The organism is Methylomonas stagni (assembly GCF_050154735.1).
GTDB classification, from domain to species: Bacteria; Pseudomonadota; Gammaproteobacteria; order Methylococcales; family Methylomonadaceae; genus Methylomonas; species Methylomonas koyamae_A.
In genome coordinates this window covers 1,719,478-1,834,820 of record NZ_CP189557.1, presented here as the reverse complement: position 1 = coordinate 1,834,820, position 115,343 = coordinate 1,719,478, and the positions used below count along the sequence as shown (strand labels likewise).

Genomic DNA, 115,343 nt, shown 5'->3' with positions numbered 1-115,343 from the left:
AAACCGTCAGCCTGGCCGACGGCTCCAGCGTCGTTCTGGATAGCGGCAGCGCGGTAAACGTCGATTTCTCGGTTAATTTGCGCAGGCTGCAGTTGGTTAAAGGGGAAATTTACATCGAAACAGCAGCCGATACCGTTGGTTGGAAACGGCCGTTTGTGGTGGATACGCTGGAAGGCAGGGTACAGGCGCTCGGCACGCGTTTCAGCGTCAGCCAGCAGCAAAACCGAACCCAGGTTGCCGTGTTTCAAGATGGTGTAGAAATCCAACCAGCCGATGCAATTTCCGCCAAACAAACCCTAGTTGCAGGTCAACAAGTTCAGTTTGCGTCAAGCCGCATCGAGCCGATACACCGACACAACCAGAATAAACCGGCTTGGACTGAAGGCTTCATCGTCGCCGACGATTTGCCGCTCAGCGAGTTTTTGCTGCAACTAAGCCGTTACCGGCCAGGCTATATTACCTGCGATCCCGAGATTGCCGATTTACGGATCATCGGCTCCTACCCGCTAAAAGATACCGATAGAATTCTGGCTTTTCTTGAGGCTAATCTGCCGGTCAAGCTCTCACATCCGCTACCTTTCTGGGTTAAAGTCCTGCCGCGTTAATCATCCCTGCACCTCATCTAATGAATAAACGCGTTCTTCACCTTTGCGTACGCGTTCCAACACGCCGGCGGCCAAGTAATAATCTTCCATATCGTTCAACCTAAAAAGGGCAGTTGGCGTGTATTGCGGGCCGTTCGTGCTGAGCAACGTCGAAGCATGGACGGCTCGCAATACACTCACCAAACGGGTGAATGAAAAATCCCGCGCGCCCTTCGACAAGCTCAGGACGAACGGGATTTTTCATCGCCAAACTGCTCTTTTTAGGTTCAATCCTTTTTCGATGATTTCTCGTAAATAAAATGCCTTCGTACGCCCGGTTTGGCCTGCCAAATAATCAAGCCGTTGTTCAATTTCCGGAGAAAGTCTTATTGAGGTAGCCATTTCAAATCCCCTTTGCGTCAACTATTGAATGCCCCCTGCGTCAGAATAGATGTCGCCTCAAATTTTTAGACCCCCTTAAATTTGAGATAAAAAATGAATCCTTCCAAGAAGCAGTATTCTGCTGAGTTCAAAGGTAAGGCTCTATCCCGCCCACCTGTTGAGATCATTCAGCCTGAGGCATCCTGTGATTTTTTGATCAGGAGTAGCGATGGGCGTTACATCGAAATGGCGTCAGCATATTGAAGAATGGCAAGGCAGTGGTTTGTCGCAGGTTGAGTATTGCGTGCAGGAAGGCATCAATGTACGGACATTTACTGCCAGACTGTGCGACTATCGCAAACGGCCTGCGGTAGAGTCGGTCGCTTTGGTGCCGGTGCAGATTGAACAGCCTGAGCCTGCTTCTGTGGTGACACCCGCAGCAGCGGCTATGGTCTTGACCGATGTCCACGGTTATAGGCTGGAGATTTCGTCTTCAGTATCGGCGGGCTGGGTAGCCGAGTTGTTACGATGTCTGGCTTGATCGATTATCCCGCGCAGATTTGGTTGGCGGTGGCGCCGGTGGACATGCGGCGTGGTTTGGATGGCTTGTCAGCGATTGTTCAACAGAGTCTGGGGCATGCCCCGTGTGCCGGATCGGCGTTTATCTTTCGTAATCGTGCGGGCAACCGGCTACGGTTGTTGGTGTGGGATGGCAATGGGGTTTGGCTGTGTCAGCGCCGTTTGCACCAAGGCAGTTTTGTCTGGCCCAGGGTGGGCGATGCGGTGTTTGCGCTGACGCAGGCGCAATGGCACTGGTTAATTGCTGGAGTCGATTGGCAACGCTTATCCGCCCAGCCCCAAGCAGACTGGCAGGTGTGAATCAGAGGTAAAACGCGGCGGTAAAAAAGTCATAAAATATCCTAATATCAAGGCATTGGATGGGGCATTGCGGTATAATTCACCCATGAATCCGCTGGCCAAACTCGACCAATTGAACCTGGAGCCGACTGCCAAAACCGAGGTGGCGGCCCTGCTTCAGGCACTGATGGATCAGGCAGCCCAGGATGCCCAAGTCATCCAAACCAAAGACGCCACGATTCACGCCAAAGACCTCAAAATCGGCGCGCTAACCCATGAGCTGGCGTATTACAAACGCATCCGCTTCAGTCGCAAGAACGAAAGTCTGGCCCCGTTGCAGCGGGATGTGTTCGAGGAAACCTGGAATTCCGATATCTCGGCGATTGATGAGGAAGTCGAACAACTCCGGGATGATCAGCCCTGCGATACCGTGGCCCGTCCCAAACGCCCACGTGCCGGTCGCCAACCGTTGCCTGAGCATCTGCCGCGCATTGAGCATCGCCATGAACCGGAATCCTGCGCTTGTGGCCACTGCGGTAAAGACCTGGTCAAAACCTGTACTGAGCTTGTCGAAGTATCGGCGAAGACATCAGCGAGCAACTGGACGTCGAACCGGCCAAGTTCTTTGTGCATCGACACATTCGTCCGCAATACGCCTGTCGGGCCTGCGAAACCATCACCGCAGCCGCCATTCCACCGGCGGTGATCGATGGCGGTATGGCTGCCGTCGGTTTGCTCACCTGGGTGCTGATCGGCAAGTACCTCGATCATTTGCCGCTGTACCGGTTGGAACAAATCGCCGCCCGTGACGGGGTGATCCTGTCCCGCTCCACGCTGGCGGACTGGGTCGGACGACTCGGTGTCGCTTTAGCGCCCTTAGCCGACCGCTTGGCTTGGCATTTGTTGCAAAGGGATAGCTTACATGCCGACGAGACGCCGGTGCCGCAACTGGATCCCGGCAGTGGTAAAACCAAGAAAGCCTATCTGTGGGCCTATCGCAGCAATGATCTGCAACCGGGACCGAAGCTTATCGTCTTCGATTATCAAGCCGGTCGCGGCGGCCGCTACGCGCAGCAGTTTCTGGGCGAATGGCGCGGCCACCTGATGGTGGATGACTATGCAGGCTATAAAGCCCTGTTTGCGGCAACCCGTGCACATCCGCAATCGCAACGCCTACTGGAGCCGTGTACCGAACTGGCCTGCCTGGCGCATGCGCGGCGCAAATTCTTCGACCTGTTGCAAACCAGTCAGAGCCCTATCGCACAAGCAGCACTGAATCGCATCGCCAAACTGTACGCCATTGAAACCGAGGGCCGCGAGATGACAGCTGACCAGCGCAAACAGCTACGCGCCGAAAAAAGCCTGCCGCTATTGACAGACTTGCAGGCTTGGTTACAGCAAACCCGTTTGCGCACCGCGCCCAATACCGCCACCGCCAAAGCCATCGACTACAGCCTGAAACGCTGGGTTGCCTTAAGCCGTTACGCCGAAACCGGCGATCTGCCTATCGACAATAATCCGGTCGAAAACAGCATTCGCCCCATTGCCTTGGGTAAAAAGAATTGGCTGTTCGCTGGTTCCGAACGCGCCGGCCAGCGCGCTGCGGTCATCCAAACCCTGCTAGGCACCGCCAAACTCAATGGCCTCGATCCGGCTGCCTGGCTAAAAGACACCCTGGAAAAACTCCCCACCTGGCCCAACAGCCGCATCGACGAGTTACTGCCATTTAGTCACAGGGATTAGATCAAAGCGGCAACTTGCCGACGATATGGTAGGGCTGGGCGCTTACGTTCAAAGAGCAAGCCCTGGCGAAAGTCTACAGTCGTGGCAAGCGGACGATTCAAACCATTGCCGACGAATCAAACCTCAGCATACATACCTTAAAAAACTGGATGAAAAGCACAGCAACCACCGATACGCCTAACGCCAACCCGGCCAAGCGTCCCCAAGATTGGCGCCCTGAAGAGCGCTTGTTGGCACTGCAAGAAAGCCATGGCTTGAGCGGCGAGGCGCTGAATGCCTGGTGCCGGGAGCGCGGCCTATTTGCCCATCAACTCGCCCAGTGGCAAAGCGATTTTTGTTCTGCCGCTCAGCCGCGTTCGAGTAGCGATGACCGCCAGACACTGCGCGCCCTGAAAGCCGAGAACCAGCGTTTGGAACGCGAACTCAACCGTAAGGATAAAGCCTTGGCTGAAGCCGCTGCTTTGCTGATCTTGCAAAAAAGGTCCGGGCGTTGTTGGGGGGCGAGGTCGAATGACATCCCTTCAGCAACGCCAAAATCTGATTGGTGCCATCACCGAGGCGACAACCGCCGGTGCCCGCCAGAACCAAGCCTGCGCCATGCTGGGCCTGAGTCCGCGCACCTTGCAGCGCTGGCAAGCCCGTGAAACCCTGGCTGAAGACCGGCGACCGCAACGTCAATACACGCCCGGGCATGCGCTAACCGAATCCGAGCGCGCCGAAGTCCTGGCGGTGGCCAATTCCGCTGAGTTTGCCGATTTGCCGCCCAGCCAAATCGTGCCGCGCCTGGCCGACCGGGGCATTTATCTGGCCTCCGAATCGACCTTCTACCGCATCCTGAGCCGCCCAGCAACTGAAACACCGCCGCAGCGAACGGCCCAGTCAGCCGCGCACCAAGCCCAAAGCCCTGAGCGCCACCGCACCCAATCAGCTCTACAGCTGGGATATTACCTACCTGCCCACAGCCATCAAAGGCCGGTTCTACTATCTCTACCTGTTTCTCGACCTGTTTAGTCGCCAGATCGTCGGCTGGCAGGTGTTCGAAGCAGAAAGCAGCCACTGGGCCAGCGAGCTGTTGCGCGACATCTATCGACGCGAGGGCCTGCGACCACAGCAAGTCGTCCTCCATTCGGACAACGGCAGCCCGATGAAGGGTGCCACCATGCTAGCCACCCTGCAGCGGCTGGGCGTCGTGCCGTCGTTTAGCCGCCCGGCGGTCAGCAACGACAACCCCTATTCGGAATCGCTGTTCAAAACCTTAAAATACCGGCCGTCCTATCCGTTGCAACCCTTTGCCGACTTGACGGCAGCCCGGCACTGGGTGGCCGATCTCGTGCAGTGGTACAACCACGAACACCGCCACAGCGCCATCGGCTTTGTCACGCCGGCGCAACGCCATGCCGGCCTGGACCAGGCGCTGCTGGCTCAACGCAAGGCGCTGTACGAACAAGCCAAGGCTCGACAGCCTCGGCGCTGGAGCCGGCAGACCCGCAACTGGAATAGAGTCCATACCGTGTATCTCAATCCCGACCGGGCCGATACGCAAAACATGCCCCATACCACAAACCAGGAGGCCGCCAATCAGGGCAATATCCCCGCATGACGTTTTACATTGAGGCGACAACTAGCTTGAAATCTTCCGAATGCGTGTAATCAATGTATCACGCAAGCTCGGAAGCATCTGGCATCGCCGTTCAAGTGGATGGGAAAGTTGTAGACGGTGCTCGACACTGGCTCGCCAAGCGCATTGTTGCTTAAAAAGCGGATTATTTTTCCATCTAAAAACAATCCGTTAAAAAATTTATTAAATTTTTTCCAATTCGCAGTTCCGGTTTTTCCACGCTCGTTTGTATTAGCTAATGAAAACACCACAAATGGAGAAAAACCGATGTCAAACACACACCATCGCTGCGATCCGGGCTTTCGTTCATCCCGATTGAGCCACGCTATACAGGGAATTTTATTGGCTTCAGCGCTGACCGCTTCAGTCGCAGCGCAGGGAGAAGAAATAACCAACAGGAAAAGCTACCACATCGGCGGTGGCTCCTTGGGACAAGCACTTAGCCGGTTTGCGCGCGATGCCGGCATTCTGTTTACCGGGGAATCCAAATTGACCGACGGCAAAACCAGCAAGGGACTGGACGGCGAGTACACCGTCGAAGAAGGCTTTAGAAAACTCCTGGCGGGAAGCGGTTTGACCTATACCATCACGGATGATAATTCCGTAGCAATCAAGGTTGCAGAGCCTGGAAGCGATGCCGCATCGACTTTGCCAGCGGTGAAGGTTACCGCTGCCGTGAGTCACGAACCGGAAATAGACACCAGCGAAACCTATAAAATCACCAATAGCCGTACTGCGACTAAGACCGATACACCATTGATCGAAACACCGTTTTCTCTACAAGCGGTGACTCAAGAAGTCATCAACGATCAACAAAGTATCCGCGTCGAAGATGCGTTAAGAAATGTCAGTAATATCATGACGCAGACGCCTAACGGCGGCCAATTCGACGGCTTTGTCGTGCGGGGGTTTCCGCAAGCGACTTTGTTCAAAGACGGCTTTCGTTTCCCAAGTAAAGATTATGCGGCTATCGGGCCGCGCGACCTCAGCAACATCGATCGCATCGAAGTCTTGAAAGGGCCGGCATCGTTAATGTACGGCAGGATAGAGCCGGGCGGCATGATAAATTTAGTTACTAAGCAGCCTTTAGAAACTGCCCATTATTCGTTGCAACAGCAAATCGGCTCGTTTGACCATTATCGTACCGTAGCCGATGCCACAGGCCCTTTAACTGATGATAAGTCGCTGCTTTATCGGATTAATTTAGGCTATGAAAGCACAAGTTCGTTTATCGATTTTAACGGTACGGATCGAGTGTCCGTTGCGCCACGATTACGTTGGAAGCCCAGCGACGATACGGTATTTGATTTGGAATACCAACACCTGCAAGGGGATGTGACAACTTTTACCGGTGTTCCGGCTATTACTTTGGCCTCAGGCGGTATTGTCGGCAATCGGCCGTTGCCGCTAAATAGAAGTTTTTTCAAAGGCGAACCATATAACGGCCTAGCTTTCAATGAAGATATGGTCGATTTTAATTGGTCGCATAATTTCAATAAGGATTGGAAGATTAATCAACGCTTTAGTTACGACCACAGTCGGACATCCGGCGAATTTACACTTGGTTTATTATTTAAAGATAATATGGCCGATTTGTTACGCCGAGAGTCGGAAGTCCAGACCGAGCAAGATACTTTTTCTACTGGTATTGATTTAACGGGTAATTTTAAGACTTTCGGTTACCAGCATACCTTATTGGCTGGTGCGGATTATTATCATACCGACATGCAGCAAGCCTATAATTCGATATATCCCGGCCAATTGGGTGGACGTTTATTGAATGTTTATAATCCAATCCATAATTCGGTCCAGCCTATTTTCGATCCCAATAAAGCCAAATTAAATAATGTAGTCAATGATTGGTTCGGCTTATATTTGCAGGATCAGTTTCAGTTGCCGTTCGATTTACAGTTGTTAACCGGTTTACGCTACGATGAAGCGCGAGTACAGCAGGTGGTTAATATTCGAAATCCCGTTGAACGTCCGCAAGGTATTACCGAAATGAAAAATACGACCGGTGTCGTAAAGCCTAGGGTTGGGTTAGTTTGGCATCCTATTAAAGAGTTTTCTCTCTACGGTAACTATGTCGAAAACTTAGGAAATACCCCGTTAACGACAGTAGGCTCTAGTTTAAAAGCCGAGCAAGCTCAACAATGGGAAGTTGGTGCTAAAACCGAATTGGCTGATGGTCGATTAACCGCTTCTTTGGCTTATTACGAGTTGACTAAGCAAAATACTCCGGTGCCATATTTGGATACGGGTTATATGATTCCGGTTGGAGAGGCAAGGAGCCAAGGCGTTGAACTCGATATTACCGGTGAAGTGTTGCAGAATTGGAAGATTATTGCCTCTTATGCGCATATGAATACGGAAATAACTAAAGATGCTTCCGGTTTGCAAGGTCACCAGTTGTCGAACGCCCCTAGAAATAGCGGCAGTTTATGGAATACTTATGCTTTTGACGATGATTTATTACGAGGATTTAAAGTGGGGGCCGGCGTGGTTGCCAGAAGCCAAAGGCAAGGCGATCCGGAAAATGATTTTCAATTGCCCGGCTATGCGATTTTCAATTTAATGGCTGGCTACGAATTGAAAATAGGCAAAACTAAGTTAAGCGCTCAATTCAATGTCGAAAACTTGCTGGATAAATATTATTTTAGTGAATCAGGAGGATTTCGCGGTGCTTCGATTTATGGAACGCCTCGTAGTTACATCGGAACACTTAGACTGGATTTTTAAGAGCCTTAAGTCGGTCGCAGCTCAACTTTTTTGAACGACCTAAACTACCCAAAATGACCAGTTAGGCTAAATACTAATAATGAATGATTGATACTTAGCCTATATCATCAATCGAATTAGATTTCCTGATGTTAAGACAATCAAATAACCAAATTAGCCCACATTTAATGCCTAACAAAAGATTTATATGGCTGAAGACACGACGCAGATTTTGGTTAAATGTGCATTTGACGTTGGCATTAACCGTGGGTTTTGTTTTTGTCATTCTGGGATTGACAGGCTCTTGTAATATTTTTTATTCCGAACTGAACGAACTGGGGTTGTCGGCGGTAAACCCAAGCAATCAAATACCACGCAGTTTGGATGATGTCATGCAAACCGTTAAGGCTGCTCACCCGCAAAGAACAGGTGCGTGGTCTATCGTCTTGCCGGGTTATTTAAGCGATTATCTTTGGGTAAATTACCGCGAACCCGAAGAAACTAAAAATGAGCTGTTTGCACCACTGCAAATACTGGTTGACCCTTATAGCGGAAAGATTACTGAAGAACACTTTTGGGGGCAAACAGTACTTAGTCTGATTTACGAACTGCATGCCGATTTTATACTGGGCAAAATCGGAAAGGAAATCGGCGAAGTTGCTTTTAAAGTGGTCTGCTTTTTCGGAGTTTTTCTATGTATTTCCTGCCTATCAGGCTTGTATTTATGGTGGCCGCGTGGCGGTAAGTTTAAACAAGCCTTGTCCATAAAACACAATGCCAGTCGAGAACGCTACTACTTTGATTTGCACAAAACGGTTGGATTTTATAGCGCAGCATTACTATTAATACTGGCTTTTACCGGCTTAGCTTTTAGTTATAAAGATTACATCACCCCGGTGGTTTCGGTGTTTTCGCCAATCAAAAAAGATCATTTAAAAAATCCACCGCTGAAATCCAGCGTGATTGATTCGGCTCGTTCTATTTCCATCACTCAAGCTGTAGCGATTGCCGACCAAGTTTTTCCCGGCGCGGAATTGCGCGGAGTGAATACGCCGGATGGCAAAGAAGGCTCGTATATGGTGGCCAAAAGGCAAGCGGGAGAAGCCAACCGCAAACGGCCTCGTAGTAAAGTCTGGATTGATCAGTACAGCGGCGCGGTGTTGGCGGTGCAAGACCCGAACCAGTTTACCGCCGGCGAGACGTTTATGAATATCTTGTGGCCTTTACATGACGGGCAGATTTTAGGACTTACAGGCCGTATCTTATGGTGTTTCGTCGGCTTTGCGCCGCTGATTTTATATATCACTGGCATTTTACGCTGGCTGCAAAAACGCCGCGTAGCGGACAAGAAGCTGGCCAAGGGGGCGTAGGTTGAGGTGACGATAGGAACCCCAACACGACAACCTTTAAGCCACTAGCCAAACAGAAAAGCGAGATCTCGCGACCAAATAAAACCATCGGCAAGCAGCAAAGGCCGAACCGGTTAAAAATGTTGGGGTTCGTTACCTTATCCCAGCCTAAGGTCCTAACCGGCTACTTGAACGGTTAATATTGGATATTGACCGACCCCATAAATGTACGTGGTGTGCCAAAATCGGCATTACCGGCGTTAAAACCGACTGGCGCGTTGTAATTGGTAAATAAATTCGAGGTGTAGTGATTGTCTAATAGGTTGTCGACATTCAACTGGGCGGTGATTTTGCTTTTGCCGACATCGATACTATAAGCCGCTAGTAAACCGACCGTGGCATAGCCGGGCAATTGGAAGGCGGGGAAGCTGCAACAAGCCGTCACTCCGTCGCGCACGGTCACTCCACCACCCAATTTAAAGCCGCGCATTGTCCCTGCTTGTAGTTCGTAAGTGCTCCACACGCTGCCAGTATTCCGGGGGACGTTCCAAAAACGCGTGCCGACCGCCTGATAACCGGTTTCCTCGGTTTTGATGATGCGGGCATCGGTATTTGCGTAAGTGCCAATGACCCTCCAACCTGGCAAAATTTCTCCGCTAATGTCCAGTTCCGGCCCACGGCTACGCACCGCTCCAGTCAAGATGGAAAAGCCGGGGTGGTTGGGGTCGGAGGTTGGGACGTTAGTTTTAGTCAAATCATAATAGGCCAACGTCGCCCGCAAGCGACCCTCGAAAAATTCGGTTTTGATGCCGCCTTCGTATTGTTCGCCTTCGGTCGGGGGTACCGGTTTATTGTCAGGCGTAAAAGTAAAAGCGGTGTTCACGCCAAAGCTTTCGACATAGTTGGCATACAAACTCAGCCAGTTTTTGGCTTGCCATAAAATACCGACGCGAGGCGTGACGGCATCATTGGACTGGACTGAAGGCAAGACAAAGTCAAAACTGGGGAAATTAGCGACATGATCCTGATGGAAATTTTGGTAGCGGATACCACCCATGACATGGACGTTATGCGGCAATTTGATTTGATCTTGGATATAAACGCCGTATTGGTCGGTGCGGCTGGAATTGATGACCAAAGGGTATAGCGGTTGGGTAAAAGGCGTACCGGGATGCACTGGATTGAGCAGATTTATATTAGACAGCGGATCGCTGACTGAATTTTTAAACACCGAATCAACCCGATAATAATCGCCGCCTATCAGTAACGTATGATGTAGCCCGGCAGTATCAAAATGGCCTGTCAAGTCCAAGCTGGTGGCGTACGTGTTGTTTTGGGTATCGTAGCTATTCAATTGTCTAGATACGTCAACGCCATCGGTGGCAATAGGGAAGACAAAATGCGGTTGCGCGATATTCTGCTGATTGACGGAAAAATGATGTTTGATAGACCAATCATCATTAAATTGGTGTGACCAATTAAAGCCGCCATAAACGGTTTCGGTGGTTGACGGCGAATAGCCGCCGTAATTACGGTTGCGCGGCACACTGAAGATTTTATCGTTATACAGCGGGACGAATCCGGTATCCAAGCCCAGATGTTGGTGGTCGTATTCCAGTTCAAGAGTCGCCTGCGTTTGGGAGCTGATGTTCCATTTCAACACGGGGGCCAGAAACACATCTTCTTTACCGTTAAATTCCCGAAATGTGTTGTTGTTTTGGTAAGACATATTCATCCGGTATAGCAAACGGTCCTGATTGCCGACCGGGCCGGTGGCGTCGATCGTGGTGCGATAGAGATCGTAGGAACCAAACTGTTGGCCCAGCGCGTAATACGGTGTCGCCAACGGTTGCTTGGTGACCACGTTGACCATGCCGCCCGGTTCTACTTGTCCGTATAAAATCGCCGCCGCGCCTTTCAGCACTTCAACGGATTCCACATTCGCCATTTGCCGGTTCGCCCCGCCTTGCTGCAAGCGAAAGCCATTGCGGAAAAAAGTCTCCGATTCAAAACCGCGGATAAAAAACGATTGGTTCGTGCCGCCGAAGGTGACGCTGCCACTGCCGTTAGAATTGCTCGTGATGCCGCTGACATTTTTCAAAGCCTGATCCAACGTAATCACCTGCTGATCCTTCAACACCTGCTTGGAAATCACCTGCACGTTCAGCGGCGTTTCCATGATCGGCGTGTCGGTCTTGGTGCCGGCGGTGGCATTGGGCAGCACGTAATTCGGGTTATAAGGATCGGTGGCATCGTATTCGGCCTTGCCGACCACCTTCACCGCCGGCAGCGTGCTGGAGTCGGCGGGTGCGGGCGGGTTGGTGTGTTCGGCTTTTTCCAGGGTGACGGTGTGGGCATCGACGAAGCGAAAGCGGTAACCCGTCTCTTGCAACAATTGCCGTAAGGCTTGTTCCGGCGTCAGATCGCCATCCAGGCCGCGCGTGTTGATGCCTCGGATTTGTTCGGAATTGAACAGCAGGATCAGTTTGGCTTCCGACGCGAATTTGGTCAGCGCATTGTTGAGCGATTGCGCGGGGATTTGATAATGCCTGGTTTCCTCGGCTAGCAAGGGTTGGCTGATCAGCATGCTGCCGATCAATAACGACACCCGGCCGGCGGCGGTAAACGGGTGTAGGGAATATGGCGATGGGCGTCCTTTAGCTAAGCATTGGTCTGGATAACCGCTGTTGTTCATCTTTCCTCCGGGTGAATGATATTAATCTCCTTATAAACAACGATTGGCCGAGCAAACCTAGCCAAAAAAAGTGTTGCCCGCATGCATTTGGCCGCTGATCACTACTCCTGTACGCTGGTCATGCCGCGGCGATTTTCTGCCGAGATTGAGTGCAGGGAACTAATGGCACGAGATGCCTAGCGCTGCAATACCACCCACGGGCCCAGATGGGTAGCACGGATGCCGAGGACTTTGTGCAAGGTTTCCAGCACCACATCCGGATTGTCCAGCGGGAATACGCCGGTGACATGTTGCTGTTTCAGCGTTTCATCGGCGATATAAATCCGCCCCAGGCGGTAGCGTTCCAGTTCGTTAACCAGATCCGCCAGCGGCCGGTCGCTGACGATCAATTGCCGTTGCTGCCAGGCTTGCGCCAATTCTAAATCGATCGTTGCCAATGCGCCTGTTTGACCGGGCCGATAGCTCAGTTGCTGGCCCTGCTCGATCCTGATGCCGTCGGCAGCCTGCCGGCCGGCAGGCAGGGCGAGTACGGCATGTTCTTCCACGATGACCTGAGTCTGGCCGCCGCTTCGGTAGACGTCGAAAACAGTGCCCAAGGCCCGCACGTTAAGTTCGCCGGCTTGTACCTGAAACGGATGCGCCGCATCGGCCGCCACCTGAAAACGAGCCTGGCCGTGGTGCAACACGATTTGCCGTACGTCGGCGTTGAAGTCGACCGAAATCGCGGTATTGGTATTGAGCAGCAGGCGGCTACCGTCCGCCAGTTCGAGTTGGCGCTGTTCGCCGGTGCCGGTATGGTAGTCGCTAAAATAGTCGGCAAGCAGATGGCTTTGTCTGGGCATAATCGTGAGCACGGCCAACAGCCAAACCGCCGCCATCGCTAGGCCGGCGCCAAACCAATATCGGCCCCGCGCAGCTTGCCGCGACAGCCGCTCGGGCGGATTTGTCGGTGACGCAGTCTGCGGCGGGGGCGTAACGGCCAATTTATCGGAATGGGTTGCGACAACGGCCATCTCGTTCAGGGTGTTTTCCGCCGCGGCGAAGGCTTCGGAATGGCGGTAATCCTGCGACAGCCACTCGGCGAATGCCAGCGTTTCCGCTTCGCTCAAATCGTCCGAACGCAGGCGCACCAGCCAGCGCACGGCTTGGCGTTTCAAGTCTAAGGCGCTCGGATCGTTGCGGGTCATCGGCGGCATTCGACCGCCGAAAAGGGCAGCAGGGACTCGATACCTGGCAGTAGGGTGTGACCTGTATCCATATCAATCGTCCAGCCGCAGCATGCAATGCAAAATCGCCTGTTCCAGCAGCCTGCCGACCGAGCGCTGCGAGATATTCAGGCGACCGGCGATTTCCGCGTAGGACAGGTTTTCGATTTTGTTCAGGATAAATGCGGTGCGGCAGTCGGCGGATAATTCGCTCAATGCAGCTTCCATCGTGCCGAAGCGTTCGCGCGACAGCAGAATCCGCAACGGATCGGTCTGGGCGTGGTCAGCCACGGTGTCGGCCAATAGTTCGTCGTCGACGTCGGCCAAAATTTGGCTTTTGACCTTGCAATGACGCTGATAATCGATCGCCAGATTGACCGCGATGCGAAACGCCAGGGCTCGGGCGTTGTCCGGCAGGTTGGTATGGGCGCTTTTGTAGAAACGCAAATAGGTTTCGTGAGCCAAGTCCTCGGCGGCTTCCGGGCATTTGACCCGGCCGGTCAAAAACGTCCGCAAGTCGTTTGCCAAGGCCTCTGTCCACAACTGGGCGATGAAATGGTCGGTTATGGTCGCATTCAAGGTGCGTATTTTGGTTTCAGTGTACTGGTAAGCAATTGGCATTTAACCGCAGTCGGCGATCGGCCGTGGGCTGACTCTTCTGTCATTAAGCTACCGGCGGATACGCCCCGTTGTCAAACGCAACGGATGCACGGGAGGTATTGGGCGGCGCTTAGGCAGGTGAAAATCGGCCAGAGACATAGGTTGAGAGTGAGGCAACGAACCCCAACAGGGATGATCTTTAAATCATCGCTGACTTGGATGTTTTGTTGTCGATGGCTTGCGGGATGGTTTTGCGGTTGTCGGGTTGGGGTTGCTGTCGTCTCGGCAAGGCAATTGCTCCAGGCATTGTGATCGTCGCGCCGAATCAATAGCATAATACCCGGCATACTAATCCCGACCAGAACCGTAATGACAGCCAAGCCCTTCTCGCAAGCCTGCGAAAACAACAAAGACCCGATATTGCAAGTGTTAAAGACCGCGTTTACCGAGCCGGCGACGGTGTGGGAGATCGGCAGCGGCACCGGTCAGCATGCTTGCCATTTTGCCAGGCATTTGCCGCATCTGGAATGGCAGCCCACCGACCGCGCCGAGCATTTGCCCGGTATCGCGCTGTGGCGCGACGAAGCCGGACTGGACAATCTGCGCCCGGCCCTGGCCTTGGACGTGACCGACGCGATCTGGCCTTGTAACGGCATTGATGCCTTGTTCTCCGCCAACACCTTGCACATCATGGGGCATGCCGAAGTCGAAATCTTGTTCGAAAAGCTGCGGACTTATCTAAGCCCGGTCGCGACCGCGTGCTTTTACGGCCCTTTCAATTACCAAGGCCGCTACACTAGCGACAGCAATGCCCGCTTCGACGAATGGCTAAAGCAGCGCGATCCGCGTAGCGGCATCAAGGATTACGAATGGATCGCCGACTTGGCGGCGTCGGCCGACTTGACCGTGACGGACGATGTAGAAATGCCGGCCAACAATCGGACCTTGGTGTTCCGGACCGGCTGATCGCTCAGGGGAGAGCCGAGTGCGGCTATCCGCCGGATATGCAATTGTTGGCTACAGAAACCGTGTTAAAGCAGGCTGAGATAATTGCAAGTGAGTTGGCTGCTGAATCCTAAAATGACAAATAACTAAGCGATGGAAACGGAAAAGGGCAAACTGGTTGGTTGGGTAGAAGAAAGAGGCTTCGGTTTCATAAAACCGGAGTCAGGCGGCGCCGATATTTTTATCCACATATCGGCTTTGAAAAGTATGAGCCGTTCTCCAGTTGTTGGAGACGTTATTTATTACGAAACAAATCTTGATGATAATGGCAAGCTACGCGCGATCAACGCAAAAATAGAAGGTGTGTCTCCGGTTTTAACAGTCGCTCCAATTGACAGAAAGCGTAAAACACCGAAATCCACTTTACCGGAACAAAGACCTCACGGAAGCCGCAACACCTATAGACCACCGTATAAGAAATCAGGATATAGATTTATTCCTGTGCTGCTTATAGTTGCCGCTGTTTCAATCTTCAGCAAGTTTGCGAATCAAAATGGCTCTAGTGGTCAGCCGGTATTGCCAATTGCTGAACCCGAAAAACCCATTCAACATTTTCAGTGTCAAGGTAAGGTGTATTGCTCGGAAATGGGGTCGTATGAGGAAGCTGTTTTTTATCTCCGGAATTGCCCTGATACGAAGATGGATGGTGACAATGACGGCATTCCTTGTGAGCAACAGTTTTAGCTTATTTGACGTGATAAGCTAGATGGTAGGTTGAAGGCAATCATATAACAGGAATAAGTTGAAAACATTCGAGAATATCGTCATCTGTGTTTTTTGCAGTATGGGACTATCCGGCTGCGCCACTTTCAAAAGCTTAAATGCCGAAGTTCCGTTGTACGAGCGCGTATTCATCTACTGCGGCACTCGGCTGGATTGGGCGGCGTTGGAAAACGACAATCCGACTATCCGAAAACTCAAGACCGAAGCTCCACGCTATCCGCTGGTCGATCTGCCGTTCAGCTTTGCGATGGATTCCGTGTTTTTACCGTTAGCGATCAGTGCGGAGATTTTTCACTGATGGCGGTTTTTCATTTGGGATTCCCGTACCGTCTTTAAAAGGCTCAATTCTACGTTGTCGGATTTTGCGCCAAATTTGATGCCGTTGTCTAACACTTGGGCATTTCCGAAATATAAGCTCGCTGCTTCCGTTAGGCGTAGTCCTGCCTAATTGCCAAGCCCAGACTGGCTAAATTGGCCGGTTTTCGACAAATCCGTCAGTAATTAAACTAACATAAAAAATCAGTCATTTTTTTAAATGTTGGCTAGGCTTTAATACGCGGAACGACAGCTTATTCCGCGCGTTTGGTAATCAGTTTAAGGAGATGACGATGAGTCAAAATTTGATTTCAATCAGTTTTACCGATAGCGCGCTCGCTGAAATCGATGCGGCGCTGAGTGTTTTGGAAAGTCATTTTTCCAGCTTTCTCAATCTATCGCCCAACGAACGGCATAGTCTGGCGAAGATGGGCGATAAGACCGAAGCGTTTTGCCGGCAGACGCTAATCGTCTCCGGTCAAAATCCGCAAGCGCTGCCGCCCAGCCTGGATGTCAACGAAGCCGTGGCCGATTTTACCGCGCTGGATCAATTACGCCCGCGCCTGCATCGCTTGCGGGATTTGTTGAGTCGCGGCGAGGATACCGACATGGCCCTGGGCAGCGATATTTACAATTTTAGTTTGGATGCCTATGCCTCGTTAAAGATTGCCGGCAAGGGCGCCGCGTTGGAAACGTTGCGGCAAGCAATGTCGGTCCGTTTTAATCGCGGCGCTAAACCGAAAGCGGCTACTTAAGGACTGCCGATCGCCGAAAATCCTGCATTACGCGGCGAGCCGGCCGGCCCGACTCGCCGCAAACCGTTTTAACCACGCCGCGACCGCTGATTGGGTATCGGGTTGGCCGCCGGAGCAGCGCTTTCAACGCGAATCCGGCAATTAACGCGGTTCCCAGTCTTGATCGCAACGCAAAAAGTCTATCCCGCAACACTAAAAGTGATTCTCGCAACGCTTCGAGCAATACACGCAAGGCTCCAAGCCTTGCGGGCAAGGCAAATAGTGATTCCCGTAATGCTAAAAGAGTTGCGCGCAACGCTCCGAGCAATACACGCAAGGCTCCGAGCCTTGTGCGCAAGGCAAAAAGTGATTCCCGCAACGCTAAAAGAGTTGCGCGCAATTCTCCGAGCAATATACGCAAGGCTCCGAGCCTTGTGCGTAACACTAAAAGCCTTGCGGGCAAGGCAAATAGTGATTCCCTTAATACTAAAAGAGTTGCGAGCAACGCTCCGAGCAATAAACGCAAGGCAAAAAGCGGGACGGACGGGGATTTTCATTTACAGCGGCAAGTATGTTGCCGTTCAGGCTTCGATAGGACTCTTGCATATTCCGATCGAACCCGCGAGCGATTCCGACTTCAAAACTGCCAGGCATTCCGGTCGCGGAACGGTCGCCGGTTCCGACCCAAAGTCGGCCAATGACCGGAGGTAAGCCAATGGCCGACAGTAGGATGGGTAGAGCGAAGCGAAACCCATCAATCGAAGCGCCGGTAAATGCGATATGACAGAATATCGCCGACATCGCCTCAAAGGCGGTTGTTATTTTTTCACAGTCAATTTGGCGGAACGAAACCGGATTTTGCTGACCGATAGGATTGAACTACTTTGCGAGTCTTTTCGTAACGAGAAAGAGCAACTCTTCGATCGATGCAGTTGCACGGATATCAGTGCAAACACCGCGGCGGCCGCGACGAGTGCAGGGCCAAAACGGAGCCAGTACTCGACGGGTGCGAAAAGTAGTGGCATGAACCAAAGAGCGTCTTTTGCGGTCTTCGGATTGTCGATAGCAATATATACGCCAAAGAAGAAGGACCCTGCGACGTTGAACAGCAAGATGGTCAATAGGAGGCTGGTTGTGGCTCGGTACGCGGATGGGCTTCTGTTTCGCTTTTCGCGGATGATCGATTGACCGATCGCGGCAATCGTGGCGAAAACCGGGAACGCAAGCGCGATTGCAGCCTTCATACGCGGCCTAACGTGAAGCTACCCGATTGGCCCTCACGGCGCAACAACTCACTTCGTGACTTTCAGTCGCGCTGTAACAGAAAGGACTCGGCCAGAAACTTTGTCTTTGACGGTCGCTGTGACCTTGTAGTCGCCAACAGGATCAGTCTTGTCGAAGCCTACAGTCATACTGGCTTGGCCGAGCTGTAAGAGGCGTTGCTGCATGGGCTTTCCAGACCAAACTGGGCCACCACCCGCCGTCATTTTGCTTCCATCTGGCCCTTCGAGGATGAAATCAGATACCACGTCGCAAACGCCACCGACATTCGGCGCACAGCCATGAAAGATGAGGAGTGCGGAGACCGTTTCGCCTAGGCGTACCGTGTTGGTAGTAGTCAGTTTCGGCGGGGGCGTGGATGAGTTCCATGTTTGGCGAAACTGACCTTCGTTCGCAGTAAGAACGATTTGAATGCCGAAGTCTTCAGCACTGCGCATGTTGTCAGAATCAGGAATGGGCTTTCCGCTCGGATCAATCCATCCGCTTTGAGCGGCAAGCGGAAGAAGCGCGACGAGTAAGGCTAGACACCATTTCATAAAAGAGGCTCCAATAGTGAGGGCCAACGTTTAAGGTAACGGGCGGCCAAACAGGCGGCGAAGCCGGCTGTTTGGGCGTCCCTGTTGACCGCATTGTGTACGCCCAGCATGGGCATGAACTTATGGGGTGCAAGTCCCCTGTCGGAGAATTCAACGTTAATCATGTTAGCGATCATAACGACTAGCCGAAGGCAAAGGCAAGCCCGTGAGGGATTGTCTGAAGGAAGCCTAAGTGCAAAACGACGAGCCGACGAACAGAAACTGGATATAAGGCTGAGCAGCAGGGCCGAGTTGGCACAGGACAACGAAGGCCATGAATTCGCGCTGTACAGTAAATCCGGCGGTTGTGTCGTGACAGTTCATGTTCTTATCTGGGGAGATCTGAAACGCCAGCGGCTCGTAAAGAGCAGCGCGCATCATAGCAATGTGAGGCGTGACGTTTCAGAAGTCAGCAGCGGTCATAGTAACTTTGGCGGCGGGAATGCCCTCAGCGCGAAGGACCAAAGAAATAGGACAGGGCAGCGCCTTGCCAAACTCGATATTGACGGAACCCGCGACCTGCGGGAAGTGACTACCGGCGTATGACAACCGTGCACGCCTTGGAACAACCACTACTGGAAACCATCGTCGCCCGCGACAACCTGCAACGTGCCTGGAAGCGCGTAAAGGCGAACAAGGGCGCGGCTGGGGTTGATGCGATTGCCGTGGCGGATTTTCCCGCCTGGGCGCAACAACACTGGCCGACCATCAAGACCCAATTGATGAGCGGTGACTACCAACCGGACCCGGTCCGGCGGGTGTGGATACCCAAACCCAACGGCGATAAACGGCCGCTGGGCATTCCCACAATCACCGACCGTGTCATCCAGCAAGCCATAGCGCAACAACTCGCGCCGCACTTCGAACGCGAGTTCAGCCACAACAGCTACGGCTTCCGTCCCGGACGTAACGCCCACCAAGCCATCCGGCAAGTGCGCGACTATATCCGGGCGAAATACCGGATGGTGGTGGACATCGATTTGGCCGCCTTCTTCGACAACGTCAATCACGACGTGTTGATGCGACTTCTCAGTAAACGCATTAGCGACAAGCGGGTGCTGCAACTGATCGGTCGTTATTTGCGCGCCGGCGTTATCGAAAACGGCCAATGGCAAGCGACCACTAAGGGCGTTCCCCAAGGCGGTCCGCTATCGCCGTTGCTGGCTAATATCGTGTTGCACGAGTTGGACGTTTACCTGCACCAGTGCGGCCATCGGTTTGCCCGATACGCCGACGACTTCGTCATCTGTGTGCGCAGCCTACGGGCGGCACAACGAGTGCAGGCCAACATCACCCGGTTTCTGGAGCAGCGGTTGAAACTACACGTCAATCTCAACAAAAGTCGTATCTGTACCAGCAACGAATTGGAGTTTCTCGGGTTTTGCTTCCGAGGCAACAAAATCGTCTGGAGCGACAAGGCGCTACACCGCTTTAAACGTCGTATCAAACAACTCACAGGGCGTTCGTGGAGCGTCAGCCTGGCTTACCGCTACCGCGAACTGCGCCGCTATATCGTGGGTTGGATGAACTACTTTGCGTTATCGGAATATTACCGGCCAGTCCCAGAGCTGGATGAATGGCTACGGCGGCGCATGCGCTGTTGCTACTGGACAGATATATGCTCCTGCAATATCTGCATTCACGCCATCCTTGGCGATCAAACAGTGGCGGTGGCCGCGCACCAAGATTAGCCATCTGGTCAGTCTGGGCGTCAGCTTAAAGGAAGCGATTAAAACCGGCGTCAGCTCGAAAGGGCCTTACGCCATGTCGCGGACACCGATCACGCAAATGGCGATGAACAACGAGTGGTTAAAAGCGCAGGGCTTGGTGTCGATCAAAGACCAGTGGGTACGTTTTCATTACCCTGTTTCAACCGCCTAGTGCGGACCCGCATGCTAGGTGGTGTGGGGAGGGCGGGAGAGATACTCGCCCTTACCCGATTAGGCCAAGCAAATGATGTTGTTTTAGGAATTTTCATCGTCCGCCAACAAAATCAATGTCTTTTCTGTAACTTTGACTTCAACATTAATTTCTTTTGGGGGAATAAATAAAACACACCCCGCGCCATGGCCGGACTGTACTTCTGGCAGGAAGTGCCCACCAGCCCAGCCATTTTGTTGAGCTTCCTGAGAAAACCACTGCTTGACCGGGTCGGTGATTCTTTTTTGATCTTTTCCAGTTGCTTGATTATACAAAGACAAAATGCGATCAGATGTGCATAAGACTGCGTTATCTTTTAATTTACAAGACTCGGGGGTTGGAAATTTAAAATTTCTTGCCACTTACTTTTCTCCTCATTAGTGTATTTTATTGCCGCCTAACGCCAGCCGTAACCGGGGCATTTGTAGTGAGCGCAGCGAGCGAAAAATGCGTCCGCGTTTACGGCCTTGTTATGCTTGCTTTTCAACTAAGTTGAAATTACCTCGCCTATCTAATGGTGTTTCTTTGGCATCGTATGAGCATCCCTTTCAATCCCCAACAGTTCCGCCAGACCGTCAAATTTCATTTCCTCTGGTGGTAGTATCCATTCCGCCAAGTTAGTTTCGCGTTGTTGATAGGCTGCGATGGCGGCTTTTCGGAGGCGTTTGATAGCCGTTTCAGCGTGAACATTAGAGATACCTTGAGCGCGAGCGAGTTCTTGGCTTGCTAAGAAATATTTTTTATCTTTTTCATTTAGAACACGCAAACTCAACCCTACTTGCGCGGCAGCCCCACAACCTTCAATAAAAGCCCTTTTGTTATAGCCTTCAAATAATTTAGAACAAGCTAACCCAAAACCGCCTAAATTCATTGCAGCCTGTTTATTATCAATGGGCTTTTGTGCTGTGTCATCTGCTAAAGATACTGCATCGAGCCAGACAGCAATGGCGAGATTTCCTTGGTTTCCTTCTGCTGTTGCCCATTCGTGAAAAAAACCTCGTAGTTCGGTTGTAGGTGCATCCCGAAATACCCGCAATGCCTGTTCCGGCTGCCCGGCTTTGCGGAAGAGTTGGGCTAGTTTGACGCGGAAATAAGAGTCTGTTCTCGCTTCTTGTAATAGAGCTTGAGCTAAGCGTATTGCTAATACAGTGTTTCCTTTTTCGTAAAAATAGTCGGATAAGTAACGCCATTCAGCTAAATTGGTAATAAAATGACCAGCTTGATAGAGCTGCTCTGCCGTTGCTACTAAGTCAACATAGGCATCATCGATATCAATATCATAATGCGCGGTGTTCCTTAGAATATCTATTGCGGTTTCAGCAATAGCTCTATGTCTGGTAAAAACCATTTCTCCAGCCACATCAGCGGCAGCTTCTTCCCTAATGGCCATAATACTTTTGAGCGCAACTGTCGCTGCTCTATATTCAGAATTTTGGCGAGAACTATTTTAGATAAAAACGGCTTATTTTCAGCATGCATCGCTGCAATGTAACAAAACGCATGCAATAAATTATTAGGGTTTTCTGGGGAGATTCTTCTCTTATTCTCATCCGCCAAATTATTTAACAACGTCCTAACATGGTCCTTGAGCCCCGCTCCAAACCTTAATCGTAGTAGCGCACCAAGAAAAGCGCCTTCTTCTAGAGATTGATCAGAACGACTTTCCTGTACCAGCCGTTCTATCGCATCTTGTTTCGATAACTCAGATAAACGACCTAAACCTTTATCTTCATAGACACTCCAGGCATCAACAACCAATTCGGCATCTTCTTTTTCTAAACCACGTAATTTCTCTTCAGAATACCCAGAAAAGTTTTCCCATTGCCGCTGATTAATTTTTGTATTTCGCCACTCTGAAAATCTGGCGCTAAGCAGGAAATGCACGTCACCGCGTCCATTGCTTTGCAAACCGAAAGCAATGTGATACACATCATCCGAAATCAAATCGGCGTCGTCCGAGGCAATCAGCCACTGGTGTCCGTCCTTGGGTAAGTCATCTACCATTCTCTTGCTTAACTTGGCGTTTTCGTTCCTGCGATAGACCACTTGCCAGTCTTCACCGGAATGCAACACGGCTTCAATGATTTGCAGAAACGCCGTGGTTTTGCCTTCTCCACCCGCGCCTAAAATCATATTGATGGTGGGGTGTCTGGCCTGAGTAGCCATGTTCAGGCGCTCGGTCATTTTCTGGACAATGGCGCGGCGCGGGATTTTCGGACACAAGGCCAATCCGAAGTTGGGCACACGCCCGTCGAAATAACTTAGAATCACCGCATCGTCGGGGTTGGTATCAAATTTTTCCAGCGATTCACGGGTAATTAAATCCCAGCCTTCAGGTGGCTTGAAATGATTCTCGGTTTTTGGCCGAGGAATATCGCAGGGAGTGGCGCGGCAGCTTGTATTCCGCCCAAAGGCAAGGCAAAGCGGGTGGTGTCGCCAATGCGGTAAGCATAGGGAAACGCCTCCATATCATGTATCCATTCCTGATGCTTTTTATTCCAACGATAGGGTTCTAATTCCAAGCAGTGTTCCGCCGGGTTCCATTCGCCCCACAGCAGGCCGTTGACCCACACATCGTCTTCCCGCGCCTGGAACGCCGCACCGCTTTGCACGTTGAGAAACAAATGCCCTGCTCCATCTTCGAAACGGGAACTGTTTTGGTGTAAATGACCGTGCAGGTAAATGACCCGGTGTTTGCTGAACAATGCACGGATGCTTTGCGTATCGTCGGGATGGAACCAGTGGAGCGGATGATGGCCGAGCACGATTTTGATATCGGCCTCGGCAATGGCTTCCAGGCCGGTTTCCACAATGGGCTTGCCAGGTGTAAGTTGGCCTTTGTCGTACTCGTCTTCGGCGAACCAGGCCGTGTTGAGGCCGAGAATACCGATGTGAACGCCTTTGACAGTAAGGTTATGGGTAAAATAGGCGGCGGACGAAGCCAACCAATTGTCGTTATCCAGATATAACTGATCGTGCTCCGCGTACGCCTGAAACCGCGACAAAATCGCCTGACGCTTAGTTTGTCCGTTGTCATCGGGGTCAAAAAATTCGGCGATCTTTGCCGAATGGCGTCGCGGGTCACGAATTCTTCTTTTTTCCGGTCTACGTCGTGATTGCCCGGCACGATAAAAATTTGGCATTTTTTGCCGGTGATACTTTTAAGCGATTCTAGAAAGTCCTCTCCGAATTTTTCGTATTCTTTCTCTTTCCCGGATTGCGCGATGTCACCGGTGATAAACACGAAATCCGGCTTCGGCATGTCTTGTACATGGCTCAGAATATACTTGAACAGCTGGCTCTGGCCGTAGCCGTCCTTGCCGATATGGAAATCGGATACATGCAGCCATCGAATATTGTTATTCATTCCACCCAAACCTTCATCTTCAAGGCGCTATTTCTGGAAAGCACAAACAAATTGAATAAAAAAACATTTTCAGCCAATTTAACACCAGTTCCTTAGCCTGGACGGCATAACGAATAGAGTTAACCTGCCAAAACGGAGCGAAGCGGAGTTTTGGTCAGGTTTAACGACTGGTTAAATGCCTTGATGACATTTCCAAACAATAATTTTGATTCAAGCAAAGAAACACGAATGACGCTGAAAATCATGGCTTAACCTGGAGGGAAAAACCTTGTCTGGTTGAACGCATGTTAACCTGCAAGGTTTTTCCTCCAGGTAATAACATATTTTCATGATTTCTTCAGCCATTATTTGCTATTTCTTTACGATAAATTAATTGCTTTCCAAGCCTTTCGAGATTGGCCCCGCATTTAACTATTGATTATTAGGCAAATCTGCCCGTATAACCTGATATTCCCCGCCTTTTCAGGCACTTTTGCCTGCGTATCCGTAAAAGTGGGCATGTTTGCCTCGATAACTTGATATTGGCGGCCAATTCAGGCAACCTTGCCTGCGTATTAAATTCGCCGCTGACTTTATCAGGTAGGTGTTTTGTGTCAAGCACCAAATTGCCAAGCTTATTGGACTGTGTGTCGCGTGATGCGGTTGAAACATTATTCCTTGCATACCGAACGTAGTTACTGCGATTGGGTCAAGCAAGGCCGTAAGGTGCAATCGTAGGGCGTCAATAGGCGTAGCCGTATTGCGCCGTATGTTGGTCTTTAATCATTCGGCGCATGACGCTACCACTAATGCGCCCTACGCGAGCTTCAACACCGCCAGGCATTCCGGTCGCGAAGCGGTCGCCGGTTCCAATCCAAATTCGGCCATCGATTCCGATGCCTTTACGCCGGCAGTGAATGACGGCGTTTGGGAATGGCGAATTGACGCAAACGACCCTTAGCCGCCTGTTACGTTTCTCCTAACCCGCTAGTCAACCGAATCCGGATTCCGCGAACTGTAAGTCCGTAAAGCGACCATTCGGAATCTAATAAACCAAGCACAACCGATTAATTAAAATGGTCATTGTGAGTTTTCCAGTCGCGCAATTCTTTCAGCATCTGCTCGATCATCTCGGCTAGCCGCCGAGCCAGACCAAAAGCCTCCTCCTTCTGTTTGCGAGCCATCGTCGTCAATTCAATTGCGACCTGCATGACGGCATTGGCCTGTAGGTTACCGGCTTCGCTCTTGAGTTCGTGGGCCAGAGATTCGATGGCGACATAATTTCCATCCGCCGCCAGGTAGCGCAATTGCGCCGAGGTACTGGTATGGGCGTCGAGAAATAATTGAACGATACGCCCGACCAAATTGGGGTATTTGCTGAAGTTTGTATGTAAAGCCGACCAGTCAATCAAACTCGGCGGATCTTCAATGCCTCGTTCGAGGACTGACTCTGCTGCCTTCGGGCATGTCGAAGCGGAAGCGCCGTTAACCTGTGCCAGGATGGTTTCCACCAGTTGGTCGATAGCGATGGGTTTGGTCACGGTAGCCACCATCCCGGCAGCCAAGCAATTGTCGTGTTCTACCTTCATTGCGTGGGCCGTCTGACCGATTACCGGCAGGTTGGGACGGATAGTCTTGATTCGTCGTGTGGCTTCCAGTCCATCCATGACAGGCATCTGCACGTCCATAAGCACGGCATCGAACGGCCGGGTCGCCTGCGCAACTGCATCGACAGCCGCCTGCCCATGCTCGACTATCAGCAGTTCCGCGCCTTCGTCCAAGAGCATACCTTCGATGACGACTCGGTTGATTTCGGTATCCTCAGCCACCAGCAGCCGCAAACCGGTCAATCGCCGGGTTCCCGTTATTGCCAGAGGGCTAACGGTCATGGGGAGTTCGGTTTCTGGCAGCGTTAGCCGCAAGGTAAAGGTGCTACCGATTCCAGGCGTACTCTCCACGGTCAACGAGCCGCCCATCAATTCTGCCAGACGGCGACTGATGACCAGGCCGAGGCCGGTTCCGCCGAATTTGCGGGTCGTGCTGCTGTCTGCCTGTTCGAAGGGCTGGAACAAGCGGGCGATCGTTTCCGGCTGAATGCCGATGCCGGTATCGCGAATCGCAAATACCCAGTCACCGCTATCCCGCCAAGCTGAGAGGCTGATTTCACCTTGCTCGGTGAATTTGACGGCGTTGGACAGCAAGTTGAGGAGAATTTGAGAAATGCGTGTCGGATCGCCCAGGCAGCGAACGGGCAGATCAATCTTCTCTACCGATAGCTTGAGGCCTTTGCTGGAAGCCACGGTAGCAAAGGACTGGATAGCTTCTGCCACGACTTCCGCCGGGTCGAAGGGCACGGTTTCGATATCGAGCTTACCGGCCTCAATTTTGGAAAAATCGAGGATATCATTGATGACGGTCAGCAGCAGTTTGCCCGAGTCGAGGATGCGCCCAAACGTCTCCTGCACTTTGGGACGGCCGGCATTATCGCGGTAGCCGATCTGGGCCAGGCCCAGCACACCGTTCAACGGCGTCCTGATCTCGTGGCTCATGTTGGCGAGAAATTCGGATTTGGCTAGAGCGGTTTGTTCGGCGGACTCTTTGGCCTGGTTCAGGGCTTCCTGCAAGGCCAGACGTTTACGAATGTCGAAGAAATAACCATATAAGTACTGCCGGCCGTCTCCCTGAAGAAGATTGATAGAGACCTCCACCGGTATCAGTTCGCCGGTGGCAACGCGATGGCGGGTCTGGATCGTTAAATGCTCCGCGGTTTTGATCTCGTTGAGGACTTCTTGGAGTTTTTCCGAACTAACATCCGGATCCCAATCCGGGACTCGCATCGTCAGAAGTTGCTGTTTGGGAAATCCATAATGTTTACAGGCAGCCTTGTTGGCAAAGATCAGGCGAAAACCATCGTCGGCATCCACAACATAAAAGGGGTCGGCACTATCCTCCACCATTGAATTGAGCAGTTGCAGATTTTCGTTGGCGCTTTTCAAAGCCTGCTGCTGTTGCTGCAGCGCCAATTCGAGTTGTTTCCGTTGACTAATGTCACGCCACGCCACCATCAAGGCCTTGCGGCCCGAATAATCGATAGGCGAAACGGTAATCTCGGCCCAGAAGTCTTCGCCATCAAAGCGGCGGTGTACCCATTCAAACCGGTTGTATTCTTGCTCGAGCGTCTTTTTGATTTTTTCGGGAACCGATTCCCGAGAGGTACGGCCATCAGGCTGTTGCGGCGGTGACACTTGATCCGGTGTCAGGCCGATAATCTCGGCTCTTGTGCCTCTCAGCATCTTCTCGGCGGCTTTATTACAGTCCGCGATCTTGCCGCCGTCGAGTTCCATGATGAGGTAGGCGTCGGGTGAGTCTGTAAATAAAATGCGCAGTTGGTGCTCGCTTGCCGCCAATTTTGATTCAGCGTTCTTGCGCGTGGTGATGTCCATCGCCACGCCTTGCAGGCCGATGGCGGCTCCACTGTCGTCTTTTACCAACTCGCCACAGGCAAATACCCAACCCCGACTGCCATCCGCGCGTTGAGTTTGCAGCTCAAGTTCGTACGCTTCGCCGGTCTCGCGGGTCCGATGCAATGCTTCGTTCAACCGCTCCCAGCTGTCCGAGGTAAAGATGGCTGCCTGTCTGGAATAGTCGGGTGCTTCGGCCGACGGCTCTATCTCGAACATCCGGTAAAGTTCCGGCGACCAGGCTACCTTGTCGGTCGCCAGGTCCAGCGTCCAGCTCCCAATCTTACCGATGCGTTGGGCTTCATTCAGTGCTCGGGTACGCCGCTCGACTTGTTCCTCCAAACGTTGATTGAGACTGGCCAGCGCTGCCTCGCTGGTCCGTAGAATGTCTTCAGCTTGCTTTTGGCTCTCGATGTCGGTACTGGAGCCGAACCATTTGATGATTTCCCCGGCATCATTCCTGACAGCCTGCGCGAGGGATTTGAACCAGCGATATTCGCCGTCATGCCGCCGGATGCGGTACTCGATCTCGAACGGTAGGCCTTGAGCTGCAGTCGCCATCCAACCATCGATAGTCCGCTGGCGGTCATCCGGGTGGATCTGATCGAGCCAGCCATAGGTCAGTTGTTCGGCCTGGCTCAGGCCGGTATAGGCTACCCATTGCGGGCTCAAGTAATCGCACGTGCCGTCGGGTGTGCAGGTCCAGACCAGCTGCGGTAAGGATTCGGTCACTTGCCGGTAGCGGCTTTCGCTCTCGCGCAGCTCAGTTTCCGCACGTTTGCGATCGGTGATGTCGAGGGCGATGCGGCAGATGTATTCGGCCCGGCCCGCGTCGTCGAGGATCGGGAAGATGTGGGATAAGTAGATGCGCGGTACACCGTCCACCGGTACGCTTTCCTCTATGGAGTGGCGGGCCATGCTCTCCAGAACCAGCTGGTCGTGGGCCTGGAGGACCCGGGCGGTCGCCTCCGGGTATAAGTCGAAGTCAGTCTTGCCGATGATCTGCGCCTCACTCAGATGGTGAATGCGTTGCAGGTTGGGGTTGGCCAGGGCGTAGCGGCCGTCCGGGTGTTTGAGCGATAGGACCGAAGGCGAGTATCTAACGATAGAGTCCAGCCGGTGTTCCCGTTCGCGCAGGGCTGCCTCGGCTTGTTTGAGGTTCTCGATGTCGGTATTGGAACCAAACCATTTAACGATGTCGCCGGCATCGTTTCTGACCGGCTGGGCGACGGTTTTGAACCAGCGATACTGACCGTCATGCCGGCGGATACGGAACTCGATCTCGAACGGCAGACCGTGTGCGGCGGTTGCCAGCCAATGGTCCATGGCTAGTTGACGATCATCGGGATGGAGCTGATTTAGCCAGCCATAGCCCAGTTGTTCGGCCTCGCTCGTGCCGGTATAGGTCAGCCACTGCGGGCTTAGATAATCGCAGGGACCATCCGGCCTGCAGGTCCAGACCAGTTGCGGTAAGGATTCGGTCACCTGACGGTAGCGACCTTCGCTCTCGCGCAGCCGCGCTTCCGATTGGCGTATCTCCTCGTTGGCCTGTCGAACGGAGGTAATGTCGGGCAGAGTAAGAACGACGCCGACAATCCGGCCATCGAGGTTTCTGTAGGGCAGGACCTTGCGCAAATACCAACGCCCCGCGGTACTACGAACTTCCACTTCGGGCGCAATGCCCCCTTGCATGATCAGCAGGCAATCCCGCGCTAGTTCCGGATCGTCGAAGTGGCGGACGATGTCGTCGAGGTGGCGGCCCAAGTCGCCCGGAATCACACGCATCAGTTGCGCGCAGGCGGGCGTGAAACGGCGGATACGCAATGCCTTGTCGAGCAGCAACGTGGGCGTATCGCTGTTATTCAAGAGGTTGCCGAGATCGGCATTAACGGTCTCGAGTTCGGAGACTTTGCCATCCAGCAGCGCATTGGTCGTCGACAACTCCTCATTTAGGGATTGCAGCTCTTCCTTGGAACTTTCCAGTTCTTCATTGGCCGACTGCAGTTCCTCGTTCATCGCCATCACTTCTTCGTTGGCGGTCTTGAGTTCTTCGCTGGAATGCCAAGATTGTTCGATGGTGCGGTGCAAATCCTCACGCACCGTATTCAATTCCCGGTCCAACTGCTGGGTAATCCAGGTTTCGCCGGCGCTGCCGGTTTGAACCACGGTATTTTGTTCGGTTCTTTCCTGCGGGCTCAACGCAATCAGCAGGACCTCGTCAGCTTCCGTCTGCTCCAGTGGTGTAACCTCGATTCGTATCAGGGCATCCCCCTCGGCGGGATCGATAGTGACCGCGACCTTGTCGTGTTGCTCTCTGGCTCGACCGATCGCGGAACGCAGTATCGTGACCAAAGATGGGCGTACCAGCTTGAATATCTCGAGGGAAGGCTCACCGACCGGCACGCCGAGATAAGAGGCCGTGTTCCCGGACGTGAAGAGGACTTCATTGTTACCATTGATCAGCAATTGGACTGTACCGAACCGGTCCAACAGGCTGCGGTAATATTGGGTATCTCCCCACGGGTTAGCTCCACTCCTGGCTTCCCGCAGGGAAGGGAAGCCGCGGCGCGGAGAGGCGGCGCCGGCAATCGGCAACTGGGGCGCCTTGCGAGTATCGCTCTCGGAGACAAGGTTGCGATAGATACGCCAAGGCTTTGATACTGAGCGGAAATAAGCGGGCTGATGGCCGATGCTCTCCGAGCTGCCCAGAAAAAGGTAGCCTTCCGGATTCAGCACGAAATGGAACAGCGCCAAGAGCTTCTTTTGGACCTCGGCATTTAGGTAGATCAGGACGTTGCGGCAGATGACCAAGTCGAGTTTGGAGAACGGCGGGTCGGCAATCAAGTTGTGCGAGGCGAAGACGATGGATTCGCGCACGCCTTTCTTGATCCGATAACCGTCCTTGCTGCTGTCGAAGAATTGCTCGATCTGGGCCGGGCTTAGGCCGCTCAGGCCGTCTTGGGGAAACTGCCGTTGCGGGCTGCCGCGAGGGCCGTTTCGTCGATGTCGGTTGCAAATATCTGGATCAGCGGCGGCTGTGCATGGGCGGCAAACCACTCAAAGAAAAGTATGGCTATTGAATAGGCTTCTTCGCCAGTGGAGCATCCGGCCACCCATATTCGGACCGGATCATTCGACGTTTTGGCTTGGCAGATGGCGGGAACCACCTCCTCTGCAAGGATGTGGAAGGCCTCCGGATCGCGAAAAAACTCCGTGACACCGATGAGCAGATCTTGGGCCAACCGATCAATTTCCTCGGCTTGCCGGTCTAGCAGGGTGAGATAGGAGGAAACATCTTGGATTCGCACCGAAGCCATGCGCCGGGCAATGCGGCGCCGGATAGTGGCGGGTTTGTAGCCACTCATGTCATTGCCCCAGCGATCACGGACCTTGCTAAGAATGCGATGAATAATATCCTCTTCCGGCTCTGGCCTGGGATCGGCAACGACCGGCGGAGTACTTGGCTTGCTAGCCCATGCCTGCAAGACGGTCGCGATGTCGATTACGGGCATGATCTGGTCGGCTATCCCCGACAGAATGGCACTGGTCGGCATGCCGTTAAAGTCAGCATCCACCGGGTCTTGGACGAGGACAATTCCACCCGCTTGTTTGATCGCTGTCCCCCCTTTGGTGCCATCGACGCCGGTACCGGATAACACGACGAGCGCCAAATCCATGCTGTTCTGCTCAACAACCGCTTGACAGAATTCGTCGATCGGATGGAATCGTTCATCGGGCGATGCGGGCGAGGTCAAGTGTAGTATGCCATCGCTGAAACTGAGCGACATGCCGGCAGCCGCGACATGAATTCGGCCCGCTTCAAGTTGCATGCCTTCCTTGATCTCTATTGCCGGAAGATGTGTCCAGACGGACAGGAGCGAGGCCAGCATGCTCTTGTGATCCGGGCTGCGATGCTGAATCAGCACAAAAGCAACCTCGGTCTCCGCGCCGACATCTCGGAATAGTTCTTTGATAGCCCTCAATGACCCCGCTGAACCGCCGATGATAGCGAGTTTTGGTCCTTTAACGGTGCTCACAAAAGACTCCAAATCATACCCACTAAAGTTTCTGGGTTATAGAACGTTGGTTCCAGTATAGGCTAATTGCTTTATGCGCCACTAGCGACCGAGAGAGGGGGCATCTTGTCGAGTTTAAGGGGAGTCATTAATTCTACTTTGTCAGATTCTCGGTAGTGCTCGTCATTTCGGCGGGGATTGCCGAAATCCAGACCCCACGGACGGATCCAAGCTTGCCATCCATGGCACTGGATACTCGCATCCCGGCGGGCATGACGGCGTTGCTTCAATCTGACAAAGTAGAATTAATCGTGACTGGAATATGCATGCCATCGCTGTCGCATTGGAAGGTAGCGACTGGGAAGCGTCTTTAGTCGTCGGCGCCAGTGGTGATTTTGTCATTGGAGTTCCCGACCGAATTGGATTGAAACCGGCGGTGGTTTTCAATCGGAATGGGTGGCTGGTTTGGGGTGTTATATGTCGCTCTCTCACCAACGGCCCGCAACACGCGCCAACGGCTCTTTCTGGGATCAAGGATGACCAATGGACCGCCGAGTCGGCGATAGTCGAATATGCGGCAATGCCGGCCCATAATCGGATCTTGCTGTTCCGGCCCGGCGGCGGTCGGCTGATCGCGCCGGATTTGGGCCGCGAGCACCGTCCTTGCATTCCTGAGCGCCGCGTAACCTGATACCATAAGCGGCTTTAGGACACCGCGCGAAGAGGAGTTGGGTTTGACACAGGTTCAGGATATTACCAGTCCGATGACGGCCATGGAGAAACGGGCGACCGTCTCGCTGGCCAGTATCTACGCGCTGAGGATGCTGGGTTTGTTCATGCTGCTGCCGGTGCTGTCGTTGTTCACCGAGCAAATGCCCGGTTCGACGCCGAAATTGGTCGGTTTGACGATGGGCATTTACGGTTTGAGCCAGGCGATTCTGCAAATCCCATTCGGTTTGTTGTCCGACCGCTTCAGCCGCAAGACCATCATTGTCGTCGGATTGTTGCTGTTCGTGGCCGGCAGTGTGGTGGCCGCGCTGGCGACCGATATTTACGGCGTGTTGATCGGCCGGGCCTTGCAGGGCTGCGGCGCGGTGTCGGCGGCGGTGATGGCTTTGTTGGCCGATTTGACTCAAGAGGTACACCGCACCAAGGCGATGGCGACGATAGGTGCCAGTATCGGCATTTCCTTCGGTGTGGCGATCACGGCCGGACCCATCATCGCCGACCATTGGGGCATCGCCGGTATTTTTTGGATAATCGCGCTGTTGGCGGCGCTCGCGATTCTGGTGGTGCTGTTCGTCGTTCCCAACCCGGAAAAAATCACCACGCACCGCGACGCCGAATACATTCCGTCCGAGCTGAGTTCGGTGATTACCAACCCGGATTTGCTGCGTTTGAATTACGGCATCTTCGCGTTGCATTTGATTTTGATGGCCAGCTTCGTGGTCGTGCCTTTGTTGATGCGCGACGCCGGCCTGGAAGGTGGCAAGCATTGGCTGGTGTATTTGCCGGTGTTGGTCACGTCGATGGCCGGCATCATTCCGTTTGTCATCATCGCCGAGAAAAAGCGCAAGATGAAGGGCGTGTTTCTGACGGCCATTTCGACCTTGCTGGTGGCGAATCTCGGCTTTGTGCTGCTGCACGGCGAGTTGATCGGCTTGATCGCTTGTTTGTGGATCTTTTTCTGCGGGTTCAATTTGTTGGAAGCGACCTTGCCGTCGCTGATTTCCAAAACCGCGCCCGGCGATTTAAAGGGCACGGCAATGGGCATTTATTCCAGTGCCCAATTCATCGGCGCCTTTTTAGGCGGCGCGGCCGGCGGCTGGCTGTACGGCGAATTCGGCCCGGCCTCGGTATTCTTGTTCTCGGCCGGCATCGCCGCCAGTTGGATAGCGATTGCCTGGTTCATGTCGCCGCCGCGCTATTGGGCCAATTTGCTGTTGCCATTGAAAAACGTGTCGCCGGAGCAAAGCGGCGAATTTTCCAAACAACTGCTGAACATCGTCGGTGTCGAGGAAGTTCGTCTGCATTTCGAGGAACAAGCCGCCTATCTGAAAGTCGATAGTCAGCGCCTGAACAAGGACGATTTGAACCAATTTTTACAGCAATGGCGTTGAGCCGCTGCTTAGTTTTTTTACGGAGAAAACCATGCTGAATAAAGTCATGCTGATCGGAAATCTCGGGGCCGACCCGGAGGTGCGTTATATGCCGAGCGGCGATGCCATTACCACGATACGATTAGCCACCACCCGCCGCTGGAAGGATCGCAATTCCGGCGACCGCAAGGAAGAGACCGAATGGCATCGGGTCGTGTTCTTCTCCGGCCTGGCAAAAACCGCCGGCGAGTATTTGAAAAAAGGCAGCCAGGTTTATGTCGAGGGCCGGATTCGTACCCAGAAATGGCAGGGGCAGGACGGCCAGGATCGTTACACCACCGAAATCGTCGCCGAATCGATGAACATGCTCGGTAGCCGCAGCGGCGGAACCGCTAATTATTCCGATAACAATACGCCGCCGCCGAGCAGTTACGATCAGCGTCCTTCAGCGCCGTCTTCGTCGTCCGGTCCGCAATCGGCGCCGGCGTCTTACGACGATTTCGACGACGATATCCCGTTTTAATCGGTTAAGGCATCCCTCGTCTCGGTGACAACCGCACCCGCTATTCCGCCGGTCAACGCCGCTGCTTCACGGCCGCCCTCGATCGCCGCGAACGTAACGTCGGCGGGCTTGGAAGTCGCCTTCGTCGGCGATTGGCTGTTGCAGTCCGATTCGGCCGACATCGAGCCGATCTTGGCGCGGGTCAAGGCGTTAGAAGCCGGCCAGCGATTGTGTTTCGCGACGGCCGAGCTGGGCCGCTGGGACAGCCTGCTGGTGACCGAGTTGATCAAAATTATCGACTGCGCGACCGGAAAACGGTTGGCGGTCGATAAAGCTACGCTGCCGGCACCGTTGCAAGGTTTGTTGGCGCTGGTTTACGCGGTGCCGGAACGCCTGGACGCCCAACGCGTTACCCGGAAAATGCGCTGGAGCGAGGCGCTGAGCGCCGAAACCGCCGCCGCGGTCCGGCATGCCAAGGAGATGCTGATCTTCGTCGGCGACATGACGCTTAGCACCTTGGCCGCCGTGCGTGGTCAGGCGCATTTCCGCCGTCAGGATTTGTGGTTGTATATCCAGGAATGCGGCCCGTCGGCCCTGCCCATCGTCACGTTGATCAGTCTGTTGGTCGGTTTGATTCTGGCCTTCGTCGGCGCGGTGCAGTTGTCGCTGTTCGGCGCGCAAATCTACATTGCCAATCTGGTCAGTCTGGGCATGACCCGCGAAATGGGCGGGCTGATGACCGCGATTATCATGTCCGGCCGCACCGGCGCCGCCTATGCGGCGCAGATCGGCACGATGCACGTCAATAGCGAAATCGACGCATTGAAAACGATGAATCTGGACCCGATGGCTTTTCTGGTACTACCCAGAATGCTGGCCTTGATTATCATCATGCCTTTGCTCTGCTTGTATGCCGATTTGATGGGTATCGTCGGCGGCGGCTTGGTCACCGTGAATTTTTTCGACGTGTCGTTGACCGAATATCTGGACCGCACCGCCAGCGCGGTCAAGATGAAGGACTTTATCATCGGTTTCGTCAAATGCTCGGTGTTCGGAATTTTGATTGCCTTGTCCGGCTGCATGCGCGGCATGCAATGCGGCCGAAGCGCGTCGGCGGTCGGCGATGCCGGAACCTCGGCGGTGGTGACTGCGATCGTATTCATCGTGGTCGCCGACTCGGTGATGACGATAATCTGTAATCGCCTGGGAATTTAGCGATGGCCGATGCCTGCATCACGATCAAGGATTTGACGATGACCTACGGCGATTTCGTGATTCAGCGCAACCTGAATTTCACGATCAATCGCGGCGACGTGTTTGTCGTGATGGGCGGCAACGGCTGCGGCAAGACCACGCTATTGCGGCACATGATAGGCCTGAAGGCGCCGGCCGCCGGTGACGTATTCTACGGCGATCAAGCCTTGTGGGCCGCCGATCCGGCCGGTCGCCAGCGCATTCTGCAGCGCACCGGTGTGTTGTTTCAGAGCGGCGCCTTGCTCAGTTCGATGACGTTGGCCGAAAACGTGGCGCTGCCGATTACCGAGGCGACCAGCCTGCCGGCCCGGAAGGTCCGCGACATCGTGTCGTACAAGTTGGCACTAGTGGGCTTGGCCGGTTTCGAGGATTATTATCCGTCCGAGTTGAGCGGGGGCATGCAAAAACGCGCCGGTTTGGCTAGAGCCATGGCCCTGGACCCGGAAATTTTGTTTTTCGACGAGCCGTCGGCCGGCCTGGACCCGATTACCGCCAAATTGCTCGACGACCTGATCCTTAGTTTGAGCCAAGCCTTGTCGGCGACCGTTGTCGTGGTCACCCACGACTTGGATAGTATTTTCCTGATCGGCAACAATTCGGTGTTTCTCGATGCCGAAACCCATACGATGATTGCCGGCGGTCCGCCCAAGCAATTGTTGGCGGAATCCAAAGATCCCAATATCGTGCGTTTCCTGACGCGCGGCGATGCCTCGGTATCCCGGCAAGCCGGTGGCCGTAATCGGAGTAGCCTGTGAGCAAGCAAGCCAATCCATTGGCGATCGGTTTGTTTTTGACCGGTGCGCTGACTTTGTTGACGATGGGCGTGATGATTTTCGGCGGCGGCGATTATTTTAAGGACAAAAATCGCTTCGTGATCTTCTTCGACTCGGCCTTGAACGGCTTGAACGTCGGCGCGCCGGTTAAGCTGCAGGGCGTGCAGATCGGCAACGTTAGCGAGATTTCGTTGGTGATGGAAACCGACACCGACCGAATCTACAAACCGGTGGTCATTGAAATCGACCCGGCCTTGCTGCGCAATACCTCGGGCGAAGAGAGCCACGGCCACACCAAAAAGCAGCAACAGGAAGCAGCGCAACGGATGATAGAAGCCGGCTTGAAGGCGCGATTGGAAACCCAGAGCTTGCTGACCGGCTTGCTGTATGTCGATTTGAATTTCTACAGCGACAAGCCGATCAATCTGGTCAAACTGGATTATAAAAATTTGCCGGAATTGCCCAGCGTGCCGACTACGGTCGACGAAATCCGCAACACCGCCGACGAAATCATCAATCGGGCCAAGCAATTGCCGGTCGAGGAAACCCTGAAAAATCTGTCCGATACCTTGACCGAAATCCGCAATCTGTTGCAGTCGGATAACACCAGGCAATCGATGACCGCCTTGGCGAAGTCCTTACAGGAAACCCAAAAGTTGATGGCGACGCTGAACCGGCAAACCGAACCCTTGCTGAGCAACGCCAACGGCGCGCTAACCGACACCCGCGCCACGCTGCGGGATTTCAACCGGGAATTGCTGCCGGTGTTGCGCGCCGCCGAACAAAGCCTGGCCGCCGCGACCCAGGTTCTGCAGGAATCGCGGCACGCGCTGAATGCGGTCGAGACGCTGGCCGACGCCGATGCGCCGCTGAACCAGGCCTTGCTGGAAGTGCGCAACGCCTCGCGTTCGCTCAAAGACTTGGCCGAGGGGCTGGAACGCCAGCCGCAAGCCTTGATTTACGGCAAATAACTTTCCCACTCTTTGCGGCACCCTCGTTTCGCCGGTCCCGCTGAAACGATGTTTTCCGGCGTCAGTCCGGTTTTAGGCATCAATTAATCTTAAATTTAATAAATTATGTTATACGCCGCGAAGTGCATTGGGCATTTGCGGTAGGAATATTAATTTTAATTTTGTTTCAATAACTTAGCTTATCTATAGTTGAGATTAATTGAGTGAAATCACTCAGCAAAAAATAGGCGAATGGGTTTGTCCGTTTGCTTTTCATGCGCCCCGTCGACCGCAGTCGACGATGTTCAGATTCTCTGTGTACCCCGGTTTTAGCAGTGATGACTCGGTTCTGGACTCCAATAGCGCCACCGACAGCCGGTCACCGTTTCCCGGTTTTAGCGAGGTATGGCTGGCACACTAACTGCTTGAGTCTGTTCGCCGCACCGGAAATTACTTTCGGAATCAGCTTCTGGACAGCGTGCCGGCAAGAGCGGATCAGGATAGGCCGCGAGAGTCGAGCCGAGTTTAAGGTGCGGTATCGACGGTAAATTTGCCACATCCGCCGCAAGACGGAGCCGGAAAGCCTTGGGTCTTGGTTCAAGACAGCCGGGTTGCCTCTCGAACGAGAGTAAGCGTCGGTTCGAAGCGTTCGAATCGGCTACCGAAAATCTATCTTTCAAGCCTATAGGAATTAAATATGCAATTTCATGGATCAAAAAAATGACCTTAGGAAAAACCTGGTTTGCCGCGGCGGCGCTTGCGGCGACCAATCTAGCCAACGCCGGTACCTTGAACGGCGGTGTGTTCAATATCGCATTCAACGACCCAAACGACTTATTGGCCGGCTTGAACTTGGGAGAAGGTTCGATTACCTCTTACTACGTCGCCAATTTTTTCGATAAGGCGGTGGCCGACACCTTGACCGCGAACGATATGGTCGCGACTCCGACGAATACCTATCCGGCGCCGAACATATTAAGTTACGACGTGAATCCAAGCAGTTTGGCGGGCACCGGGATACCGACCGGTTATATCGGCGGCAGCGGGCGCAGTAATCAAGCGACGACGTTGACTTGGGCGTCCGATCAAGACCATCTGCTGAACGCCTCCAGCTTGACCGCGAGCGGTCAGGTCGGTTTGGATGGCGTGTATATGACGCGCGGTAGCTTTACCGGCACGCTGCTGTCCGGCGACTACAAATTCTCTTATATCGCCGCGCGAAACAACGGCACCAACACCGGTTGGACCTTAACCAACAACGTCAGTTTTGCTTCCAATACCTTCGACACCCGTAATATCAGTATTACCACCGACGGCGATAGCCTGGCCTTTACCGGCGAGCTCTGGTGGTCGCCCAACACATCGGCCTTTTTATTCGGTGGCGACGGTTCCAATTCCGCCGGCATGGCCGGCACCTTCAGTCTGATTTCGCCGGTTCCCGCCGCCGTTCCATTGCCGGCCGCCGCGTGGTTGTTCGGTAGCGGTCTGTTCGGCGTGCTGGCATCGCGGCGTCGCAAGTCGGCACCGATCGCCGCGTAACCGGCAACCTTGACCCGGCCGAATATCCGGACGACTAAGTCGTTCGGGTATTTTGCGCATCGGCTCTCAACGGAAATGACTTCCTCTGGCAAATTTATGCATATTCAAATGATAGGGTCGCGCGCGCTCGTTGCCGCGGCACTGCTGGCCGCGTTATCGCCGCCTGTTTCCGCCGCCACGGTTTCCGGCGGTACCATGGTGGTGAATCTCGATCGAGACGCGCTCGCCGACGCAATCGCGATTGACGCGACCGCCGCGCCTTCGATGTACTTGGAGGAATTTTTCGACGCCCCGGCCGCGAATAGCCGCACCGCCACGCAAATTCTCGAAGATCATATCGTGCCGGGCGTCGCCGAAATTCCGGCTAAGAACCTGACGTTTTCAGTGAACGGCACGCATGTCGCCAATCTGACCGGGCGCCACGCAAAACCGACCACGATCGAATTCGATCCGGCCAATTTCGCCTCGACCGTTACCGGCGTCATTGGTTTATCCGGCGTGTTTCGGTTCCGGGTCGATACAGGATCAGAATTCAATCGCATTTTATCCGGCGACTACGCGCTGGAATACGACGCCGCCAATATGGATGGCGCATCCGGCCGTTCCGCATGGTCCTTGTACAATCATGTGTCGTTTCGCTCCCAATCCTATAATTTGTTCAATGTCGTGCTGGATATTCACGACGGTTCGCTGGATTTGAGCGGCGAACTGGGTTTGGGCGAAGGCTATGACCATTTGTTCGGCACCCGCGATGCTATCGTCGGAAATATCAGTTTGCATACTTCGGTGGTACCGGTTCCGGCCTCGATTTGGCTATTTGTTTCAGGTTTGGGCGGTTTGGCGCGCATTGGCATGCGGAGGCGCCATCTATGACGCGCGTTTCCGCGATGGCGTGGTTAAGTAGCGCGGCGTGGATCGCGGCGGCCGGCTCGAATGCGGTCGCGGCGAACGCGCCACACCGATTCGGTGCCTACGCCAGCATACAAATCAACGTCGATTCGGACGGCAATAATATTGTCGGCGACGCGGCTAACGAGCCCGCGCTGGCGATCAATCCACTCGATCCCACCAACCTTGTCGCGGCTTGGCGGCAATTCGACTCGGTGGCGTCGTCGTTTCGTCAAGCCGGTTGGGCCTACTCGGCCGATGGCGGGGCGAGTTGGCATTTTAGCGGCGCTATCACCCCGGGCGAGGGACGCAGCAATCCGACCTTGGATGTCGACGCGTTCGGCCATTTTTATTTCCAAAGTCTGCATTTCGATCCGACCTACACCTTTGTTCAAGACATTCAGGTGATTAAATCGCTGGACGGTGGCCGCGGTTGGGAGGCGCCGGTCCACGCTCATGGCGAAGGCGGCGATAAGGCACAGCTAGCGGTCGATCGTAGCGGCGGCCCCGGAGACGGGCACGTCTATCTGAACTGGCGCGACTGCCTAGACGGCAAATGTTTTAGCCGTTCGCTGGACCGCGCCGCCAGTTTCGAAGCGCCGATCGAACTGCCGGAGAATCCGACCTTCGGCACGATGCGGGTTGGTGGCGACGGTACCTTATATATGGCCGGGCGTTTGGAATACCCGTACTTCGACGAAGAAAACATGGATCGCAATCTGCACAAGCATATTTTCGTCAAATCGACGAATGCCGGCGATGCGAACCAAAAGCCGACGTTCGAAGTACGCGAGATCGATATGGGCGGCTTGGCGCCGCTGTTTTTGTTCAGACAAAACCCGAATCAATACGGGCCGGTCGGCGACGTGCAAATGGCGGTCAACTCCGCAATCGGCGCCCGGCAAGGCGAATTGTACGTGCTCGCCACCGTCGATCCGTCGGGACCGGACAACTTGGACGTTAACTTTATCCGCAGCAGCGACGGCGGCGAAACCTGGTCGGCACCGATTCGGGTCAACGACGATACGCCAGCGGCGAATCATTGGAACTGGTTCGGAATGATGGGAGTTGCGCCGAACGGCCGTATCGACGCGGTTTGGTACGACACTCGCGACAGCAATAGCTACCGGGTTTCGCAACTCTATTACAGCTACTCGTGGGACGGCGGCTCGACCTGGTCCAAGAATCAAGCCGTCAGCCAGAGTTTCGATACGACGATCGCCTCGCCGCACGGTTCGCTGAAAATCGGCGATGCCACCACGCTGGTTTCCCGTGCCGACGGCGCTAGCGTCGCCTACACCGCAACCTACAACGGCGAACAGGATGTTTACTACCTGAAGGTATTTCCGGACTGCAACGCCAACGGCTGGTCCGACGTCGCCGACGTCGCCGAGCGCCGCGTCGGCGATACCAATACCAATCACATTCCGGACGTTTGCGAGACGATCACGGTGGCGGGCGATCTGGACGGCGACCGCGATGTCGATCAAGCCGACGTCAATTTCGTCATCGCTAAACGCAATCGCCGCGTGGTGGACGCCGATCCGGCCGACATTGATCGCAACGGCGCCGTCAACGTATTGGATGCTCGCAAATTGGCGTTATCTTGCACTCGGCCGCGTTGCGCGCTCGAGTAAACTTTTTTCAACTTACTTCAAGGAGACCATTCGATGACACATGGGTTTAGACAGATTTTAGCCGGAGCGATGTTGTTGTCGGCCGCCGCCGCCGCGAACGCCGCGATCGAGCTTTCACTATTGCCAGTCTCGCAAAGCGCGGCCGAACTTAGCGTCGGCGTCGCGATATCCGGATTGAGCGACGGCGCGGCGCCAGCCTTGGGCGCTTACGATTTCGACGTCTTGTTCGATACGGCACACCTCGCCTATGTATCGGCCGATTTCGGCGATGCGGGGTTAGGCGATCAATTGGATGCGTTCGCTCTAGGAGTCAATCCGCAATCGGCGGCTTTAGCCGAAGCTGGAAAATTGAATGTGTTTGAATTATCGCTCGACGATCCGGCCGACTTGAACGCTTGGCAAGCTGACAATTTCACGTTGGCGGTTTTGCATTTCAACATTCTGCAAGCAGGTGATACGACGCTTAGTTTGGCGGTCAACGCGTTGGGCGACGCGGACGGCGACGCCTTAGCCGCTAGTACGACGCCGCTAACGGTCACCGCGGTACCTGTACCGCCGGCCTTCGTGCTGATGGCGGCTGGCCTGGGTTTGTTGTTCAAATCGCGCCGTTCGGCTTAACGAAGGCTCTGGCGCTAAGGTCAATAGCGGTTCCGAGCGCGCGGGTGAGCCCTTGCGCTCGGAAGCCGAGCCGTTTCACAAGCCGCATTGGCCGCGAACGGTTCAAATCGGAGGCTGTCGCGGCCTATTCCCCAGCGGTGATTCGGCGCTCCATGACGGAGCGCCAATTTCATGCAAGCTAACACGAGGTAAACAAAATGTTTAGACGAATTAACTACGCCCTAGCGTACTGTCTTATTTCGATAAGCGCGTTAGGCTTACCGACCACGGTCTCGGCGGGGAGTAAAAGCAATTTCACGTTGTTCGAAAGCGGACAGGTACGACCGTTGGCATTATCGGCAGACCGAGGCCGGTTGTTTGCCTTGAATACGCCGGATAATCGCCTGGAAATTTTTAAAGTAGGCGATCAGCGACTGACGCCCGTCGGGTCGGTACCGGTGGGTTTGGAGCCTGTCGCATTGGCAGTTAGAAACGACAAGGAAGTCTGGGTGGTTAACCATTTGTCGGATAGCATCAGTATCGTCAGCCTGGATGATAACGGCGGCGGTCGTGTCACTCGAACCCTACAGGTGGGCGACGAGCCGCGTGACATTGTATTTGCCAGCGGTAAGGCTTTCGTCACTAGCGCTCACCGCGGACAGAATACCGGCGTCGATCCGCAGTTGTCGGTACCTGGCGTGGGCCGAGCCGATGTGTGGGTGTTCGATGCCGGACAGCTAGGCGACGCGATGAACGGACCGCCTTTGACGGTGCTGACCTTATTCACCGACACGCCGCGTGCGCTAGCGGTGACGCCCGACGGCAAAACGGTTTACGCCGCCGGCTTTCACACCGGTAACGCCACGATGACGCTGAACGATGCTGTCGTCGAACGCGGCGTCGCGCCGCCATTCAATCGGGTTTATCCCGGACCGGCCACCAATCACGCAGGAGAAGCTCAACCCAAATCGGGCTTGATCGTCAAATACGACGGTAGCCATTGGCTAGACGAATTGGGGCAACAATGGGATGACATGGTGCCGTTCTCGTTGCCCGACCGCGACGTGTTCGCGATCGACGCCGCCGCCAATCCGCCGGTATTGCGGACGGATAAGGTCTACAGCGGTGTCGGTACCGTGTTGTTCAACATGCTGGTCAATCCCGCTAGTGGCAAAGTCTATGTGACCAACACCGAAGCGTTGAACCATAACCGCTTCGAGGGTGCCGGCGGTTACAGTAACGGTCAAACCGTACGCGGACATTTCAGCGAAAATCGCATCACCGTGCTGGGGGGCAATCCCACCGTGGCGCCCCGGCATCTGAACAAGCATATCGATTACAGCCAATGTTGCGAGCCGATTCCGAATCGGGAAAACGCCGACAGCGTGGCGCTACCGCTGGACATGGCAATTACCGGCGACGGTAAGACGCTATACGTAGCCGCGTTTGGAACCAGCGAAATCGCGCGTTACAACACCGAGGAATTGGAAAATGACAGTTTCGTTCCCAGCAGCGCGGCGCAGATTCCGGTCAGCGGCGGCGGGCCCAGCGGACTGGCGCTCGACGAAGCGAGAGGCTTGTTGTACGTGTTGACGCGATTTGATAATTCGATTTCGGTAATAGACGCCGTCAGCGGCCGGGAGGTCAAGCATGCGGCAATGTTCAATCCTGAACCCAAGCATATCGTCGAAGGCCGGCCCTTCCTGTACGATGCGGCGCGTAGTTCCAGCCACGGTGATTCGGCGTGCGCCAGTTGCCATGTATTCGGCGACTTCGATAGCTTGGCCTGGGATCTGGGCGATCCGGATGGCGATCAAGGCGAAAATACCGGCCCGTTCCGCAGTACCCCCGAGGTGGCCGCCCGCGTATTGGGCCATGAATACAATCCGCATTTTCGGCCTATGAAGGGACCGATGTCCACCCAAAGCTTGCGGGGCATGGATAACCACGGTGCCTTGCATTGGCGCGGAGACCGCACCGGCGGTAACGATGCCAATGCCTTGCCGAATTCCGGTCCCAATGTCCAACCCAATGGCGGTTCGTTCGACGAAGACGCGGCGTTTCGAAAATTTAATGTCGCCTTTCCCGGATTGGTTGGGCGAAATGCGATGTTAGGCGACGAACAAATGCAAAAATTCGCCGATTTCGTCATGGAGATTACCTATCCGCCCAATCCGATACGCAATTTGGACGACAGCTTGACCGCTCAGCAGTCGGCGGGTCGAGACTTTTATTTCAAGGCCCTGCCTTCGGATAGCTTCTTTTCCTGTAACGGTTGTCATGTACTCGATCGAGAAGGCAACGCCGAGTATGCCGACGTCAGCAAACCGGGCTTTTTCGGAACGGACGGCCATTACAGTTTCGATCACGTGCTGCAAATCTTCAAAATTCCGCACTTGCGCAATATGTATCAGAAGGTCGGTATGTTCGGGCTGGCGTCGCAATCGACGACCACCGAGTCCAATTACTTTTTACCCAAGGGCAATATCGGCAATATGGGATCGCAGATTCGCGGTTTCGGCTTCGGACCCGACGGCAGCGTCGATACCTTGTTTCGCTTCATGAGCGCGCAGATATTTTCCAAATCGTTTTTCTCGGCGGAACCCGATCCGAACGACGCTCGAACCCCAATCGAACGTTACTTGGCCGGTATTCCGATCGGAAACCCCGGTGGTTTCGGTTTCGGCGCGGACGGAAATACCGAGCGGCGTAACGTCGAAGCGTTTTTGTTCGCGTTCGACAGTAATTTGTTTCCGATTGTCGGCCAGCAAGTAACCTTGAGTGCCGCAAGCACCGAAGCGGTTGCCGCGAGAATCGACCTGTTGAAGGCGCAGGCTGATGCCGAGCATTGCGATCTGGTCGCGAAAAATCGCTACAGCGGGTTTTGGTATGTTGGTGGCGGTAAGTTTAGAGCGTCGGCACAAGGGATCGGCGACGTCGGCGATCAGGACTTGCGCGCGTCGGCGGGGTTAACCGGCGGCGAGCTTACCTACACCTGCGTGCCGCCAGGTTCCGGCGAACGCATCGGTATAGACCGCGACAACGACGGCGTTTTGGATAACGACGAATTGCGCGCCGGCGATCTGGACGGTGACGACGACGTCGATAAGGACGACTTAAAGCGGTTGTTGGCCGGGAAAAGTGCCGCGGTCGCGCCCGGCGATCCCAGGGATCTGGATTACGACGGCGGCGTGACGGCGCGGGACGGGCGTAAACTGGTTGCGTTGTGCACGAGGCCGCGTTGCACATCGAACTGAAGCGGTAGTGTAAAAGCGAGCGGCGCAAGGCTTAACCGCCGCTCGAATACTATCGGTCGCGAGGTATATACGCGATAATCGGCGTTTAGCCTCGACGTATTCGGTTGCCACGATGAATTTACTCAGCAAGCTTGTTCTAACGGTTTTCGCCGGGTTGGCCCTGTACGGATGCGCGGGCGAGCCCATCAGGTTTTATTTGCTGACTGCCGAGTCCGGCGCCGAGGCGGTCGCGCCGTTGCCGGCCGGGAGCGTTGTTGGTCTGGGGCCGATCCGTTTGCCGGCCTATCTTGATCGGCCGCAATTGGTGGTCGAGGTTGGACCGCATGAATATCAGCTCGAAGAATATCAGCGTTGGGCGGAGCGGTTGGACGACAACATCACCCGCGAGCTGATGCAATCCTTGGCGCATCGGCTGGGCGTGGCGCAGGTATTGCGCTTTCCCTGGCCGCAGCGGCAGAGCGTCGATTACCAAGTCAGCGCCGATCTGTTGGCGCTGCATCAGACCGCCGCCGGTGTCAGCCGGATGGCGGTGCAATGGCAATTCAAAAAAGCCGAGCAAGCCTGGCAGGGGCGGCGTTTCGAATGCGAAGAGCCGGCCGGCGGCGACGCGGAAAGCATTGTCGCCGCGCAAAGCCGTTGTTTGAGCCGGTTCGCGGCCGAGATTGCGCTAGCTTTGGCGCAAGCGCGGTGAATTTCGGCCGGGGAAGAACCGACCTTGCTTGCCGCGTGGCGGTAATTCCCCAGAAACTTACCCAAACCAACGCCGTTTGCCGTGACCGTTTGTCAGCGCGAAGCTAACAGGCGCGTATTGCTCGCTAAAACGCGAGCCGCCGCAAGTGCCGCCGGACAGGGTTGACAACCATTCACCGAGCCGGCCGGTTTGCAACGATGCCTGGCGCATTGCGCGGATCGCGGAACTTCGCTGGAATGTCTCCTGTTTTGCCGACATCGCCCGAGCGTATCGGCTTTGGCGGGCATGTTCAACGACCGGAGATTCGGCGCCGTCCGTACCTGTTGTCATAAAACCTTAACCCAGCCGCTTTAAAAACCGTAAATTCAGGACTCAACCAGCGTTCCCTAATTTGCGGGCGACTAGCCAGTGCAATACTCGGATTGCTAGGGTGGCGGGGTTGCGAACTTTAACCATTTCCGGGCGGGCTGTGCGTAGCGCCCGGAACATTCAGCGGATTGGAGCATTTTGTGGAGATTGGTATCGTAGGCGGCGGCGTTAACGGTTTGTGTTGCGCTTGGCAACTAGCCAAGCTCGGCCATCGGGTCAGCGTTTACGAGCGCGGCAAATTGATGCGCGCCACCAGTTGCGCCTCGTCTAAGTTGTTGCACGGCGGGCTGCGATATTTGGAAAACGGCGAATTGCGTCTGGTGCGCGAGTCGCTACGGGAGCGCGACGCCTGGTTGCGGCGCGCGCCGCATTTAACCGAAGCCTTGCGCTTGCGGATGCCGCTCTATCGGCAAGGCCGGCGAGGTCGCTTCACGGTCGGGGCCGGTTTGTTTATTTACGACCGTTTGGCCGGTCGGAGTCTGTTGCCCGGCGCGGTCTGGCTGGACGCCGCGCAAATGTTGGCGGAGGACCCTGGTTTGGATGGCGACGGCCTATTGGGCGGCTACGAGTTTTCGGACGGCCGGATGGACGACTACGCCTTGGGCGTCTGGGTCGCCGAGCAGGCTAGGACTGAGGGTGTCGAGATGTTCGAGGACGTCGAAGTGCTGAGACTGGATGCGGCCGGCCTCGTCGAAACTACCGCCGGCGTCGTTCGTTTCGACCGGGTGTTGAACGTCGCCGGCCCGTGGGCCGGTCGCTTGCTGGAACGCAGTGGCGTCGATTCGCCTTATCGGTTGGACTTGGTCAGAGGCAGCCATCTGGTATTGAATCAAGCTTGCCGGCAAGCTTATTTGTTGGAAGTGCCCGGCGAGCGGCGCATCTTTTTCGTGTTGCCTTGGAAAGGCCAAACCTTGCTCGGCACCACCGAGGTTCGCCAAGGCCTGGACGATGCGATTGCTTGCAGCGATGCCGAACGCGATTATTTATTGGCGGCGTATAGGCGCTACTTTCCGAATGCGGAGGCGACGATAGCCGGCCGTTTCGCCGGCGTGCGGCCGTTGATTTCCAGTGCCGCCGATCCGTCCCGCGCCACCCGCGAGTACGCGGTGCATCGCACCGGCCAACTCATCAGCGTATTCGGCGGTAAATGGACCACCGCGCTGGCCTTGGCCGAACAGGTGGCGGCAAGGCTCTAATCGGCGCTCAAATTTACCAAGCCGCCGGCGGTTTATTGACGATTTTCAGCGCTTTGCCGTCAACCACCACGTAACCGCCCTTGGTGAGTTCCTTCATGATCTTATTGATCATTTCTCGCGACGAACCCACCATGTTCGCCAACTCCTGTTGAGTGGGCTTGTGGGCGATGACCTGAATGTCGCCGTCCTTCTCGGCCATGTCCTGCAACACTTTGATCGTTCGTTCGTACACATTGGACAGCGCCAGTTGTTTCACTTTTTCGGTCAAGTGGCGGACTTTTTCGGCCAGAACGCCGAGCAAGGTGATCGCCACATCCGGATGGGCCTTTAACCACAATATGAAATCGCCTTTCGAGACAATGCCGCACACGGTGTTTTCGGTGGCTTGGACCGCCGCCGAGCGCGGTTCGTTGCTGAGTAGGGCCAATTCGCCGAAATAGCTGCCGGCTTCCTGAATCAACAGTGTGACTTCCTTATCCTTGTCGTCGGTCGAAAACACCCGCACGGCGCCCGACAACACGATATACAACGAACTGGTGTCGTCGCCCTCGTAAATGATCATGGCCCGTTTCGGAAATTTCACGGTTTTCACCTTGGCGGCCAGCGCCGCCAAGGCCTCTTCCTCGGCGTCGGCCAGAAACGGGATTTTCGCCAGATTGGCAAGGACTTCGCTTTGCATGGTGTTTCCTAGGTCAACGTTCGCCGTCCGGCTGTTTCCGCCGGTTGATTCCCGATGATTTTAGCGCTTTCCACTGTGAAAAGCGTCACGAATTCCCGGTGAAGCTTGTCACAGCCCCCGGTGCCGGGAGTTGCGTACAGTACAAGCACCCGCCGAGTTTCGGCGGGCGGCGCGGCAAACTCACTGTAAGTTTAGATTGCCGCGGAATCGGCGCTAGCGCCATTTTACGACGGAGAAACGCAATGAACACAAAACAACCCTTTCAAGAAACGTTAAGAACGCTGAGTGCCCAAGAAATCGAGGCGGTATCCGGCGGACTGGTGTCGTTCGACGGCGACTTGAACCAATTTCCGAAGAAATTTTGGCCGGTGATCAATCCGGGCGCGATCAATATCAAGAACATCGCCACCAAATTTGCCATCGGTTAATTCGTATTCACATTCATTGAGGAAGTAGTCATGTCAAAAAAAGCATCGCGTATCGCAACATCCGAATTGGCCCAATTCGCATCGCAAGGTTTAAACCGGGCTCTGGAAGTCAGGGAATTAGCCGGTCAAGAATTGAGTCCGGAACAATTGGCGCAAGTGAGCGGCGGGGTGGCGCTGTTGAACTGGAACGGCATTATCAACGGCGGCCGCTTGCTCCAACAGCTTCAAGTCGCGCCGCAACTGGACGCGGGCCTGACGCTGAATAAATTCGCCGCATTCTAGGGTTGATCGTGCCATGGCCTCGGAAACCTTAGTGTTGTGTCCCAGCGCCCAACCGGATTGGGAGGGTAGTCAGGTCATCGGGGTGATGACCGGTTCGGCCGAGCAGCCGGAACTGGCTTATCTGAAGGAAGCGCTGCCGGTCACCGACGAGATCCTGGAAATGGCCGGACCGGTCACGCCCGGCGAAGTGTTTCGCTTTTCGGCGCCGTGCGCTTGCAGCGGATGCGGTCACTATCGGTCCGAACAGTCGAAGTGCGGTTTGGTCGAAAAGGTCGTGCGCTGGACCCCGGTGGTCGTCGAGCAGTTACCGACCTGTTCGATACGCTCGAACTGCCGCTGGTGGCTGCAGGAGGGCAGGGACGCCTGCATGCACTGCCCGCAAGTGGTGACCAACGACCTGAACCCGAGCGAGGACATGCGGCGGGCTTCGGATCTGGATGTCGTCTGAGCGCCATGGTCTCGATCAGGCTATGCGAAGAGAAGGCGGTGATATGAACGAAACCGGATTGTTTCGAAGTCAGGCCCTGGCGTTCAAGCGCGACCGGCCGCTCGGCGAGGCGATAGGCATCGCGTCGCCGGCACTGCCTTTACTCACCGCATTGGCGTCGGCGGCGGCGCTGGCCTTGATCGCTTTCGCCTGCTGGGGCGAATATACCCGCAAGGCGCACGTCAGCGGGTATTTGGCGCCCAGCATGGGCTTGATCAAGGTTTACGCGCCGCAGTCCGGCACCATCGTCGAAAAGCAGGTTGCCGAAGGCCAACGCGTGAAGGCCGGCGATACGCTGTATGTACTGTCCACCGAAAGCGGCTCCATGGAAACCCCGCAAGTGCAGACTGCTGCGCTCGAACAACTGCGTCAGCGCCGCGACAGTCTTAACGCCGAATTGAATCAACGGGCCGAGCTCGATCGTATCGAATATCAAGCCTTGCTGGATCGCGAGCAAGGCTTGCGGCGCGAACTGCAACAACTGGACGGCGAGATCGCCACCCAGCAAGCCCGCGTCGAAGGCTCGGCCACTAGCGCCGAGCGGTTTCGGCAATTGGCCGGCAAGCATTTCGTGTCGCCGGTACAAATCCAGCAAAAACAGGACGAATGGCTGGATAACCAGGGCAAGTTGCAAGCCTTGCAACGCAGCCGACTCACCGCGCAGCGCGATTTGCAAGCCACTCAGACCGACATTGCCGGCGCCCGTTTGAAGTTCCAGAATCAGCGAGCCGCGATCGAACGTAACATTTCCGAATTGAACCAAAAAATCACCGAATCCGAATCCCGCCGCACCATCGTCATCAGCGCGCCGGGGGACGGCACGGTGACCGCGATTTTGGCCGAACGCGGACAAGTCGCCAATCCCGCCAATCCGTTGTTGTCGATCTTGCCGGCCGGCGCGGCCTTGCGGGCGCAATTGATGGTGCCGTCCAGCGCGATCGGCTTCGTCGAGACTGATCAAACCGTGTTGATCCGCTACCAGGCCTTTCCTTATCAACGCTTCGGCAGTTACAGCGGCCGGATTGTCGAAATCGCTAAGACGCTGATTAGTCCCAAGGATGCCGACCTGCCGATCGAGCTGCAAGAGCCGGCGTATCGGGTGACGGTGGCCTTGGACCGGCAAGCCGTGTCGGCTTACAAACAAGAAATGCCGCTGCAATCCGGCATGCGTCTGGATGCGGATATTTGCTTGGACACCCGCCGCTTGATCGATTGGGTGTTCGATCCGCTGTACAGCTTAACCGGGAGAGTCTAAATGAGTGCGCCTATCGGGCTAAATTTCTCCGGCGGCAAGCGCACGCCGCTGATCCTGCAGACCGAAGCCGCCGAGTGCGGTTTGGCCTGCTTGGCGATGGTGGCCTCGCACCACGGCCATCGAGTTGATCTGGCTAGTCTGCGCCACCGCTTCGCGCTGTCGCTGAAGGGCGTGACCTTGAATCAGTTGATCGGTATTGCAGACCAATTGCAGCTGGCGTCCCGGCCGGTGCGTATCGATTTGCCGGACTTGAGCCGTTTGATCTTGCCGGCCATCCTACACTGGGATTTCAATCATTTTGTGGTTCTGACTCGGGTCGATAGCGGCCGGCTGGATATTCTCGATCCGGCCCAGGGCGCGCGCCGTGTGACTTACGCCGACGTCTCCAAACATTTTACCGGTGTCGCGCTGGAACTGGCGCCGACCCGCGAATTCGTGCCGCGCGAGGAACGCCGGCAAATCCAATTATCCCGCCTCATAGGCCAGTTGGACGGTGCAGCTCGCGCTATCTGGCAAATCGTGACCTTGGCCTTGGCCATCGAAGTGTTTGCCATCGTAGCGCCTTTTTTTCTGCAACTGGTGGTCGATCAAGCGGTAGTGGCCGGCGACCGGCATTTGCTGACGGTGCTGGGATTGGGATTTTCGTTATTGATGCTGATTCGGGTCGCGGTCACGGCGCTACGGTCCTGGTGGGTGCTGATCTTGAGCAACTCGGCCAATTTGCAGTTATTGAGCAATCTGTTCGGCCATTTGCTGCGGCTACCGATGACGTATTTCGAGAAACGCCATTTGGGCGACATCGTGTCGCGCTTCGAATCGATGAACGCGATTCAACGCACGCTGACCGGCAGTTTTTTGGAGGCTATCCTCGACGGCATCATGGCGGCGGTCACACTGGGCATGATGTGGTTTTACAGCGGCCCGCTGGCTTTGGTCGTGGTGGCGGCGGCGGTCGGTTACGGCTTGCTGCGCTTGGCTTTGTTCAGACCGCTGAAAGAGGCGACCGAGGAGCAGATTCTGCGCGGCGCCAAGCAACAAAGCAATTTGTTGGAAACGGTGCGCGGCATGCAAAGCGTCAAGTTGTTCAATCGTCAATTGCAGCGCCGGGTGCAATATCAAAACCTGTTGGTCGAGCACTTTAATGCCGGCATTCGGGTCCAAAAGCTGGGTTTGTTGTATCGGACCTGCAACGGCTTGCTGTTTGGTATTGAGAATGTGGCGGTGATTTGGTTGGGCGCCTTGTTCATTCTCGACGGCGGATTTTCGGTGGGGATGCTGTTTGCGTTTATGTCGTTCAAGGACCAGTTTACCGACCGGGTCGGCGGCTTCATCGAAAAAGGCATCGAATTCAAGATGCTGGCGCTATATACCGAACGGGTCGCCGATATTGCGTTGCACGAAACCGAAGCCGAGCGCTTGGCGGCGATGCCCGCCGAGGACAGCCGGCTGCCGGCGATTAAAATTGAGAATCTGGAATTCCGTTACGCGCCGGGCGAACCGGCGGTCCTGCAAAATCTGAATCTGGAAATCGCCGCCGGCGAATCGGTGGCCATCGTCGGGCCGTCCGGTTACGGCAAAACCACGTTGGCGAAGCTGATCCTCGGCCTGTTGCAACCGGTGCAAGGCGAGATTTGGGTAGCCGGCACCCGTTTAAGCCAAATCGATACCCGCGTCTACCGCAACACGGTGGCGGCGGTGATGCAGGAAGATCAGTTGTTCGCCGGCTCCATCGCCGAGAATATCTGTTTCTTCGATGCCGCGCCCGACCAGGCCTGGATAGAGACGTGCGCGCAATTGGCGGCGGTGCATCACGACATTGCCGCGATGCCGATGGCCTATAACACCTTGATCGGCGACATGGGCACGGTCTTGTCGGGCGGCCAGAAACAACGGGTGTTGCTGGCCCGCGCGCTGTATAAACGCCCGAAAATTCTGATCCTCGACGAAGCCACCAGTCATTTGGATGTGGCCAGGGAAAAATCGGTCAACGCGGCGATTGGCCAACTCAAGTTAACCCGCATCATCATCGCTCACCGTCCGGAAACGATAGCGTCGGTGGATAGGGTGATCGACCTGCAAGCCTTGGCGCAAGCCGACGCTCCAGGGCCGAACAGAAAGCTAACGGCTTGATGGTTTCCGCTTCCGTGGGACTGTCCTCGAAGCAGCCGGTTGAAAGCAGCGGCGGCAGTCTCGGGCCGTCGGTCTTTGTTAAACGGCAAGTCCTCCGCGTCAGCCGAACTGGCTTGAATCGAGCGATTCCCGGTCAACCGAGATCACCGCTAAAACCTGGCTTGGCATTCAGTCCGAAATGATTCGCGGGCCGAGCTTGACTCTAACGCGCCAAGTTGGCTAAGTTAGTCCGGACCGCCGCGCCTTATACGGCGCCGCCGCTCGTCATCCAATGGAGATTCGCCCATGTCCGAAGCCATGTCGCTCGCCGAGCGACCCAGTGCCGCCGATAAAAAGGCCGCCCACGAATTCCTGACCGAACTGCGTACCCGCATCGCGACTCAAAGTCTGCCGTATCAATACGGTATCGAAGCCAGCGCCTTGCAAAGTCTGTTCGATTTGTTCGGCTTCGGCCGGACCGCGATCAAGGACAATCCCGGCTGCGAGCTGTTTGCCGCCAAAGTCACGCAGTTGCTTAATGTCGAGTTACGGCCGGTGACTTCGAAATGGCACCGGGCCAAGGAAGCCGGCGTATTGGATTCGCGCGACGGCGCCGACGCGTTTCGCGGCGAATTAAACCGGATAAAGGAGGTGCTGCGCCAATTCGCCGACGAGTTTCATCAAATGGCTTACGGGACCAGTTGGCGGGACCAGGATTGTCCGGGAGCCTTGGCACGGGAAGACGTCAAGGGCTTGTTCGAGTCGCTGCGGTTCGGCATTCCCGCCGCCTATTTCGACGAAGCGCCCGAGCGGGTCAATCGAGACGAGGCCGACGATATCGACCAGCGCCGGCAATATTATTTGATTGACACGCCGCAGGGCGAGGACGCGGTCGGACTGGCCCTGTCCGGTGGCGGCATTCGTTCGGCCACGTTTGGCCTCGGCATCGTGCAGGTGCTGGCCGACCATCGATTGCTGCATCAGGTGGATTATCTGTCCACGGTTTCCGGCGGCGGTTACACCGGCAGTTTCATCAGCAGCCGTTTGAGCGAAGGCGTTTCGGTGTGTGATTTAGGTAAGCCGCACGGGCCGGACCCCGATCCGATTCGCTATGTTCGGCAACGCGCCAAATTTTTGTCCGCCCAAAACCTGAAGCAAGCTTGGGGCATGGCCACAGCCACCTTGGGCGGTATGTTATTGAACTGGACGGCACCGCTGTTTGTGATTGCGGCGATTGTCGAGTTAACGCTGCTGACCCAACCCTTTTTAAAGGGCTATTGGCAAGAAGCATTAAATGTTCTAGCCGGGCTATCCGCGCTCAGTTTGATCGGCTGGGGCGTGGCGATGCGCTGGCGCCCCGATTACGCGAGCAAGGCCGGTTGGTTGTTCGGTACGCTCACCGGTTTCACGTTGTTGGCTTACTCCGCGCAAGCGATCGGCAACGGCTATAAAATCGCGCTGGATGTTTATGTTTGGTTGAAAGCCCACTGGACATTTCCGGCCGTCATCGGCGGCTTGATTACCGCGACGCCGGCGGCGATGCGATTTCTGCCTATCTTCAAGGAACCCAAACTGCGGCGTATCGTGTTGCAGGTCTTGTTATGGTCGGCGGGCTTGTTGATTCCAATCTTGGGCCTGTTGCTGGGTTACGCGCTTTGGCACTTGCGGACCATTAACGTGGCGGTACCGGTATTGGAATGCGTATCCGGTGATTGGGCGCTGCTGGCGATCCTGGCCGCCTCCGGCGTGATTGCCTTTCTGGTGCTGAACATCAATTTGACCGGTCCGCACCGCTTGTACCGGGACGGCTTGTCCCGGACCTTTATCGGCACGGTCGAGCAGCCTTATCGAATCGTCGAGTTGGCGAAACTGAATAGCGGAAACCAGGCGCCTTACCATCTGGTAAACACCGCGCTAAACCTGCCGTCCAGCGAACGCCCCAACCTGCAGGATAGACGTTGCGACTTCTTTTTGTTTTCCAAGTACTGGATAGGCGCGCCTTCGGTCGGTTACGCCGAAACAACCCGTTGGCGAGCCAACGGCAAACCGGTGGATCTGGCCACCGCGATGGCGACTTCGGGCGCCGCGCTCTCCGCTCACATGGGTTTGGGCGCGATGCCGACGCTGACAGCGTTGTTGGCGGTACTAAATTTACGATTGGGATTTTGGATCAAGAATCCGCGAATTTGGTCGCCGTTTTCGGAACCCGGTTTCTTGTGCTTGATTCGGGAAATGTTCGGTGTCGGGATGTCGGAACGCAAGGCTTGGCTGAATCTGTCCGACGGCGGTCATATCGAAAATATGGCAGTGTACGAATTGTTGCGGCGGCGCTGTAAATTCATCGTCTGCGTGGACGGTGAGGCCGATCCGGGATTTGGCTTCGGCGGTTTGATGACTTTGGTACGCCACGCCCAAATCGATTTCGGCGTGCGCATCGAACCGGCGTTGGACGACATCCGCCCGAATCCGGCCAGCGGTTTCAGCCGGAGCCACGCCCATTTTTGCGTGATTGACTATCCTGCCATCGATGCCACGCCGGCCGGTACCGGTTTCTTGTTGTACTTGAAACTGTCGGTCACCGGCAACGAGCCGGCGCTGATCGAACGCTACCGTCTGAACCACCCGGATTTCCCGCACCAAACCACGCTGGACCAATTCTTCGACGAAGAACAATTCGAAGCCTACCGGCAACTGGGTGTGCATGTCGCCGAAGGTTTGTTTTCCAGAGCGTTGGTTGGCGATACGCCACCCGAGACCATCGCCGCTTGGTTCGAACGCTTGGCGGCGAATTTGTTGCTACCAAGTCGAGCGCGGTAGCGCTTGGTTTGAACGGATTAACATCCTAACGTTCATGAAAAGATTTTCGCGCCGAAGAATGAAACCAATCGGCGTGGGAGCGGCTTTAGCCGCGATCGAGGGCGTTCCGACACCGGTATGTCCATACCACGCCCAACGACTTCCTTAAGTTACAAGCGAAGCGCCCAACCGCTGGCTGAGCGGAGCCCAACCGCCGGCTGAGCCAATGACGCGCCGGGTCTTCAACGCCACGGCCGAAGCTCGGTCGCCGCGACAGCAACCTAAGTTGCGACGAAACCTAGTCGGCGGCAAAACAATAGAAATAGCCGGCCCCGCCGGTAGCGACCAGGTTTTCCTGGCTGCAACCCCGGCTGTCGTGGGTTGAGTTCCACGACACGTTACCGCCGGTGCGGCCGCCGTTGGTGCGGTCGAAATGGCCGACGCGGACCGTGCCTTCGCCGCTGCTCGTGTAATTTTTGCAGGTGTGGTCGGCGGCATCGGTATAGGCCGTGCCGTCCGGTTTAGACCCGGTCAGGATATCGTGTTCGTTCGGCGTGTCGCCGACGCCTTTCAGCGCTTCGCCTTTCTCGGTGTAGGCGGTCTTTTTATGCAGATTGTTACCCAACTGCGCCAGTTCCAAGGTATCGCCGTGCAAATGCGCGACGTCGTTCGCGACGATGACGCCGGCGGCATTGGCCCAAGGTCCTTTACCGATGCGGTCGCGGGCATTGACGGCGGGCTGGCCGCCGCTGGGCTGGGTGCTGAGATACGCATGCCAGGTTCGGTGGCCGGCACCGACCGCGCCGGCCAGTTGTTGGCAATGAGCATCGGCGCCGGCTAAGCCGCCCAGGTCGGCGCCCTTGCCCAGTCCGGTACTGGTCACGAAAAAGCCCAAGGGCGGTTTGGCGGCTTCCGGCGCTTGTTGAGCAAGGGCGGCTTGACTGCCTAAAAGCCACAGGCCGGCAACGAAACAAGTTTTCTTCATGTGATGTTCTCTCAATTGGAATGAATACGGCAGGCTCACTGTTAAGCCTACAACCAGGCACGGCGGCAGTTATCGTGCCAACTGCTCGAATCGCGCGGTGACAGGCGGAAACCAGTTTCCGAGGGTGTTGGGCTGTTGTTACTCGAGCAGGTATTGCTGGCGACATGCTGAAAAATCAGCAGTGGTTGGCCGCGATCGAGCGTTGCCCGCCAACGTGCGTACAGGCGGAAACGCCGAGTGAAAACCCGGAGTCTGTACTAAGCTGGACAGCGTTTTCATCGCGACATCCGAGGTCATTCCGTTGAACCAGTCCGCTTATTTCTTCGACTCGGACGGCGCTTTCGTCGTCGAGCAATACAACGACCAAGCGCCGTTCGCCAGTTTCCTGCCGGGCATCGCCGGCGTTTCGGGCCGTCCGGCCTGGGCGTTTTACGTCAATCGCGGCCAGGCCATCGCCAGCTTCGGCGTTCGCAACAAAGACGGCGCGTTCCTGGAGTTTTTTCCGGCCGACAAGGCCTACCAACTGACTGCGTCGCGCGGTTTTCGCACCTTTCTAAAGATCGGCGACGGCCCGGCCGCGATTGGCCACGAGCCTTTTCAGCGTAACGCCGGCGCCGACGTTCGGCAACGTCTGTACGTGTCGGAGCACGAAGTCGGCGTCGAGGAATCTCATCCGCGCCTGGGCTTGCGGATCCGCGCCGATATGGCGACCTTGCCGGAAGCGGCGGTGGCCGGGTTGATGCGCCGAGTCGAAATCACCAACACCTCGCCGGTCGGTCTGTCTATCGAAGTCGTCGACGGCTTGCCGCAAGTGCTGCCTTACGCAATGAATCAATGGATACTTAAGTTCATGAGTCGTACCTCTGAAGCGTTTATGCGCGTCGAGGAGGCCGCCAGCCGGGTAGCGTTTTATCGGCTACGAGTGTGGCCGACCGACAGTCCGCAAGTCGAGCCGGTCGTGGCCGGCAACTTTTTTGCCGGATTCATGGATGGCGTGTTGAATACGGTCATCGTCGATCCGGAGCGGGTATTCGGCTTGGCTGGGGATTTCTCGAAGGCGGAACGGTTCTTCGCCGACTCGGCGCTGGACTTGGACCGCCAGGTGACCGGCAACCGCACGCCGTCGGCCTTCCAAACCCTGAGGCTGGACGTGCCGCCCGGTGCCAGCCGGGTGTTTTACGGCGTTTACGGCCATGCCGTTTCGCCCGAAGTTTGCCTATCCTTTGTCGCCGAGGCCGCCGAGGCCGGCTATTTTGAAGCCAAGCGCGAGGCCAACCGGCGTTTGCTGGATAGAATCGGTCAAAAAGCGTTTACCGCCACCGCCAAACCGTTGTTCGATGCACACGTTCGTCAGTGTTACCTGGACAACGGTTTGCGCGGCGGCTTCCCGACGCCGGTGCCGGGCGGCGCGTTGCTGTATTTGTTCGGCCGTAAACACGGCGATCTGGAGCGCGATTACAACGACTTTTTATTGCAGGACACGCCGTATTCCGAAGGGAACGGCGACTTCCGCGACGTGCTGCAAAACCGCCGCATCGATTTGTTCTTCGAGCCGGCGCTGGGCGCCCGCAACATTCGCTATTTTTTCAACCTGATTCAGTCCGACGGTTACAACCCCTGTGCGTTGCGCAACAGCCGTTTCGTGGTCGATGCGCCTGAGCGTCTGACGGAACGACTAAGCAGCTTGCCTAGCGTGGCGGCCTTGTTGGCTACCGAGTTCAAATACGCGGAACTTTGGCAAGCGCTGAGCGAGGCTGGCGCCGATGTCGAAGACTTGATCGCCGCGATCCTGGCCGAAGCCCGCGAAGTGGAGGATGCCGAGTTCGACCGCGGCTACTGGTCCGACCATTGGACTTATCTGGTCGATTTGTTGATCGCCTACCGGGCGATCTTTCCCGAGCGGCTGACCGGCTTGTTGCTGGAAACCGGCTATAGCTTTTTCGAGGCCAGCCACTTTGTCGCGCCGCGTACCCAAAAGAGCGTACTGACCGCCCACGGGGTTCGCCAATACGGCGCGGTGCGATTCAGCGCCGACAAGCAAGCGATCATCGCCGCGCGAGCTGCCGATAAGCATCGGGTTCGCGACCGGCACGGCTTGGGTGAAGTGGTCTATACCAGCTTGCTGGGCAAGATTTTGACCTTGGTCGCCAACAAGCTGGCAACACTGGACCCGGCCGGCATCGGCATCGAAATGGAGGCCGACCGGCCTGGCTGGTGCGACGCGTTGAACGGCTTGCCCGGCATTTTCGGTTCGGCGGTCAACGAGACGATAGAACTGCTGCGCTTGGCGGATTTCACCCGGCTGGCCTTGGACGGAGCGGCCGGCAGCTGCGATTTGCCGGCCGAACTGGCTGAATTCATCGCCGGACTACAAGGCTTGCTGGCGGCGCCGGATGCGAGCGCCGAGCGGTTCTGGCGCGACAGCGGCGAGCTAAAGGAAGGCTATCGGGCGCGCGTATTCATGGGCTTTGCCGGCGAACTCAGGACGGTAGGCTTGGCCGAATTGCGCGAGTTTCTGGCCGAGGCCAGCCGGCATCTGACCGCCGCGATCGAAAAAGCTCGGATGCCGCAAGGCATACACACTTATTACTCATACGAAGTCAGCGATTACCGAGCGCTGGAAGGCGACAAGGTCGAAGTGCTTGGCTTCGAACAGCATACCTTGCCCCTGTTCCTAGAAGGCTTCGTGCATGCGTTGCGGATCGCCGGGCCGGACGAGGCGCGCCGCTTGTACCAGGCCGCTCGCGCTTCCGCGCTGTTCGATCGCAAACTGGGCATGTACCGCTTGAATGCGCCGCTGGGCAACGATGCGTTGGCCTTGGGACGAATCGGCGTGTTCAATGACGGTTGGCTGGAAAACGGCTCGATTTTTCTGCACATGCACTATAAATTTGTGTTGGAAATGCTCAGGGCCGGGCTGGTCGACGAATTCTATGCCGACCTCGAAAAACTGCTGGTGGCCTTCCGCGATCCAGCGGAGTATCAGCGCAGTCCCATCGAAAACTCCAGCTTCCTGGTCTCCAGCGGCTTCGACGTCGATCCACGCCAACACGGTCGCGGCTGCGTGGCCCGCTTGTCCGGTTCGACCGTCGAATTATTGCATCTGTGGACGCACTTGTTTCTCGGTCCCCAGCCCTTTGCGTGTCGGAACGGGGAACTCTGTTTCGCGCCGGCGCCGCTACTGGCCGGGACGATGTTCGCCGCCGATTCGCGAACCGTGAGCCCATTTGGGTACGACGAGATTCTGCCGGCCGACAGCGCAGCTATGGTCTTGTTTAGAAGCACGCTGCTGGTATATATCAATCCAAGTCGGCGGGACAGTTTCGGAATCAGCGCCGTTCAGCCGCTACGCTATCGCTTGTATGACGGGAATCGGGGCTCGAGGATCGTCGAAGGCGGTAGCTTGCCGGCCGGTATGGCACAAGCGCTGCGGGATGGGCAATTTCGGCGAGTGGATGTCGAATTGGGCTAATGGAAAGTTCTCGGCCGATTCGAAATGCCGCCGCGTCGGGTTGCGTTGGCCGTCGCTACGGCCGGGCCTAAGCCTGACTGGCGTATCAAGGTCCGGCGTTTTCTGGCGAATTTGCCGGTTTTCGAAATCAGTTGCTTTCACTCAGCCAACCTATCTTACTCGGGCCGGGGCGCGCCGAGACGAATACGGTGGCCGACATGCTGTTCGCCAGCTCAGTAGACGTCGACATTCGGCGCTAGGGGCCAAAATCACCGCGAGTTCCGGAGCGCTAACCGATTAAAGTTGGCGGGCGTAAAGACGCCAGGAAAATTAAACCTTCCGACGCTATGGAGCCTGAGCAATTCTGGGGTTGGGATCGATTGCCGCATGCTGTTTAGACGGGGGCCGATGACGACTTGGCAATTAGGCTGCGGATGAAACGCCGATTGACAGCGTGGCTATTAAGCGCGGAACACGAAAGCAGCGTTGGTCGTCGATTACAAACAGCTAATTGAGATCAGCTTAATGCCGTTTTTGGCGGTTCTTTGGCTTTGTTCAATTGCGCTAGAAAATAGGTTTGGTAGTTCCAGTTGATTCTGGGTGGAGGCGGGGTTTTGATTTGAGGCATTGCATTACTTCATTTGTGGAAAGTTTGCAGTCTACACTAAAAACCCAGCCGACTGCAGGTTTCATTTACTGAGCGCGATGGTTTCAGGCGAAATATGCTCGAAATGACCGCGAATCGGAAAAAACTCCGTACTTGGAAGTGGGCTTCCCACGCACAATGCGCTCAAAGACTAAGCAAGGCTAAACCGGTTTTTCTGTGGTAACGACCAAGATGGTATCGCCGTCTTGATAACCGAGTACCGACGCAATCATCGTAATGTCCAGTATTTGCTTATTGCGTGTCAGGCGCTGGCTTTGCGTAACCTGATAGTTGGATTTGCCGGACGTGATACTTTGAAACATTTCGCGGGCTTCAGTGCGGAGATAATCCGGCACCAAGCTGTCAAACTTCATGCCAATGGCCTCCGATCGGCTCCATCCGTACAGCGATTCCGCGCCGGTATTCCAAGCGACGATACTCCCCTCGAAATCGATGACGATGATCGCTTCGTCAACATCCATCAGAAGCGTGGCCAATTTTTGGATGCAGCTGATGCAATGGCGTTTGTCTATTAAAAGATGGCTTCTGAGATCGCGTTCGGTCAATGCAAAGATTTGGCCGGTATCGTTTTGCGACGAAAGCAAGGTGGCCGACACCGAGACATCGATGACTTCTCCGTGGCGGTTCAGACGTTTGCTATCGAATTGGGCCATTTGTTCGCCCTGTTGGAGCTTATCGAAGACGCCACGCATGCGCGGACGTTCAGCCAACGGCACCAGACTTTCGAAACGCATTTGCAGCGCTTCCTGCGAACTCCAGCCGTATAAATTTTCCGCGCCGCGATTCCAGGTAATAAATTTGCCCGTATCGTCCAGCAGAGTAATCGCGTCCGCCGAATCATTGACAAAACTGGCCAAACGTTGGGTTTCCAATTCGGTCTGTTGGCGCAGACTCTGTTGAGTTTGCTTTAACAGATCGATATCGACAAAGGTCAGAATGACGCCGGAATAGATTCGGTCGGATACGGCGTAGGGAATGATCCGCATGAAGTACCAATTGCCGTGTTGATTTTGAACCTCGGATTCCAAAATAATCTTTTTTTCGACAACCTTGCCGATTAAATCCTCGAGGTCGATATCGCGAATCGAATGAGTCAGATGAAAGAACGGCCGGCCGATGTCGTTTTCGACAATATGGAACAGGCTTTGCAGCTTGTGGGTGAAGCGGCGAATATCCAGATTTTCGTCCAGAAACAAGATCCCGATATTGGTGCTATTGAACAAGTTGTCGAGATCGTTGTTCAGAATGGTCAATTCGGTAATTTTGCTCTGATGTTCGGCGTTGACCGTATACAACTCTTCGTTAACGGATTGCAGTTCTTCGTTGGTGCTCTGCAATTCTTCGTTACTGGCCAGCAATTCTTCGTTGGTCGCCTGCAATTCCTCGTTCGAGGTTTCCAACTCTTCAACGGTGGCTTGCAGGTTTTCGCGAGTCAGTTGCAGTTCATGCTCCAGATCGTTGATACGCTGGGCGGCATCCTGGTTAATATCGAAATTGTCGGCGACGAAACCTATATCCTGGGTGGCATGATGATCAGCCTCGAAGATCAGAATGGCAATCAGGGTTTCTTGGCTTTTGCGGCCGGGAAGCAACCTAATATGGATATTCAGCGTCCGAACTTTGTCTTTTTCGCGTAATTTGATGTTGGACATGTTGATGCTGTCGCCGCTTTTCAGCGCTTTCCGCACACCGGTCGCGATTGGAATCGACAAATCCTTGCTGACCAGTTTGGTAATATCGGTGACTAGCTTGCCGCTGGGATAGCTCAGGTAGCGCTGAGCGTCGCCAAAGATGTGGGATATTTCCATGTTTTCGTTCACTATCATCGTGAACGGCAGTATGTCTTTGGTCAGCGCGTTGAAAAAGCGTTCCAGAATCTTGTCGTCTTGGTAGCGATTGGCGAAGTTGCGACCCGATTGCGGCGAATTCGCGCGGAAAGAGGTCATCAGTGCCGGCGGCGGGTCGATGCTGCTAATGCCCAAGGTCCGATATTTACCTCGGGCCCGGTATATCTTGCCTTTCGGACTGATCATGTCGAAATAATCGACCATTTCGCCGATGGATTCGCTGGTGCCGAGCATCAACAGGCCGTCTTTGACCAGTGAAAAATTAAACAGCTCGAGTATCTTTTTTTGCAGGACCGGCTGTAGATAAATCAATAAGTTTCGGCAACTCAACAAATGAATATTCGTGAACGGCGGGTCCTTGATCAGGTTGTGTTGGGCAAATACCACCATTTCGCGGATCGATTGCGAAATTTGAAAGCTGTCTTCCTTGCGCGAAAAATATTTGACCAGCAAATGCGAAGGCACATCGGCGGCGATACTCTCGGGGTATAAACCGGTGCTGGCTTTTTCCACGGCTTTGGCATCGACATCGGTGGCAAATAATTTCATTCGGAAGAAATGCCCGGAATATTCTCGATACTCCGCCAACATAATCGCCAGCGAATAGGCTTCCTCGCCAGTCGAGCAGCCGGCGATCCAAACCCGAATTTCGTTGTTGGTCAGCGATTTGACCAAGGGCGTCAGCCATTTGCCGCGGATTTCTTCGAATACAAAGTCGTCGCGGAAGAAGTTGGTGACGCCGATCAGCAACTCTTGAAATAGCGCGGACACTTCTTGCGAATTATCTTCCAATAGATTGCGGTATTCCTTGAGGTCGCGGCATTGGTTGATCGAGATGCGGCGTTCAATGCGGCGGACTATGGTGTTGGGTTTATAAAACGTGAAATCGACTTTGTGCTTGTCGCGCAGCAACGCGAATATCCGCGTCAAATCGCTGTCTTCCGAGTGGATGGTGGCTTCTTGAACGGCATAGGGATGCTTGACGAATGCCATCAACTGTTTCGGCATGTCTTCGGGCGGCATTATAAAGTCGACCAGGCCGGTGGCGATGGCGTTGCGCGGCATACCGTCGAATTTAGCGCTCTCCTCATCCTGAACCATGACCATGCCGCCATGTTCCTTGATGGCGCGAATGCCGCGAGTGCCGTCGCTGCCGGTGCCGGAGAGAATGATGCCGACCGCGAATTCGGAAACATCCTCGGCCAACGAGCGCATGAAGATATCGATCGGAAGATTGAGTTCGTTGGTGTGGTTTTGATTGTTCAACAGCAGATGGCCGTGAAACATCGTCAGGTTTTTGCGCGGTGGAATCAGGTAAACATGATTCGGCTCCACCTTCATGCCTTCTTCGATTCTCAGCACCGGCATTAGGGTGTGCTTCGATAACAGCTCCACCATCAAACTTTTATAGTCGGGCGACAGATGTTGGACGACGATAAAGGCCATGCCGGTATCCGGCGGCATTTTTTTAAAGAAACTTTCGATGGCTTCCAAACCGCCGGCGGAGGCACCGATGCCTACGACGTATTGCGGCTCCTTCTTGTCATTGGGTGTCTTCATCGGTTCACGGCGCGGAGTAATCGGTGGCGGGAGTAGGTTTCCAAGGCTGGGCGGAAGGCGCGGTATTAGGCTTAGGTCGGGATTAGGAGACTCCGTCGGAACAGATTGCTAGTCATGGCTGCCAGGCGCGCCGCGCTGAGTCTATCGATGCTTAAACGACGTTTTCTTTCCAGCCTTGCTGGCGGAAAGCGGAATTCCAGCGGAAAGACAATGTGGTCGGCTTTTCACTGTCATCGAGGTAAATCATCACGGCAATTCGACTTTGCTTGTTCTCGGGCCGCAGAGTCTAAACGAAACCGAGAGCGCCGATGATGGAAAGCGTTGATTCGCAACGATACCTACGGTGGCGCCATGGACTAAGCCGCGCGAACAAGACGCTATAAATCGTTGACGTCCGCGACGGTGATGATCAATGTTTGGTCGGGTTGGTTCATTAGCGCGACCACATCGTCGCCGCCGATTTTTTTGCCCGACATTTTGACTTTCAACGCTACGTTTTTTCTGCCGTTCAAGCTCAACACCAGCGACTTGCCGTCAGGGTTCTTGAAAAAGCTGTCGAAGCGCGAATTGAAAAGCACTTTATCGTCTTCGAGTATGACCGATGACAAGTGTTTTTTAACAAGTCGCCCTTTTTCAATACCGAGCCATTCCAGGAGGGTGTCATTGACCTGTTCCACAAAGCCGGTCGAGTTCACAATCACAATGCCGACCGGGAGTTGATGGAACAAGTAGTGGTAATTGTTTCTTGAACGGGTAAGTTCTTCTTGAGCGGTACGCAATTCCTGATTTTGCATTTTGAGCTCGATCTGATGAATTTGCAGATCATAGAAAATGCGTTGAATTTCATCTGGCGTGATCTGGCTAATTTCTTCCGGCGTAAAATCGATGATGTCTTCGGCCCTGTCGTTAATCTTCAGCAAATAATCCGCCATGGCAATTCTCCTATTGAAGTAATACACGTTTTCCAGTTCGTGACTGATCCGAAAGCTTACCAGAAAGCAATAAAGTTACAACGACTGTTAATGAACGAACGAAGTCTGGAACGGGCGTGGGAGTAAGGACGGGTCGCTGAATATAACTGTGTTATTTAACATATATTGGGCCAAATCACGTATTTGTTACCCGAAACACGGGGCGGCGATTGACCAGAGAATGTTGATTTCTATTGAGTAATGCTTTCAGGTGCGACTTGTGCTTGCCGACAGCACGACCGGTAACTCACGCACCGCCATGGCAGACCATTCCGTTCCGACAAAATCATCGAAAACGTTAACGCATCAAACCAGCTTGACAGCCGCGCGGATTGCCGAATTTCTCGACCAGCATCGCGATCAGCTCAGCCGTTTTATCCTGCGCAAGCTGGGATCGGAAGAGATGTCGGCGGATATCCTGCAAGAAGCCTATCTGCGCCTAAGCCGGCACGGCGCGCCGGAACGCATCGAGAACCCGCGCGCTTTTGTGTATCGGGTCATCGGCAATTTGGTGATCGATTATCAGCGGCTGAGTGCAAATCGCTTGATGCAGGATATCGACGAAGTCAGTCTGCACGCTATCGCCGCTCCGGCACCGGGGCCGGAACTTAGATACGAACACCAGCAACGCTTGCAAGCGATGCAGCAAGCAATGGCCGAATTGCCCGACGATTGCCGCTTGGCGTTTTATTGGAATCGCGTCGAGGGCCTCGGTCATGCGGAAGTCGCCGCACGCCTGAATATCTCGGAAAGCATGGTGGCCAAGCACCTGGCCAGAGCCATGCGACATTGTCGGGACCGCCTGAAAGGCTATTAGACGCCTGCCGGCCACTGAACTCGAATTTTGCGGCAAGATGGCTAGGCAATCCCGTCATAATACTGTTCAAACCGCGATCCAGCACCGATGACTAAAGCGTCCGTTTCCGAAATCACCGTATTATCCGATCAAGCGATCGATTGGGTGATTCGCTTGCATGCCGGTAATGCCGGTGACCGCGAGCGACGGCTGGCCGCCGAGTGGTGCAATCGGAGCGCTGCCCATCTACGCGCATTTCGCGACGCTGAACGGTTATGGTTGGAAATGGGTCTGGCCGCGAGACCGGCGGAAGACTCGGCGCGCCCGCCGACGCGGCCGGATGACGTCAAACCAAGTACTTTCGGGGCTTTGCGGGTCTTGGCCGTCGCTGCGGTATTGGCATTCGTCGCCGTGCTTCCGTTCTTGGGCATGGCCGATGCCTGGTTTAGCGATTACCGCACCGGCGTCGGCGAGCAGCAAACCGTTACGTTGACAGACGGCAGCGTTGTGTTTTTGAACACCGATACCGCGTTGGATGTGCGCTATACCGCTAGCGGCCGCCAATTGACCTTGAAGCGCGGCCAAGCCTTGTTTCGGGTTGCCGCCGATGTCGGCAGGCCGTTCGAGGTGGCGACCGACTCGGCGGTGGTCAAGGCCTTGGGCACCGTGTTCGAAGTCTGGCAACAGGACGCCGCTACTCGGATTAGCGTAAGCGAACACGCCGTCGCGGTTAAAGGCTTGGCGGACGCCGATTACCGCGCCGATAGCCGCGTCGAGGCCGGAAATCAGGCGGTTTATCGCGCGCAAACCGGTCTGCAAGCGATGTTGGCTGTCGATGCCGGGCAAGTGTCTGCCTGGCAGCGCGGCAAGCTGGTGTTCAAAAACCGGAGCTTGGCCGAAGTAGTGGCGGAGTTGGATCGCTATTTTCCCGGCGCCATCCTGATCGCGGACGCCAAGCTAGCGCAATTTCGGGTCAGCGGCGTGTTCCCGCTGAACGATGCCGACGCCGCGCTGGGGATGATAGAGCACATCCTGGCGATTAAAGTCAGCCGATTGACGCCTTGGTTGGCGGTGTTGCACGGCTGAGCGCGGACTTTGCCATCGTTAAGATCGGGGCGATAGCCGGAACGTCCGATGCAGACGATCGATCGGCTCGCTAGTCAAACGCATCAACGCGCGGGGGCTGACGTTGCCGGCGATCGGCGGTATGGCCTGCCGCTTCTGCAACAGGCCGACGCGGCCCTCGCAAAAAATTTCGGTGTTCATTACAAGATCGTTCCGCTCGTCCGTCTTAACGAAGACGCGGCATAGGCGCCGCCTTAACGTTAAGGAATCGACATGAAACTTCATCCGCAAACCCTCACTGCCGCCGAGCGCGCGTTCCGGCTCCGTAGGACGGCCTCGGCCCTGATGGTCGGCTGCGTCAGCCTGGCGGCGCTGGCCGACGAGCTTCGGCAATTCGATATTCCGGCACAAGCCTTGGACGGCGCGTTGACCCAACTGGCCGATCAGGCCGACCTGCGTTTGCTGTATCCGGCCGAGTTGGTCGCCAAATTGCGTTCGCAGCCGCTGACCGGTCGCCATGCGCCGGAACAGGCGTTGCAAATCCTGCTGCACGCTTCGGGCTTGAGCGCTCGGAAGACCGCCGAACACACCTTTACCGTGGAAGCCGCGCCGGCCAAGCAGTCGGCCGAACCGCAATCGGCGGCGACGATGCCGGCGGTGTCGGTGGTCGGCGACGCGGTCTACGATCTTAACTCGCCGGACAATCGGGACTACGCCGTGCGCGCGGCCGCCAGCGCCACCAAAACCGATACACCGTTGATGGAAACGCCGGTCAACATCCAGATCATCCCGAAAGCGGTCTTGAACGATCAACAAATCATCCAGATGACCGATGCGTTGAAGAACGTGGCCGGCGCCACGGTCAGCCACGGGTCCGGCGGTTTGTCGGACGACATCTTTCTGCGCGGGTTTCGGAGCAGTACCTTTTTTCGCAACGGCTTTCGCATCGATAGCCAATTCGCGTCGATCGGTACCCGGCAAATGGCCAACGTCGAACGCCTGGAGGTCATCAAAGGCCCGGCCGCGATCATGTACGGGCGGATGGAGCCGGGCGGCATGGTCAACGTCGTCACCAAACAGCCGTTGGCGACACCGTATTACGCGCTGCAACAGCAGTTCGGATCCTTCGATTTATACCGCACTAGCTTGGACGCTACCGGCCCGCTGACCGACGACGACACTTTGCTGTACCGTTTCAACGGTTCGTTTGAAAGCAGCGCTTCGTTTCGAGATTTGGTCGACAGCGAGCGCGCCTTCATCGCGCCGATGCTGACCTGGAACGTCAGCCCGCGTACGCAAATCAGTCTGGAAATGGAATATCGCCACGACAATCTGATTGACGATAACAATACTTGGCCGTATTTGAACGGCGGTTTCATCAATATGCCGCGTTCCCGCAATTTGATGGAAGCGGGTAAAGTCCGGGTCGAGGAAAAACTGATCGGGCTGAATTGGTCGCACCAATTTAACGACGATTGGAGCATCAAGCAGCGCTTCGTCGCCGATTTGCTGGATAACGTTCAGCATTGGACCAGCGCGGCGGCCGATACGTTGTTACCCGGCAACTTGCTGCCGCGCAGCCAAACTTTGATAGACGGCACTCACAACACCTACTTTACGACCCTGGACTTGACCGGTCGGTTCGCGACCGGTCCGTTGGAGCATACCTTGTTGTTGGGCGGCGACTATTACCGCGTCGATCATATTAGCGACCCGTACTCGGCCGAGTTGGCGAACATCGATGTTTACCACCCCGTCCACAACGCCGATATTGTCAGCCCTTGGGTTTCCGCTGGCTGGGGTGGCAATAATAGCGCCGATTACATCGGGATTTACGCCCAGGATCAGATCAAGCTGCCGCACGGCCTGCATGTGCTGGGCGGATTTCGTTACCAGTACGTCAAGCAGTGGGATAATTTAAGCCACACCGCTCAACCGGTGGACGACGACGTGACGCCCAGGGTCGGCGTGCTTTGGCAAGCGCAAGATTGGTTGAGTTTTTACGGTAACTACATCGAAAACTTCGGGGTGTCCAATCAGTGGGCCATCTCGGCCAGCGGCAAACCGTTACCGCCAGAGAGTGCCCAGCAGTGGGAGATCGGCAGTAAGTTCGAATTTTTCGACGGTAAATTCAGCGCCACATTGGCGTATTACGACATCACCAAACAAAACGTCGTAACCCGCGACCCGAATTCTCCGTTCAACAGCAACTTCAGTATCGCCGCCGGCGAAGTGCGTAGTCGCGGGCCGGAAGTGGACATCCGCGGCGAATTGCTGCCCGGTTGGAACCTGATCGCCACCTATTCCAACTTCGATACTCGTGTGACCAAGGACAACAACGGTTTGCAGGGCAACCGCCTATACGCGGTGCCGCGTAATGTCGGTAGTTTGTGGTCAACCTACGACGTTCTGAGTGGCGAATTGCGAGGCGTGAAAGTCGGTGGCGGGGTGACCATGCGCGACGGCTCCACCGACGGCACCGGCGACAACTACCAGACCGCCGGCTACGCGACCGTGGACTTGCTGGCCGCTTATTCCTGGAAGGTCGATAAATCCAAATTGACCGCGCAGCTCAATGTTTACAATTTGCTTGATAAAAGCTATTTCACCGATGCTTATATCAGCGGGGCCAGTAGTAGCCGCACCATAGGCACGCCTAGGGCATTTTTGGGCTCGATCAAACTGGAATTTTAGCGCGGATAACGAGGAGGGGGGCATCGTGCGTCCATGACCGGTCGGCCATCGGGTAAGCACAGCGTTTCCTGTTTGCCGACTGCGTGCGGGCTTGTCTGGCTGAATTGGCTGCGGCGACCCGCTATATCGCGTTCAACAGGGCCAATTCCGCCGGGTGCGGCGACAGGTAAAACGATTGGTCGATGAACGGGTCGGGTTCGCGGCGGAAGTGGTGTTTCAGCAGCGTTAGCGGCACGATCAGCGGGAGCAGGCCGGTTCGATAGGCTTCGATAGTTTCGACCAGCTCCTGCTTGGCGTCGCTGTCCAGTTTCTGCTTCAAATAGCCCTGGATGTGCTGCAACACGTTGACGTGGTTGCCTCGGGTAGCGACGACCTTCAAACAGGCCATCAAGGCCGCCAGGTAGGCGTCGGCGATTTCGGTCAGATTCGCGGCATTGGCGTCGGCGACCAGCCGGCCCAGTGCGCGGGCCTGATTTTGGTCGTGGCTCATCGCGATCAGTTTATGCCGGCTGTGAAAGCTCATCAGGGCGTGTACACCGAGGCCGGCCTCTGTCAGCTCCCGCCAACGCCGCAACACGAATACCCGCTGAATAAAGTTCTCGCGCAAGGCCGGGTCGCCGAGCCGGCCTTCCTCTTCGATCGGCAAATAGGGAAACCGGCGTTGGATAAATCCGGCGAAAATGCCGGTACCGCAACGCGCCGGTATGTCGTTTTTGTAGACCTTGACCCGCTCCATGCCGCAACTCGGCGAATCCTTCTTCAATATATAGCCGCATAACTCGGCCAACCAGTCGGCCTGCTTTGCCGAGGCTTGTTCCAAACGCTCGGTGACGTCGAATCCGTGATCCTTGACGCCGACGCAACGTATCACGCCCGGCGCGGTTTCTCGCAGTTGCACGCAAGGGCGGGGGATGCCCAGGCCGGCTTCCATTTCCGGGCAGAAGGCGCGGAATTCGAAGTACTGGCCCAGCGTGCGTTCGATGTAGCTGTGATATTTGTGAGCGCCGTCGTAACGGACTTCGTGGCCCAATAGACAGCTGCTGATACCGACTGGAATTTTCGTCATGGGATTTGCTCGGATGGTGGGTGCCGGTCGTAAATCAGTTGATCGGTGGCAAAGCCCAGGGTTCGAGCTTGGTCCAGCAAGGCTTTTAGCGTCGCGGCGGGCAATTGCGGATCGCGGGCCAGTACCCACAAATAGTCTCGGTCCGGTCCGGCGATCATCGCGTAACGATAGCCCGGTTTATCCAAGGCGATGATGTTGTAGGCGCCGTAAAACGGCCCGAAAAACGACACTTGCAAGGGCCGACAGTGGGCGTCTCGACGAATTCGGCCTGGCCTTCGGCGCTCTCCCGCTCGCCGGCTTCCGCTGAATAACCGCTGTTTAACACCTTGACGCTGCCGTCGGAATTCAGAGTGTATTCGGCGCGAATGTCGCTCAGGCCGCGTTCGAAGCGGTGATCCAGCCGAGCGATTTCGTACCAGGTGCCGAGGTATTGGGACAATTCGAAATCCTCGACCGCGACGACGCCGTCCGGGATGCCGGTGCAGCCGGCGAGAGTCAGTAACAGTAAACAGGTTTTACGCATCGGAGTTCTCTTGGATCGGCAGCGTGGTTAGCGCCTTGAATTGGGCTTTGATTAACCGGCTTTGGGTGCCGTGCTCGACGATCGGTGGCGGATAAGCGCCGGCCAGCGGTTGGCTGGCCCATTGGTGTATGACTTTCGCCGAGTAAGTCCGCAATTCCGGCAACCAGGTTTTGATGTAGTTGCATTGCGGATCGAACTTCTGTTGTTGCAGCCAGGGGTTGAAGATCCGGAAATAGGGTTGGGCATCGCATCCGGTGGATGCCGCCCACTGCCAATTGCCGTTGTTGACGCAGGGATCGTAATCCAGCAGATGTTGGGCAAAGTAGCGTTCGCCCCAGCGCCAGGAAATATGTAAATCCTTGACCAGAAAGGACGCGACCACCATCCGCAAGCGGTTGTGCATCCAGCCGGTTTGCTTCAATTCGCGCATCGCCGCGTCGACGATCGGGAAGCCGGTCAAGCCCTTGGTCCAGGCCGTGAAGTCGTCAAGATTATTGCGCCAGGGCACGGCGTCGAAGCGGCGGTCGAAAGCCTGCCCGAACACGTGCGGAAAGTGATAAGCGATGTGGCTGAAAAAATCGCGCCAATACAATTGTCGCAGCAACGGATGTTCCGGCCCTAATTGATGCTGAATCGCGGCGTATGCCTCGCGGACCGAGCAGGTGCCGAATTTTAGGTGTACCGACAACCGGCTGGTTTGGGCCAGTGCCGGGAAATCGCGGTTTTGCGCGTAGTCGCGACAGCTCGACACGGCTTGCAGACTTTGCAACGCGCTGGCGCGGCCGCCGGCAATCGGGTTGCGATGCGGACGCCGGTAGCGTTCCGGTAAATCGGCATCGTCGCCGGCCAGAGTGTCGGTATACCAACCCCCGTAGGCCAGCGCGGCCGGCGCGGCGACCGGTATTTGCCGGGCTCGCCGGTAAAACGGGGTGAATACTTGAATGGGATTACCTTTAGCACTGGCGATTTGTTCCGGCTCGGTCAGCAGCAGGTCGTTGGTGATGTGCAAGGCCACGCCCAACGCATTGCAGCATTCGCGGATTTCGGCATCGCGACGCAGACTGAACGGCGTGTAATCGCGGTTGATGTAGACCGCATCGAGGCCGAGCGTTTCGCGGAGCCGGGCAATCAAATCGTGGGGCAGGGTTGCGAAACAGTACAGCTTGCCGCCGCGGTTAACTAAATCGCGTTGCAGACCGGCGACGGCCTCCAGCATGTATTGCAGGCCGGGCTGGCTTTGATAGGTATGGGCTTCGATTTGGCGCGGATCGAACGCGAAGGCCGTTATCACACGGTCCGCACCGCGCCGCGCGGCATTCAGCGCGGTATTGTCGTCCACGCGTAAGTCTCGCCGAAACAGGAACAGCGCAACGCGATAGGGTTTGTCGCTCATGGCTTAGCAGTCGCCGAACTGTGCGATCATCTGCTGGCAATTGAACAGAATGTTGGGGTAATACCGATAAATCACCCAGCGCAACGCCAGATCGGCAAATGCGGCGATCGTGGCCAGCCTGGCCAGCACTGCCCAATATCTTGCCGTGCAATGCGCCGAGCAGCGCCACACCGCGCCGGTCCAGTAAATCAACGGCATCAGGCAGATGAGGTGTATCGTGATCCAGCTGGCGGCCGTGAACGAACCTTCCTGAAGTCGATAATCGACGCCGAACAGGATCGGATTGTAAATCAGGAAGAACGGCCAGAACGCGCTACTTAGCCTGGTATAGCCCAGCCAACTCCATTGTAGGTAGAGGTATAACGTATTCGGCAGCTTGACTTCCCAGTAAGCGGGTGGCGGCGGCGTTAGCGAGTACAGCAGGATGGTCAGCGCAACGCCGACGGCGAGTGCCTCCCACCAAGCCATGAAGGTGGTGAATTCCAGTAATAAAGCCAGACTGTTGAAGAGCATAGACGGTCGGGATGGTCAGTGGCGGAGTAAAAGTTGGTTTAAAGCGTCGTCCAAACGCGGATAGCGAAAACCGAAGCCGTGATTCGATAAGCGGGTTGGTAACACGCGTTGTCCGCCCAGCAGCAGTTCGGCCATTTCGCCCATTAACGGCCGTAGCAGCCAGGCCGGCAGCGGCAACAGCATCGGCCGACGTAGCGTCCTGGCCAGCGCTTGGCTGAATTGACGATTGTCGACAGGCGTCGGCGCGGTGGCATTATACGGTCCGACCAGGTTGCTATCGTTCATTAAGGTTTCGACGATCGCCAGCCAATCCGTCAAATGTATCCAGGACATCCATTGCCTGCCGTCGCCGATCGTGCCGCCCAGCCCCAGGCGATAAACCGGCAACAGGCGTTGCAGCAGGCCGCCGCCGTTGCCCAATACCAAGCCGGTACGCAGCAAACAGACCCGGCAACCGGACGATCCGGCGACAATGGCCGCCGCCTCCCAATCGGCGCATAGCTGCTGCGCGAAGTCGGGATTGGGTGGGCTGGTCTCTTCCAATGGACGCTCGCCCTGGTCGCCGTATATGCCGATCGCCGAACCGCTAATCAGGACGCCCGGCGGCCGGGTCGAGGCATTAATCCAGTCGGCCAGTTGCCGGGTGGGGCCGATCCGGCTGTCGCGCAATTCCCGCTTGCGGTCCTGGCTCCAGCGCCGATCCAGAATGCCGGCACCGGCCAGATTGACGATGGCGCGGAATTCGCCGGCATCCGGCAAGTCTGTTAGCGTAACCACGGGCGCGACCCGATCGCCGAAGCGGGCGCGGACTTTTTCGGCGTCGCGGCTGAAGATGTGGACCGAATAGCCTTGCTTGAGCAGGACCTCGGTTAAGGCGCTGCCCAAAAAGCCGGTTCCGCCGGTGATTAATATCGCTGGATTTGCCATCTTCGTCGCCTCGTCGTCGGATCGTCAGTCGCGCTGGCCGGCGCCAAGCACCAAGGCTTGCCGCAGGCTCTTCAACCAGCCAACCAGTCTAAAGCCCAGCAGCAAACCGAGGATGACCAGATAAAAACCGGGTTCGGCCAGATTGCCCTTGAGTTGCCAATAGTAGTGCAGAATTACCAATACCGAGGCCAGATAGATGTAGCGGTGCAGCCGCTTCCACTGTTTGCCCATCCGTTTCATCGCCCATTTCGACGAGGTGATTGCCATCAGCAGGATCAGGCTGTACGCGATCAGTCCCATCCACAAATAGTTGCTTTGCAGGACATCCGGCACGATGGCGTCCCAGGCCAGCGCGTGATCGACCCACAAATAGGCCAATAAATGCAGGCTGGCGTAAAGGAAACTGTACAGTCCGAAAATCTGCCGGTAATCGGCCATGCCGCGCCATTTGGATATGCTTTGTACCGGGGTAATCGTCAACGTGATCCATAAAAACCGCATGGCCCAATCGCCGAGCCGAATGTGCACGGCCTGAATTGGATTGGCGCCCAAACGATCCAGTTCGATATCGGCGATCAGCCACAACAGCGGCAGCAAGCAGACCGCGAGCGTGATGGACTTTAAATGGCGGAGGATGAACGCGGACATTAGAAAAAATGCTTTAAGTCCATCTGGCTATAAAGTTGGCCGACTTGGTCGGCATAGCCGTTGAACAATTCGGTTTTGCGGCGCGGCGTGAAAAAATCCGAGCCGAGCACGCGCTCGCTGGTTTGGGTCCAGCGCGGATGGGCCACCGCCGGGTTGACGTTGGCGTAAAAGCCGTATTCGCTCGGCGCGTAGCGGCTCCAGGACGTCAACGGCGCTCGCCGGGTCAATTCGATTTTGACGATGGCTTTGATGCTTTTGAAGCCATATTTCCAGGGTACGACCAAGCGCAGCGGCGCGCCGTTTTGCTTGGGCAGATCTCGTCCGTACATGCCGCTGGCCAAAATCGTTAACGGATGCAACGCTTCGTCCAGGCGTAGTCCTTCGACATAAGGCCAGTCCAACATCGCGCCGGCCCGCAATTTGGGCATGGCCTCGGGTTGCGCGGCCGAGGTGAACTTGACGAAACGGGCGGCGGACAGCGGTTGAGCGCGTTTCAGCAAGTCCGCCAACGGAAAGCCCAGCCACGGAATTACCGCGGACCAACCTTCCACGCAGCGTAAGCGGTAGATGCGTTCCTGGCGGGGATGGTCGCGCAGTATGTCCTCGAGGCTGTAGACGCCGGGCTTTTCGACTTCGCCGGCGATTTCGATTTGCCAAGGCTCGACGGCGATATGTCTAGCCAATTGCGCGACGCTTTCCTTGTCGAAAGCTAGCTCGTAGTAGTTGTTGTATTGCTCGACCAGCCTGGCCGGGGTAACGGCGTTGGCGTCGGCTATCGATTGCCGGTCTTCGGTCGCGGCGGCCAAGGTCCACGGCGCGGCGGCAGCCAGCCCCATGGCTTTCAGAAGAACGCGGCGGGCTTGGAATACGGCTGGGTCGGTCACGTCGTGATCGCGAAACGCCGAGCGGGTTTTAATCAACATGGCCGGGACCTCACGGCTTTTTGCTGTTGGGTATCCAACGCAGCAACTTGCGAAACTGGCGTTCGGTAATGAAGGCCAGCGAAAACAATTGAATGAAATTTTCCGCTTCGATCAAATCCAGTCCGATCTGGGCCGGCGCCAATTCCAGCCGGGTGCCGAACAGCCGGTCCCATATTGCCAGCACGATGCCGTAGTTACTGTCGTGTTCGCTACGCAATTTAGAGTGGTGGGTGCGGTGCAGCGACGGGGTAATTATCAGTTGCGACAGGGTCTGCTCGTGCGGCACGCGCAGGTTGGCGTGGTGAAAAAAGATGAAAAACAGTTCGATGATTTCGATCGATAGCACTAGATAGGCATCCACCCCAATCAATACCACGAACACGCATTTGTAGAGGATTTCCAGCAACAGGTCGAAGACGTGGAAGCGAAAGCCGGTCGAGACGTTGAAACACTTGTCGCTATGGTGGATTTTGTGGAACCGCCACAGCCATTCGAAGCGATGACTGGCATAGTGCCAAGCGTAAATCGCCAAATCGAAAAAGGCGAACGCCAACAGCCATTTCACTGGACCGTTTTCCAACTTGCCAAGTAGACCGAAATCGGCGAATTGTTGCGCGACCAGAAATAGCGACGAGGCGCGCAATACCGTCAATATCAGATTGTTGATTAAAAAGGCGGCGGTGTTGGTTACCAGCGACTCTTTGTAGATTTTGGTCGAAAACGGCAAATGGGGCTGACGTTTTTCCAAAACCAGTAAAGCGACGAAGGCCAGAATGGCGAGCCCGAACAAGGCTTGGTTAAAAGCGATCGCGGCGGCGGGTTGGGTATCGATTGCGGCGTTCATTGGACACCTCCGTCGGATTAACCGGTTTGGCCGGGCGTGCTGCCTAGCAGGGCGGAGAGGGCTTGGATTTCGTGATCGGCGTTGACTTGCTGGGTAATGTCGTATTGCACGCCGAGGTAGTACATCACCCGTTGTTTGTTATCGAACAGCGGGATAATGCGTAGCCGATTGTGAAACAGGGTGCCGTCCTTCTTGTAATTCCGCAGTTCGACTTCGACCGATTCATGCTTACGCATCGCTTCCGCAATTTGGCGGCGGGCCGGCTGATCGCGGTCTTCACCTTGCAAAAACCGGCAATTGTGGCCGACGATTTCATCGCTACCGTATCCGGTCAGGCGCTCGAAGGCCTTGTTGGCGTAAACGATGGGGGCATCGTCGAGATCGGGATCGGCCAACGTCACGCCGTTGACGCATTCGTCGAGTATCGCCGATAGAATTTGCGGAATGATGCCGCTGTCTTTTTTGACTACGAAAGGCATGTTAGTTACTCCCGGTAAGCGTTTTATTTTTATGGTCGAACTTGACGCCAGACTAAGGCGACTCGGAGACGATCAGGTTGCGAATGTTTTCCACGGTATTTTCGGCGCCGTCTTCTATCGCCGCTCGGATCAGTTTCTCGAAGGGCCGCATGAACACGTCGAGATTGAGCAACTCGAAGCGAAAGGTCAGGCGAGTCGGGCTGCGGTCGTTGAGACCTTCGAGTAAATAACTATGCCGATACGGTGACGTCAAGCCGCGAAAAATCAGGGTGTCTTCGGGTTGGTATTCGGTGATTTCGAACACCGATTCGATGGGTTCGCCGTTTTCGAGTATGCATTGTCGAGCCTTGGCGCCGACGAACACTTCCTCGCCGTCCAGGGCTTGAAACGCCAATAACTCTTCGGCCCATTTCGGGTAATTGTCGAAAAAGCGGGTGCCGACGAAATCGAACACTTCAGTGATCGGTTTTTCGATCTCGACACTGGCTTGGCCGGCGACCGGCCTGGTGGCGTCGAACGGTAGCTTGATAGGCATGGAGTCCCCCTCTCTGAATGCAAGCTTGGTGAAGTCGGCCGGTTTGTCGTTATTGTGGTGCCGGCCGTTGGTCGATTAACTTTGCGTAGTCATCGGTTAATGTCCTCTCGAAGCGGAAGATCCGCCGTGTCGATCTTGGCGGAATGCCGCTAGACCGCCGTACACCAGGTGAGATGCGCCGGCGTACAGGAATAGCTCGGCGTATTTCTCGTCGATTTCGATCTGGTTGATCGAAGCGTAAAACCCCAACGACGCGGTCAACAATAATAAAAACACGCCCAGGCCGGCGACCGCGGCCGGGCTGTTGCCGTATAAATAAAAGCTGTAGACGGCAATCTGCACCAGACTCAAGTAAAACATCATCAAGCGCAGATTGTTGGCGAGCGGACCGTACAGGTCGCTGTTATCCTCGAAATAGATGGCACCGCCGAACATCGACAACGCCGAGCTGATCAGAACCAGCAACACTGCGGCGTTAAAGTTGACTTGCAGCAGCAATTCCACGATGTCGAGGGTTTTGCCCGCTAGGGTTTTGGTCTGCATCGCGACACCTCGAAAAAGATACCCTCCAAGAGTGTTGCAGGTTTGGAGGGTATATAGAGGAGGAAGGTTAAGACGCCAGGGCCGGTCCCGGTTCCAGGCTTTCGTCTATTGGGTTTGCGTCGGCGGGCTCCGCATCCGCATCCGCGTCCTCGGCAACCACCGGTTCCGGCTCGGGTTCCGGCGGTGCGATTTGGTGGCCGCGCATCAGTTGGTCGATTTGAAATTTATCCAGGGTTTCCCAGTCCAGCAGGGCGTGCGCCATGTTGTGCAGGATTTCAATGTTTTCCTTCAAAATGGTCTCCGCGCGGTTGTAATTCGTATCGACCACCGCACGAATCTCGTCGTCGATCACTTGCGCCATTTTTTCCGACATCGGTTTGGATTGCGGGCCCATGTAGCCGCCTTCGCTGTCGCCGTAGTCCATTGGCCCTAGTCGTTCCGACAAGCCCCATTTGGTCACCATATTCCGGGCCAGTTGGGTGGCGCGCATGATGTCGTTCGAAGCGCCGGTGGTGACCTTGTTTTTACCGTAGATCAACGCTTCGGCGACCCGGCCGCCGAACAGACTGGAGATTTGGCTTTCCAATTTATCCTTGCTGGCGCTGTACTGATCGCGCTCGGGCAGGAACATCGTGATGCCCAACGCGCCGCCGCGCGGCATGATGCTGACTTTGTAAACCGGGTCGTGCTCGGGCACCAAGCGGCCGACAATCGCGTGGCCGGCTTCGTGGTAGGCGGTCATCAGCAGATCGTCACGGCTCATCATCATCGTGCGTTTCTCGGCGCCCATGATCATTTTGTCGCGGGCCTTGTCGAGCTCGGCCATCGATACCACTTTTTTGTTGTTGCGAGCCGCGAACAGCGCGCCCTCGTTGATCAGGTTGGCCAGTTCGGCGCCGGAAAATCCCGGCGTGCCTCGAGCCAGATCGTTGATGTTGACGTCCTCGGCCAGCGGTACCCGCGCGCCGTGGACCTTGAGGATTTGCTCGCGGCCCTTGATGTCCGGCAAGCCGACTTGCACTTGACGGTCGAACCGGCCGGGACGCAGCAGCGCTTTATCCAGCACGTCGGCGCGGTTGGTGGCGGCGATGACGATGATGCCTTCGTTGCCGCTGAAACCGTCCATTTCCACCAGTAATTGATTTAGGGTTTGCTCGCGTTCGTCGTTGCCCAGATTGCCGCTGCCGCGCTGGCGGCCGACCGCGTCGATCTCGTCGATGAAGATGATGCAAGGCGCGCGCTTTTTGGCTTGCTCGAACATGTCGCGGACCCTGGCCGCGCCGACCCCGACGAACATTTCGACGAAATCGGAGCCGGAGATCGAGAAGAACGGCACGCCCGCTTCGCCGGCGATGGCTCTGGCCAGCAGAGTCTTACCGGTTCCGGGAGGGCCGACCATCAGCACGCCGCGCGGGATTTTGCCGCCCAGGGCTTCGTATTTGCTGGGGTCTTTCAGAAAGTCGACCATTTCCTTGACGTCTTCCTTGGCTTCCTCGACGCCGGCCACGTCGCCGAAGCGAACCTTGACCTGGTCTTCGGCCATCAATTTGGCGCGGCTTTTGCCGAAGCCCATTTGGCCGCCGGGACCCGCGCCTTGCTGACGGCGCATGAAATAAACCAGCACCGCGATCAATAGCAAGGTTGGCGCCCACGACATCAGTATTTGAAATAAGGTTGACGGCGGTTGCGGTTTTTCGACTTTGATCTTGACGCCGTATTCCAACAATTCGTCGATCATCCGGGCGTCATTCGGGTTATAGGTGACGAAGCGGGTGCCGTTCTGACGGCGGCCCTCGACGTCGTAACCGCTAATCACGACTTCGGTAACGACTTTGTTGCGGACATCCTCGATGAAATCCGAATAAGAGATTTCGTAATGCGGATCGTAATCGGGCAGGCTGCGGTTGAGCACCGCCGATACCACGATACCGATCGCCGCGATGATCGTAATGAAGATTAAGAATTTTTTCATGGCGCGGTTCCCCGTTTATTTTTCGCTGGAGAAGTATTTGAAAAAGTCCGAATCCGGTTTCAACACCAGGGTATCCTGAGTTTTCTCGAACGAGGTTTGGTACGCCTGCAGCGAGCGGTAAAAGGCGTAGAACTCCGGATTGCGTCCGAAACTTTTCGCATAGATTTCGGCGGAGCCGGCGTCGCCGCGGCCGCGAATGTTTTCGGCATCTCGCTGGGCGTTGGCTACGATGACTTGCCGCTGCTTGTCGGCCTCGGCGCTGATTTGTTCGGCGCTTTCGGCGCCTTGCGAACGGAATTCCCGGGCGACCCGTTCCCGTTCGGCGCGCATCCTTTGATAAACCGAGCTGCTGACTTCCGGTGGCAAATCGATGCGTTTGACGCGGATATCGATCAGCTCGATGCCGAACTTGGCCGCGGTCGGCGCCAGTTTTTGCAGCAAAGTGTTGCGCAACTCGCTGCGGTCTTCGGAGATCAGTTGTTTGATGGTCCTGACGCCGAACTCGCTACGCATCGCGTCCTTCATGATTTGGTCCAGGCGCAGGTTCGCTTGAAACTCGTCGCCGCCGACCGTGGTGTAAAAGACCCACATCACCGATTCGCCACTTGGCGAACGAGTCGACTATAACGTTCTTCTTTTCGGAGGTAAGAAAACGCTCGGACTTGGCGTCCAAGGTCAGCACGCGCGCATCAAACGTGCTGACGTTATTGATGATGGGGGTCTTAAAATGGAGTCCCGGCTTGTAATCGGCGCTAACCATTTCACCGAGACGGAACAGGATGGCTTTTTCATGTTCGCGGACGTAAAACACGGACATGTAGGCCAAAATCAGTAACAACAGACTGCTGGGAATCAGGACTTGGATTCGGCTGCTCATGGTTTGCTCCTGCTTGGGCGTAAATCGCTGCCGCTGCTTTTGCGGGCGGCATTTTTATCTTTTGCGGACGGTTCGATGTTATGCTCGGCTTCTACTCCGCCGGTGGTCGCCGAACTGGCCGGATGGCCGGCGGTTTGCGGTAGCGGCATGTACAGCATCGGGTTGGCGCCGTCGGCGCCCAACATGATTTTATTGGTACTGCTGTACAGTTTTTCCTTGGCTTCCAGATAGAGACGCTTGCGGGTAATCGCCGGGTTTTTCTCGTATTCCACCAATAACTGATCGAAACGTTCGGTTTCGCCCTTGGCTTTGGCGAGTTTCTCAGCCTCGTAAGCCTCGGCCTCCTGGATGATTCGAGACGCGGCACCGCGGGCCTTGGGGATAATCTCGTTGGAATAGGCTTCGGCTTCGTTGATCAAGCGTTGCTTGTCCTCCCGAGCCCGAATCGCGTCCTCGAACGCGCCTTGAACTTCTTCTGGCGGTTGAGCGTCTTGCAAGTTGACGCTGGCGATCGTGATGCCGGTGCGGTAGTCGTCCATCGCTTGTTGAATCTGTTCCTTTAGTTCGGCGACGATTTGGCTGCGTCCCTCGGTCAGTACGAAGTCCATGTTGTTACGGCCGATCACCCCGCGTTCGACGCTCTCGGTGACTTGCTTCAACGTGTTTTCGTTATCCTTGACGCTATACAAGTAGTTTCTGGCGTTGTTGACCTGATATTGCACCGCCAGACGGACATTGATGATGTTTTCGTCCGCGGTCAACATTAAGGATTCCGCCGGAATCAACGACGATTTGCTCAATCGGCTGGAATCGCGGTAGCCGATTTCGATGAAGCGTTGTTGCTCGACGTTGACGATGGTGACCTCTTCTATCGGCAGCGGAAAGTGCCAATGCGGGCCCGGTAGCGTCGTGTCTGCATAGGCGCCGAAACGAGCGACCACGCCGCGATTGCCTTCTCCAACGATGTAAAAGCCGCTGCCCAGCCAAGCGACGACCAGCGTGCCGCCGAGCATCGAAGCCACCTTGGACATGGAAAACAGGTGTTTGTGATCGTTATAAAAATCGTTGGCCTTGCCCGAAAACTGTCGCCATTGCTTATCCACCTCCAGCTTCCAGTCCGGCTGCGGCTCGTGTTTACCGGTATTTTGTTTTTCTGATGACATAATCACTCCTCTTGTTAAGTGTTAGCCTGACCTGCGTCGTTACTTGTTATAGTTAGCCGTCCCTCGGCTCGAGAAATAGCATAAGGTCAAAACCAAACTGTTGTTTCAGTTTTTTTAAGGCATCGTTCTGAATTTGCCGAACTCTTTCCCGGGTGACATGCAGTTGGTCCGCGACGGCCTGTAAGGTCATTTCGGTATGATCGCGCAATCCGAAACGCATCGTCAGAATGGCCGCTTGCTTCTCCGGTAAGGATGCCACCGCTTTGTCGACGTATTGAGCCAAATCCCTTTCTATTAGTTCATCCAGCGGTAAACTGAATTGGTGTTGTTGCATTTTCGCCATCAGATCCAGGCCGTCTTCGTCGTCGTTGACCGCCGCGTCCAGCGAATGAGTCGCTTGGTAGTAGCTGCTGATGGTCTTGATCTCCTGTTCCGACAGATCACAACCCGCTTTCAGTTCTTCAAGCGTCGGCCAACGTTCGTTCTTTAAATAACAGGTACGCATCGCGTCGAACACGGTGTTGGCTTTTTCGGCCAGCGCGACCGGCAGGCGAACGATGCGCTCCTGCTTGACGATCAAGCGGGAAATCGCTTGTTTGATCCAGTAAATCGCATACGTGGAAAAGCAGATACCCCGATCCGGATCGAAACGGTCGACCGCCTTGATGAGTCCCACCAGCCCCTCCTGCATCAAATCGTCGAAACTCAGATTGCTGGTTTTGTATTTGTGGGCGACGAAGGCCACCAGGCCGGTGTTGGCGCTGATCATTTGTTGACGGGCGGTTTTCAATTCCTTTCTGGCCGCCGTCAATCGCGCCTTGTACGCCGTATCCTCGATCAAGGCTTCGGCGCTGGCGGCGACGGCCAATAAAAATACGGGCATGAAGTGCAACTTGTCCAGCAGCGGTAATAGAGTTCGGATGGCGTCGCATTGATTGAGTCTTTGCGGTTCGAAAAGTTGTACAAAGTAATCTTCTTGTACAAGTTCTTCATCGACAGTGTCGTCGCTCTGATCCGGGCAGTGGCTGCAATCGACGTTCAAACCGATGGCGAGCGTATCCAACAAGGCCTTATAGTCTTGCTGGCTTCTGGAGGCCACCAGTTCGGAACAATCGCTGCCTTTTTGCAGTTGCCTTATCAATTGTTCGGCCAGGGCTTGTGCGGCGCTCCGGTCGTTCCGAATCAGGACGGACAGATGTTGCCGGGCCTGTTCCAGTTTGCCGGCCAGCCGAGAGGTTTCCGATTCTTGCGTCGGTTGAATCTCTTCGAATGCATTGGAAGCGGTGAGCTCTGACATAGCGTTTCTTTTTTTATTTTTAAGTTGGCAATAACGTTACTACCTTGTAGAATATTTGTCAAAGAAAATAATGTACAAAACGTGAACAATGTACTCAATCAAGGCCATTACCTCGTTGACCGGCTTGACCCCGAGACCCTTAGGGCCTGGGAGAGACGCTATTCGTGTATCACGCCGTCCCGCACCGGTACCGGTCGGCGCTATTATTCCCAGCAAGACTTGGAAAAACTGACCTTGCTGGTCAATCTGACTCGCAACGGCCATCCGATCAGTAAGATCGCCGGCATGGATTGCCCGCAATTACGGGCGTTCCAGGAACAAGCCGCGCCGACGGTGGCCGAGCCGCGCACTTTGCCGCTGATCGAGCAAATCGTCGATGCATTAGCCGAGTATCGGATCGAGCGTTGCGAGCAACTGTTGAAACGGGCGCTGTTGGCAAGCGAACCGTTGGACTACGCCAGAGACGTTTTGTTGCCGGCGTTGCATAAAGTCGGTTATTTGTGGGAGCAGGGCCGTTTGAACATCGCCCAGGAACATATGTTTTCGAGTTGCGTGCAGCGTATCGTGCTAACGATGGTCAACAATTTGCACCGACCCTCGCCTAACAACCCGTCCATCATGTTCGCGACCCCGAGCGGCGAGCCGCATGAATTCGGAATCCTGTTGTGTTGCCTGGTGGCTTCGGCTCAGCAATACCAATGTTATTACCTCGGCGCCGATTTGCCGGCGGCCGATATTGTCGCCGCCGCCGCGCATTTACGTCCGGACGCGTTGGTCATGGGGCTGGTGAAGACACCGCCGGAAACAGCGACGCTCTTGGAACTAAAACAGATACTCGGCGCCAGTCTCGACAGCAAGCTTTGGTTGGGCGGCAGCGGCGCGGATTACATCGCCTCACACGCCCTGGCGGATTTGTCCCGGTGCGAATTGATCGGCGACATCGATCATTTCGACGCCAAGATCAAACAGCAACGGGTACTGAGTTAGCGGGGCGCCAGACAGAAGATTGGTCCACGTTGCCGCACGAAGTTCTGGCGTTCACCAAGTGGAATCTAAGCGCATTTCCAGGCGCGTCACCATGACCTTTTCAACCGAGAGCTTCGCCGAGCCGATTTTGATTTAAAATTGCCGCCTTCCGCGTCATCGAGCGCACTCGGGTTTTTTAAAAACGCCACAGACCAGCGATGCACATTATCGATTTAGCGGCCGAGCCCGAGCATCTGCCAACCTTGGCTGCTTGGCACCATCAGCAGTGGGCCGACTTAAACCCCGGCTTCGTCCTGAGTGAGCGGGTCGCTCGAATGCAGGCTTATCTAGGCGCGGACTTGGTGCCGAGTACTTTTGTCGGCAAGTGGCAGGGTAGGCTGGCTGGCTCCGCCGCTATCATCGAATCCGACATGGATACCCGGCCGGAACTGAGTCCGTGGTTGGCCAGCGTCTACGTGGCGCCGGAATTTCGCGATCGCGGCGTCGGTTCGGCACTAGTGCGCCATGCGATGGCGCAAGTCGAGGCGGCCGGCGTCGGCGCTTTATATTTGTTCACGCCGGATCGCGCGAGTTTTTACCGCCGTCTAGGTTGGCGGAGCGTGGCCGAGGAATTTTACCGAGGCCACGCCGTGACGGTGATGCGGGTGGATTTTTGAATCGATTTATGTTGACAAGTCTTTGATATTTTTTATGAAAAACGAAACTGCTTGAGCGTATCGGTCATCCAGCCGTAAGCCGCTGCCCGATCCGTCAGCGGAGACCAGATGGCTTCGTTGTTGGAAACGAAGCCTTGCACTTGAGCCTGCGTGTCGAGTGTTTGAGTATGTATAGTCACGATCATGTCTCCACATCCCAACTTTTGCAGCATCAGGCGCATCTCGCACTGGACATACATCCCCTCGTCTAGGCTTATGTGTCATTGGACAAGGCTCCAAATCCCCGTTCGAGTCGCTATCCGTTAAAATACGCGCTTTTTGGGCGCTTGCCATGCGGATACACGCTTTACCTCCTCAACTGGTCAACCAGATCGCCGCCGGCGAGGTCGTCGAGCGTCCGGCGTCGGTGGTTAAGGAATTGGTCGAGAACTGCTTCGACGCTGGCGCCAACCAAGTCACGATAGACATCGAGCAGGGCGGTATCCGCCAAATTCGGATTCGCGACAACGGCTGCGGCATCGTCAAGGACGATCTGGCGCTGGCGTTATCTCGCCACGCCACCAGCAAAATCGCGTCGTTGGACGATCTGGAGCAGGTCGGGACCATGGGGTTTCGCGGCGAGGCCTTGCCCAGCATCAGTTCGGTGGCGCGGTTGACCTTGATTTCCCGCACCCCGGAGGCCGATTGCGCCTGGCTGGTCAGTGCGGACGGCACCGAAAAAACTTCGATCCGCAACCCGATCCGCATCCAGCCGGGACCACCGTGGATGTCCGCGATTTGTTCTATAACACCCCGGCCCGCCGCAAATTTCTAAAAGCCGAGAAAACCGAGTTTGCTCATATCGAAAGCCTGATCCAAAAACTCGCCTTGGCCCGTTTCGATGTCGGTTTCGTGTTGAACCACAATCAGCGCGAGATTCTGCATCTGAAGCCGGCCACCAGCCTGACCGAGCAGGAAAAACGCATCGCCGCGATCTGCGGCTCGGCGTTTATCGAGCAGTCGGTGAAGATCGATTACGCTGCCTCCGGTCTGCAGTTACACGGATGGGTAGGCTTGCCGACTTTTTCGCGCGGTCAGCAGGATCAGCAGTTTTTTTACGTCAACGGCCGCTTGATCAAGGACAGGCTGGTCGCGCACGCGGTCAAGCAAGCCTATCAGGACGTCCTGTATCACGGTCGCCACCCGGTGTTCGTGTTGTATTTAACGCTGGACCCGGCACTGGTCGATGTGAATGCGCATCCGACCAAACTGGAGGTGAGGTTTCGTGAGGGCCGGACGGTACACGATTTTTTGTTCCAGGCTTTGCATCGCAGTCTGGCGGCTCAGCGACCCGGTAGCGAGGGGGGCATCGCGATAGACCATCAAAGCTTGCCTGCTGCCCAAGTGCAAGTTCCGAATCCGGCTGCCGTGCCAGCGCCGTTGCAAGCCTCTTTACCGTTGGACTTGTCCGAGCCGCCGGCGCGGACCGGACAGCCGGCGCCAAGCGCTTACCGGCCAACGGCGCGGCCGGCGGTTAACGTGCCGGAGCAAATCCTGGCCTACGCCAAACTCTATCCGACCGACGATACGCCGCCCGCCGCCGCGCCGGCCTCGGCGATGCCGCCGCTGGGTTTCGCGTTGGCGCATATCCACAATATCTACATTCTGGCCGAAACGGCCGACGGCATAATTCTGGTCGATGCGCATGCCGCCCACGAGCGAGTGACTTACGAGCGCTTGAAGCAGCATTACCATCAGTCCGCCATCGTCTCCCAGCCTTTGTTGCTGCCGATCAAATTGCAGGTGACGGCCGCCGAGGCCGATCTTGCCGAACGCGAGCACGCGTTTTTTCAGAACTTGGGCTTCGAATTGACCCGCTCCGGACCGGAAACCGTGGTGCTGCGCGCGACCCCGGCCTTGCTGGCGAAGAGCGATGTCGATCAGCTGGTGCGCGATTTGTTGGCCGATTTGCTCAACGACGGCTTCAGTCGGCACGTCGAGGAGAAAATCAATGCTGTGTTGGCGACGATGGCTTGCCACGGTTCGGTCAGAGCCCGCCGCAAGCTCAGTATCGACGAAATGAATGCCTTGCTGCGCGACATGGAGCAAACCGAGCGTATTGGTCAATGCAATCACGGCAGACCGACTTGGGTACGCTTGAGTCACCAGGATCTGGACCGCTTTTTCATGCGCGGTCAATGATGGAGCAGCCGAACAAAGCCAAGGTGGTCTTGTTGATGGGGCCGACCGCATCCGGCAAGTCGGCGTTGGCGGTGGCCATGGCGCAAGCGATGAACAGCGAAATCGTCAGCGTCGATTCGGCGCTGGTGTATCGCGGCATGGACATAGGTACCGCTAAACCGACGCCGGCCGAGCGCGGCGGCGTCCCGCATCATTTGATCGACATCCTCGATCCGCTCGATAGCTTTTCGACCGGCCAATTCCGCGATCGAGCCCTGGCCGCGATCGACGACATCCTGCAACGCGGCCGGTTGCCGATTCTGGTCGGCGGCACGATGCTGTATTTCAGCGCGTTAACCCAAGGTTTGGCTCGATTGCCGGCCGCCGATGCCGACCTGCGGCGCCGGCTGGACAGCGAGTTGGCTGAATTCGGCAAGGCGGCGATGCACGCCCGCCTAGCGCAAATCGATCCGCAAGCGGCGGCGCGCATCCACGCCAACGATCCGCAACGGGTACAGCGGGCGCTGGAGGTTTACCAACTCAGCGGCCGGCCGCTGAGCAGTTTTTTCGGTGCGGCCGGCGAGGTCGAAACGCCTTACCGCTATGTCAAATTGATCGTGGCTCCGGAACACCGAGCTACCTTGCACGACAAGATCGCACGGCGTTTCGACGCAATGCTGGCCGGCGGGTTTATCGACGAAGTACGGGCGTTGCGCGCGCGCGGCGACCTGGATACGGCGATGCCGTCGGTGCGTTGTGTCGGCTATCGCCAGGCCTGGAGCTATCTGGACGGCGAATACGACTTCGCGACCTTTCGGGAGAAAGCCATCGTTGCCACCCGTCAACTTGCCAAGCGCCAATTCACTTGGCTGCGTAAGGAACAGGAGGCACTGCATTTGCTGAGCGAGGCACCGGATTTATTGGCGCAAGCGCTGGCGGCGGTTGAACATGACTAAAGTCGATCAGCGCCGGCAAGCGTATCGAGCCAGAGCGGCGCAAAGCGAGCCGGCTTTGCATAGCGCGGCAATCCAATGTCGCTTAATGAATCAGATCTGGTTTCAGACCGCCGTTACGGTGCTGTGGTATGTCGGTTGTCGTTCTGAAGTCCAGACCCATACGGCGATTAACGACACCTTGGCGCTGGAAAAGTCGGTGGTCGTGCCTTATTGCACCGAGGACGCCGGCGGCGCGCGCTGCTTGGGTTTGTGGCGCTTAAACGATTTAACCGAGTTGCGGCCCGGTACCTGGCGGATTCCGGAACCGCCGGTAGAAAGACGCTACCAACCCGAGCGGCAAGTGGCGGTCACCGATCTGGATTTGGTACTGGTGCCAGGCGTGGCTTTCGATAAGCGCGGCGGGCGTTTGGGCAACGGCGCCGGGTACTACGATCGTTTGTTGAGTCAGGTTCGAGCCGATTGTTTATTGGTCGGCATTTGCTACGAGTCTCAATTGGTATCCGACGTCGTGACCGAGCCGCACGATGTGTTTATGGATTATGTGATAACCGAAGCCGCGCTTTACCGTGGCAGGGGAGAGAGGGGTGACGATGTTTAGAGCGTGTTTGGAGAGCGTCGAGACGACGCCGGCTTTTGTGTTGGACATGGACAAAGTCGCCGAAAATTTGCGACCGTTGTTGGCCTTGCGGGATATGGCCGGCTGTCACGTGCTGTATTCGATCAAGGCCTTGCCCTTGGGCTTTTTAATGGAATCGTTGCGCGGGCGAATCGACGGTTTTTCGGTCAGTTCCTTGTTCGAGGCGCGATGGGCTTACGAAATTCTGGGCGGGTCCGGCACCGTGCATTTGACTTCACCAGGTCTACGCCCGGCCGAAATCGCCGAATTGCGCAAAATTTGCACTCATATCAGCTTCAACTCCTTGAGCCAGTATCAGCGCCTGGCCGATAACTCCTTGTATGCCTCCAAGGGATTGCGGATCAACCCGAAACTTTCGTTTATCGACGACCCGCGCTTCGACCCGTGTCGGCAGCATTCCAAGCTGGGCGTGGACGTCGCCGAATTGAGCGGCGGCTTGCCGCCGGGCGTTAAGGGTTTGCACTTTCATAACGTATTCGACAGCACGGATTTTACCCCGCTGATGAAAACCCTGGCCGTGATCCAGCCATTGCTGATGAAGGCGCCAACCTTACACTGGCTGAATCTGGGTGGCGGCTATCGTTACCGCGACGCACCCGGCCAGTTGGTTCAGGTCTTGCGACGCTTGCGCGAAAGCTTTGGATTGTCGGTGTTTTTGGAGCCGGGCAAGGCCTTGGTCGGCGACGCCGGTTATTTGGTGACTACAGTGCTGGATCGCTTCGACAGCGACGGCAAAACCGTGCTGATTGTGGATACGTCGATCAACCATCATCCGGAAGTCTTCGAGTACCAACGCCAACCCCGATTGTTGGATAGCGATGAATACGGCTTGCATTCGGCGATAGTGGCCGGGTCTACCTGTTTGGCCGGTGACGTATTCGGTACTTACCGTTTTCGGCGTGTGCCGGAGGTGGGCGAAAAATTGGTGTTCGCCGAGCTCGGCGCCTACAGTCTGATCAAGGCCAATCGTTTTAACGGCTATAACTTGCCGGATGTCTATTCATTGTCGGCCGGTAGCCTGCAAATTCGCCAGCAATATGCCTACGATGTCTATCGCGAACAATGGCATTCCGCCAATTGTGAGCCGTCTCTAAGACCCGCGGATTAATCGGCCGATTTTTCCGTGTATCCCGCTAAACCGGACCGGTTTCACAAATTCGGTCCGGTGAATTCCTACAATAACTTCGTGTTTCAAATAAAGGGAGTGTCCATCTTAAAAGATGATACTTATTGGTTGGGAGATTTCCGAATATAGCGGAAACTCTCGGATTCAGCAGAGTTGGCTCGGTTGGTGTGCCTGCTGATGATAATTTAAAAGGTGACCGAAATGAAAGCGACAGAATATAAAAAGATAAGAACACTTGCGACCGCGATTTTGGCCGTGGTGTCCGCCAATGCAATGGCCAGCCAAGCGCCATTGATTAAAGAATTGCCCCACAACGTTTATCACGTTATTCAAAACAAAACCTTACGGGATGCCGCCGATCAATTGGCCAACCGTACCGGTATAACCTTTAAAATCAATGCCGATCTCGAGAATGACGCCATTACGCATAAAATTGTTGGCGACGATTGGAATATGGGATTGCATCAATTACTCGCCGGCTATAATCACAGCATAATCGCCGAAAGTGGGATTATTAAAACCGTAGTCATTACCGGACGCAACGGTAGTGGTTTAAATAAATCCGCGGACAATTCACTGGGTACCGAAATGATCGTAGTCGCACCGGATTATGCGAATAATCTTCCGGAGCGATATAAAAATTTTAAACCAGGCTCGGTCATGAATGTTAATTTGCCGATGGATCAATTAGCTGAGGTACCGATCGGAAAAACCTTTACGCTGGATTTACCGATAGGCCAATACAACGTAGTTCACGATAATGCCGTAGAGCATGCGGATGGCAGTTCAACCTGGATCGGTTATTTGGACGACGAAGGTAAAGGCTATCGGGTTTATCTCTCCCAAGGCGATGCCGGTGTAATCGGCAATGTTTTCACACCGGATGGCGCCTACAATATCGAAACGGTCGACGGTAAAACGGTCGTGGTTGATTTGGATAAATCCGGCTTGCAAACCGCCGGTTTCGAGGGCGATCAACAGGAAGCCATGGCCGACGAATCGGTGACGATGAACGACGCTGTTGGAAACTCCAGCAATTTGGACGCGCTGCGGACTGCGGCCGAAACTGCCAGGGCAACGGCGAATGCCTTAACCGCCGAAGCCAACGCGTTGTATCAACAATATCTAGTTGCAAAATCTCAAGCCGACGCCGGAGCGCAAACCGTCGCTTCGCTAAGCAACGCATTAAATGCCGCCAAAACCGCTTTGGCAAATGCGAGAACCGCGTTGAACAAGGACAAAAAAATTCGGCTTTAAAAGCGGCGGTGAATTCGGCGCAAGCCAATGTCAACAACTTGACCGCTCAATTGAGTCAAGCTAATTCGACCAATAAAACGGCTCAATCCAATGCGACACAATTGAAGTCGTCTTACGATAAAAAATATGCGCTCGCGGTCGCTGCGGAAACCAAGGCGAAAACCGCCGAAGCCACGTATGCGGCGGCTAGCGTGCAAACGACGGCTAACGCTACGGTCAGTACCACGACAAGTTCCAGCAATGCGGTGGTCGATTTGATGGTGCTTTACACCACCGTCAACCAAACCGCAACGTACGCGAAACAACGGATTGCCTATTTGGTCGACGTATCCAACCAATCTTACAAAGATTCGGGAATTAATATGAGCTTGAGATTGGTACACGCGAGACCAACCACCTATGTGGAGAGTAATTCCAACTCGCAAGCCCTGTCCGATTTGGCGTACGACAAAGGCGCGTTTGCCGGCACTGCCGCGCTCCGTAACAAGTACGGCGCCGATTTGGTGATGCTATTTAGACCGCTCTACGCAAAAACCGCCGGCAGCTGCGGCACCACCTACGTCGGCTTTGCCAACGGCGGCGCGGCGAACGCCAAATTCGGTTTCGGAACTATTGGCGACGGCTACTCCAAAGACTCGATGACCAATTACTATTGCGGAGCCAATACCTTCACTCATGAAATCGGCCATACCTTAGGCAATGTCCACGATCGTACGTACAGCAGTTTCCAAGGTAAATTTTCATATTCCTATGCATGGGGTATCAGCGGCAAATTCGGTACCGTGATGAGCTACTACGGTCCGTCCGTGATGTTGTTCGCGACGCCAAATTTGAGCACGCAATGCGCCGGCAGCGCTTGCGGTTTCGCGGAAGGCGATACCAATTCGTCCGACCAAACCAGAACGACGAATTACACCGCGCCATTGGTCGCCAACTACCGCTCCACCACGACCACCGTACCGGTTATTCAATAAACGATTCGTCTCGGTCCAGGCCCCGTCGAGGACACTCGACGGGGCTTTTTGTTTTTCGGTTCGAGTTGAATATCGTCACGTCGGCTAATTATCGCTACGAGGCGGTTAGTGGCCAGCCAACGCTAAGCGGTTGGCGAGAAGGACCAATTGGTCATCGTCGATTTCGATGTCGAATTGCTCGTTTAGCAAGGCTTGTAAGTGCGAGGTGCCTTCCACCGCGGTACTGATTTGCTCGCCGCCGATGAATTGGGAAAACCGGGTATTGAACAACTGCACCCAACCTGCGCAGGTATTGCGGCAAACCAACAGATTTTGCGATAGCAGCGATTGGTCCCAAGTCGTACATACCAGATTGGCCGCTTCCAGGTCGCAACGTTGGACTCTGGACAGATCGAAACTATACAACGCAAACCAGCCGTCGTCTTGTAGCCGCTCCAGCACGGTTTCTCCGGAATCCGCTTCCCGGCGCAAGCGGAAGCGGTTATGGTCCTGTATTTGTTCCTGTTCGGTGTTCAACCGCAGCGGCCGATAGTGGCTGGGACCGCCGAAGCCGACATCCACCAACCAGGGTTCGCCTTCGGCTTCGACGATAAACGCCAGATGCAGACGCGGCCCGCCTTCGCTACGACCCATCCGCACCCGCGCCAGGATGGGGCGATAGGCGAATCTCAGTTCATCCAGCGCGTGCCCGAACAGACTGTTCAATTCGAAGCAATAACCGCCGCGCCGTTTGGCGATAATTTTGTCCATCAATGCAACGGTTTCTAAATCCGGAAGTAGACCCAACAGCGGATTGATGTTTTCGAACGGAATCGCACTGAGCTGCGCCTGTTGTAGTTCGCTAAGGCCGGCGAGGGTGGTTTCCGGTTTAGCGATGCCGATGCGGTTAAGGTAAGCGTTGAAGTCAAAACTCATGGTCGTTGGTTTTATCGCGGTTAGTCGAGATGAATAGGTTAGCTTGCGGGAAATGTGGCGTGGCAGCGTGTTGTCGCTTATGCGGCAGTGCTTAAAACAAAGTGCTTCAAATCCGCAGTGCGATGATTTCGGCCTTTACGGTTGGGGCGTCGACGATCAATTCGGCGACGGTGACCGGCAATTTAAATCGGTGCGGACCGGCGCTGCCGGGGTTTACATACCACACGCCGTTCCGTTCCGAAATCGACGGCTGGTGCGAATGGCCGGATATGACGACGCGAATTCCAGCTGCCGCCGGATCGACGTCAAGTTCGGCCAGATCGTGAATCAGGTAGATCCCGACTTGTCCCAGCTCGACGCGCGCGCATATCGGTAACTCGTCGGCCCAGACGCCTTTATCGTTATTGCCGCGTACCGCCGTCACCGGTGCCAACTCGTTCAGCGTATGCAATACTTCCGGCTTGCCGACATCACCGGCATGCAAAATTCGCTCGCAGCCGCGCAGCGCGGCCAGCGCTTGCGGTCGCAGCAGGCCGTGGGTGTCGGAGATGATGCCAAGGCGGGTAGGGCGCGCGGGTACGTTAGTCATGGTTCATTATGGCGCCGTTCGGCACCACGCGGAAATAACCGGGCTGATTGGCCTTTCACTGCCACTGGAAATATTGGCGGGCGATTGCCTATTCCACCATTTTCCGAACGACAAGGTTTCGAAAGTACCATGGTTTCAGCCACGTTAGCTACTTGACTTTGCGCCACCATCTTTATTGGAGATAAACTCCGCGCCGGCACACAAACCAAGGATGGTTTTCGTAGCGAAAGTATCGCGGTTGCCGGTCCGCGAACCGGCGTTAAATTAGGGTTCGCAACGCGGCACCTTAGAAACAAACGGTATTCGAGAAAATTTGAACCTCGTTTCGTAAGGTTCGTTAGCTCACCGCGCGCTACGGGCTACGCTGGCTCAATTCAATATTTCAAAATAAGGATTTTTATCAACAGTGGCGGCTTCGACTTTCCTTTTCAGAAACTCGATAAGATCATTCTGCTGCTCTAGCAATCGAACTATTTCGTGGAGAGAAATTAGCGCTATCGTTTTTTGCGCCAATGCTTCCCGGCAACTTGAGATTGCCGTGTCCGAATAGCCGTTAGCTGCAATGAATAAGCCTCTGACATCGTGCCGCCCATAAATTCTAACGAGGTGTTGCGCAAGCTTGTCAACCCCGATTGGCTCTTTAACCCACTTCATTTCGATGAGGTATATGTGCCCACTGAATTCGATGACGCCGTCAATTTGCTCAAGTACTCCAGCCCCTTCTGGATCAACGCGCCGAAAGTCCTCACGAATGAGGATGTCATAGGCTTGAAAGAAAGAATTCAAAACTTTCTCAAGTTGTTTTCCTCGTTTTTGAGGATCATTTTCCATCGAAAAAAGGGCATATAAATCATTTTTGACCTGCTCGATAGCATTGCCTTTTTTCTTTTTAGCTTCAATCTCTTGCTGCCGGATTTCGGAGTTAAACTGTTTTTCTCGCTCCCTCTCCTTCGCCATGCGGGTGAAAGAATCTTTAACATTTACAACTCGTCTGAGTTCTCCTACCAACCCTTTTGCCTTAAGTTGGTCATTTGGCCAACACGTGGAGAAATCTTCGAACTCAACAACGCGCTTTACAATTTCGCGGCGAGCTTTCAGGTGAGAATCACCTTTTTCATTGACCCGCTGTATCATCGTCCGCGTTATTTCGTATTTGTTTAAACTCTCGCGATTTGTTTTTAATTGGAGGGATAGATCAGACATTTCCCCATCGGACACACCAGCACCACGAAAAAACACAAGAATGTCATTTTTAGATCGACAGAGAAGCGGAATAGTATCGACTAATAGATTGAGAACGTCCGGTGGATAGTGATATATGTCAGCCATATTGGATTGTAACTTCGCTTTGTTGCGCTAAAGAGATAATCGAACAATTTTCGCATATCTTTGAGTAATAGCTAATATGCAGAGTTGTCTTGTCAATGCTGTTAACCAACAAAAAAGGCCGGTTTCCCGGCCTTTCTCAATTGATGGCTCGTTTGATCAACAAACCCTATCGAAAGCCAACGTGTTGGGTTACGGCTGGCGCCTAACCCAACCTACTTCAATAGGTTTTGCAACAAGCCATTCAACTTATGCACAAACGCCGCCGGGTCGTCCAATTGGCCGCCTTCGCTGAGGATGGCTTGGTCGAACAAAATATGGCTGATGTCGGCAAAGCGGGCGTCGTCCTGCTCGTTTTTCAAGGCCTGGACGATGGCGTGGTCCGGGTTGATTTCGAAGATCGGTTTGCTGTTGCCGCCCATGCCGAACATCCCGCCGGATTGGCCGGCTTCCTTCATGATCCGCTCCATGTGCAAACTCATGTCGTAGGCGCCGGTGACCAGGCAGGCCGGGGAGTCGGTCAGGCGGTGGCTGATCTTGACTTCGCTGACTTTGTCGTCCAGCACTTCCTGGATTTGCTTGACCACCGCTTCGAAGTCCTTGCTGACTTCTTCCTGGTGTTTTTTCTCTTCTTCGCTGTCGAATTTGTCCAGGTCCAGCTCACCCTTGGCAATCGATTGCATATGCTTGCCGTCGAATTCGGTCAGGCTGGATACCAGCCATTCGTCGATGCGGTCGGTCAGCAATAAGACTTCGATGCCTTTCTTGCGGAATACTTCCAGATGCGGGCTGCTTTTGGCGGCGGCGAAGCTGTCGGCGGTGATGTAGTAGATTTTTTCCTGGCCTTCCTTCATCCGGCTGACATAGTCGGCCAGCGACACGTTTTGGGTTTTGTCGTTGGTGTGGGTGGACGAGAAACGCAGCAAGCCGGCGACGCGGTCCTTGTTTTTGTGGTCTTCGATCGGGCCTTCCTTGATGACGTTGCCGAACATTTCCCAAAAGCTTTGGTATTTTTCGGCGTCGTTTTCGGCCAGGTCTTCCAGCAGGCCCAATACTTTTTTAACCGCGCCGGCTTTGATATTGCTGATTTGCTTGCTTTGTTGCAGGATTTCCCGCGACACGTTCAGCGGCAAACTGTCGGCGTCGATCACGCCGCGAACGAAGCGCAAATAGCGCGGCATCAGTTGTTCCGGATCGTCGGTGATGAAGACTTTCTTGATGTACAGTTTGACGCCGTGCTTGGCGTCTCGGTCCCACAAGTCAAACGGCGCGCGGCCGGGCACGAACAACAGTAGGCTGTATTCGTTGGTGCCTTCGACCTTGCTGTGGACGTGGACCAGCGGGTCCTGGAAGTCGTGGGCGACGTGTTTGTAGAATTCGTTGTATTGTTCTTCGGTGATGTCGTCCTTGGACTTGGTCCACAAGGCCGATGCGCTGTTGACGGTGTCGTCCTCGACGCGGGCCGGCGCGGTTTCGTTGCCGTCGTCGTCTTTCTCGGCCGGGACTTCCTTGCTCATGATGATGGGCAGGTTGATGTGATCCGAGTATTTTTTGATGATGGAGCGCAGTTTCCATTCGCTCAAGAATTCGTCTTCGCCGTCTTTCAGGTGCAGCACGATTTCGGTGCCGCGATCGGCTTTTTCGACCGAGGCGATGGTGTATTCGCCCAGGCCGTCTGATTCCCAGCGCACGCCTTGGTCGTGCGGCGCGCCGGCCTTGCGGGTGGTCAGCGTGACTTTGTCGGCGACGATGAACGAGGAATAAAAGCCGACGCCGAATTGGCCGATCAGTTCGCTGTCCTTGGCTTGGTCGCCGGTGAGTTTTTCGAAGAAGGCTTTGGTGCCGGACTTGGCGATCGTGCCGATATGGTCTTGGACTTCCTCGCGGGTCATGCCGATGCCGTTATCGGTGACGGTGATGGTCTTGGCTTTTTCGTCGAAATCGACGCGGATTTTCAATTCGGCGTCGCCTTCGTACAGGCCGTCGTTGGCCAGCGCCTCGAAGCGTAATTTGTCGGCGGCGTCGGAGCCGTTGGAGATCAGCTCGCGCAAAAAGATTTCCTTGTTGCTGTACAAGGAGTGAATCATCAAATGCAGCAGGTGTTTGACTTCGGTTTGGAAACCCAGGGTTTGTTTATTGGCTTCAACAGTGCTCATGTCTATACTCAATTAGGTTGTGAAACGGACTGGGGCGACTTGGGGATGCCGACGAATTTTTTCAAGACCCTAACGATAAAGTTTGACGGAGCGTGCGATTGAACTGTTTGTTGATGTTTAACCGGCAATGAAATTTAGTTTATTAGGTAAGGCGACCTTGCTCGTCGACGACAATCCGGTGATGCGTAAGGCGATCAGGGAGATGTTGTACGCGCTGGATGCCGATCAGGTCAGCGAGGCCGACAGCGGTCAGGCTGCGATCATGGCAATGACTAAAACCCGTTTCGATGTCGTCTTGTGCGATTACAACCTTGGACCCGGCAAGAACGGCCAGCAGGTGTTGGAGGAGGCGCGCTTCCGCCGCTTGATCGATTATCGCTGCGTGTTCGTGATGATCAGCGCCGAACAATCCACCGCCGCGGTCTTGGGGGCGATGGAAGGCAAGCCCGACGAATACCTAACCAAGCCGTTCAACGCGCAGCAATTGATCAGCCGGCTAAGCCGCAATTTCGCCCGCAAGGATTTTTTGGCGCCGGTCGAGCGAGCCATCGACAAGGGCAATCTGCCGCTGGCGATACAGCAGTGCGACCACTTGCTGGCCCAGAACGATAAGAAGATGCATCTGAATTTGCTGAAATTGCGCGCCGAATTGGCGATTTCCGTCGGCGATTTCGACAAGGCCAGGGCGATTTATCAGGAAGTGCTGCACCAGCGCGAGCTGTCCTGGGCCAGGATAGGCTTGGGTGTCATCGATTTTCAAAACAACAACATCGAACAGGCGATTGCCGGATTCCGTAGCTTGATGGCCGAAAATCCGATGCTGATGGAATGTTACGATTGGTTGGGCAAGGCCTACGAGGCGCTGGACCAGTACGGCGACGTCGAGAACGTGATGCATCAAGCCTTGGAGTTGTCGCCGCAATCGATACTGCGGCAGAAAAAATTGGCCGAAACCGCCGACAAAAACGGCAATCTGGAAACCGCCGAAAAAGCCTATAAAAACGTTGTTAAATTGGGGAAGCATTCGGTGCATCGTTCCAGCGCCGATTATGCCGGGTTGGCAAGGCTTTATGCGCGAAGCAATGCCGGTACTCAGGCCCTGCAAGTCCTGGAAGAAATGCGTAAGGAATACGCAAACCAGCCCGAGGCCGATTTGCGGGCTAGCGCGCTGGAAATCGAGGTGTTCAAGGCGCTGGGTAACGAGGACGCGGCGGACAAGGCATTGCAACGCACCGTCCAGCTGGCGGGCTTGCTTGGTAACAAGGCGCCCAGGGAATTGCAGTTGGAGGTGGTCAAGGCCTGTTTCCAGAACGACCAGCACGGCAAGGCCGAGGAAATTTTGTACGATTTGATCAAATACCACATCGACGACGACGCGTTTCTCAACGCCGTCCGCAAGATGCAGAGCGACATTGGTCTGCACAATCATTCGGAAATCCTGATTCAAAAAACCAAACAGGCGTTGATTGCCGCCAATAACCGCGGCGTGGCCTTGTACAAGCAGGGCAAGTTCAAGGAGGCCCTGGATTTGTTCGAGCAGGCCATCGTCAACTTGCCGGACAATAAAACCATCATCTTGAATATGCTGAAAATCATGATCCACGATCTGAAAGCCAACGATTTCGACGAGGAGAAAAATCGCCGCACCAAGGCCTTATTCAAGAAAGCCAAACAGGTCGGAGTGGACCCGCATAAATTGGGCATTTTGCAGATCGAGTACGCCAAGTTGCTGCACGCCCATTCGGAACGGATCTAATCGATGACGGCGCGGGCGGATCAGGCCGGGATGTTTCCGGCGGTGCTGGCGTCCACCGTCCACGATATTAAGAATTCGTTGGGCATTTTGTTGGAACTGACCCGGCAATTGGCCGTGAAGTATCAGGATCGGGCCGAGGACATCAACCAGTTGGAGTTCGAGGCGACCCATATCAATCACACGCTGATGCAGTTGTTGGTACTGTATAAAATCGATGCCGATAAGTTTTGCCTGATGATCGACGCCTATCCAGTCATCGATATTCTGAATGAGGCCAGAGACCAACAAAGCCGTTTGTCGCGCTTGAACCATGTCGAGGTGGTTATCGAATGTCCGGACGATCTGCTGTGTTTTTGCGATTACCCGCAGGTGACCAATGCGCTGGCGACGATTTTGAACAACGCGCTGCGTTATACGCGGGAGAAGATATTGGTCAGCGCCGTCGAGCAGGATGGCTATTTGCGGTTGGCGATTGAGGATGACGGCAAGGGGTATCCATCCGAGATACTCGACGCCGATCTGAGCGGCAGCGTCGATTTGGATTGGATCGGAGGTAATACCGGTCTGGGCTTGTTTTTTGTGTCGGTGATTGCCGCTTTACATAAAAACGGCGAGCAGAGTGGCTATGTCCGCGTCGATAACCGCAGTCGGCTCGGCGGAGCGCGGTTTTGTTTGTTTTTGCCTTAGTCCGGAAATTGTCAGCAGCTGGACAGCTAACAGTAGTTCTAAGGTACAATACCGACAAAACAGTTTTCTTATCCGTTAAGGACACCCTACTGATGTAGGGATGTAGCAAAGCGAACAATATTGTATCCTCGTTAGGAGCGTCGGTGGATTTTGCGTGGCGGTAGGCAATGCAAAGCGAACTTTCCGGTTTGGTTGGTCGGTTCGTAGTAGCTTGGGGAGCCGGCGGGTTCGGATAGGTTGACGTCTTTAATAACTTGCTGATTTGCAACTCATGACTTTATTAGTGACCGGCGGCGCCGGATTTATCGGTAGCAATTTCGTTTTGGATTGGTTGGCGCAACACGACGAAGCCGTCGTGAATCTGGACAAGCTGACCTATGCCGGTAACCCGGAAAATTTGGCGACGTTGCAAGGCGACGGCCGGCACGTCTTCGTCAGGGGCGACATCGGCGATTATGGCTTGGTGTTGGATTTGTTGAAGCAGTATCAAATCCGGGCCGTCGTCAATTTCGCCGCCGAATCGCACGTCGATCGTTCGATACACGGTCCGGAAGATTTCATTCAAACCAACGTGCTCGGCAGTTTCCGCCTGCTCGAAGCAATCAGGGCTTACTGGGGCGGGCTGGATGAAGCCGGCAAAAGCGGGTTTCGCTTGCTGCACGTGTCCACCGACGAGGTCTACGGATCGTTGGAAAAAATCGATCCGCCGTTTGCCGAGACCAACCAGTATCAACCTAACAGTCCCTATTCGGCCAGCAAGGCCGCCAGCGACCATTTAGTGCGCGCTTATCACCATACCTATGGCCTACCGGTGTTGACCACCAATTGTTCCAACAATTATGGCCCCTACCATTTTCCGGAAAAGCTGATTCCGCTGTGCATCCAGAATGCGTTGGCCGGCAAGCCTTTGCCGATCTATGGCGACGGCCAGCAAATTCGCGATTGGTTGTACGTCAAGGATCATTGCAGCGCGATTCGCCGAGTGCTGGAAGCCGGCAAGGTTGGCGAGGTGTATAACGTGGGTGGTTGGAACGAAAAGGCCAATCTCGACGTGGTCAACGTGCTGTGCGCGATACTCGACGAACTGCAAGCGCGCGCCGATGGCAAGTCCTATGCCGAGCAAATTACCTACGTCACCGATCGCCCCGGTCACGACCGCCGCTACGCGATCGACGCCGGCAAGCTGGAACGCGAACTGGGCTGGAAGCCGGCCGAATCTTTCGAAACCGGCATCCGCAAGACGGTGGAATGGTATTTGGCGAATCAGGATTGGGTGCAAAACGTCATGTCCGGCGAATACCAATCCTGGCTCGACAAAAACTACGCGGAGCGCCAAGCCTAATAGTATGAAGATTCTACTGTTTGGCAAAAACGGTCAAGTCGGCTGGGAACTACAGCGTAGCCTGGCACCGCTTGGCGAGCTGGTGGCCTTGGACAGACACAGCCGCGACTACTGCGGCGATTTGGCCGATGCGGCGGGCATCGCCGACACGATTCGCCGGCTCGCTCCGGACGCGATCGTCAACGCCGCTGCCTATACCGCCGTCGATAAAGCCGAGAGCGACGCCGAAACGGCCCAGTCGATTAACGCGTCAGCCCCGCAAGTCATCGCCGAACTGGCCCGTTTATGCGGCGCTTGGCTAGTGCACTACTCGACCGATTACGTCTTCGACGGCAGCGGCGAACGTCCTTGGCTAGAGGACGATGGCGTTAATCCGCTTAGTGTCTACGGCCGGACTAAACTCGCCGGCGAACAGGCGATTCAAGCGTCCGGCGCCAAGCATCTGATTTTTCGGACCAGTTGGGTGTACGCCGCGCGCGGTAACAATTTTGCAAAAACCATGTTGAGGCTAGCGCGGGAGCGCGAGCAACTGGCGGTGATTGCTGACCAGATCGGCGCGCCGACCGGCGCGGAATTGATCGCCGACGTGACTGCCCATGCGCTAAGAGCTACCGTCTGCAAACCCGATGTCTCCGGGGTTTATCATTTGGCCAGCGCTGGTGCTACCAGTTGGCATGCCTATGCCCAACACGTGTTTAGCGTTGCCCGCCAACACGGCGAAATCCTGAAAGCCGCCGAAGCCGACGTCAAGGCAATTGCGACTAGCGAATATCCAACGGCGGCCCAACGTCCGCTCAACTCGCGTTTGAACACCCAAAAACTGCAAACCACGTTCAATCTCCAAATGCCCGACTGGCAAATGGGTGTGGAGCGGATGTTGGCGGAAATTTTAGGAAATTAGTCATGGCAAATCGCAAAGGCATTATTCTCGCCGGCGGCTCAGGTACGCGGCTGTATCCGGTCACCAAGGCCGTCTCGAAACAGTTGTTGCCGATTTTCGATAAGCCGATGATTTACTACCCGCTCAGTACGTTGATGCTGGCCGGCATACGCGATATTCTGGTGATTTCCACGCCCCAGGACACGCCCCTGTTTCGGCAATTGCTGGGCGACGGCAGCGATTGGGGTATCAACCTGCAATACGCGGTGCAACCCAGTCCGGATGGTTTGGCGCAAGCCTTCATTATCGGTCGAGAATTCATCGGGACCAGTCCGAGTGCATTGGTGTTGGGCGACAATATTTTTTACGGTCACGATTTGCACGTTCAGCTAAGAGGCGCCACGGAACAGGCTAACGGAGCCACGGTGTTCGCCTACCACGTCAACGATCCGGAACGCTACGGCGTCGTTGCCTTCGATGCCGCCGGCAAGGCCACATCGTTGGAAGAAAAACCGATCAAGCCGCAAAGCAATTACGCCGTTACCGGCTTGTATTTCTACGACAATCGGGTTGTCGATATCGCCGCCGAATTAAAGCCGTCGCCGCGCGGCGAATTGGAAATCACCGACGTTAATAAAATCTATTTGGCCGAGCAGCAGTTGAGCGTCGAAATCATGGGACGGGGTTACGCTTGGCTGGATACCGGTACCCATGCCAGCCTTATTGAAGCCAGCAATTTCATCGAGACCATAGAAACCCGGCAAGGTCTGAAAGTCGCATGCCCGGAAGAAATTGCTTGGCGTAGTGGCTGGATTGGCGATGAAAAAATCGAAGAATTGGCGAAACCACTTGCTAAGAACGGCTATGGAAAATACCTGCTTGGACTGCTTGATAAGCAGGTGTTTTGAGGATTTGAGCGGGTTTGTCGAGGCTAAGCGGCGAGTATGAAAAATTCTAGTGCCGAAGAGTAGACCATCATGGCTGCGTAAGTCGATTTGGAAGAGCTCGCCAAACAACTGGACGAATGAATTATTGATGATTTGCGAAATGGGATTGCTCAAAAATATGGATATACACAGAGGGCATGTTGGAAAGCGATCAAGGTGTGTTTGAAGGCGTAAAATCGAATCGACGGAAGTTCGCCAAAAAAGTGGTAAAGGCTTATTGCTTGGAGGATTGTGTTCAAGAGAGTGATTTTGTAAAGTTAATCCAGGTAATTGAAGACCGTAACCGCTTAACAGGTTGTTGAAAAAAGAATCTCGGTGGAAAAATTTTACAAAATTCTCCAATTTGTCACTAAAAGGCATTTGGCTGCAATGAACAGTCAAGGGCTTACAAAATTTTATTTTGCGGGAAATACGTTTTTGGGGACAAAATTGGAGCAGATTTTTAAATTTCAGCAGCCTGTTAAGTCATAATCATGACGAACATTATTTCGCCAAATTTTGAGTCATTTAACCCACTATGTTTTGGTTTATAAATGTGTTCGGGAGGCATTTGTTATCGCCGCGGACGGGAAAGTACGCACGTTAAAATGTTTAAATATTTCCCTCTTCGAAATGCCAGTGAACTCAATCCAGCGAATTTTACAGTATGCGATTGGCCGAAAATCAGATTAGTCTGATATTAAATACCGTGAATCAAATCGGTGGAGCGGAAATTGAGGTTTTTTTGTTGGGTTTTCGGCTAAATAACTCCGTTAAAGACAGCGATATTGATTTATTAATCGAGACCTCGTCCACATTGCCTCTGCTTCAGCGTGCTAAGAGCTACAAATGCAACCGGAATCGCTGCTAAGTATGCCGGTTAACTTGGTTTGTAAGGCTACGAATCAAGACGCTACGCCTTTTCAAATTATCGCCTGCAATAATGCAGTAAAATTAACGCGTGAATCCAACTAGCCTCGACGCGGAAAAGCAGTATTTAGCTGAGTTGCTGGAAGCGATATAGCGTTCGTGTATTTTTTGCTCGCGTCTAGCTATAAAATCGCTTGGCCTTTAACGGCGATGCAGTTGGAAGTATACAGAAGGAATATCGTCTTGTTCGAAACGCTGGCTGCCATTAACGAGCGCTTCGCCAAATTACAAGATTTGCTTGCAGCAGCGATGCGCCACGCGTGTTTGCTTTCCGGTGAACCCAGCGATCGATTTTTGAAGTTGTTGAGTTTCTTTCAGAAAGTTGGCGTGATCATTTCGGTGGAAAATTGGCAGTTGTGTCGTGCCGCCAGAAGCTTTGCGGCACATGATTACGAAATCAATTACGCCATAATTGCCGAGCATTTCAATAATTTGAGTGATTTAGTATCCGAGCTTTTTGGAGTTTCGGCGCGTTCACTGTTTTGTGATGAATTAATAAGGGTTTCGCTAAAAGATAACGACTTTGCTTCCGATTTTATCGCAATAACTACGCAATAATTTTAATCTTAATATTCAATAAGTTCAGCCATGCAAGCGACCCGATTAACAATACCTGACGTCATCCTGTTCGAGCCTAAAGTCTTTGGCGACGACAGAGGTTTTTTCTTCGAAAGCTTTAACCAGAAAATTTTTGAGGCCGCGACCGGTCTATCCACATCTTTCGTTCAAGACAACCATTCCAAGTCACAAAAAGGCGTACTCCGAGGCTTACATTATCAATTGCCGCCAAATGCGCAAGGCAAATTAGTTCGAGTGATCCAGGGTGAGGTTTTTGACGTCGCGGTCGATATTCGTAAAAGCTCTCCGACTTTCGGGCAATGGGTTGGCGAGATACTGTCGGAGGAAAATAAACGGCAAATGTGGATACCGGCCGGTTTTGCTCACGGGTTTTTGACGCTGTCCGAGTCGGCGGAGTTTTTATATAAAACGACGGATTACTATGCGCCGGCGGCGGAGCGGGCCATTATTTGGAACGATCCCGAGATCGGCATTGAGTGGCCTCTAGGCGGTCAGTTGCCGATTTTGTCGGGCAAGGATCAGCAGGCAGGCGCTTTGGGTCTGGCTGAGATTTTTTCGTGAGTTCAATCTTTATCACTGCGACAGTCAACGGATGCAGTCCCAATCAGGTATCGGAACACTGTCAATCGCGTGAATCATGCTAACAACTTCGATTTGCCGGGGCGATGTGGCGTCTTTATGATCGTTAATCGCGAACGTTCGGTGTGAAACATCCGCCATTCGTTAGGTTCTTCAAGTAATAACGCGCCACACCGATCGATCGCCAAATGCAGTTTTCGGATTGCCCAAAAGTACAGTCGGATGGTATCATCCGCCGACTGATCTGGAGGGCTAATGTTTGGAAAAGAGAAACTGGGCGATAAGGCGTTTATCATTGCTGAAGTCGGTCAAAATCATCAAGGCGACTTGGAAGTTGCCAGGGAATACATCAGGGTTTTTGCGTCAGCCGGTGCCGACGCCATCAAGTTTCAAACTCGTAACAATCGATATTTATTTTCTCAAGACGCTTACGAAGCATCCTACGATAGCGAAAACGCATTTGCCGACACCTACGGCGAACATCGCGAAAAGCTGGAATTAAAACCGGAGTGGCTGTCGATCCTGAAACAGGATTGCGCGGAACATGGCGTTAAGTTCATGTCGACCCCGTTTGACGAGCCGAGCCTCGAATTGTTGGAAGACATTGGCGTCGATTTGATGAAAGTCGCGTCGTTTGACTTGGGCAATTTGCCGTTCATCAAACGTATTGCTCAAAAAGGCAAACCGGTCGTGATCAGTATCGGCGGAGGCAAAATCGATCAAATTCGCGCCAGCGTCAATTTGCTGTTGGAACACAACAGTCAAGTCGCGGTGTTGCATTGCGTTTCCGAATATCCTTGCGAATACGATCGCTTGGGGTTGGAAAACATCGAACTGTTGATTAAGGAATTTCCACAATGCGCGATTGGCTTGTCCGATCACTTTAACGGCACCTTGTCCGGTCCCATTGCATACATGAAGGGCAGCAGAGTGTTCGAAAAACACGTGACGCTGAATCGTGCCTGGCGAGGTACCGACCATAGTTTCGCGCTGGAGCACGAGGGTTTTCGTAAGTTCGTACGGGATATCCACCGGGTACCGGCGATGATGCCGCGCAAGGCTGAGGAGTCGCTGGGTCAGGAACGGGTGTTTAAAAAGCTAGGTAAGTCCTTGGTCGCCTACCGGGATATCAAGGCCGGCGAGGCCATCGATCTGGAAGCCCTGTCCGGGCGGATTTTTCGGACTCAATACATTCCGGTGCGGGAAGCCAATCGGGTCATCGGTTGCGTGGCCAAGCGGGATATCGCAAAGGGAGAGGCCTTACAGTATTCCGATATCGACGCGGCTTAAAGAGGGTGACGGTTGAATATTAGTCGACAACTGTTGAGCGCTGTCGAACTCGTCGTATTCGATTTCGACGGCGTGTTTACCGACAACACGGTTTTCGTCGATCAAGAGGGTAAGGAATCGGTCCGTTGCTGGCGTAGCGATGGGCTAGGCCTTTCCCGCTTGCGCGACAGTGGCGTCAAAACCTTCATTATTTCCACCGAGGCCAATCCGGTGGTGTCCGCGAGAGCGAAGAAGCTGAAAATCGATTGTCTGCAAGCGATCGAAGACAAGGCGGCGGCAATTCTTTCCACGTGCCGAAACCTGGGTGTCGATCCGGCGCAGACCCTGTTTGTCGGTAACGATATCAACGACATCCCCGCATTCAAAGTGGTCGGTTTACCGGTAGCGGTGGCCGATGCCTACCCTGACGTCTTGCCTTACGTCATTGCCAGTACCGCCAAACCCGGTGGTTTCGGCGCGGTTAGGGAAATCTGCGATGCCATTGTCCAAGCCAAGCAGGCCGAGTCCAAGGCTGAGGAGGATATGATTCATGTCAGCCGATAATTTGTTCGACGTCAGCCGGGAACTGGTATTGATTACCGGCGTATCCGGCCAACTCGGCTCGGAATACGCGCGGGCCTTCTTGGAACGGGGTGCCCGCGTGGTTGGTTTGGATGCCAGGACTTCGCCGGCCAGCGAGGCTTTGCTGGCCGAATTCCCAGAACATTTTGGATTTTACCCGGTGGACGTCACTGCCAAGGCCACTCTGGAACAAGCGGCCAGCGAGATTGCCGAGCGCTTTGGGGTTGCTAGCGTATTAATCAATAACGCCGCGATCGATTCGCCACCGTCGGCGCCACCGGAAGAAAACGGCCCGTTCGAAGACTACCCGGAAGCTTCCTGGGACAAGGTGATCGACGTCAATTTGAAAGGCGTCTATCTGTGCTGTCAAGTGTTTGGAGCTTTGATGGCGAAGGCCGGTCGTGGCTCCATCATCAATGTCAGCTCAATTTACGGCGTGGTGTCGCCGGATCAAAGTCTGTACGAATACCGTCGCCAACGCGGCGAGGTGTTTTTCAAACCGGTAGCCTATTCGGCGTCAAAGTCCGGCATTTTAAACCTGACCCGCTATTTGGCGGTTTATTGGGGCAAAGCGGGCGTCAGGGTCAATTCGTTGACGATAGCCGGCGTCTTCAACCAGCAGGAGCAGGCATTTTTGGACGCTTATTGCGGGCGGATTCCGGTCGGACGCATGGCAGACAAGCAGGAGTACAACGGTGCGGTGCTGTTTCTTGCCAGTCCCGCATCGCAATATATGACCGGATCTAACTTAGTGGTGGACGGCGGCTGGACCGCAATTTAAAGCATGAGCGAATCAGTCACGGACATCTTAAATTGGATAGCGGGACGCCCCGTTGTCGCGCAATCCCAGGCTTGGCTGGATAAGTTTAATCCGCATAACGGTCGTTTGTTGTATCGAGTATTGAGTTCCAGCGCTGCCGACGTCGATTATGCGGTGGTCGCCGCGAAGTCCGCTCTTGCCGAATGGTCGGGCCTGACACCGGTGCGGCGCGGCCAAGTCCTGACCGACATCGTGGCGTTGATGAAGCAACGCGCCAACGAACTGGCCGACTGCATCGCGGTCGAGACCGGCAAGCCGCCGCAAGACGCCAAGGGCGAGGTAGGCGGCGCTATCATGCAAGGCGAATTCTTTGCCGGCGAGGGCATGCGTTTGTATGCCCGCTCGTTGACTTCCGGCATGCCGGGCAAATACAGTCACACCGTGCGTCAGCCGCGCGGATGCGCGGGTTTGATCGTGCCGGCGAATACGCCGATCGCCAACATCGCCTGGAAAACCTTTCCGGCACTGATTTGCGGCAACAGTGTGGTGTTAAAAGCCGCCGAAGATTCGCCGCGTATTGCTTTACTGTTTGCCGAATTGACTAAAGAAGCCGGATTGCCGGACGGCGTATTCAACGTGATTCAAGGTCTGGGCCAGCCGGCCGGCGCGGCCTTGGTAGAGCATACTGGTGTGGACGTAATCAGTTTTACCGGTTCTACCGCGGTGGGTCGTTGGATAGCCGCGACCGCCGGTCAGCGGCTGGCGCGGGTTTCGCTGGAATTGGGCGGCAAAAATCCGTTTGTGGTTTGCGACGATGCCGACCTGGATCAAGCCGTGCATTGGGCGGCATTGTCGGCGTTCAGCAACGCCGGCCAACGTTGCGCCGCCGGCAGCCGCATCATCGTGTTTCGTTCGATTTACCCGGCCTTCGTCGAAAAACTGGTCGCCAAGGCCGAATCCCTGAAGTTGGGCGTCGAAGCCGGTTGCGATTTGGGCCCGCTGATCAATCCCCGCCAGCACGCGGCGGCCCTCGCGGCGATAACAGAGGCCGGCAACGCTGGTGCCAAGATTTTATGCGGCGGCGGGGCGCCGGATTCTGAAGCATTGGCAGGGGGCTATTACGTCAAGCCGACCCTGATCGAGGGTGTCGACCCAAATAGTGGCTTAAGTTGCCAAGAAATTTTCGCGCCGGTCGCGACTCTATATTCGGTCGATACCTTGCAGGAAGCCTTGGCCTTAGCGAACGCCGGTGAATACGGTTTGACTGCCGCGATCCACACCGGGAGCGTCGATCGGGCGATGTGGTTTGCCCAACGGGTCAGGGCCGGGGTGGTGAATATCAATATCGGGACTTACGGCAGCGAGCCGCACATGCCGTTCGGGGGCTTTGGCGCGTCGGGCAACGGCACTCGCGAGCCGGGCGTCGAGGCATTGGACGTGTATTCCGAGTTGAAGAATATTTCCTTTTTGGTTCGGAACGATCAGGTATGAACGTCTCCAAACCGCGCGTAGTGGCGTTCATTCCGGCCCGGTCCGGTTCCAAGCGGGTGCCGAACAAAAACGTGCTGGAATTGGCCGGTCATCCGATGTTGGCATATTCGGTACGCGCCGCTATAGACAGCGGTGTATTCGACGCGGTGATTTGCGCGACTGACAGCGAGCAGTATGCCGCGGTCGCCCGACATTATGGCGCCGAAGTGCCTTTCTTGCGGGATGCCGCAATTTCCGGCGATAAGTCGCCTGATATCGAATGGGTGGTTTGGATGCTGGAGCAACTAAATCAGCAAGGCCGAACATTCGATGCGTTCAGCATTCTGCGTCCGACCAGTCCGTTTCGTTTGCCGGATACCATTCGTCGTGCTTGGGAGACTTTTGTCGCCGATCCTCGTGCCGACTCGTTGCGCGCCATCGAAAAATGCAAGCAGCATCCGGGCAAAATGTGGGTGGTGCGCGGACAACGGATGTTGCCGCTGATGCCGTTCAGCAACGGCGACACGCCTTGGCACAGCAGCCAATACGCGGCATTGCCCGAGGTCTACGCGCAGGATGCCAGTCTGGAATTGGCCTGGACCCGCGTGCCGCTGGAACAACACAGTATCGCCGGCGAGGCGATCATTCCGTTTATCAGTCAAGGCCTGGAAGGCTATGACATCAACGAACCCGAAGATTGGTGGCTCGCAGAACGTTTGTTGGCGAACGGTCAAGCCATCCTACCGATGATCGACATAGCGCCGTACTCGGCCGACGCATAACAATTTGGAGTTTAGATGGGCGATTTAGCCGGACAAGCCGTAGACGGCACCCTGTATTATTTGGATTACTCGCAGTTCGAGCGTATACGCCGCACGGAATTGCCGGCAACCCAGCGCGTGGCGCTACTCGCCGACATGTGTCGGTTGAATACGCTGTACATGATCGCTCGCGCCGGTTCCGGCCATATCGGTAGCAGTTTCAGTAGCATGGAGATATTCAGCTGGTTGCTATTGGAAGAATTGGATATCGCCGACAACGTAAAAGCGGCGGGCGATTTGTTTTTCAGTTCCAAGGGTCACGATGCGCCGGGCTATTACTCAGTGCTGATGGCCTTAGGTAAACTGCCGTTCGAATTAATCCACAAATTGCGGCGCATTGACGGTTTGCCTGGCCATCCGGACGTCGGCACGCCTGGCATGATCACCAACACCGGCTCGCTGGGCATGGGCATTTCCAAGGCCAAGGGCATGGTGCAAGCCAACCGCTTACTGAAGCAAGAAGGTCGCGTCATGGTGTTGACCGGCGATGGCGAGTTGCAGGAAGGCCAGTTTTGGGAGTCGTTGGCCTCGGCGGTCAATCACGGCTTACACGAGATTACCGCGATCATTGATCACAACAAATTGCAGTCGGATACCTTTGTCAAAAATGTCTCGGACTTGGGCGATTTGGAAGCCAAGCTGAACGCCTTTGGCTGGCGAGTGGCGAGGTGCGACGGCAATGATGTCGGGGCGCTGGCGGCGACTCTGGCCGGGATTCGCGACGACGCCAGGCCGAAAGTGATCATCGCCGACACGGTAAAAGGCAAGGGTGTGTCCTTCATGGAGCACACCTCGCTGGATTCCGACGTGGCGATGTACCGTTTTCACAGCGGAGCGCCGGACGGCCCGTCTTACCGCCGCGCCGCGCAGGAGTTGATGGATCGATTGAAGCTCCGCGTCGCCGAATTGGGGCTGGAACCGCTAGAGTTCGAAGCCATCGAGCGAGAGCCTACCGCGCCGCCGCCGGACACCGCTCAACGTTTGATTCCGGCTTATTCGCGTGCGCTGCTGGAACAAGCCGCCAAACATCCCAATCTAGTCGCGCTGGACGCGGACTTGGTGTTGGACACCGGCCTGATCCCGTTTCGCGACCAATATCCAGAGCGTTTCTTCGAATGCGGCATCGCCGAGCAGGATATGGTGTCGATGGCCGGCGGCATGGCGCTGAAAGGCTTGTTGCCCATCGTGCATTCGTTCGCTTGCTTCCTATCGGCTCGTCCCAACGAGCAGATCTACAACAACGCCACCGAGCATACCAAGATCATTTACGTCGGTTCGCTGGCCGGCGTGGTACCCGGCGGTCCCGGCCATTCGCACCAAGCGGTGCGCGACATTTCCGCGCTGGCGGCGATCCCCGACCTGACCATCGTCGAACCGAGTTGCGAAGCCGAAGTCGGGCCGTTATTGGATTGGTGCATCAACGAGGCGCCGGGTAGTTGTTATATCCGCTTGGTGTCGTTGCCGTGGGAAACGCCATATGTCTTGCCTGCAAGTTATAGACTTGAGGTTGGATGCGGTGTTGCGTTGACGCCGGGCGAGCAGGTCGTTGTATTCGGTTATGGGCCGGTGTTGCTTAGTCAGGCGGTATTGGCGGCGCAAACCTTGGCCATGGAAGGCTTGGCGGTCAAAGTGATTAGCTTTCCTTGGTTGAATCGGGTCGATCCCACTTGGTTGACAGGGATCGTTAACGGTGCGAAACGGATTGTATGTTTGGATAATCAATATCTACCAGCGGGCGTTGGCTCGATGTTGCGGGCCGCTCTCGCCGGAGTGGTCAATGAGGATGTCGAACTGGCCATGGTGGGTTTAACTGGTGTACCGCCTAGTGGCAGTAACCCGCAAGTGTTGGCTGAGGTCGGGCTGGATGCTGCCGCGCTAGTTCCGATTTTTAGTTTTGGGTTAGTTGATGAGTAACAGCCGGTGGCGAGCGGTGAGCCCCAGTGAGTTGTGGGCTCGGCGCAATCTGATGCTCATGCTGGTTATGCGTGATATTCGCTTGCGTTACAAGCAATCCGCGCTTGGTGGCTTCTGGGCCGTGGCACGGCCCTTGGTGCTGATGGTGGTATTAGCTTATTTGTTTGGAGGTGTAGCCAATTTGTCTGCCAGTGGTATTCCTTACCCGATATTTGTGTTTGCGGCTTTAATTGCGTGGGACCTGTTTGCAAATGTCATTCAAGGTTGCGCAAGCAGTATTACGTCCAACAAAGTGTTGGTTGAGAAGCTTTACTGCCCACGGCTATTGTTTCCGCTGATAGCAGTTTGCGTTGCGATGTTTGATTTTTCGATAAGTTTGTTGGTATTTGCAGGGTTAGCTTTGTTTTACCAAGTTTATCCGCCAATTGAAGTTTGCTGGCTGCCTTTGTTGGTCGTGGCGGTTGTCGTGGTCGGGTTGTCGGTTGGGTTATGGTTAGCGGCAATTGCGGTTTGGTTGCGCGATGTTAAATTCGTGACGACGTATTTGATTCAGACTTTGTTGTTGTTAACGCCGGTCGGTTACGGCATGGCCGCGGTGCCGGAAAAATTTGTGTTTATTGTCAACCTCAACCCCATGGCGACGATTGTCGGCGCGTTTCGTTGGGCACTATTGGGGTTACCGGCTCCAAACACCGTTTTCGTATCGATGTCGGCGGCTGTCACGGTGCTGTTGTTGATCGGTGGGCTTTGGTTTTTCAATAATTTGGAAAGGTCTTTTGCCGATGTCATCTAATTCGGTGTTGCTCAAGGCTGACGGTGTCAGCAAACGTTTCCAAATGGGCGAGTTCGTTGGGTTAGTGCCGGCTCTACGCGCCATGAAACGAATGGTAGGCAATCCCTTACAATATTTTCGGGAGCGGAGGCAGGGGCGGGGCGCAATCAACCATGCTCGCTACGAGCAAAGTGGTTCGACTAAATTCTTGTGGGCTTTGCGAAATGTCAGTTTTGACCTGCGTCGTGGTGAGCGGGTTGCGATACTAGGACGTAACGGTGCCGGCAAAAGTACCTTGTTAAAGATTTTGGTTGGAATTATGGCACCCACCGAAGGTGAAGTGTCTTTTCATTGTCGGATTATCCCGTTAATGGGGGTTGGCGCTGGGTTTCACCCGGAGTTGACTGGTCGGGAGAATATTTTTGTCTATGGCGGATTGCTCGGTGTATCCGCTGACGAAATTAAGGCTATATACGACGATATTGTGGCGTTTACCGAGATTCCAGAGTTCATGGATACACCGGTCAAGCGATATTCAAAAGGAATGCGCGCACGCTTAGGCATGGCCATAGCATTGAATTTGCAACCGGAGATGTTGGTTGTCGATGAGGTGTTGGCGGTAGGCGACGTTCCATTTCGCGCTAAATGTATGGAGAAAATCGAAGCGATGTGCGATGCGGGTACGACTTTGCTGTTCGTTTCGCATAGCGTGGCTCGGGTGAAGGCTTTGTGCGACCGCGCGTTGCTACTGCGTGAGGGGAGGTTGATTGACGATGGAGATGTCAGTCGAGTATTGAATAGGTACATTGCCGAAGACTTGGCCGGAGAGAGTCCGCAGGAATCCGACATCGACGATGAGTCTATAACTGAGCGACATAGCTATCTCGGCCGGGTGGATTGGGAGCTTGAAAACGCGCCGGGCGACGAGGTGGTGAGAATTTGCATGGTGCGTGTTACCGATGCCAAGGGTGTTGAGAAACAGGAATTCGACATCGTTGAACCAATACACCTTGAAATGGAATATGTCGTTTATGAAGATGGTAGGACTTTGAGACCTCGCTTTCAGTGTTTTGATGAAAAACTGAATTTGTTGTTTGCCACAATTGACACATCGACACAATGGAGAGAACAGCGGCGCGAGGCTGGAATCTATAGAAGTAAAGCGATAATTCCCGGTAATGTACTCGGCGCGCAGACTTTCGTCGTCGGTGGCGCGGTGTTTACGCATGTTCCCTTGGAAAAGCATGCCATAACTGGTGAAGTAGTTTCGTTCAAAGTTAATGAAGTTTACGATCTAAACACAGCGCAGACAGACTTTTGTCGCCCATTGCATGGTTATTTTCGACCGCTATTAAATTGGCATACTGAAATTATTCATCTTGAATAACTTGGATAATAAAATGTTCGAAACGGTCAGGCGCGCAAATTTAATCGATCCGTGGAATAACGACAGCGTTATTTCGGAGCAAAGAACTCGCTTTGTTGTTCCGGTGAATCAACCGTTGGTATTGATATCTGAGGTCCAGCGTAGTGGGGGAACTTTGCTCACGCAATTGTTGGATCAACACCCGCAACTGCATGTTCATCCTTCTGAATTGCATATTGGTCGGCCAAATAAGCGTTTTTGGCCAAAGCTTAACTTGGAACTATCTGCTGACGATTGGTTCGATCAGCTTTGGGAACATCCCGCATTGCTTCACGCAAGGGATGGCTATTCGAAACCTGGAAAATATAGCCATGCAACCTTGCCCTTTCTGTTTTTGGGAACCTTGCAGAAACAGTTGTTTAAGCAATTGCTCGAAGAGAAGTCGGTACAGTCGCAGCGTGATATTTTAGATGCTTACGCCACGTCTTATTTCAACGCTTGGCTTGATTACGCGGGGTTATATCGCGATCCGAAAACAGTTAAGTATTGGGTAACATTTGTAGCGCGAGTAAGTTTCGATCCAGACAATATAACCGGTTTTTTTAGTGATTACCCTGATGGCTATTTTGTTAGCGTGGTGCGTGATCCAGTGTCCTGGTTTGCGTCTGCTTCCAGATATATGCCTGAAGTTTATGGAAATGTTGAAGAAGCATGTAATTTATGGCACCACTCAACTGAAAGAGCTTTAGCTGAGTTTCAGTCTCGCCCAGAAAAGGTTTTCTTAGTATCATTTGAGCAGCTAGTTGCCAACTCATTTGAAATAATTAACAACTTATGCGATTTTCTGAATATTTCTCCTATCGCATCAATTGACTGTATTAGGCCAACATTCAATGGGATGCCGATCAGCAGCAATAGTTCGTTTGATACTTCAAACTACACAGTTTTACAAAACTCACTTGATCGATCGAAGTATTTGGCAGACGATTTAATTTGCTATATTCGTCAATACTGTGGTGAGTTGCACGAAGATGCTATGGCGCTTATTGCTAGTTTAGGCTCGATAAGGAGAAAATGATTTTGGATATAGAAATTGTGGATTGGAAAGCTAGGCCAATAACTAACAAGCCGGAAATGTATTTTAGTGATGCAACACAGCAGCCACCGAGTGTCGATCATCTGTTGGAGACCCATCACCAATTTTATGGTCGACCTTGGGCGTTAGGCAAATGTTTGTTCGATACAGCCTTGGAATGTGGTATCAAACCGCAATTCAATGTATTAGATTTTGGGTGTGGTGCCGGGCGACTAGCTATATGGCTAGTCGGTTATCTAGAATATGGCCGTTATTTCGGTGTGGAGGCTCACTATAACTCTATCGACGCTTTGTTGCGATACGAGCTTCCGCTGTATGGTTTGTCTCATAAAAAGGCGAGAGTCTTACATGATTCGGAGATTAATTTAGATGTTTTTGGAGCTTCTTTCGATTTTGTGATCGATGCATATTCGTCAGTTCATCTGGATTCTGCAAGAGCAGCTGTTTATAGAGAGCGTTTGCCGACGGTCGTAAAAAAGGAGGGATGGTTTTGATTTCTCCAGTACCTGAGCGCTGTGATAATGCATTTTTTCCGGAATTTGAGGTGGTACGACGGTTCTCTTCGAGTTGCGAGTTAATACTGAACTCCGGAAAGGATAAAATTACGGAGTGGAGCCTCTTTAGGAAATTGAGCTGAATTTATGAAAGTATTATTTGTTGGGCGTTCGGTATTTCATTTTTCCTACTATGACTCGTTGTTGCTAGGTATATGCCGCAAGGGCTACCAAGTCGAGGCATTGTTCGATGAAAGATGGAGCCAAAACCAGCCCGATGCCGCGTTACAAAAGTTTGTCGCAGCAGGTCACGCTAATTTTTCTTGGCGTTGGGCAGTGCGCCGGGGCGGCATATTACGAGATTATATTTTCGGAATGCGTGAGTTGCGTTCTTACGCCAGCTATCTGCGCCGACCTAATCAATCCGATTTTTACTTAAATCGATGGGCAAATTATTTACCATCGGCGTTAAGGGGCTGGATAACCAGGTCGGTTGTACAAGCCTTGCTGAAACTCCCTCTTATTGATGGTTTATTTCGCTTGCTTGAGGCAGCGGCGCCGGCGGCGCTCGAGGTAGTCGCGGACATTCGCCGTTCCGCCCCGGATTTAATTGTGGTGTCTCCCGGAAATATGCGCTTCGACGAGGAAATCGAATACGTAAAGGCGGGAAAGGTACTCGGCGTACCTACGGCGATCGTGACATTGAGCTGGGACAATCTGACCACCA

97 protein-coding genes, 7 pseudogenes and 1 riboswitch (2 of these 105 only partly in view) are annotated in these 115,343 nt (G+C 54.8%); of the genes and pseudogenes, 65 read left to right on the top strand and 39 right to left on the bottom strand.

The window, feature by feature from the left end; translation table 11 throughout:
* On the top strand, nucleotides 1-605 hold the 3' portion of the coding sequence (locus ACP4CD_RS08590; RefSeq protein ID WP_426994246.1) for a FecR domain-containing protein. Its footprint begins 370 nt before the window's first position; 605 of the gene's 975 nt are visible here — the last part of the coding sequence; the start codon falls outside the window, past its left edge; it ends in the stop codon at nucleotides 603-605.
* A 240-nt stretch (nucleotides 606-845) separates the two neighbouring features.
* Here ACP4CD_RS08590 and ACP4CD_RS08585 read toward each other — a convergent pair whose 3' ends face one another.
* Nucleotides 846-986, bottom strand: coding sequence for a hypothetical protein (locus tag ACP4CD_RS08585; protein WP_281022844.1), 141 nt, complete (start codon nucleotides 984-986; stop codon nucleotides 846-848).
* 208 nt (nucleotides 987-1,194) lie between these two features.
* Here ACP4CD_RS08585 and tnpA point away from each other — a divergent pair, with 208 nt between their 5' ends.
* The 6 genes and pseudogenes from tnpA (at nucleotide 1,195) to ACP4CD_RS08555 (ending at nucleotide 9,272) form a co-directional block, all read left to right on the top strand.
* Nucleotides 1,195-1,506: an IS66 family insertion sequence element accessory protein TnpA gene (gene tnpA / locus ACP4CD_RS08580; protein WP_426994245.1), complete on the top strand. Its 312-nt coding sequence runs from the start codon at nucleotides 1,195-1,197 to the stop codon at nucleotides 1,504-1,506.
* Nucleotides 1,494-1,844, top strand: coding sequence for an IS66 family insertion sequence element accessory protein TnpB (tnpB, locus tag ACP4CD_RS08575; protein ID WP_033159537.1), 351 nt, complete (start codon nucleotides 1,494-1,496; stop codon nucleotides 1,842-1,844). The genes tnpA and tnpB overlap by 13 nt, the downstream gene beginning before the upstream one ends.
* Before the next feature lie 85 nt (nucleotides 1,845-1,929).
* Nucleotides 1,930-3,566, top strand: a pseudogene (tnpC, locus tag ACP4CD_RS08570) (IS66 family transposase).
* Between the two features lie 62 nt (nucleotides 3,567-3,628).
* Nucleotides 3,629-5,166: pseudogene (locus ACP4CD_RS08565) on the top strand (IS3 family transposase).
* 117 nt (nucleotides 5,167-5,283) lie between these two features.
* Nucleotides 5,284-7,923 (top strand): TonB-dependent siderophore receptor, encoded by a 2,640-nt coding sequence (locus ACP4CD_RS08560; RefSeq protein ID WP_426994244.1) that lies wholly within the window; start codon nucleotides 5,284-5,286, stop codon nucleotides 7,921-7,923.
* 128 nt (nucleotides 7,924-8,051) lie between these two features.
* Nucleotides 8,052-9,272, top strand: coding sequence for a PepSY-associated TM helix domain-containing protein (locus tag ACP4CD_RS08555; RefSeq protein ID WP_426994243.1), 1,221 nt, complete (start codon nucleotides 8,052-8,054; stop codon nucleotides 9,270-9,272).
* Between the two features lie 175 nt (nucleotides 9,273-9,447).
* Here the strand turns inward: ACP4CD_RS08555 and ACP4CD_RS08550 are convergent, their stop codons facing one another.
* The 3 genes from ACP4CD_RS08550 to ACP4CD_RS08540 form a co-directional block, all read right to left on the bottom strand.
* Complete coding sequence (locus ACP4CD_RS08550; RefSeq protein WP_426994242.1) at nucleotides 9,448-11,946, bottom strand: TonB-dependent siderophore receptor; 2,499 nt, start codon at nucleotides 11,944-11,946, stop codon at nucleotides 9,448-9,450.
* A gap of 176 nt (nucleotides 11,947-12,122) precedes the next feature.
* Nucleotides 12,123-13,142 carry a FecR family protein gene (locus tag ACP4CD_RS08545; RefSeq protein ID WP_426994241.1) on the bottom strand — a complete coding sequence of 340 codons (1,020 nt, stop codon included), beginning with the start codon at nucleotides 13,140-13,142 and terminating at the stop codon, nucleotides 12,123-12,125.
* Nucleotides 13,143-13,205: 63 nt separating this feature from the next.
* A complete protein-coding gene (locus ACP4CD_RS08540; protein WP_071157841.1) occupies nucleotides 13,206-13,730 on the bottom strand; it encodes an RNA polymerase sigma factor in 525 nt (174 codons plus the stop codon).
* A 390-nt stretch (nucleotides 13,731-14,120) separates the two neighbouring features.
* Between ACP4CD_RS08540 and ACP4CD_RS08535 the strand changes: the two genes are divergently transcribed.
* The 4 genes from ACP4CD_RS08535 (at nucleotide 14,121) to ACP4CD_RS08520 (ending at nucleotide 16,549) form a co-directional block, all read left to right on the top strand.
* Nucleotides 14,121-14,717 (top strand): DUF938 domain-containing protein, encoded by a 597-nt coding sequence (locus ACP4CD_RS08535; protein WP_426994240.1) that lies wholly within the window; start codon nucleotides 14,121-14,123, stop codon nucleotides 14,715-14,717.
* A 132-nt stretch (nucleotides 14,718-14,849) separates the two neighbouring features.
* On the top strand, nucleotides 14,850-15,440 hold the full coding sequence (locus tag ACP4CD_RS08530) for a cold shock domain-containing protein (protein ID WP_426994239.1): 591 nt from the start codon (nucleotides 14,850-14,852) through the stop codon (nucleotides 15,438-15,440).
* Nucleotides 15,441-15,591: 151 nt separating this feature from the next.
* Nucleotides 15,592-15,777: a YceK/YidQ family lipoprotein gene (locus tag ACP4CD_RS08525; RefSeq protein WP_168032291.1), complete on the top strand. Its 186-nt coding sequence runs from the start codon at nucleotides 15,592-15,594 to the stop codon at nucleotides 15,775-15,777.
* 310 nt (nucleotides 15,778-16,087) lie between these two features.
* Nucleotides 16,088-16,549 (top strand): hypothetical protein, encoded by a 462-nt coding sequence (locus ACP4CD_RS08520; RefSeq protein WP_426994238.1) that lies wholly within the window; start codon nucleotides 16,088-16,090, stop codon nucleotides 16,547-16,549.
* A gap of 797 nt (nucleotides 16,550-17,346) precedes the next feature.
* Here the strand turns inward: ACP4CD_RS08520 and ACP4CD_RS08515 are convergent.
* Nucleotides 17,347-17,772, bottom strand: a complete 426-nt coding sequence (locus ACP4CD_RS08515; RefSeq protein WP_426994237.1) for a hypothetical protein — start codon at nucleotides 17,770-17,772, stop codon at nucleotides 17,347-17,349.
* 48 nt (nucleotides 17,773-17,820) lie between these two features.
* Nucleotides 17,821-18,345, bottom strand: coding sequence for a hypothetical protein (locus tag ACP4CD_RS08510; protein ID WP_426994236.1), 525 nt, complete (start codon nucleotides 18,343-18,345; stop codon nucleotides 17,821-17,823).
* Nucleotides 18,346-18,507: 162 nt separating this feature from the next.
* Here ACP4CD_RS08510 and ACP4CD_RS08505 point away from each other — a divergent pair, with 162 nt between their 5' ends.
* From ACP4CD_RS08505 to ACP4CD_RS08495, 3 genes are read left to right on the top strand one after another with little or no spacing between them, the layout of a single operon-like run.
* A complete protein-coding gene (locus ACP4CD_RS08505) occupies nucleotides 18,508-18,930 on the top strand; it encodes a hypothetical protein (RefSeq protein WP_426994235.1) in 423 nt (140 codons plus the stop codon).
* Nucleotides 18,927-20,075, top strand: a complete 1,149-nt coding sequence (ltrA, locus tag ACP4CD_RS08500; RefSeq protein ID WP_426994234.1) for a group II intron reverse transcriptase/maturase — start codon at nucleotides 18,927-18,929, stop codon at nucleotides 20,073-20,075. The genes ACP4CD_RS08505 and ltrA overlap by 4 nt, the downstream gene beginning before the upstream one ends.
* On the top strand, nucleotides 20,035-20,265 hold the full coding sequence (locus ACP4CD_RS08495; RefSeq protein ID WP_281020884.1) for a hypothetical protein: 231 nt from the start codon (nucleotides 20,035-20,037) through the stop codon (nucleotides 20,263-20,265). Before ltrA ends, ACP4CD_RS08495 begins: the two co-directional genes overlap by 41 nt.
* An 83-nt stretch (nucleotides 20,266-20,348) precedes the next feature.
* Here the strand turns inward: ACP4CD_RS08495 and ACP4CD_RS08490 are convergent, their stop codons facing one another.
* From ACP4CD_RS08490 to ACP4CD_RS08470, 5 genes and pseudogenes are all read right to left on the bottom strand, one after another.
* Entirely contained in the window at nucleotides 20,349-20,666 is a 318-nt protein-coding gene (locus ACP4CD_RS08490) for a hypothetical protein (protein WP_426994233.1), read from the bottom strand.
* Nucleotides 20,667-20,815: 149 nt separating this feature from the next.
* Nucleotides 20,816-21,652 carry a hypothetical protein gene (locus ACP4CD_RS08485; RefSeq protein WP_426994232.1) on the bottom strand — a complete coding sequence of 279 codons (837 nt, stop codon included), beginning with the start codon at nucleotides 21,650-21,652 and terminating at the stop codon, nucleotides 20,816-20,818.
* Nucleotides 21,610-22,527, bottom strand: a complete 918-nt coding sequence (locus tag ACP4CD_RS08480) for a hypothetical protein (protein ID WP_426994231.1) — start codon at nucleotides 22,525-22,527, stop codon at nucleotides 21,610-21,612. The genes ACP4CD_RS08485 and ACP4CD_RS08480 overlap by 43 nt, the downstream gene beginning before the upstream one ends.
* 95 nt (nucleotides 22,528-22,622) lie before the next feature.
* Nucleotides 22,623-23,447: a hypothetical protein gene (locus ACP4CD_RS08475; protein WP_426994729.1), complete on the bottom strand. Its 825-nt coding sequence runs from the start codon at nucleotides 23,445-23,447 to the stop codon at nucleotides 22,623-22,625.
* Nucleotides 23,447-23,599: pseudogene (locus ACP4CD_RS08470) on the bottom strand (hypothetical protein); the annotation flags it as partial. The pseudogene ACP4CD_RS08470 and the gene ACP4CD_RS08475, both read right to left, overlap by 1 nt.
* On the opposite strand from ACP4CD_RS08470, the gene ACP4CD_RS08465 reads away from it, so the two are divergent.
* Nucleotides 23,576-23,767, top strand: coding sequence for a hypothetical protein (locus tag ACP4CD_RS08465; protein ID WP_426994728.1), 192 nt, complete (start codon nucleotides 23,576-23,578; stop codon nucleotides 23,765-23,767). The pseudogene ACP4CD_RS08470 and the gene ACP4CD_RS08465 overlap by 24 nt on opposite strands.
* Nucleotides 23,768-23,790: 23 nt before the next feature.
* On the opposite strand, the gene ACP4CD_RS08460 is transcribed toward ACP4CD_RS08465, so the two are convergent.
* The 3 genes and pseudogenes from ACP4CD_RS08460 to ACP4CD_RS08450 all read right to left on the bottom strand — a co-directional run.
* Nucleotides 23,791-23,916, bottom strand: coding sequence for a hypothetical protein (locus ACP4CD_RS08460; RefSeq protein WP_426994230.1), 126 nt, complete (start codon nucleotides 23,914-23,916; stop codon nucleotides 23,791-23,793).
* 801 nt (nucleotides 23,917-24,717) lie between these two features.
* Nucleotides 24,718-29,127 carry a PAS domain S-box protein gene (locus ACP4CD_RS08455; protein ID WP_426994664.1) on the bottom strand — a complete coding sequence of 1,470 codons (4,410 nt, stop codon included), beginning with the start codon at nucleotides 29,125-29,127 and terminating at the stop codon, nucleotides 24,718-24,720.
* Nucleotides 29,128-29,814: 687 nt separating this feature from the next.
* Nucleotides 29,815-31,148: pseudogene (locus tag ACP4CD_RS08450) on the bottom strand (CheR family methyltransferase); the annotation flags it as partial.
* A 322-nt stretch (nucleotides 31,149-31,470) separates the two neighbouring features.
* Here ACP4CD_RS08450 and ACP4CD_RS08445 point away from each other — a divergent pair.
* The 12 genes from ACP4CD_RS08445 (at nucleotide 31,471) to ACP4CD_RS08390 (ending at nucleotide 45,314) form a co-directional block, all read left to right on the top strand.
* A complete protein-coding gene (locus tag ACP4CD_RS08445) occupies nucleotides 31,471-31,818 on the top strand; it encodes a hypothetical protein (RefSeq protein WP_426994229.1) in 348 nt (115 codons plus the stop codon).
* A 43-nt stretch (nucleotides 31,819-31,861) separates the two neighbouring features.
* Nucleotides 31,862-33,247 carry an MFS transporter gene (locus ACP4CD_RS08440; protein WP_426994228.1) on the top strand — a complete coding sequence of 462 codons (1,386 nt, stop codon included), beginning with the start codon at nucleotides 31,862-31,864 and terminating at the stop codon, nucleotides 33,245-33,247.
* Between the two features lie 31 nt (nucleotides 33,248-33,278).
* Nucleotides 33,279-33,749 (top strand): single-stranded DNA-binding protein, encoded by a 471-nt coding sequence (ssb, locus tag ACP4CD_RS08435; protein ID WP_064030875.1) that lies wholly within the window; start codon nucleotides 33,279-33,281, stop codon nucleotides 33,747-33,749.
* 24 nt (nucleotides 33,750-33,773) lie between these two features.
* The gene (locus ACP4CD_RS08430) at nucleotides 33,774-34,943 is read left to right on the top strand and encodes an MlaE family ABC transporter permease (protein WP_426994227.1); all 1,170 of its coding nucleotides are present in this window, start codon (nucleotides 33,774-33,776) and stop codon (nucleotides 34,941-34,943) included.
* A 2-nt stretch (nucleotides 34,944-34,945) separates the two neighbouring features.
* Nucleotides 34,946-35,737: an ABC transporter ATP-binding protein gene (locus tag ACP4CD_RS08425; protein WP_426994226.1), complete on the top strand. Its 792-nt coding sequence runs from the start codon at nucleotides 34,946-34,948 to the stop codon at nucleotides 35,735-35,737.
* Nucleotides 35,734-36,726 (top strand): MlaD family protein, encoded by a 993-nt coding sequence (locus ACP4CD_RS08420; RefSeq protein ID WP_064030873.1) that lies wholly within the window; start codon nucleotides 35,734-35,736, stop codon nucleotides 36,724-36,726. Before ACP4CD_RS08425 ends, ACP4CD_RS08420 begins: the two co-directional genes overlap by 4 nt.
* 521 nt (nucleotides 36,727-37,247) lie before the next feature.
* Nucleotides 37,248-37,324: riboswitch (cyclic di-GMP riboswitch) on the top strand.
* A gap of 101 nt (nucleotides 37,325-37,425) precedes the next feature.
* Nucleotides 37,426-38,244: a PEP-CTERM sorting domain-containing protein gene (locus ACP4CD_RS08415; RefSeq protein WP_064030872.1), complete on the top strand. Its 819-nt coding sequence runs from the start codon at nucleotides 37,426-37,428 to the stop codon at nucleotides 38,242-38,244.
* A gap of 96 nt (nucleotides 38,245-38,340) precedes the next feature.
* The gene (locus ACP4CD_RS08410) at nucleotides 38,341-39,117 is read left to right on the top strand and encodes a VPLPA-CTERM sorting domain-containing protein (protein ID WP_426994225.1); all 777 of its coding nucleotides are present in this window, start codon (nucleotides 38,341-38,343) and stop codon (nucleotides 39,115-39,117) included.
* Nucleotides 39,114-40,769: a hypothetical protein gene (locus ACP4CD_RS08405; RefSeq protein ID WP_071159858.1), complete on the top strand. Its 1,656-nt coding sequence runs from the start codon at nucleotides 39,114-39,116 to the stop codon at nucleotides 40,767-40,769. Before ACP4CD_RS08410 ends, ACP4CD_RS08405 begins: the two co-directional genes overlap by 4 nt.
* A gap of 33 nt (nucleotides 40,770-40,802) precedes the next feature.
* Nucleotides 40,803-41,387 carry a cohesin domain-containing protein gene (locus tag ACP4CD_RS08400; RefSeq protein WP_426994224.1) on the top strand — a complete coding sequence of 195 codons (585 nt, stop codon included), beginning with the start codon at nucleotides 40,803-40,805 and terminating at the stop codon, nucleotides 41,385-41,387.
* A gap of 197 nt (nucleotides 41,388-41,584) precedes the next feature.
* Nucleotides 41,585-44,623 (top strand): YncE family protein, encoded by a 3,039-nt coding sequence (locus ACP4CD_RS08395; RefSeq protein WP_426994223.1) that lies wholly within the window; start codon nucleotides 41,585-41,587, stop codon nucleotides 44,621-44,623.
* Between the two features lie 112 nt (nucleotides 44,624-44,735).
* The gene (locus ACP4CD_RS08390) at nucleotides 44,736-45,314 is read left to right on the top strand and encodes a PqiC family protein (RefSeq protein WP_426994222.1); all 579 of its coding nucleotides are present in this window, start codon (nucleotides 44,736-44,738) and stop codon (nucleotides 45,312-45,314) included.
* Nucleotides 45,315-45,371: 57 nt separating this feature from the next.
* Here the strand turns inward: ACP4CD_RS08390 and ACP4CD_RS08385 are convergent, their stop codons facing one another.
* The gene (locus tag ACP4CD_RS08385; RefSeq protein WP_426994221.1) at nucleotides 45,372-45,644 is read right to left on the bottom strand and encodes a hypothetical protein; all 273 of its coding nucleotides are present in this window, start codon (nucleotides 45,642-45,644) and stop codon (nucleotides 45,372-45,374) included.
* 179 nt (nucleotides 45,645-45,823) lie between these two features.
* Between ACP4CD_RS08385 and ACP4CD_RS08380 the strand changes: the two genes are divergently transcribed.
* A complete protein-coding gene (locus tag ACP4CD_RS08380; protein ID WP_426994220.1) occupies nucleotides 45,824-46,879 on the top strand; it encodes an FAD-dependent oxidoreductase in 1,056 nt (351 codons plus the stop codon).
* Nucleotides 46,880-46,892: 13 nt separating this feature from the next.
* Here the strand turns inward: ACP4CD_RS08380 and ACP4CD_RS08375 are convergent, their stop codons facing one another.
* Nucleotides 46,893-47,558, bottom strand: a complete 666-nt coding sequence (locus ACP4CD_RS08375) for a Crp/Fnr family transcriptional regulator (protein ID WP_064030866.1) — start codon at nucleotides 47,556-47,558, stop codon at nucleotides 46,893-46,895.
* A 242-nt stretch (nucleotides 47,559-47,800) separates the two neighbouring features.
* On the opposite strand from ACP4CD_RS08375, the gene ACP4CD_RS08370 reads away from it, so the two are divergent.
* From ACP4CD_RS08370 to ACP4CD_RS08345, 6 genes are all read left to right on the top strand, one after another.
* Nucleotides 47,801-47,986 (top strand): hypothetical protein, encoded by a 186-nt coding sequence (locus ACP4CD_RS08370; protein WP_064030865.1) that lies wholly within the window; start codon nucleotides 47,801-47,803, stop codon nucleotides 47,984-47,986.
* A 30-nt stretch (nucleotides 47,987-48,016) separates the two neighbouring features.
* The gene (locus tag ACP4CD_RS08365; protein ID WP_064030864.1) at nucleotides 48,017-48,268 is read left to right on the top strand and encodes a hypothetical protein; all 252 of its coding nucleotides are present in this window, start codon (nucleotides 48,017-48,019) and stop codon (nucleotides 48,266-48,268) included.
* A 13-nt stretch (nucleotides 48,269-48,281) separates the two neighbouring features.
* Nucleotides 48,282-48,716, top strand: a complete 435-nt coding sequence (locus tag ACP4CD_RS08360; protein ID WP_426994219.1) for a nitrogen fixation protein — start codon at nucleotides 48,282-48,284, stop codon at nucleotides 48,714-48,716.
* A 43-nt stretch (nucleotides 48,717-48,759) separates the two neighbouring features.
* Entirely contained in the window at nucleotides 48,760-50,010 is a 1,251-nt protein-coding gene (locus ACP4CD_RS08355) for an HlyD family secretion protein (RefSeq protein WP_426994218.1), read from the top strand.
* Nucleotides 50,011-52,140: a peptidase domain-containing ABC transporter gene (locus ACP4CD_RS08350; RefSeq protein ID WP_426994217.1), complete on the top strand. Its 2,130-nt coding sequence runs from the start codon at nucleotides 50,011-50,013 to the stop codon at nucleotides 52,138-52,140.
* Nucleotides 52,141-52,425: 285 nt separating this feature from the next.
* A complete protein-coding gene (locus ACP4CD_RS08345) occupies nucleotides 52,426-54,936 on the top strand; it encodes a patatin-like phospholipase family protein (protein ID WP_426994216.1) in 2,511 nt (836 codons plus the stop codon).
* Between the two features lie 277 nt (nucleotides 54,937-55,213).
* Here the strand turns inward: ACP4CD_RS08345 and ACP4CD_RS08340 are convergent, their stop codons facing one another.
* On the bottom strand, nucleotides 55,214-55,900 hold the full coding sequence (locus ACP4CD_RS08340; RefSeq protein ID WP_064030859.1) for a hypothetical protein: 687 nt from the start codon (nucleotides 55,898-55,900) through the stop codon (nucleotides 55,214-55,216).
* A gap of 301 nt (nucleotides 55,901-56,201) precedes the next feature.
* On the opposite strand from ACP4CD_RS08340, the gene ACP4CD_RS08335 reads away from it, so the two are divergent.
* Nucleotides 56,202-59,372, top strand: a complete 3,171-nt coding sequence (locus tag ACP4CD_RS08335) for a hypothetical protein (protein WP_426994215.1) — start codon at nucleotides 56,202-56,204, stop codon at nucleotides 59,370-59,372.
* Between the two features lie 786 nt (nucleotides 59,373-60,158).
* Here ACP4CD_RS08335 and ACP4CD_RS08330 read toward each other — a convergent pair.
* Together ACP4CD_RS08330 and ACP4CD_RS08325 are read right to left on the bottom strand one after the other, a co-directional pair.
* Entirely contained in the window at nucleotides 60,159-63,425 is a 3,267-nt protein-coding gene (locus ACP4CD_RS08330) for a chemotaxis protein CheB (protein WP_426994214.1), read from the bottom strand.
* Between the two features lie 377 nt (nucleotides 63,426-63,802).
* Entirely contained in the window at nucleotides 63,803-64,357 is a 555-nt protein-coding gene (locus ACP4CD_RS08325; RefSeq protein WP_426994213.1) for a PAS domain-containing protein, read from the bottom strand.
* Between the two features lie 355 nt (nucleotides 64,358-64,712).
* On the opposite strand from ACP4CD_RS08325, the gene ACP4CD_RS08320 reads away from it, so the two are divergent.
* The 4 genes from ACP4CD_RS08320 (at nucleotide 64,713) to ACP4CD_RS08305 (ending at nucleotide 68,951) form a co-directional block, all read left to right on the top strand.
* Entirely contained in the window at nucleotides 64,713-65,213 is a 501-nt protein-coding gene (locus tag ACP4CD_RS08320) for a sigma-70 family RNA polymerase sigma factor (protein WP_064030890.1), read from the top strand.
* An 87-nt stretch (nucleotides 65,214-65,300) separates the two neighbouring features.
* Nucleotides 65,301-66,278: a FecR family protein gene (locus ACP4CD_RS08315; protein ID WP_426994212.1), complete on the top strand. Its 978-nt coding sequence runs from the start codon at nucleotides 65,301-65,303 to the stop codon at nucleotides 66,276-66,278.
* Between the two features lie 48 nt (nucleotides 66,279-66,326).
* Nucleotides 66,327-66,503, top strand: coding sequence for a hypothetical protein (locus ACP4CD_RS08310; protein WP_426994211.1), 177 nt, complete (start codon nucleotides 66,327-66,329; stop codon nucleotides 66,501-66,503).
* Nucleotides 66,504-66,530: 27 nt separating this feature from the next.
* Nucleotides 66,531-68,951 carry a TonB-dependent siderophore receptor gene (locus ACP4CD_RS08305; protein WP_426994210.1) on the top strand — a complete coding sequence of 807 codons (2,421 nt, stop codon included), beginning with the start codon at nucleotides 66,531-66,533 and terminating at the stop codon, nucleotides 68,949-68,951.
* 121 nt (nucleotides 68,952-69,072) lie between these two features.
* On the opposite strand, the gene ACP4CD_RS08300 is transcribed toward ACP4CD_RS08305, so the two are convergent.
* From ACP4CD_RS08300 to ACP4CD_RS08230, 15 genes and pseudogenes are all read right to left on the bottom strand, one after another.
* Nucleotides 69,073-70,017: a YbgA family protein gene (locus ACP4CD_RS08300; RefSeq protein ID WP_426994209.1), complete on the bottom strand. Its 945-nt coding sequence runs from the start codon at nucleotides 70,015-70,017 to the stop codon at nucleotides 69,073-69,075.
* Nucleotides 70,014-70,540: pseudogene (locus ACP4CD_RS08295) on the bottom strand (lipocalin family protein). Before ACP4CD_RS08295 ends, ACP4CD_RS08300 begins: the two are co-directional and overlap by 4 nt.
* Nucleotides 70,533-71,933, bottom strand: coding sequence for a cryptochrome/photolyase family protein (locus ACP4CD_RS08290; RefSeq protein ID WP_426994208.1), 1,401 nt, complete (start codon nucleotides 71,931-71,933; stop codon nucleotides 70,533-70,535). Before ACP4CD_RS08290 ends, ACP4CD_RS08295 begins: the two are co-directional and overlap by 8 nt.
* 3 nt (nucleotides 71,934-71,936) lie before the next feature.
* The gene (locus ACP4CD_RS08285; RefSeq protein WP_168028853.1) at nucleotides 71,937-72,446 is read right to left on the bottom strand and encodes a hypothetical protein; all 510 of its coding nucleotides are present in this window, start codon (nucleotides 72,444-72,446) and stop codon (nucleotides 71,937-71,939) included.
* Nucleotides 72,447-72,461: 15 nt separating this feature from the next.
* On the bottom strand, nucleotides 72,462-73,373 hold the full coding sequence (locus ACP4CD_RS08280; RefSeq protein WP_426994207.1) for a TIGR01777 family oxidoreductase: 912 nt from the start codon (nucleotides 73,371-73,373) through the stop codon (nucleotides 72,462-72,464).
* Nucleotides 73,374-73,397: 24 nt separating this feature from the next.
* Nucleotides 73,398-74,021, bottom strand: coding sequence for a sulfite oxidase heme-binding subunit YedZ (locus ACP4CD_RS08275; RefSeq protein ID WP_071159818.1), 624 nt, complete (start codon nucleotides 74,019-74,021; stop codon nucleotides 73,398-73,400).
* On the bottom strand, nucleotides 74,021-74,944 hold the full coding sequence (gene msrP, locus ACP4CD_RS08270; protein WP_426994206.1) for a protein-methionine-sulfoxide reductase catalytic subunit MsrP: 924 nt from the start codon (nucleotides 74,942-74,944) through the stop codon (nucleotides 74,021-74,023). Before msrP ends, ACP4CD_RS08275 begins: the two co-directional genes overlap by 1 nt.
* Nucleotides 74,945-74,954: 10 nt before the next feature.
* Nucleotides 74,955-75,788: a sterol desaturase family protein gene (locus tag ACP4CD_RS08265; protein ID WP_426994205.1), complete on the bottom strand. Its 834-nt coding sequence runs from the start codon at nucleotides 75,786-75,788 to the stop codon at nucleotides 74,955-74,957.
* A gap of 17 nt (nucleotides 75,789-75,805) precedes the next feature.
* Nucleotides 75,806-76,267: a PAS domain-containing protein gene (locus ACP4CD_RS08260; protein ID WP_064030845.1), complete on the bottom strand. Its 462-nt coding sequence runs from the start codon at nucleotides 76,265-76,267 to the stop codon at nucleotides 75,806-75,808.
* 52 nt (nucleotides 76,268-76,319) lie between these two features.
* Nucleotides 76,320-76,802: an SRPBCC family protein gene (locus ACP4CD_RS08255; RefSeq protein ID WP_426994204.1), complete on the bottom strand. Its 483-nt coding sequence runs from the start codon at nucleotides 76,800-76,802 to the stop codon at nucleotides 76,320-76,322.
* Between the two features lie 96 nt (nucleotides 76,803-76,898).
* Entirely contained in the window at nucleotides 76,899-77,345 is a 447-nt protein-coding gene (locus ACP4CD_RS08250; protein ID WP_071159809.1) for a hypothetical protein, read from the bottom strand.
* A 67-nt stretch (nucleotides 77,346-77,412) separates the two neighbouring features.
* The gene (gene ftsH / locus ACP4CD_RS08245) at nucleotides 77,413-79,317 is read right to left on the bottom strand and encodes an ATP-dependent zinc metalloprotease FtsH (RefSeq protein ID WP_426994203.1); all 1,905 of its coding nucleotides are present in this window, start codon (nucleotides 79,315-79,317) and stop codon (nucleotides 77,413-77,415) included.
* Between the two features lie 15 nt (nucleotides 79,318-79,332).
* Nucleotides 79,333-80,194: pseudogene (gene hflC / locus ACP4CD_RS08240) on the bottom strand (protease modulator HflC).
* Nucleotides 80,191-81,357, bottom strand: a complete 1,167-nt coding sequence (gene hflK, locus ACP4CD_RS08235; protein ID WP_426994202.1) for an FtsH protease activity modulator HflK — start codon at nucleotides 81,355-81,357, stop codon at nucleotides 80,191-80,193. Before hflK ends, hflC begins: the two are co-directional and overlap by 4 nt.
* Before the next feature lie 52 nt (nucleotides 81,358-81,409).
* Nucleotides 81,410-82,654, bottom strand: a complete 1,245-nt coding sequence (locus tag ACP4CD_RS08230; RefSeq protein ID WP_313728362.1) for a sigma-70 family RNA polymerase sigma factor — start codon at nucleotides 82,652-82,654, stop codon at nucleotides 81,410-81,412.
* An 81-nt stretch (nucleotides 82,655-82,735) separates the two neighbouring features.
* Between ACP4CD_RS08230 and ACP4CD_RS08225 the strand changes: the two genes are divergently transcribed.
* Together ACP4CD_RS08225 and ACP4CD_RS08220 are read left to right on the top strand one after the other, a co-directional pair.
* Nucleotides 82,736-83,641: a MerR family transcriptional regulator gene (locus ACP4CD_RS08225; RefSeq protein WP_426994201.1), complete on the top strand. Its 906-nt coding sequence runs from the start codon at nucleotides 82,736-82,738 to the stop codon at nucleotides 83,639-83,641.
* A 197-nt stretch (nucleotides 83,642-83,838) separates the two neighbouring features.
* On the top strand, nucleotides 83,839-84,297 hold the full coding sequence (locus ACP4CD_RS08220) for a GNAT family N-acetyltransferase (RefSeq protein ID WP_064030837.1): 459 nt from the start codon (nucleotides 83,839-83,841) through the stop codon (nucleotides 84,295-84,297).
* Between the two features lie 32 nt (nucleotides 84,298-84,329).
* On the opposite strand, the gene ACP4CD_RS08215 is transcribed toward ACP4CD_RS08220, so the two are convergent.
* Complete coding sequence (locus ACP4CD_RS08215) at nucleotides 84,330-84,476, bottom strand: hypothetical protein (RefSeq protein WP_426994200.1); 147 nt, start codon at nucleotides 84,474-84,476, stop codon at nucleotides 84,330-84,332.
* Between the two features lie 152 nt (nucleotides 84,477-84,628).
* Here ACP4CD_RS08215 and mutL point away from each other — a divergent pair.
* The 6 genes and pseudogenes from mutL to ACP4CD_RS08185 all read left to right on the top strand — a co-directional run bounded on the left by mutL (nucleotide 84,629) and on the right by ACP4CD_RS08185 (nucleotide 91,407).
* Nucleotides 84,629-86,478, top strand: a pseudogene (gene mutL, locus ACP4CD_RS08210) (DNA mismatch repair endonuclease MutL).
* Nucleotides 86,475-87,413 (top strand): tRNA (adenosine(37)-N6)-dimethylallyltransferase MiaA, encoded by a 939-nt coding sequence (gene miaA, locus ACP4CD_RS08205; RefSeq protein ID WP_426994199.1) that lies wholly within the window; start codon nucleotides 86,475-86,477, stop codon nucleotides 87,411-87,413. Before mutL ends, miaA begins: the two are co-directional and overlap by 4 nt.
* Nucleotides 87,406-88,011: a 5-formyltetrahydrofolate cyclo-ligase gene (locus tag ACP4CD_RS08200; protein ID WP_426994198.1), complete on the top strand. Its 606-nt coding sequence runs from the start codon at nucleotides 87,406-87,408 to the stop codon at nucleotides 88,009-88,011. The genes miaA and ACP4CD_RS08200 overlap by 8 nt, the downstream gene beginning before the upstream one ends.
* Nucleotides 88,004-89,158, top strand: coding sequence for a carboxynorspermidine decarboxylase (locus tag ACP4CD_RS08195; RefSeq protein ID WP_426994197.1), 1,155 nt, complete (start codon nucleotides 88,004-88,006; stop codon nucleotides 89,156-89,158). The genes ACP4CD_RS08200 and ACP4CD_RS08195 overlap by 8 nt, the downstream gene beginning before the upstream one ends.
* Nucleotides 89,159-89,368: 210 nt before the next feature.
* Nucleotides 89,369-90,433, top strand: coding sequence for a hypothetical protein (locus ACP4CD_RS08190; RefSeq protein ID WP_426994196.1), 1,065 nt, complete (start codon nucleotides 89,369-89,371; stop codon nucleotides 90,431-90,433).
* An 8-nt stretch (nucleotides 90,434-90,441) separates the two neighbouring features.
* Entirely contained in the window at nucleotides 90,442-91,407 is a 966-nt protein-coding gene (locus tag ACP4CD_RS08185; RefSeq protein WP_426994195.1) for a reprolysin-like metallopeptidase, read from the top strand.
* Between the two features lie 105 nt (nucleotides 91,408-91,512).
* Here the strand turns inward: ACP4CD_RS08185 and ACP4CD_RS08180 are convergent, their stop codons facing one another.
* From ACP4CD_RS08180 to htpG, 4 genes are all read right to left on the bottom strand, one after another.
* Nucleotides 91,513-92,322, bottom strand: coding sequence for an arylamine N-acetyltransferase family protein (locus ACP4CD_RS08180; protein WP_426994194.1), 810 nt, complete (start codon nucleotides 92,320-92,322; stop codon nucleotides 91,513-91,515).
* Nucleotides 92,323-92,428: 106 nt separating this feature from the next.
* A complete protein-coding gene (locus ACP4CD_RS08175) occupies nucleotides 92,429-92,911 on the bottom strand; it encodes a metallophosphoesterase family protein (RefSeq protein ID WP_426994193.1) in 483 nt (160 codons plus the stop codon).
* Nucleotides 92,912-93,280: 369 nt separating this feature from the next.
* The gene (locus tag ACP4CD_RS08170; RefSeq protein ID WP_168028834.1) at nucleotides 93,281-94,240 is read right to left on the bottom strand and encodes a restriction endonuclease; all 960 of its coding nucleotides are present in this window, start codon (nucleotides 94,238-94,240) and stop codon (nucleotides 93,281-93,283) included.
* 212 nt (nucleotides 94,241-94,452) lie between these two features.
* Nucleotides 94,453-96,393, bottom strand: coding sequence for a molecular chaperone HtpG (gene htpG, locus ACP4CD_RS08165; RefSeq protein ID WP_426994192.1), 1,941 nt, complete (start codon nucleotides 96,391-96,393; stop codon nucleotides 94,453-94,455).
* 127 nt (nucleotides 96,394-96,520) lie between these two features.
* On the opposite strand from htpG, the gene ACP4CD_RS08160 reads away from it, so the two are divergent.
* The 18 genes from ACP4CD_RS08160 to ACP4CD_RS08075 all read left to right on the top strand — a co-directional run.
* Nucleotides 96,521-98,149 carry a response regulator gene (locus ACP4CD_RS08160; RefSeq protein ID WP_426994191.1) on the top strand — a complete coding sequence of 543 codons (1,629 nt, stop codon included), beginning with the start codon at nucleotides 96,521-96,523 and terminating at the stop codon, nucleotides 98,147-98,149.
* Between the two features lie 3 nt (nucleotides 98,150-98,152).
* Nucleotides 98,153-98,836 carry a sensor histidine kinase gene (locus ACP4CD_RS08155; protein ID WP_426994190.1) on the top strand — a complete coding sequence of 228 codons (684 nt, stop codon included), beginning with the start codon at nucleotides 98,153-98,155 and terminating at the stop codon, nucleotides 98,834-98,836.
* A 271-nt stretch (nucleotides 98,837-99,107) separates the two neighbouring features.
* Nucleotides 99,108-100,178, top strand: a complete 1,071-nt coding sequence (gene rfbB, locus ACP4CD_RS08150) for a dTDP-glucose 4,6-dehydratase (RefSeq protein WP_168028829.1) — start codon at nucleotides 99,108-99,110, stop codon at nucleotides 100,176-100,178.
* 4 nt (nucleotides 100,179-100,182) lie between these two features.
* Entirely contained in the window at nucleotides 100,183-101,079 is an 897-nt protein-coding gene (gene rfbD, locus ACP4CD_RS08145) for a dTDP-4-dehydrorhamnose reductase (RefSeq protein ID WP_426994189.1), read from the top strand.
* A 2-nt stretch (nucleotides 101,080-101,081) separates the two neighbouring features.
* Nucleotides 101,082-101,966: a glucose-1-phosphate thymidylyltransferase RfbA gene (rfbA, locus tag ACP4CD_RS08140; RefSeq protein ID WP_064030821.1), complete on the top strand. Its 885-nt coding sequence runs from the start codon at nucleotides 101,082-101,084 to the stop codon at nucleotides 101,964-101,966.
* Between the two features lie 1,131 nt (nucleotides 101,967-103,097).
* Complete coding sequence (locus tag ACP4CD_RS08135; protein ID WP_157197952.1) at nucleotides 103,098-103,472, top strand: hypothetical protein; 375 nt, start codon at nucleotides 103,098-103,100, stop codon at nucleotides 103,470-103,472.
* A 30-nt stretch (nucleotides 103,473-103,502) separates the two neighbouring features.
* On the top strand, nucleotides 103,503-104,054 hold the full coding sequence (gene rfbC, locus ACP4CD_RS08130) for a dTDP-4-dehydrorhamnose 3,5-epimerase (protein WP_064030819.1): 552 nt from the start codon (nucleotides 103,503-103,505) through the stop codon (nucleotides 104,052-104,054).
* Between the two features lie 273 nt (nucleotides 104,055-104,327).
* The gene (locus tag ACP4CD_RS08125; RefSeq protein ID WP_064030818.1) at nucleotides 104,328-105,362 is read left to right on the top strand and encodes an N-acetylneuraminate synthase family protein; all 1,035 of its coding nucleotides are present in this window, start codon (nucleotides 104,328-104,330) and stop codon (nucleotides 105,360-105,362) included.
* A gap of 12 nt (nucleotides 105,363-105,374) precedes the next feature.
* The gene (locus ACP4CD_RS08120) at nucleotides 105,375-105,905 is read left to right on the top strand and encodes a KdsC family phosphatase (RefSeq protein ID WP_064030817.1); all 531 of its coding nucleotides are present in this window, start codon (nucleotides 105,375-105,377) and stop codon (nucleotides 105,903-105,905) included.
* Nucleotides 105,892-106,704 (top strand): SDR family oxidoreductase, encoded by an 813-nt coding sequence (locus tag ACP4CD_RS08115; RefSeq protein ID WP_426994188.1) that lies wholly within the window; start codon nucleotides 105,892-105,894, stop codon nucleotides 106,702-106,704. Before ACP4CD_RS08120 ends, ACP4CD_RS08115 begins: the two co-directional genes overlap by 14 nt.
* Nucleotides 106,705-106,707: 3 nt before the next feature.
* Nucleotides 106,708-108,174 carry an aldehyde dehydrogenase family protein gene (locus tag ACP4CD_RS08110; protein ID WP_426994187.1) on the top strand — a complete coding sequence of 489 codons (1,467 nt, stop codon included), beginning with the start codon at nucleotides 106,708-106,710 and terminating at the stop codon, nucleotides 108,172-108,174.
* Entirely contained in the window at nucleotides 108,171-108,935 is a 765-nt protein-coding gene (locus tag ACP4CD_RS08105) for an acylneuraminate cytidylyltransferase family protein (RefSeq protein ID WP_426994186.1), read from the top strand. Before ACP4CD_RS08110 ends, ACP4CD_RS08105 begins: the two co-directional genes overlap by 4 nt.
* 15 nt (nucleotides 108,936-108,950) lie before the next feature.
* Complete coding sequence (locus ACP4CD_RS08100; RefSeq protein WP_426994185.1) at nucleotides 108,951-110,888, top strand: transketolase C-terminal domain-containing protein; 1,938 nt, start codon at nucleotides 108,951-108,953, stop codon at nucleotides 110,886-110,888.
* Nucleotides 110,881-111,681: an ABC transporter permease gene (locus tag ACP4CD_RS08095; RefSeq protein WP_064030812.1), complete on the top strand. Its 801-nt coding sequence runs from the start codon at nucleotides 110,881-110,883 to the stop codon at nucleotides 111,679-111,681. Before ACP4CD_RS08100 ends, ACP4CD_RS08095 begins: the two co-directional genes overlap by 8 nt.
* The gene (locus ACP4CD_RS08090; protein WP_082885642.1) at nucleotides 111,671-113,047 is read left to right on the top strand and encodes a polysaccharide ABC transporter ATP-binding protein; all 1,377 of its coding nucleotides are present in this window, start codon (nucleotides 111,671-111,673) and stop codon (nucleotides 113,045-113,047) included. Before ACP4CD_RS08095 ends, ACP4CD_RS08090 begins: the two co-directional genes overlap by 11 nt.
* A 13-nt stretch (nucleotides 113,048-113,060) precedes the next feature.
* The gene (locus ACP4CD_RS08085; RefSeq protein WP_426994184.1) at nucleotides 113,061-114,104 is read left to right on the top strand and encodes a sulfotransferase; all 1,044 of its coding nucleotides are present in this window, start codon (nucleotides 113,061-113,063) and stop codon (nucleotides 114,102-114,104) included.
* Between the two features lie 2 nt (nucleotides 114,105-114,106).
* Nucleotides 114,107-114,616, top strand: coding sequence for a methyltransferase (locus tag ACP4CD_RS08080; protein ID WP_426994183.1), 510 nt, complete (start codon nucleotides 114,107-114,109; stop codon nucleotides 114,614-114,616).
* Between the two features lie 147 nt (nucleotides 114,617-114,763).
* Nucleotides 114,764-115,343 carry the 5' end (the start) of a hypothetical protein gene (locus ACP4CD_RS08075; protein ID WP_426994182.1) on the top strand. The gene runs 851 nt beyond the window's last position, so the window shows 580 of its 1,431 coding nt (coding positions 1-580); it begins with the start codon at nucleotides 114,764-114,766; the stop codon falls past the right edge of the window.

Bases quoted from the DNA above. Each gene is read 5' to 3' on its own strand.
- ACP4CD_RS08585 (WP_281022844.1), bottom strand. From the start codon at position 986: ATGGCTACCTCAATAAGACTTTCTCCGGAAATTGAACAACGGCTTGAT.
- tnpA (WP_426994245.1), top strand. From the start codon at position 1,195: ATGGGCGTTACATCGAAATGGCGTCAGCATATTGAAGAATGGCAAGGC.
- tnpB (WP_033159537.1), top strand. From the start codon at position 1,494: ATGTCTGGCTTGATCGATTATCCCGCGCAGATTTGGTTGGCGGTGGCG.
- ACP4CD_RS08555 (WP_426994243.1), top strand. From the start codon at position 8,052: ATGTTAAGACAATCAAATAACCAAATTAGCCCACATTTAATGCCTAAC.
- ACP4CD_RS08550 (WP_426994242.1), bottom strand. From the start codon at position 11,946: ATGAACAACAGCGGTTATCCAGACCAATGCTTAGCTAAAGGACGCCCA.
- ACP4CD_RS08545 (WP_426994241.1), bottom strand. From the start codon at position 13,142: ATGCCGCCGATGACCCGCAACGATCCGAGCGCCTTAGACTTGAAACGC.
- ACP4CD_RS08535 (WP_426994240.1), top strand. From the start codon at position 14,121: ATGACAGCCAAGCCCTTCTCGCAAGCCTGCGAAAACAACAAAGACCCG.
- ACP4CD_RS08530 (WP_426994239.1), top strand. From the start codon at position 14,850: ATGGAAACGGAAAAGGGCAAACTGGTTGGTTGGGTAGAAGAAAGAGGC.
- ACP4CD_RS08520 (WP_426994238.1), top strand. From the start codon at position 16,088: ATGAGTCAAAATTTGATTTCAATCAGTTTTACCGATAGCGCGCTCGCT.
- ACP4CD_RS08515 (WP_426994237.1), bottom strand. From the start codon at position 17,772: ATGAAGGCTGCAATCGCGCTTGCGTTCCCGGTTTTCGCCACGATTGCC.
- ACP4CD_RS08510 (WP_426994236.1), bottom strand. From the start codon at position 18,345: ATGAAATGGTGTCTAGCCTTACTCGTCGCGCTTCTTCCGCTTGCCGCT.
- ACP4CD_RS08505 (WP_426994235.1), top strand. From the start codon at position 18,508: ATGTTAGCGATCATAACGACTAGCCGAAGGCAAAGGCAAGCCCGTGAG.
- ltrA (WP_426994234.1), top strand. From the start codon at position 18,927: ATGACAACCGTGCACGCCTTGGAACAACCACTACTGGAAACCATCGTC.
- ACP4CD_RS08485 (WP_426994232.1), bottom strand. From the start codon at position 21,652: ATGGTTTTTACCAGACATAGAGCTATTGCTGAAACCGCAATAGATATT.
- ACP4CD_RS08475 (WP_426994729.1), bottom strand. From the start codon at position 23,447: ATGCCAAATTTTTATCGTGCCGGGCAATCACGACGTAGACCGGAAAAA.
- ACP4CD_RS08465 (WP_426994728.1), top strand. From the start codon at position 23,576: ATGGCTCAGAATATACTTGAACAGCTGGCTCTGGCCGTAGCCGTCCTT.
- ACP4CD_RS08460 (WP_426994230.1), bottom strand. From the start codon at position 23,916: ATGATTTTCAGCGTCATTCGTGTTTCTTTGCTTGAATCAAAATTATTG.
- ACP4CD_RS08455 (WP_426994664.1), bottom strand. From the start codon at position 29,127: ATGAACGAGGAACTGCAGTCGGCCAATGAAGAACTGGAAAGTTCCAAG.
- ssb (WP_064030875.1), top strand. From the start codon at position 33,279: ATGCTGAATAAAGTCATGCTGATCGGAAATCTCGGGGCCGACCCGGAG.
- ACP4CD_RS08425 (WP_426994226.1), top strand. From the start codon at position 34,946: ATGGCCGATGCCTGCATCACGATCAAGGATTTGACGATGACCTACGGC.
- ACP4CD_RS08415 (WP_064030872.1), top strand. From the start codon at position 37,426: ATGACCTTAGGAAAAACCTGGTTTGCCGCGGCGGCGCTTGCGGCGACC.
- ACP4CD_RS08410 (WP_426994225.1), top strand. From the start codon at position 38,341: ATGCATATTCAAATGATAGGGTCGCGCGCGCTCGTTGCCGCGGCACTG.
- ACP4CD_RS08405 (WP_071159858.1), top strand. From the start codon at position 39,114: ATGACGCGCGTTTCCGCGATGGCGTGGTTAAGTAGCGCGGCGTGGATC.
- ACP4CD_RS08400 (WP_426994224.1), top strand. From the start codon at position 40,803: ATGACACATGGGTTTAGACAGATTTTAGCCGGAGCGATGTTGTTGTCG.
- ACP4CD_RS08395 (WP_426994223.1), top strand. From the start codon at position 41,585: ATGTTTAGACGAATTAACTACGCCCTAGCGTACTGTCTTATTTCGATA.
- ACP4CD_RS08390 (WP_426994222.1), top strand. From the start codon at position 44,736: ATGAATTTACTCAGCAAGCTTGTTCTAACGGTTTTCGCCGGGTTGGCC.
- ACP4CD_RS08385 (WP_426994221.1), bottom strand. From the start codon at position 45,644: ATGACAACAGGTACGGACGGCGCCGAATCTCCGGTCGTTGAACATGCC.
- ACP4CD_RS08375 (WP_064030866.1), bottom strand. From the start codon at position 47,558: ATGCAAAGCGAAGTCCTTGCCAATCTGGCGAAAATCCCGTTTCTGGCC.
- ACP4CD_RS08370 (WP_064030865.1), top strand. From the start codon at position 47,801: ATGAACACAAAACAACCCTTTCAAGAAACGTTAAGAACGCTGAGTGCC.
- ACP4CD_RS08365 (WP_064030864.1), top strand. From the start codon at position 48,017: ATGTCAAAAAAAGCATCGCGTATCGCAACATCCGAATTGGCCCAATTC.
- ACP4CD_RS08360 (WP_426994219.1), top strand. From the start codon at position 48,282: ATGGCCTCGGAAACCTTAGTGTTGTGTCCCAGCGCCCAACCGGATTGG.
- ACP4CD_RS08355 (WP_426994218.1), top strand. From the start codon at position 48,760: ATGAACGAAACCGGATTGTTTCGAAGTCAGGCCCTGGCGTTCAAGCGC.
- ACP4CD_RS08350 (WP_426994217.1), top strand. From the start codon at position 50,011: ATGAGTGCGCCTATCGGGCTAAATTTCTCCGGCGGCAAGCGCACGCCG.
- ACP4CD_RS08345 (WP_426994216.1), top strand. From the start codon at position 52,426: ATGTCCGAAGCCATGTCGCTCGCCGAGCGACCCAGTGCCGCCGATAAA.
- ACP4CD_RS08340 (WP_064030859.1), bottom strand. From the start codon at position 55,900: ATGAAGAAAACTTGTTTCGTTGCCGGCCTGTGGCTTTTAGGCAGTCAA.
- ACP4CD_RS08330 (WP_426994214.1), bottom strand. From the start codon at position 63,425: ATGAAGACACCCAATGACAAGAAGGAGCCGCAATACGTCGTAGGCATC.
- ACP4CD_RS08325 (WP_426994213.1), bottom strand. From the start codon at position 64,357: ATGGCGGATTATTTGCTGAAGATTAACGACAGGGCCGAAGACATCATC.
- ACP4CD_RS08315 (WP_426994212.1), top strand. From the start codon at position 65,301: ATGACTAAAGCGTCCGTTTCCGAAATCACCGTATTATCCGATCAAGCG.
- ACP4CD_RS08310 (WP_426994211.1), top strand. From the start codon at position 66,327: ATGCAGACGATCGATCGGCTCGCTAGTCAAACGCATCAACGCGCGGGG.
- ACP4CD_RS08305 (WP_426994210.1), top strand. From the start codon at position 66,531: ATGAAACTTCATCCGCAAACCCTCACTGCCGCCGAGCGCGCGTTCCGG.
- ACP4CD_RS08300 (WP_426994209.1), bottom strand. From the start codon at position 70,017: ATGACGAAAATTCCAGTCGGTATCAGCAGCTGTCTATTGGGCCACGAA.
- ACP4CD_RS08290 (WP_426994208.1), bottom strand. From the start codon at position 71,933: ATGAGCGACAAACCCTATCGCGTTGCGCTGTTCCTGTTTCGGCGAGAC.
- ACP4CD_RS08285 (WP_168028853.1), bottom strand. From the start codon at position 72,446: ATGCTCTTCAACAGTCTGGCTTTATTACTGGAATTCACCACCTTCATG.
- ACP4CD_RS08280 (WP_426994207.1), bottom strand. From the start codon at position 73,373: ATGGCAAATCCAGCGATATTAATCACCGGCGGAACCGGCTTTTTGGGC.
- ACP4CD_RS08275 (WP_071159818.1), bottom strand. From the start codon at position 74,021: ATGTCCGCGTTCATCCTCCGCCATTTAAAGTCCATCACGCTCGCGGTC.
- msrP (WP_426994206.1), bottom strand. From the start codon at position 74,944: ATGTTGATTAAAACCCGCTCGGCGTTTCGCGATCACGACGTGACCGAC.
- ACP4CD_RS08265 (WP_426994205.1), bottom strand. From the start codon at position 75,788: ATGAACGCCGCAATCGATACCCAACCCGCCGCCGCGATCGCTTTTAAC.
- ACP4CD_RS08260 (WP_064030845.1), bottom strand. From the start codon at position 76,267: ATGCCTTTCGTAGTCAAAAAAGACAGCGGCATCATTCCGCAAATTCTA.
- ACP4CD_RS08255 (WP_426994204.1), bottom strand. From the start codon at position 76,802: ATGCCTATCAAGCTACCGTTCGACGCCACCAGGCCGGTCGCCGGCCAA.
- ACP4CD_RS08250 (WP_071159809.1), bottom strand. From the start codon at position 77,345: ATGCAGACCAAAACCCTAGCGGGCAAAACCCTCGACATCGTGGAATTG.
- ftsH (WP_426994203.1), bottom strand. From the start codon at position 79,317: ATGAAAAAATTCTTAATCTTCATTACGATCATCGCGGCGATCGGTATC.
- hflK (WP_426994202.1), bottom strand. From the start codon at position 81,357: ATGTCATCAGAAAAACAAAATACCGGTAAACACGAGCCGCAGCCGGAC.
- ACP4CD_RS08230 (WP_313728362.1), bottom strand. From the start codon at position 82,654: ATGTCAGAGCTCACCGCTTCCAATGCATTCGAAGAGATTCAACCGACG.
- ACP4CD_RS08220 (WP_064030837.1), top strand. From the start codon at position 83,839: ATGCACATTATCGATTTAGCGGCCGAGCCCGAGCATCTGCCAACCTTG.
- miaA (WP_426994199.1), top strand. From the start codon at position 86,475: ATGATGGAGCAGCCGAACAAAGCCAAGGTGGTCTTGTTGATGGGGCCG.
- ACP4CD_RS08200 (WP_426994198.1), top strand. From the start codon at position 87,406: ATGACTAAAGTCGATCAGCGCCGGCAAGCGTATCGAGCCAGAGCGGCG.
- ACP4CD_RS08195 (WP_426994197.1), top strand. From the start codon at position 88,004: ATGTTTAGAGCGTGTTTGGAGAGCGTCGAGACGACGCCGGCTTTTGTG.
- ACP4CD_RS08180 (WP_426994194.1), bottom strand. From the start codon at position 92,322: ATGAGTTTTGACTTCAACGCTTACCTTAACCGCATCGGCATCGCTAAA.
- ACP4CD_RS08175 (WP_426994193.1), bottom strand. From the start codon at position 92,911: ATGACTAACGTACCCGCGCGCCCTACCCGCCTTGGCATCATCTCCGAC.
- ACP4CD_RS08170 (WP_168028834.1), bottom strand. From the start codon at position 94,240: ATGGCTGACATATATCACTATCCACCGGACGTTCTCAATCTATTAGTC.
- htpG (WP_426994192.1), bottom strand. From the start codon at position 96,393: ATGAGCACTGTTGAAGCCAATAAACAAACCCTGGGTTTCCAAACCGAA.
- ACP4CD_RS08160 (WP_426994191.1), top strand. From the start codon at position 96,521: ATGAAATTTAGTTTATTAGGTAAGGCGACCTTGCTCGTCGACGACAAT.
- ACP4CD_RS08155 (WP_426994190.1), top strand. From the start codon at position 98,153: ATGACGGCGCGGGCGGATCAGGCCGGGATGTTTCCGGCGGTGCTGGCG.
- rfbB (WP_168028829.1), top strand. From the start codon at position 99,108: ATGACTTTATTAGTGACCGGCGGCGCCGGATTTATCGGTAGCAATTTC.
- rfbD (WP_426994189.1), top strand. From the start codon at position 100,183: ATGAAGATTCTACTGTTTGGCAAAAACGGTCAAGTCGGCTGGGAACTA.
- rfbA (WP_064030821.1), top strand. From the start codon at position 101,082: ATGGCAAATCGCAAAGGCATTATTCTCGCCGGCGGCTCAGGTACGCGG.
- rfbC (WP_064030819.1), top strand. From the start codon at position 103,503: ATGCAAGCGACCCGATTAACAATACCTGACGTCATCCTGTTCGAGCCT.
- ACP4CD_RS08125 (WP_064030818.1), top strand. From the start codon at position 104,328: ATGTTTGGAAAAGAGAAACTGGGCGATAAGGCGTTTATCATTGCTGAA.
- ACP4CD_RS08115 (WP_426994188.1), top strand. From the start codon at position 105,892: ATGTCAGCCGATAATTTGTTCGACGTCAGCCGGGAACTGGTATTGATT.
- ACP4CD_RS08110 (WP_426994187.1), top strand. From the start codon at position 106,708: ATGAGCGAATCAGTCACGGACATCTTAAATTGGATAGCGGGACGCCCC.
- ACP4CD_RS08105 (WP_426994186.1), top strand. From the start codon at position 108,171: ATGAACGTCTCCAAACCGCGCGTAGTGGCGTTCATTCCGGCCCGGTCC.
- ACP4CD_RS08100 (WP_426994185.1), top strand. From the start codon at position 108,951: ATGGGCGATTTAGCCGGACAAGCCGTAGACGGCACCCTGTATTATTTG.
- ACP4CD_RS08095 (WP_064030812.1), top strand. From the start codon at position 110,881: ATGAGTAACAGCCGGTGGCGAGCGGTGAGCCCCAGTGAGTTGTGGGCT.
- ACP4CD_RS08090 (WP_082885642.1), top strand. From the start codon at position 111,671: ATGTCATCTAATTCGGTGTTGCTCAAGGCTGACGGTGTCAGCAAACGT.
- ACP4CD_RS08085 (WP_426994184.1), top strand. From the start codon at position 113,061: ATGTTCGAAACGGTCAGGCGCGCAAATTTAATCGATCCGTGGAATAAC.